The sequence below is a fragment of the Brevibacterium ammoniilyticum genome (assembly GCF_038429965.1).
Lineage (GTDB): Bacteria > Actinomycetota > Actinomycetes > Actinomycetales > Brevibacteriaceae > Brevibacterium > Brevibacterium ammoniilyticum.
In genome coordinates, this window is record NZ_BAABNP010000009.1 from 1 (window position 1) to 114,340 (window position 114,340).

Here is a 114,340-nt window from a genome sequence, read left to right on the forward strand (position 1 = left end):
GAACTTCCATCCTCGGAGGGCCTCGACCCCTATCCAGCGACCGACGCGCCCAACCCGACTACACTCTCAGCTGCGAAGAGCCCCTTTCCTGGTCGAAATTCGACGAGAACGGCGACCTGCTTGAGGGCGCAGAATTCAAAGTCACCGGGCCGAACGGATACGAGAAGACCATCGTCGACAACGGTGACCTCGACATCGATGGGCACGGCGGTCGATTCAGCGTGGACCAGCTTCCCGAGGGTGACTACTCTGTCAAGGAGATCAAGGCTCCGACGGGATACGTGCTCAGTGACGAAGAGCGGAAAGTGACCCTCGCTTCCGGTGGCGGAATGACGCAGACTGCCGGTAAGTTCGTCAACGTCAAGGAAAGCACAGGCGGAGACGAGGCCGACGCCTCGACCAACGGCGCGGAGGCTGACGCGAGCACCGATGGCACCGAAGCCGATGCTTCGACGGACGGTTCGGAGTCTGACGCGAGCACCGACGGCACGGAGGCCGACGCCTCGACCAACGGCGCGGAGGCTGACGCCTCGACAGATGGAGCGGATTCGGATGCTGCTGCCGATACCGGTGATGCGGCTTCCGGGGCGGACGGCTCCGAAGCCGGTGCGTCGGCGAACGGAGGCGAATCGGACTCCGCAGTGAACGCTGACTCCGCCGCGAACGGCGCGGACTCCGATGCAGCGTCGAACAGCGACGACGGAGGCAGCGGATCCGCGGCGAACGGAGGCAGCGGTTCCGCGGCGAACGGAGGCAGCGGTTCCGCGGCGAACGGCAGCAACGGCACGGCGTCGTCCGGCGGTGCGTCGAACGGTTCGTCGAACGACACCGGGTCGAACGGCGCCACCGCAGGCTCCGCGGACAGCGGGTCGACCAGTGGCTCGAACGGCGGCAGCCTGCCGCGCACGGGTGTCGAGACACTCGGCATGATCGGCATCGCCGCCGCACTGATGGCTCTCGGCATTGCGGTCGTCTTCCTCGCCCGCCGTCGGGCGGAGAAGACCGACTGACGATTCGGCGAGACGAAGGGGTGGGACCGCGCGGGGNCTCCGAACGTTCACCGCAGACGGGTAGACTTCGCCGGGGCCCGGAAGGGTCCGCCCGGCGCGATGCCGGTGACCGGGCGCGACGGCGGCGACTGGCATGGCCCGCGCCCCCGGTTCTACACTGGGTAGAAGGTTCGAGGAGCCTGAGCAGGCGCTGAAGTGAGGAGGTGGCATGACCGGCTGGCACAAGTCCGTCCGGGCGCTCTTCGCCGCACTCATCACCACCCTGCTCGCCCTGCTCATGCACGTCGGGGCGGGAGGCGACGTCTCCGTGGTCGGCACCGGATTCGTCTTCGTCTTCGTCCTCTGGGCCGCGATGACCCTCGCCGGTCGCAGGCTCGGCCACCTCTCGCTCGCCGCGATCATCGGACTCGGGCAGATCCTCATGCATGTCTCCATGGGCTGGTTCGGCTCGATGGGTCCGATGAGCGGTGCGACGGCGCAGGCAGGCTCGGACTCGACGATGGCGGGCATGTCCGCGAGCGAACACGAGATGATGAGCCAGCCCGTCGGTTCGCTCGACCTCAGCCAGGCCGCCATGGCCCAGACGATGAACCATTCGAACGGCGCAGGACCGACGATGGTGCTCGCCCACATCGTCGGCATCGTCATCACCGCCTTCATCCTCAAACGCGGCGAAGACCTGGTGCTGAGCATCCTCCAGCTCGCACTCGGTCCCGTCGGGGTCGCGCTGCGCGCCTTCGCGCTCGTCCGCCGCACCCTCGCCGACGCCGACACGCGGTTCCTCGCCGAGTTCTGCGACCTGCCGACGCGGATCGCCACGGCCGTCCTCGGCCCGAACTATCGTCGCGGCCCTCCCGTACTCGTCTGACACCCCACCCCGGCAGCCCACGGCCCGATGCCTCAGCTGCCGTCCCATCATCTTCGGCACTCGTCGACCAATCGTTGCGGTCCTGCCTCTCGGGCAGGGACTCCTGCCTCGCCGAGGCGGTGAAACCTGCGTCGGACACCGCGTCCGCACCTGAGATCCCGGTCCTCGCTCCGTTCCCTTCCGGTCCGCAGACCGCTGAGGTCGCCTGACCTCCGGTCCGAGCAGCGACCGAGTCCAGTGACATCGTCGAGCGCCACATACACGAAAGTGCAGACGAAAATGCGAAAGAACACCATCCTCACCACCGCCATGCCCATCGCCGCCGCCTCGGTCGCCCTCGTCCTCGGCCTCAGCGGCTGCGGCCAGAGCAGCACGCAGGCCAGCGGCTCCGAGACCACCTCGGCGAGCTCCGCCGAGACCGCGGCCGCCTCGCTCACCCTCGACGACGCGTGGGTCAAGGCCGCCGATGACAACATGACCGGAATCTTCGGCACGCTGACGAACACGACCGACAAGGACATCAACCTCGTCGAGGCGAAGTACGACGGCGCGTCGATGGTCCAGCTCCACGAGACAGTCGACGACGGCACCGGAACGATGAAGATGCAGGAGAAGAAGGGCGGCTTCGTCATCAAGGCGGGCCAGTCCTACACCCTCGAGCCCGGCGGCGACCACATCATGGTCATGGGTCTGACCCGACCCATCAAGCCGGGTGAGGAGATCGACGTCCAGCTCGTGACCGCCGACGACGAGACGATCCCCGTCAAGGCCGTCGCCAAGGACTACTCGGGTGCGCAGGAGACCTACGCGCCGGGTGAGGCCGATGCCGGCACGGACGGCGAGAAGAAGTCCGGCGACAGCGGCATGGAGGGGATGGACATGTCCGGTGACAAGTGATCCCCGCCCGTCGCAGGATCCGCAGATGAGCGACGCGTCAGGAACGGAATCCGATCCGACTGCGAACGCTGAGGGCTCGACCCGCTCCGGCTTCAGCCGTCGACGCCTCATCGCGTCGGCGGCCGTCGCCGGCGGGGCGGGAGCCGTTGGTTCGCTCGCCGGATTCGGCGTGGGACGGGCCTCGCACAAGCAGGTCGATGAGCAGCCTCGGCGAGACACCCAGGGTGCCAACGGCGCGGTCGCGGAGCCGTTCTACGGCGAGCATCAGGCCGGGGTCGAGACGATGCCCCAGGCCCACGGCGAGTTCCTCGCCTTCACGCTCAAGCCGGGGTCGACGGCCGATGACGTCAAGCGCTGGCTGCGTCTGCTCACCGATGACGCGGCCGCGCTCACGCAGGGCGTCGCCCCGTTGGCGGACTCTGAACCGGAGCTCGCCGCCGATCCGGCGCGCCTGACCGTGACCTTCGGGTTCGGGCCCGGGCTCGTGCGGACGGCGGGGGCTGCGAAGGTTCCGTCGTGGCTGGGTCCGCTCGAGAAGTTCACGATCGACCGGCTCGATCCGAAGCGTTCGACCGGGGATCTGCTCATCCAGATCTGCGGGGACGACCCGATCGGAGTCAACCACGCCCGGCGCATGCTGTGGAAAGATTCCCGGGCCTTCGCCGAGGTGGCCTGGCAGCGCACGGGGTTCCGCCGTTCGTACGGGAGCGTGGGGGAGAGCAGGACCCAGCGCAACCTCTTCGGTCAGATCGACGGCACGGCGAGTCCGGGACCGGGGTCCGAGGACTTCAACCGGCTCGTGTGGGGCAGAGCGAGCGGTCGGAAGGATCCGACCTTCTCCTCCCGCGGTGAGCCGCCGAGCGACCTCGGTGCGAACCTGCCCGACTGGCTGCAGGGCGGGACGACCCTCGTGCTGCGGGACATCGCGATGAACCTCGAGACCTGGGATGAGGCGGACCGTCCGGGACGTGAGTTCGCCATCGGGCGGACCTTGGACAACGGCGCCCCGCTGACGGGGAAGTCGGAGTTCGACGATCCGGACTTCAAGGCCGTCGACAAGCGCGGGCTCACCGTGATCTCGTCGGCCTCGCATGTGGCGCGGTCGCGCGACGGTCTGGGTCCCGAGGCGCAGATCCACCGCCGGCCGTACAACTACGAGACCGGCCCCGGCGGCGAATCGGGTCTGCTGTTCGCGTCGTTCCAGGCCGACATCGAACGGCAGTTCCTGCCGATCCAGCGGCGTCTGGCCGAGTTCGACCTGCTCAACATCTGGACCGTGCCCATCGCGTCGACGGTGTGGGCGATCCCTAGGGGTGTCAAGCAGGGCGAGTACGTCGGGCAGGCTCTCTTCGAGGGCTGAGTCGCCGTCATCGTTCGGCAGCAGGGTCGTGATCTGGTGGGAACACCCATCGGGTCACGGCCCTGGTGTCGTCTGGGGGTTCGCCGCAGGCGTTCAGAAGGCAGTCGCTCAGAAGAGGGACTGCGGGAGGGCGCCTTCGAACTCGAGGAGTCTGCGCTTCGTCTCCAGACCCTGACCCGGAGGTCCGCCGGAGTAGCCGCCGAGGCCGTCGCCGGCGACGACGCGATGGCAGGGGATGATGAGCGGCAGCGGGTTCATCCCCATGATGCTGCCGATCGCACGTGCCGGAATCCCGGTGCCGCTGCGCTCGGCGAGCTGGCCGTAGGTCACGGTCTCCCCGTATCCGACCGTGTCCGCAAGCGTCGTGAGCACCCGCGTGGCGACGTCGGAGATCCCCGCCAGTGAGAGCGGAAGATCGAATTCGCCGAGGCGGCCGTCGAAGTACGCCTGTACCTGAGCGAGCGCGTCGAGGAGGAGAGGATCGCGAGGGTCTCCTCCGACGGGCTCGTCCTCGATGCTGCCTGATCCGCCGTCGCCACTGCCGCTGGGACTTCCGGCATCCTCGGCGGTGACCCATTCGAGGCGGACGATCGTCTCCCCGGTGCTCGTCAGCGAGACGAGTCCGACAACGGTGTCGAGCTGTCCCCGCTGGATGGTGGGGGCCTCATCGGATCCGGTCATGGTCCCACCCTAGTGCGACCGCCTCGGCGCCGGGAATGCCGTGGTCGGCGATGAGCCTCAGGGCATGAGAAGGGCCCGCCTGCTCGCGATGCGAACAGGCGGGCCCGGTGCCGACCGATCGCTCAGCCGACGACGCTCTCAGCGATCACTCGCTGATCTCGGTGGAGTAGGCCTTCGGGTTGTCCTTGATCCACTGGGTCACGGCTTCGGCCTCCTTGCCTTCGCCGTACTTGTTGACGACCATGTCCTCGAGCGAGCCGTACTGCTTGTCATCGAGCTTGATGCCCTTGATGTACTCGGCCGCCTCCGGGTTCTTCTCCGAGAATCCCTTGGTTGCGAGGAAGTGGAGCGCCTCGGGCTTGCCCATGGCGCCCTTCGGATCCTTGAGGTCCTTGACGTCGTAGGCGCTGTTGGCCCAGAACGGACGCCACAGGGTGACGACGACCTCCTCCTTCTTGTCGATCTTGTTCTTCAGCTCGGTGAGCATCGTCGCCGTCGACGAGGTGACGAGCTCGTACTCGCCGTCGAGGCCGTACGCCGGCATCATCTTGTCCTTCGTCTGCGCGGTCAGACCAGCGCCGGGCTCGATGCCGATGATCTTGCCGTCGAACTCGCTCGCCTTGCCCTTGAGGTCCTCGATCGAGTTGATGTTCGAGTACGAGGGGACGGCGATGGTGAGCTTGGCGTTGTCGTAGTACGCGCCGAGGTCTTCGAGCTTGTCGCCGTACTTGTCCATGTACTGCTTGTGGGTGACCTCGGGCCACGCCGAGGGGTAGATGTCGACGTCGCCGTTAGCAAGACCCGAGTAGAGGACCGCAGCCTCGGTGATCGTCTCCATCTTCACGTTGTAGCCGAGCTTGGTCAGCTGGTTCTCCAGCAGGTAGGCGGTGCTCAGCCCATCGGTCCAGGACGGGATGAATCCCAGGGTGATGGTGCCCTTGTCGCCTCCGCCGGAGGCGTTGTCCTTGCTCGCCTCCTGCGAACAGCCGGTGAGTGCCAGGGCGAGAGCCGCACCGATCGCGGCGACCTTGGTGACGAAACGCTTCTTCATCGTGGTTTCCTTACTTCTCAGGGATACTGTCGGGTGGTCTGTTTCAGCTCTGGACTCGGTCGATCTCGACGACGTCGACCTCCTGGGGTTCGGCTGCTCCGCGTGCCTCACCCGCGGCGATCCGGCGCCGTCTGAGCATTCCGAGGAGCGAGTTCGGGTAGTCCTTCGCCGAGCCCAGGGCCGCGGTCACACGATCGAGGTAGATCGCGAGGATGACCACGCCGAGTCCGGCTTCGACGCCCAGCGGCAGGTTCTGGGTGGCGACGGCTTCGACGACGTTCTTGCCCAGACCGTCCGCGCCGACGATGCCGGCGATGACGGCCATGGCGAGGGCGAGCATGATGACCTGGTTGATGCCGGCCATGATGGTCGGGGTTGCCAACGGCAGCTGCACGCCGCGCAGGATCTGACGCGGAGTCGCGCCGAAGGCGTAGCCGGCCTCGACCGTCTCGGAGTCGACACCGCGGATGCCGAGCTCGGTGAAGCGGACACCCGGCGGCAGCGCGAAGATCACGGTGGACACGAGGCCCGGGACGACGCCGATGCTGAAGAAGGTGACGGCGGGGATGAGGTAGACGAACGCGGGCATCGTCTGCATGAAGTCGAGGATCGGCTTGACGATCGCTGAGACCGTGTCGTTGCGTGCGGCGAGGATGCCGACGGGGATCGCGATGATGATCGCGACCAGGGCGGCGAGGACGACGAGCGCGAGGGTCTGCATGGCCGAGACCCACTGGTCCATCGTCATGATGAAGAACATGGTGATCACGGTGCCCACCGCGAACTGCCACGACCGCACGAGCAGACCGAAGAACGCGAGGATGAGGATGATGACGAGAGGGTGCAGGTCGACGAGCACCTGGGTGAGGGTGTCGACGAGGAAGCTGACGACGAGTGTGATGAAGTCGAAGAGCCAGGACAGGTTGTCCTTGAGCCACTCGAAGACGACGTCGGCCCATGCGCCGATCGGGATTCTGATGTTCTCCATTACAGGGCCTCCCTCTTCACGGCGTCCTCGACGACGATGGTCTCGGTGCCCGCCGCCGGATCGTCGGCGAGCACTTCCTCGATCTCACTGGCCGCGAGCGGAGGCGCCGGCTGATGCACGGCATCGTCACCGGCCTGATGGCCGAGGGCGGCGAGCAGTGTGGCCCGGGGGATCACCCCGACGAGGTGCCCGTCGTTGTCGACGACGGGCAGGGGCAGCGGCGACTCGGCCGACGGGATGAAGAGGTCGATGAGGACGTCGTCGGGCTTGGCCACCTGGGCCGCGGGCTTGACGAGGCCTTCGAGCGTGCGGGCCCCGGCCCTGATCTGGTCGACGGCGTCGCGGTCGCTGACGACCCCGAGGAAGCGGCGGTCGCGATCGGTGACGTAGACGGCCGAGGAGTAGCCGTCGCGCATCGTCTTCAGCGCCACCCGGGGACCGCTCTGGTCCGAGATCACCTGTCGCGGCTTCTCCATGACGTTGCTCGCGGTGAGCACGCGGGCACGATCGACGTCCTGGACGAACTGGGCCACGTAGTCGTTGGCCGGGTCGGTGAGGATGTCCTCGGGGGTGCCGATCTGCACGATCCGGCCGTTGCGCATCACGGCGATGCGGTCGCCCATGAACATAGCCTCGTTGAGGTCGTGGGTGATGAAGATGATCGTCTTCTTGAACTTGGCCTGCAGTTCGACGAGCAGCTCCTGCATCTCCCGCCGGATGAGCGGGTCGAGGGCGGAGAACGCCTCGTCCATGAGGAGGATGTCGGTCTCGGCCGTGAACGCGCGAGCCAGGCCCACGCGCTGCTGCATGCCTCCCGAGAGCTGACCGGGGAACTTGTCTCCCCAGCCTTCGAGTCCCACGGCCTTGAGCCAGTAGTCCGCCTTCTCCAGGCGCTGCATCTTCGGCACACCGCGGAGTTCGAGGGCATACGCGGCGTTCTCACGCACGGTTCGATGGGGGAGGAGCGCGAAATGCTGGAAGACCATCGAGATGTGTTCGCTGCGGACCTTGCGCAGCGTGGCCGCATCCGCCTTGGCGATGTCGGTGCCGAGCACTTCGACCGATCCCGAGGTCGTCGTCCACAGGCCGTTGAGCGTGCGGATGAGCGTCGACTTGCCGGAGCCGGAGAGTCCCATGACGACGAAGATCTCTCCGGGCTCGACCTCGAAGTTCGCATCGATGACGGCGGCTGTGCCGAGCTTCGTCAGCTCGTCGCGGTCCGCGCCTTCTTCGAGGCGCTTGACGACTTCGTTCTGGCGTTTGCCGAAGACCTTGTAGACATGTGAAGCTCTGACGACGCTCACGCGCTTCCTCCTTGCAGTCCGGAATGTCCGCAGGTACGAGAGGCGTCACCCAGTCGCGCGGTCAGGCAGTGGAGCAGTCGAACACGCACCGATCACATGGGCCTCACCGCTCACGGATTTCTCTGGACCATTATAGAATTCTTCATGCTTTTCGGCGGAGATTTTATTGTTGCCTTAGGGAGTGTTGTGTTTGACAGGCTATCTCACCTGCAACGACGCATCTCATTGCGTTACTTGATCGTTATATTTCAGTGCGTACTCAAGGAGTCGTCAATGAAATGCCTTTACTGGTCTGTAAAGCTCACTGACTTGTAAGTTCGTTTGCGTCTCCAGGCTCACCGCAGTCGTTTCGACCGGCCCACCGCGGACGTTGTCCGACCGAATGAGACGCCCGCGCCGTCATCGGCGGGGCACCCTATTGTGGGGAGGATGAAGCCTCTGCCGTTCCTCGACGACGCCCGCAATCCTCGCCGACCCGCCGTCATCATCCCGGTCCAGCAGACCGAGTCCGCGGCCCTCGCCGAGGAGTGCGCACGGATCGCTGCCAGCGGCCTCGCCGACGTCATCGAATGGCGCATCGACCCCCTCGTCGCAGCCGTCGGTCAGGCAGGGCCGGAGTCCGATGCGTCGGAGGACGCTGTCCCGGTCGACGTCGATGCCGTCGCCGAGGCGGTGACCTCCCTGGCCCCGCACGTGACCGGAGCGGGCCTGCCCGTGCTCATCACCCTGCGCTCCGGGTTCGAGGGTGGTGTCGCCGATGTCAGCGAGGACGACTACGCCGAGGTGGTCCGGCGCGTCGCCGCGGCCCGGGTCGCGCCTGCCGTCGACGTCGAGATCGCCCGCACCCACTCGCGAGAGCTCATCGACGCAGCGCATGCGCACGGGCAGAGCGTAGTCGCCTCCCAGCACAACTTCGCGTTTACGGACACTGTGCAGGAGATGCTGGAGACTCTCACCGGCATGGCCGAAGCCGGTGCGGACGTCGCGAAGATCGCCATGATGCCGACCTCGCCGACCGACGTCGCCGACCTGCTGCGCGCCACCGCCGAGGCGGACGCCGACCTCGATCGTCCCGTCCTCGGGATCTCGATGGGTCGGATGGGCAGAACCAGCCGCATCCTCGGCGGGGATTTCGGCTCCTGTGCGACGTTCGCGCAGATGGGGGAGGCGTCAGCACCAGGGCAGATCGACGCGGCCGAGCTCGCCGCGATGCTCGACTCCCTCTACGGCTAGGAACGACTCCGCCCGCCGAGGGCCGTGACTGCCTCGGCGAGTGCGAAGACGCCGAGGACCCCGGGAGCCGATGACATGGTCGGCTCCCGGGGTCCTCGTGTGCTGAGTCGTCAGTCGACGCCCTCGGCGATCTGCTTGCGGTACTTCTTCGGCAGCGCTTCGTCGCCGAAGTTCTTGCGCACGGTGTTCGCGGCCAGACGCTGGACGACGAGCTGAGCCACGGCCACGCCGACACCGGAGACGATCGTCCAGGCCAGCGCCTCGGACATCGAGATCTCATCATCGACGGGGTTCGACGGTGCGGGACGGTGCGTCGACTTCTCCCACGCGAACGTCAGCGCCTTGCGGGCAGCGAACGCCGCCACGATGGGTGCTCCGACGCCGATGATCTGCCATGCGAGCTTTCCCATGTCCGTGTCCTTTCGTCCGAAGTGCTCGGGGCGAGCGCACGCGTCGCCGAGTCGAGGAATCCTCGGTGCCCACACTATCGCAGGCCTGTCGATTTCATACTTTTGTGGGATGTGCCGATTCTTCGCCGTCGCTAGCGTGGGTCACGGAAGAGGAGAGGTGGAGTCCATGCTGTGCAGGCGCAAGAGCTTTGTCATCACGGGTCTCTTCGTGCTCGGCGCCGCCGGATTCATTCTCGGCCTCATCCCCGAACTCGCCCCTGCCTTCTGGGTGCTCTGGCTCACCGGGTGCGGGGCGTCGATCCTCGGACTCATCCTCGCCGCGGCCGTGCCCCGCATCGACGACGCGCACGAGTCCTCCGATGAGGCACCGACGCCGAGCTGTCAGAAGCAGGTCACCCGGCGGCGATGATCCGCTGGAACTCCCGCGTCAGTGCTTCGTCCCGAGACAGCTCCCTGCCGTCCAGTTCGCGCAGCGTCACGGCCGTACGCATCGAGGACACCAGCCACGCGCCATCCGCGGCATGGACGTCGTCGAGGCTGAGGTCGGCGAAGTCCGCGCGCAGCTCCAGCCGGCCGGCATGGTCGAAGAGGAGCCGCTGAGTCGTCCCCGCCAGCAGGCCGGCCGCCGGATCCGGGGTGAGGAGGTGGTCGCCTCGGCGGATGACGATGTTCGATGTCGGACCCTCGAGGACGACGCCGTCGTGGGAGACGAAGAGGACCTCCTCGACGCCCTGGGCCTTCGCATGGCGGATCGCGGCCTGATTGACCGCGTACGACAGGGTCTTCGCGCCGATGAGCAGCCAGGGGGCGCTGCGGCCGAGGTAGGCCGGGTACCCGCGGTCGATGCTCACCGCGCGCACCCCTTCGGCTCGTGCCGTGGTCAGGGACTCGTCGATGGGCACGGAGAAGGCCCAGCCGCGGGGGGCTGCGCCGCCGCGGGAGAGCGAGTAGCGCACGCCGAACTCGGTGATGCCCGGGTTCGCTGCGATCGTCTCCGCGACGACGGTGTCGACGGCCTGACGCCAGAGTCTGCGGTCGGGTTCGGGCAGGTCCAGCGCCGAGGCGGAGGAGTGGAACCGTGCGAAGTGCCTCTCCCGGGACACCACGGTGGGTTCCTTCGTCGTCGGGTCCACGTGGACGAGGACGGTTTCGAAGACTCCGTCGCCGCGGTGGGCGGAGAGATCCGTCACCGGCAGCTGGGGGGAGTCGAGCGGGGCGGACGTGATCGTCGCCGTGCCGGGATCGATGAGGACGAGGACTTCGGTCATGCCCACAGTCTACGGTCGCGGCACTCCGGACGGGAGACCGTGACGACAAGTGAGGATGGTCCCGGGCAGCAGGGCTGCCGGCGCGGTCTCGGACGGCTTGCGCAGTCGCTGACCGTGCGGCGGACTCAGGCGGTCGTGATGCCGAAGAGGAGGCCGAGACCGTAGGTGACGGCGGCCGCGCCGAAGCCGATCGCCATCTGCCGCAGCGCCCGCGGCCCAGGCGCCTTGCCCGAGAGCAGGCCGACCGTGCCGCCGGTGAAGAGCAGCGCTACGCCGACGAGGCCGGCGGAGAGGAAGACTGCGGGCAGACCCGACATGCCGAAGATGTAGGGCAGGATCGGGATGAGCGCGCCGGAGGAGAAGAAGCAGAAGCTCGAAACCGCCGCGCCGATGCCCGTGCCCAGGGCATCGCGGTCGACGCCGGCGTCGATGCTCGGCAGCTGCGGGGCCTGCGTCGACTTCGCCTGCGCGATCGTCTTGTGGGCCCTGGCCTCCGCCTCGGCGGCATCCATCCCGCGGGCACGGAAGACGAGGGCGAGTTCGTTCGCATCGATGTTGAGATCGGCCAGGGCGTGCCGGGACTCCGGGTCGGGCATGGAGGCGTCGAGGAGCTCGCGCTGAGAACGCACGGAGATGTACTCGCCGGCCCCCATCGACAGGGCGCCGGCGAGGAGGCCGGAGATGCCGGTGAGGAGGATGACCGTGTTCGACACGCCCGCGGCGCCGACGCCGAGGACGAGGGCGAGGTTGGAGACGAGACCGTCGTTGGCGCCGAAGACGGCGGCACGGAAGTTGCCCGAGAGCCTGGCGCGGGACCGGGCGGCCAGGGCGCGGACCACCTCGGCGTGAATGCGCTCATCGGCGGCCATCTCCGGGGACGCGGCGACCTCGTCCTGATACGGCGAGCTCGTCTCCGACTGCTGCGCGAGCGCGAGGATGAACACGGAGCCGAAGAGCCGACCGAAGAACGAGAGGAAGAGGGTGACGAGGTCAGGGGTGCGCTTGCGTTCGGCATGCTCGCCGAGGAGGCTGATCCAGTGCTGCTGATGCCGAGATTCGGCGGTGGCCAGGGCGAGGAGGATCTCGCGGTCCTCGCCGGTGCGGCGCTGGGCGAGATCGCGGTAGACGCGTTCCTCGAGGCGTTCGTTGGCCAGATAGCGCTGCCACCGGCGGATGGTGCGGCGATCGGGGGGTTCGGACTGCGTCTGAATCGAGGAATGCTGGTTGCTCACTGGTCTGATTCTACGCGGAACCCGCCCGTGAGTTCAACACTTGCGCAACTGCTTAAATATAGTTTGTTATCAAGTCGTGACCTAACGGGCGTTCTGATCGGCTAAATTGATGGACTATGTGAGTTGTGTCACCGTTTCGTTATAGAAGTTTGTGATTCGTTACCAAAGGCGAAGCACTCGGCGAAGCGACAGAGTCAGACCCTCCCAGCACCGAGCGCACCGCACCCCTGCGACCATCGCGGGGTGCCGAGAAGTCTGCGCATTCACCAGTGTGCAGGGTCGTGCACGTCCGACGGCCCATGAGGTGGGAGCGATTCGCGTGGCACTGTGAGGAGCGAAAGGATCTCCATGAAGTTACGCATCAGAGCCTCTCTGGCCGTCACCGCAGCCGCGGGACTGGTCCTCGGAGGCATGGCGCCGGCGATGGCCGCCGGCACCGCGGGACCGACAGAGCACACCGACATGGGCGTCACCGGAGACGCCGTGATGAAGCAGGTGCAGAAGCTCTCCGACATCTCCGTGGCCAACAAGGACACGGGCTACCGGGCGCTCGGTGCGCCGGGTTACGAGGAGGCTGTGAAGTACGTTGAGCAGACGCTCGAGGCCACCGGCGCCTACGACGTCTCCCGGCAGGCGTTCGAGGTCGAGGACTAGACGTACGGCACCGTCGCCGTCAAGGTCGACGGCAAGGACATCGCCGTCAATCCGGCCAGCTACACCGAGGGCACCTCGGCGCCGCTGACCGGTCTGCCGCTCGTCCTGCCGGTCGATGACGACTACTCGGATCTGGCCGGCGGTCAGCTCGGCTGCAAAGCCACCGACTACGACGATTCGGCCAAGGGCTCGGTCGTCCTCGTCGCCCGCGGCTCCTGCACCTTCGGGGAAAAGGCGCAGGCCGCAACGGACGCCGGGGCTGCCGCGGTGATCATCTACAACAACACCAAGGACGCTCCCGACGAGGAGCTCAACGCCACCCTCGGTGCGCGCATCGAGAACGGCGCACCGACCGTGGGCACGACCTACAACCTCGGCAACGGTCTCCTCGAAGCCATTCAGGCCGCCGGTGAAGGAGAGGCTCCGGCCACCGACTTCACCCTCGAGACCGAGTACAAGACGGTGACGACATGGAACGTCATCGCTGAGACGAAGGCCGGAAAGAAGGACAACGTGCAGATGTTCGGCGCCCACCTCGACGGTGTGCCCGAAGGTCCTGCGGCCAACGACAACGCCTCGGGTTCGGCGGCCCTCCTCGCCACCGCCGAGGCGCTCGCCAAGCAGCCGACACCGGTCGACAACGCCGTGCGCTTCGGCTTCTGGGGCGCCGAGGAGGTCGGACTCGTCGGTTCGGAGAAGTACGTCGAGAGCCTCAGCGCCGAGGAGCTCTCGAAGGTCAAGGCGTACATGAACTTCGACATGATCGGTTCGGACAACTACGTCGTCGGCACGCTCGACTCCGACGGCTCCGACGTCCCGATCCCCGACGGCATCACGGTGCCCGACGGTTCGGCCGAGCTCGAGAAGGTCTTCACCGACTACTTCGCCGACAACGATCAGAAGAACGTCGGCACCGAGTTCTCCGGTCGCTCCGACTACCAGGCCTTCCTCGACGCGGGCATCCCCGTCAGCGGTCTGTTCTCCGGCGCTGACGAGATCAAGACCGAGCAGGAGGTCGAGTGGTTCGGCGGTGAGGCCGGCAAGCCTCAGGACACGAACTACCACCAGGCCACCGACACGGTGGAGAACATGAGCAAGGAGGCCCTCGACATCTTCGGACCGGCGATCGCCTACTCCGTGCACACGCTCGCCTACGATCTCACCGAGGCTCCGACGGAGACCCCGACCGAGACCCCGACGAGCACGCCGACCGAGACCCCGACGGAGACTCCCACGGACGATCCGGTCGAGCGGAGTCTGAGCATCGACCCGAAGAAGGTCGACGAGAACGACTTCGTCTCCGACAAGGGCGTCCAGGTCACGGCGACCGGCTGCGCGGCCGGGACGACAGCGACGATGACGGTCTCCCCGCAGAACGGGAAGATCAAGGAGTTCGAGCAGACGGCGACCGTGGGTGCCGATGGTGTCGCGAAGTTCGGCGTCCGCGGACTCGACGAGTCGAAGTCGGCTGAGTACGTCGGCAAGTACGACGTCACCGTCGAATGCGACGGCGGAGATCCCCTCACCGGGTCCTTCGAAGTCGTCGCCGCCGGTGCTGACGATCCCGGGGCCGGCGGCGGGGGAGACCTCCCGCGCACCGGTTCCGAGGCACTCCCGCTCATCGCCTCGGCCGCAGCGCTCATCGTGCTCGGTGTGGTCATGACCATGGGGGCACGCCGCCGGAAGGCTGGCAGCCTGAAGTAACACAACCCCGAAGCCACGCGGGCCGGTGACTGGACAAGTTCGCCGGCCCGCGTGTCCATGTCTGAGCGGTTCTGCCGGGTCTGCGCGAAGTGCGCGGCGCAGGCTTCACTCAAGTTCGCCCGGCACAATGGGGTTCCGTGACTCCCAAGAAGCTCTTCAATTTCTTCGCCGTGGCCGAAGCCATCACCTGGGCCCTTCTGCTCACCGGCATGTTCCTCAAATACGTGACCAAGACGACCGAGATCGGCGTGCGCATCGGCGGCGGCATCCACGGATTCGTCTTCCTCTGCTTCGTCCTCGTCGTCATCCTCGTCGGCATCTCGCAGAAGTGGGGCATCGGCAGACTCCTCATGGGTCTCGTCTCGGCGGTGGTGCCGTTCGCGACGATCCCGTTCGAGATCGCCTCGAATCGGGCGGGAGCCCTCGACGGCGGCTGGGGTCTGGGACGCGACGGCCGCGCACCGCGGGGTCCGCTCGAGAAGCTGTGCGCGTGGGCGATCCGCTCACCCGGACTCGCCGCGGGCATCGGCGTGGTCGTCGTCATCGTCGTCTTCTCCGGCCTCCTCATCGTCGGCCCTCCCGGAAGCTGATCGCCCCCACCTCGGCGGGGTGGACCGCCCCGGACGCGACGCCTGAGTTCGGGGCGATCGGACACACCTCGGCGGGGTGACTCAGCCCCACTCGCGACGGCGCATGCGGACTGAAACGCAGGGCCGCCTCGGCGAGGCTCTCACCTGGGATCATCGAAAGGGATGACCCTGGGCATCCCTGAGCGCCTCCGATAGGGTGGTGAGCACGGGGCGACTCCGCGTCGGTCCGCCGCACCCCTTCACGAGTCACGGAAAGGCCCGCTCATGGACCCCATGCTCGGCGTGGTCGGCATCGGCGCCATCGTCGTAGTCGTCATCATCGCCCTCATCGTCATCCTTCGGTCGTACAAGATCGCCTCCCCGTCGGAGGCCCTCATCATCACCGGCCGCAACGCCTCGGGGGCGTCGGGGTCGGGACGGATCATCATCGGCGGGCGCGCGGTCGTCTATCCGGTCGTGCAGAAGGCCTTCATCCTCTCCCTGTCCTCGCGGCAGATCTCCGTGGAGATCGACGGCATCTCGAAGAACGGCATCGCGCTCAAGCTGCGCGGTGTCGCGCAGGTCAAGGTCGGGGGAACCGACGACGACGTGCGCAAGGCCGCTCAGCGCTTCCTCGATCAGCAGGATCAGATCGACCACTACTCGAAGGAGATCCTCTCCGGTACGCTGCGCGCCGTCGTCGGCACGCTCACCGTCGAGCAGATCATCCAGGACCGTGCCTCGTTCGCCGCGCAGGTGCAGGAGGAGTCCGCGCACTCGATGAACAACCAGGGTCTGGTCATCGACACCTTCCAGATCTCCGCGGTCGAGGACGAAGGCAGCTACCTGCGCGACTGGGGCCGCCCCCAGGCCGCCGAGGTCGCGAAGAACGCCGCGATCGCCGAGGCGAATGCCTCCCGAGCCGCAGCCGTCGAGGAGGCGCAGCAGAACGAGGAGACGCAGAAGCAGCAGGCGCTGACCGACCAGGCGATCGCCGAACAGCAGCAGCAGCTCGCGCTGCGTCGCGCGGCCCTGAAGGAAGAGGCCGACCAGCGGCAGGCGACGGCCGACAACGCGGGTCCGCTCGCGGCGGCCGCGGAGAAGCAGAAGCTGCTCGAACGCGACCGGGTCGTGGCGAAGGAAGCCGCCGAGCTGCGAGCCGAACAGCTCGACGCCGAGGTGCGCCGCCCCGCCGATGCCGAACGCTACCGGCAGCAGGCCGCCGCCGATGCCAGGGCGTACGAGATCGAAGCGCAGGGTCGCGCCGAGGCGGCCGCGGAACTCCACCGCCGGTCGAAGGAAGCCGAGGCGATCCGCCTCGAAGGCCAGGCCGAAGCCGACTCCATCAAGGCCCGCGGTGAGGCCGAGGCGCGTGCCCTCGAGGCGCAGGCCGAAGCGTACAAGAAGTTCAACGACGCCGCGGTGCTCTCGAAGGTGCTCGAGGTGCTGCCGGACATCGCCGGCGAGCTCGTCGCGCCGTACTCGAACATCAAGGACCTCTCGATCGTCTCGACCGACGGCGAGTCGAAGCTTGCGAACTCGGTGTCGAACAACCTCGCACAGGTCCTCGAGGTCGTCCGCGGCACGACGGGCATCGACCTCACCGACCTCGTCGATCGCGCGCAGGGCTCGTCCGGAGACTCCGACGGCGCTGAGGGTGACGGCTCCGGCGACTGGGACGGCGACGGCTCCGGTGGTTCGGGTTCCGGCGGTTCGGGTGGTTCCGGTTCGGGGTCCGGTCAGGTGATCGAGGGTCGGCTCGCCGACGATGACGCGGCCGGTCGGGGTCGCCGAGGCGGCGCTCCCGGCGGACGTCGTTCGCGCGGTGACGGCAGTGGTCAGCGTCGCGGCGGCCCGGGCGCGCGAGGTCGCGGCGGTCAGTGGGACAGCGGCCAGTGGGCGGGCTTCGATCCTGCTGACTTCCTCGATCCCGACGGCGGTATCGACATCCAGCACATCGGCGACGAGGTCAAGCGCGCCACCGGCATCGACGTTCAGGCCTACATCGACGAAGCGCTGCGCCGCCGCGACGGCGGTACCGCGGGTGGGTCGACGGGTGCGGGTTCGGCCGGTGGCGGTGCGGGCGGCGCCGGTTCGACCGGTGGACCGGCCGGCGGCGGTGCGGGAAGCGGCGGTTCGACCGGTGGACCGACCGGCGGCGGTTCGGCGTCGAACGACGACTCGTCGGACTCCGACGGCGACCAGCCCGGCAAGGACACCCCACCCGAGTGACCTGACTCTGGTAGCACCGCCTCGGCGGGCATCTCTTCACGCGCCTCCGTGGAGGATCCGACTCGAAATTCACCCAGGATTCGAGTCGGATCCGCCACGGAGGCGCTTACCATTGCAGAACGATCGCGGGAGCGTTCATGATCCACACAGACTCAGGTCCGATTTATAAACACATGCGCATATGTTAATGTGAGTTCGAAAGGAGTTTCTATGTCTCATGACCACTCGCACGAGGCCGGGTCGCGCAAGCGCCTGGCGATCGTGTTCTGCATCGTCCTGGTGATCTTCGCGTTCCAGGTCTTCGGTTCCATCTGGACGGGATCGCTCGCGCTCCTGGTCGACACGGGGCACAACTCCGTCGACCTCATCGGCCTCGGCATCGCGCTCTTCGCAGCTACCCTGGTCGCCCGCCCGCCGAAGGGCCAGAAGACCTGGGGATTCAAGCGCGCCGAGGTGCTCGCCGCCGGAGCGCAGGCGACACTGCTGCTCGGCCTGGGCATCTACAGCCTCATCGAGGGCGTGCGCCGATTCTTCGCTCCGCCCGAGGTGCCGGGCCCCGAGCTGCTCATCTTCGGTGTCGTCGGCCTGGCCGGCAACATCGTCTCGATCCTCATCCTCACCTCGTCGAAGGACGCCTCGCTCAACCTCAAGGCGGCGTTCCTCGAGGTCATCGCCGATGCGCTCGGCTCGGTCGCCGTCATCGTCGCTGCCGTCTCGATCTGGCTCTTCGACTGGACGCGTGCCGATGCGGTCGCAGCCCTCGTCATCGCGGCCCTCATCGTGCCGCGCGCCTTCGCGATCCTCAAGGAGACCGGCTCGATCCTCCTCGAGTCGGCGCCGAAGCAGCTCGACCTCGACGATGTGAAGAAGCACATCGAGGAGGTCGACCACGTCGAAGAGGTCCACGACCTCCACGTCACCCGGATCGACTCGAACCTCCCGGTGCTCACGGCCCACGTGGTCCTCGCCGATGAGTGCTTCTACGACGGGCACGCGCCGAAGATCCTCGCAGACCTCCAGGACTGCGTGGCCAAGCACTTCAACATCTCGATCGAGCATTCGACGTTCCAATTCGACACTGCCAAGGAAGCTGCGGCAGAGAAGAAGACCCACAGCTGAGGGTCGCACCCCTTGAGTCTGGGAGGCTCGTCGCTGCGATTCGCGTCGCAGGGGCGGGCCTCCCAGTCTCTCCGGGGATGCGTCGTGCTCAGTGGGCGGGCTCCGGTTGACCGGCCCCCGCGTGGATCGCTTCGAGCTGTGCGACGATCGCCTCGGTCATCTCGATCGTGTTCGCGTCCCCGCCGAGATCTCGGGGTAGGATACCGGCCGCTGTGACATCCTCGATCGCCCGCCTGACCTCGTCCGCTTCACCATGCAGGCCGAAGTCGTCGAGCATGAGAGCAGCTGACGAGATCGCGCCGATCGGATTGGATACCCCTTGCCCCGCAATGTCGGGGGCTGAACCGTGGACGGGTTCGAACATCGAGGGAAAGCGCTTCTCCGGGTTGAGGTTCGCGCTTGCGGCAATGCCGAGGCTGCCGGCAAGGGCCGATCCGAGGTCGGAGAGGATGTCGGCGTGGAGGTTCGACGCGACGACCACCGACAACTGCTCGGGGTGGAGGACGAACTTCGCACTCATCGCGTCGACGAGGACGCTCTCGGTCTCGACATCGGGGTAGTCGGCGGCGACGCGGGCGAAGACCTCGTCCCAGAGAACCATTCCGTACTGCTGGGCATTCGACTTCGTCACTGAGGACACTTTCTTCACCGGACGTGTGCGGGCGAGGTCGAAGGCGAAGCGGATGATCCGCTCGGTGCCCTTCTCCGTGTGGAGGCTCGTCTGCAGGGCGACTTCGTTGCCGGGGCCGCGGCCGCTGAGGTTGCGTCCGCCCATGCCCGCGTATTCGCCTTCGCTGTTCTCGCGCACGACGATCCAGTCGAGATCGGCTTCGTCGGCCTTGCGCAATGGAGACTCCACGCCCGGAAGGAAGGTGACCGGGCGGATGTTCGCCCATTGGTCGAAGGGCTGGGTGATGGCCAAACGCAGGCCCCATAGGCTCGTGTGGTCGGGGACTTCGGCCGACCCGACGGCCCCGAAGTAGATCGCATCATGCTTCTGCAGCTCTTCGAGTCCTCCATCGGGAATATACGTGCCGTTCTCGAGGTAGTACGACGAACTCCACGGATATTCTGTGACGTCGAAAGCGATGCCTCCATCAGAGAGCTTTGCGACGGTGTCGAGCACGCGCAGTCCCGCGGTGACGACCTCACCGCCGATGCCGTCTCCGGGGATGGAGGCGATGGAGAATGTCTGGGTGTCGGTCATGGCTGTCCTCGTTCGGGTGCGGTTGGGCTCCTTCCATTGAGCGCGGAGATCACGCATAAGTCCAAGACCCGTTCGCGATCCCGTCCATTGGCTCTGCCTATGAGTGATTGTTCCGCACCCTTCCTCGCCGAGGTCGCCTTCGGTCGACGCCGACCATCCGGTGCCTGTTCGGGGCGACGGCCACGACTCAGTACCGCTGCGGCTCGTTCAGACTGACATCGTCGTTCCGACCTCCGCGGTCGCAGCGAGGAACGCAGCGGCGGCCGGGGTCAGGCCCTCGGGGCGGAAGATCGCGGACACGTGGAGGGACGGAGCGCCGAGCAGAGGGACGAGTTCGACGTCGTTCCCGGCGAATGCCTGCCAGGCCGAGGGCAGCACTGCGGACCCGATGCCGGCGCGGACAAGGGGGATGATCGAGGTGCGATGGGCGACCTCGGCGGTGATCTCGAGATCGACTCCGTCCGAAATGAGCTCATCGACATAGGCGCGCATGAGCGAACCGGGATGGGAGACGACGAAGCGGGACCCCGTCAGGGTCCGCGGATCGACCATGCTGGCCTGGGGTGCACCGGGCACGCGTCTGCGGGCGAGCATGAGAGGTTGGGCCGAGACCGTGATGACGTCGAGATCGGCCAACCGCAGTGGTTCCCGGCTTCCGGGGAAGCCGATCTCGACTCGACCGTGACGAACGGATTCGATCGTCTCATCAACTGTGAATGTGCCGTCGACGGCGAAGGCGATCTGCGGATGCGATGCGGCGAAGGTCGCCATAAGAGCGGTGAGCGGTTCGATGCTCGGCGAGGGCATCGCCGCAATCTCGATGCGGCCCGCCTGCAGTCCGCGGAGTCGGTCGATGTGGGCCTTCGCGGCATCGAGGTCGCGGACGGCGAGCCGGGCAGGGCCTTCGAACTCACGTCCTGCCTCGCTCAGGCTCACGGTCCTGCCGATGCGGTTGAAGAGTGAGACGCCGAGTTCGCGTTCGAGCCCTTTGATCGTCTGGGACAGAGACGGCTGGGCGACGAGCATCGCCTCGGCAGCCTTCGTGAAGCTGCCGGTGTCGACGACGGCGAGGAACTGTCGGAGCTGACGAATATCCATAGGCACATGCTATTGGTCTGATCGCAAACAGGCCTTGGACTAATCCACGGGCCTCGGCCACGCTGGTTCGAAAGCGATGAAAGGACCAATGACGGTGGATATCTCGCAGACACGGGGCGATGGCGGCCCGTCGACTCCAATGACCAATGTGCGCGAAGCGCTGCTGGGCGGCAAGACCTTTCGCAGCCTCAGCGAGCAGAAGCTCTCCCCGCGGGAGGAGAGGTTCGAGCGGGCCCGGATGACTTCGGGCTTCATCCTCGCTCCGGCAATCGCCATCATCTTCGCCCTCATCCCCCTCGACCTTACCTACCAGCAGCACATGCTCGCTGCCGTCCTCCTCGGCGTCATCGTCCTCTGGATCACCGAACCGGTGCCGATCCCCATCGGCGGTCTGCTCGGGGTCGGGGTCGTCGTCGTGCTTGGGATCGTGCCTGCCGCCGACGCGGTGGGACCGTTCGGCTCGTCGACGATCTTCACGTTCATCGGTGCATTCATCCTCGCGCAGGCGATGCTGCAGCACGGCATCGCGCAGCGTCTCGCGCTCACTGTCCTGTCGCTGCCCGGGGTCGGGAAGTCCGTGTACCGAGTGATCATCGCCTTCGGCCTCATCACCTGTGTGCTCTCCGCATTCGTGTCGAATACGGCGACAGTCGCAATGCTCATGCCCACGGCTCTCGGCATCCTCGCAGTCATCGCCGAACTCCTGCAGTCCCGCGGTATCGTCAAGCCCGACTTCGATCCGCTGCGTCTGCGCGTCGGTGCGGCTCTGCTTCTCATGCTCGCTTACGGTGCAAGCGTCGGCGGTCTGCTCACCCCCGTCGGGTCGCCGCCGAACCTCATCGGCCGCGGGCTGATCGAAGAGGCCACGGGGGAGAAGATCTCCTTCGGACAGTGGATGGCGGTCGCCCTCCCGATCTGCGTGGCGATGTTCATCGTCCTCGCGGTCGTCCTCCTCCTGCTGAACAAGCCGGAGATCCGGAAGATCGAAGGCGTCGAAGAATACGTGAAGAAGGAGCTCGCCGAACTCGGACCGGTCTCCAGGGCGGAGAAGAACACGCTCTTCGCGTTCGGACTCACGGTCCTGCTCTGGCTGCTTCCTGCCTTCGCCGCACTCTTCGCCGGCACCGATTCAGCGATCTATGAATTCCTCGACTCCCGCCTCGACGAGGGAATAGTCGCGGTCATCGGCGCCTCGCTGCTCTTCATCCTCCCAGTCGACTGGAAGCGACGCGAGCCGACCCTGACCTGGAGTCAGGCAGCGAAGATCGACTGGGGCACCATCATCCTCTTCGGCTGCGGCATCATCTTCGGTTCGTTGCTCGCCGACACGGGACTGGCCGAGACCATCGGCACCGGCTTCGCGGACACCCTGGGGGTGACGAGCATGCTCACCATCACCATCGTCTCCGTCATACTCGCGATTCTCATCTCGGAGACGACCTCGAACACGGCGGCCGCCGCCGTCATCGTTCCAATCGTCATCCCGCTGTGCCAGGCGGCGGGCATCGACCCGTTCGTCCCGGCGATGGCGGCGACCTTCGCTGCCTCCTTCGGCTTCATGCTCCCGGTCTCCACGCCGCAGAACGCGATCGTCTACGGCACCGGTGCCGTACCGATCACGAAGATGATCAGGACCGGCTTCACATTCGACATCGCGGGGGCCATACTCATCATCGTCCTCGCTCCGGTCATGATCAGCGTGGTCGGACTCGGTCAGTAGGGACCTGACCGCGACAACCCCGCCCCTCACCCCTGCGGGAGGATCTCGATCGCCTCGGTGCGGAACCTTTCGAGCTTGCCCGGGTCGATGGTCACGCCGAAGCCGACCGTGTCGGGGACGTCGACCATGCCGTCGCGCATGACGATCTCCTCGGTGATGTCCTCGTGGAAGAAGCGGCTCGACGCGGAGATGTCACCGGGCAGGGTGAAACCGGGCAGTGAGGCCAGGGCGGCGTTCGCGGCCCGGCCCAGACCGGTCTCGACCATTCCGCCGTGCCACACGGCGACGCCGTTGGCCGCAGAGAGGTCGTGGATCCGCTTCGCCTCGATGTAGCCGCCCACCCGGCCGGGCTTGATGTTGATGACGGCCGCGGCACCGAGCGCGATCGCGTCGGCGGCCGCCTCGGCGGAGACGATCGACTCATCGAGGCACATGGGAGTCTCCATGAGCTTCGCGAGCTCAGCGTGCTGACGGATGTCGGCCTCGCCGAGGGGCTGCTCGATGAGGAGGAGCCCGTAGTCGTCGAGGCGGCGCAGGTGAGCGGCATCGACGAGGGTGTACGCGGCGTTCGCGTCGACCTGGAAACCGAAGTCGTCGCCGAAGGCCTTTCGCACTGCGGCCACCGGAGCGATGTCCTTGCCCGGCTTGATCTTCAGCTTGATCCGCGCATAGCCCTCATCGAGGTAGTTGCCGATGACCCTGACCGTCTCCTCGACGGTGTCCTGGATGCCCACCGACACCCCCGAGGGCACGGCGTCGACGACCCCGCCGAGGTAGGACTTGAACGACTGCCCGCTGACCTGGAGCTGCGCGTCGATGACGGCCATCTCGAGTGCGGACTTCGCCATCGGATGCCCGATGACGTGGCGCAGGTGCCAGCCGACGGTCTCGGCCGTGAGATCCTCGACGCCGAAGAGGATCGGGGCGAGCCACCGCCGCGTGACGTCGATGCCCGCGGCGACGTATTCGGAGGAGTACAGCGGGGAGATCATCGCCACCGACTCGCCCCACCCGGTGATCCTGCCGCGATCCGTGTCGAAGGTCGCCTCGACGAGGTAGCAGTCCTTCTCCGTCTCCCGCATGAACGAGGTCTCGAACGGGGTGACGAGGGGTATGGACACCTGGTGAAGGGTGATCGAGACGAGCTTCATCGGTCGGGCTCCTGCTTCGCTTTCGGGGGACGGGTGACACCGGTCACCAGCTTAGGCCCACGCACTCGATCGGTAGTCAGCGGCCCCGCCCGTTGATACGGTGGCCCGAAGAGCCCACGCGACCGAAAGGGCCCACCGTGAACGACTATCTCCGCAGCCTCACCGCCCGGAAGCAGTCGTGGTTCGGGCTCAAGCTCCCGATCAAGGCCGCCCTCGCCCAGCCGATCCTCCACCCGCTCATGCGCGCCGTCGCGCCCCGGATCAGAGGGGTCAGGGTCGGCCGGCTTCCCGCCCCGATCGGCCTCACCGAGGTGGCCGGGCGTGCCGGGGGCGCCGACTTCGTCCTCGTCGATCCCTTCCGCTGCGAGATCGCCAAGGAGTTCTACTGGGGCAAGGGCCGGCGGACCGAACCCGAGGACGCCTTCGCCCTCGACCTCATGGTCGACCTCAGCAGAGACGCCGAGGTGTTCGTCGACATCGGCGCCTACACCGGGGTCTTCACGATGGCCGTCCTCGCGGCCAATCCCACCGCGATCGCGCATTCCTTCGAGATCATCCCCGCCGTCGTCGCCGGGTTGGAGAAGAACGTCGCCCGCAACCGCCTCGGCGACCGGGTGAGCATCCACCCCACCGGGGTCGGACGGCCCGGGGAGACGATGCGCGTGCCCACCGGTGATGGGGGATCGGCGCTGCCGTCGTTCTATGCTGCGTCGATGGACTTCGCCGAGGGCGTCGAGGTGCGCTTCACCTCGCTCGACGAACTCCTGCCGCAGCTGCCGGCGGGCACGTCGCGGGTGACGGTGAAGATCGACGTCGAAGGCGCGGAGAACGACGTGCTCGGCTACGGCCGGGACTTCCTCGGCGCGCTGCGGCCGGACATCCTCTGCGAGGTGCTCGCCGACCGGGCGAAGCCGGGTGAACTCATGGCCGTGCTCGGGGAGTTCGGCTACCGCTTCTACCTCGTCGGCACCGACCGGCTCACCCACCGGGCCCGCATCGTGCCCGATCCGCACCTGCGCGACTGGCTGCTGACGACGAGGACGCCCGAGGAGTTGGACGCCGAGGGCTACCCCGTGGAGTGAGTCCTGCGGTCCTCAGCGCCCCAGCTGATCGGCGATGAGGGCGGCGAGCAGTGCGGTGCGCGGGGCGATCTCGGCGATGATCGCATGCTCGTGTTCGGCATGCGCACCATCGCCCACCGCGCCGAGGCCATCGAGCGTGGGAATCCCGTCACCGGCCGTGAAGTTCCCGTCGGAGGCCCCGCCCACGGCCACCCCGCGAGGGGCCGCGATGCCGAGGTCGGCGGCGAGCGTGGTCGCCCGGTCGAAGAGCTCAGCGGACTGCTCGGGTTCGAACGGCGGTCGGTTGATTCCGCCGATCACCTCGGTCGTCGATCCCTCGAGCCGCGGGTTCGCGGCGAGGGCGCGGATCTCCGCGTCGACGCGTTCGAGTTCGGCCGCGGTCCGGGCACGGACATCGACGTCGACGCGCGCCTCGGCGGGGACGGTGTTCGACGTCGTCCCCGCGGTGATCGTCGTCGGCACGACCGTGGTGCCCGCCTCGACGTCGGCGAGCTCGGCGATGAGGGGGAGGGTGAGCGCGAGCGCCATGCCCGCGTTGACGCCCTTCTCCGGTTCGAGCCCGGCGTGCGTTGCCCTGCCCCGGAAGATCAGCGTGTAGATCCCGGTGCCCTTGCGTTCGAGCTTGAGCGCGCCGTCCGCGCTCGCCTCCATGACGAACACGGCCGCCGCCTCGGCCGCCTCGGCGCGGATGAGATCCGACGACGTCACCGACCCGACCTCCTCATCCCCGGTGACGAGGATCGACAGACCCTCGAGCCCGCCCTCGCCGAGGCGGTCGGCCAGGATCGCCGCCGCGTGCACGCTCATGATCGCCCCGGTGAGCATGTCGAAGCTGCCGGGTCCGCGGAGGACGCCGTCCTCGGTGGAGAACGGCAGGCGCTCAAGGGTTCCGTGGGGCCACACGGTGTCCTGATGGTTGAGGAGCACGACGCGCGGGGGACCCTCGCCGAAGCGCAGGCGGACATGCGCGACCCCGTCGACCGTGAGGATCTCGGGCCGGGCACCGAGGCGCTCGTGGAGAAGGTCCGCGAAGTCGGCGGCACCGGCGGCAACGGCGTCCTTGTCGGCCGACGGGGTCTCGAGGGTGATGACCCGTGCGATGTCGGCGAGCATGTCCGGCAGGCGCTCCTCGGCGTCGCGGACGAGGTCAGAGGGCTGCGTGGCGGGTTTCACAGAGGTCGACATGTCGCCGATTCTACGGCGGCACCCCAGCCGGGAGGGCAGCTGTCCGGATCGCACAGCAGGGCGACCGCCTCGGCGAGTCGAAGAAAGTCCCGGGGCGGCCGGCCACAACAGGCGATGTCTGTGGTTTGCTTGAGGCATGGGTGAGGCAGTGAGTTCGAAACGGTACACACCGGAAGAGCGGACGTTGTACCGCGAGAAGCTTGCGGAGAACCTCGAGCTCTTCGACACGTACCTGCGGCATGCGGAGTTCAAGTCGGCGGGCACGATCGGGCTCGAACTCGAGCTCAACCTCGTCGACGAGGACAATCAGCCGAGCCTGCGCAACAAGGAGGTGCTCGGCGACCTCGATGATGAGTTCCAGTCCGAGATCGGCGGGTTCAACCTCGAACTCAACCACCCCGTCCTCCAGGTCGCCGGACGCGGGCTCAAGACGCTCGAGTCGGGTGTCGCCGACCGCCTGGCCCGGGCGAAGCGCGCCGCCGAGGCGAAGGGGCTCAAGGTCGCCTCGATCGGGACGCTGCCGACGCTGACCACGCAGTTCCTCAAGCACGACCCGTGGATGACGGAGGAGAACCGGTACGAGGCGCTGAGCAATTCGGTCATCGATGCCCGCGGCGAGTTCGTCAAGATCGAGCTCGACGGCGAGGAGACGTACCGGCAGGAGTTCGCCGACATCGCCCCGGAGTCGTCCTGCACGTCGATGCAGCTGCACCTGCAGGTGGCGCCGAACAAGTTCGCCGAGGCGTGGAACGCCTCCCAGGCGATCGCCGCCGCGCAGGTCGCGGTGAGCGCGAACTCGCCGCTGTTCGTCGGGCACAAGCTCTGGCACGAGTCCCGGATCCCCGTCTTCGGGCAGTCGATCGACACGCGCACTCCCGAACTCGTCACGCAGGGTGTGCGCCCGCGTGTGTGGTTCGGGGAGCGGTGGATCACGAGCGTCTTCGACCTCTTCGAGGAGAACGTCCGCTACTTCCCGCCGCTGCTGCCGGAGATCAAGGACTTCGTCGAGTTCAGCGAGGCCGATGCGCCGAAGCTCTTCGAGCTCAACCTCCACAACGGCACCGTGTGGCGGTGGAACCGGCCGATCTACGATGCCGGAGACAACGGCGCGCACATCCGCGTGGAGAACCGTCTGCTGCCGGCCGGTCCGACCCCGGTGGACATGGTCGCCGATGCCGCCTTCTACTACGGACTCGCGGAGTTCCTCGTCGGTGAGAACCGTCCCGTGTGGTCGCGGATGTCCTTCGCCGAGGCGGAGGAGAACTTCTTCGCGTGCGCCAAGGAGGGCATCACCGCGCGGGTGACCTGGCCGAAGATCGGTCACATCGCCGTCTCGGACCTCGTCATCGACGTCCTCATCCCGCAGGCCCGCCGCGGGCTGCGGAGACTGAACATCGACAAGGACGTCATCGAGGAGTACATGTCGATCATCGAAGGCCGCGCCGAGGGCAAGGCCAACGGGGCGACGTGGCAGCTGCGGATGCTCGACCATCTGGCGCCTGCGAGCCGCCCGAATTCGCCCGAACGCCGCGAGGCGCTCAAGGCGATGATGGACGCGTACCTCGAGAACCAGGCGAGTGGACGACCCGTGCACACCTGGGACGTGCCCGCCTGAGGCCCGGGTTCAACCGCTTCGCGACTGGAAAAGGACGCTGAGTGACGATTTTCGCGACCCGAATCGACACTGCGCGTCCGAAAGTCTCGAGCAGACGGCAGTCGGTGCCCGGTCGCGGGCGGCGCGCGTCAGTTCGCCGCGGAACGCTGCGCTACAGGCGCTCGATCTCGACGAAGATGACGGCGTCGTCGCCGTCGGGATTGTAGACCTCGTGCTCGGAGCCGGCCGGCCGAGTGTAGGAGACGCCCGCCTGCAGGTCGGCGGTGTGCTCGGTGCCGTCGGAGTTCCGCACGTGCATCGAGTCGGTGACCATGGGGACGACGACATACTCGTGCTCGTGCCGGTGCATGGGAATGACTCCGCCCGGCTCGATCGTCCACCGCGTCACCCGGAAGATCCCGTTGTCGAGCTGCACCTCACCGGTCGACCCGGTGTCGGCAGCGCTGGAGTCGTCGGCCGATCCTGCACCTGCGCTGCCGGCAGCTCCCGTATTCTCCGCATCCATCGTCTCTGCTCCTCACTTCTCCGACACCCGCGGCACCATCGCCGCTGCCGTGCCCATCAGCCCTCACCCTAAGCCCCGCGAACTCACGACAGCTAGCATGTGCACTATGCGATACCCACTGGCTGACATCGCCGAGGTCGACGACGACATCCGCGACCACATCCTCGCCGTGTCCGAGAAGTCCGGCTTCGTGCCCAACGTCTTCCTCTCCCTGGCCCGCCGCCCCGCCGAGTTCCGGGCGTTCTTCGCCTACTACGACGCTCTCATGGAGAAGGAGACCGGCAGCCTGACGAAGGCCGATCGGGAGATGATCGTCACGGCCACCTCGGCGGTCAACAACTGCCTCTACTGCGTCGTCGCCCACGGAGCCCTGCTGCGCATCTATGCGAAGGACCCCTACATCGCCGACCAAGTCGCACTCGACTATGCACACGCGGACATCACTCCACGGCAGAAGGCCATGCTCGACTTCGCGATGAAGGTCTGCCGGGAACCGTGGACGATCGCCGACGCGGACTACGCCGAACTGGCCGCGCACGGCTTCGACGACGAAGACGCGTGGGATATCGCCGCGATCACCGGGTTCTTCGGCCTCTCCAACCGCATGGCCCAGGTCGCGGGGATGCGGCCGAATCCCGAGTTCCACCTCCTCGGCCGCCTCCCGCGGGAGAAGCCGACGGAGGATGCAAGCACCGACGACCGCGAGGCTGAAACCACCGCGCCCGGGGCCACAGCGTCCGAAACCTCAGCGCCCGAATCCCAAGCGCCCGAAACCTCAGCGCCCGACGAAGCGAGCGGACGATGAACCCCGACACCACGAACGCCCCCGGCCTGGGCGACACCGCGACTGCCGACCTCACCACCCCGGGCCTCGCCGTCTCGAACCGGGCCGGACTCGTGCGGCCGTTCGCGGCGATGAACATCGTCGGCAAGGTCCAGGCGATGCAGCGGGCCGGGCGGGACACGATCGCGATGTGCCTCGGCGAACCCACCCAGGGCGCTCCCAGACCGATCAAGCGCCGCGCCGCCGAGATCCTCACCGACGGCACGAACCTCGGCTACTCAGCGGTCTTCGGCATCCCCGAACTGCGCGAGGCGATCGCCGGACACTACCGCGACTGGTACGGCGTCGACATCCCCATCGACCGCATCCAGATCACCACCGGTTCCTCCGGTGCCTTCCAGACGGTGTTCCTCACCTGCTTCGACGTCGGCGACCGGGTGGCCGTGGCCCGACCCGGCTACGGCGCGTACAAGAACATCCTCGCAGCCCTCGGCGCCGACATCGTCGAACTCGACTGCGGTGCCGAGCACGGATTCCAACCGACGATCGACCTCCTCGAGGCCGCCCACGCCCAGGCCCCGCTCAAGGGCCTCATGCTCGCCTCCCCGGCGAATCCGACGGGGACGATGATCGGGGCCGACCACCTCGGCGAGCTCATCTCCTGGTGCCGCGACCACGGCGTCCAGGTGATCTCGGACGAGATCTACCACGGCATCAGCTACATCGGCACCCGCGGGGAGACCGCGCTCGCCCACGACGACGAGGCCATCGTCATCTCCTCGTTCTCGAAGTACTGGGCGATGACCGGCTGGCGGCTGGGCTGGGCGATCCTGCCCGAACGACTGACGAAGGCCGCCGAGAACGTCACCGGCAACCTCGCCCTGTGCGCGCCGGTGCCGGCCCAGCATGCCGCGGTCGCGGCGTTCGACCCGGAGTCCTATGCCGAGTGCGAGGCCGCTGTCGCCTCATTCGCCCGGGCTCGCGACCACGTGCTCGATGCGACCGCGGACCTCGGCTTCACCGACATGGCCCCACCCGACGGTGCGTTCTACATGTACGCGCGCATCGACGACATCCTTGAGCGCTCGGGCGGCCGGTTCGCCACGGCGACCCAGTGGTGCGAGGACCTCCTCGAGGCGACCGGCGTGGCCTTCGCCCCCGGTGACGACTTCGACTCCGTGGACGGCTGGCGTTCGGTGCGACTGTCCTTGGCGGTCGGTGCGGATCGGACCGCCGAGGCGCTCGACCGGGTCCTCGATCACCTGGGCTGACCCGGAGATCACCTCACGTGCCCGGAGATCACCTGACGTGACCCAACCGCCGGGGCCGCAGGGCGGGCTCGTATCTCAGTGCTCGTGGCCCTCGACCGTGTGGGCGAGGGCATCGAGGATGATGTGGGCGACGTGGTCGTCCTTGAGCGAGTAGTAGGCCTCCCGACCGAGCCGCTTGACGCCGACGAGGTGGAGCCCGCGGAGGAACTTCAGATGCTGGGACACGAGCGGCTGGGACAGGCCCGTCGAATCGACGATGTGCGTGACCGTCGCCTCGCCGTGGGCGAGGACGAGGAGCATCTTCAGCCGCGAAGGAGTCGCGAGCGCCTTGAAGAGGTCGGCGGTCTCGGTGATGGCGTTGAGATTGTCCGCGGGATTGCGCAGCAGCGCATCAACGGCAGCGTTGACCGGGATGGAATCTTGGGAGTCAGCCATGGATAGAGGCTACCGGAACAGGGTCGAACTACAGCAAGTCAGCCGCCGAGGTCGGGCTCGCCATCGGACGGACTGTCACCGCTGGGCCCGTCATCCGTGAGCCGCCTCAGATCGGTGCCGCCCTCGTCACCACGGTCCTCCCCGAATTCTGCTGGTCGCTCGCCGGTGGCCGGCGTGCCGTCGCCTGCCCGCACCGCCGACAGAGGTCCCGCCGAGGCGATCACGGCACATCCGCGCGCCCACGTGCCGACCGCCTCGGCGGGATCGAGACGAGACAGAGGCAGTCGGTCGTGGGGCGGGCACGCGAACCTCCCGATCGCGAAGACGACCGCAGTGAACGCGAGGACCAGGATGAGGGCGATCATGACCGCAGCCTCGTGCGCACGGTGAGCGCGGCGCTGGCGATGACGGCGGTTCCGCAGACGATCGTCGGCCAGTCGAGGCGTTCGCCGAGGAGGAGCGCCGCCCACGCGATCGACATCACCGGCTGGATGAGCTGCACCTGGGAGACCTGCGCCATCGGACCGATCGCCAACCCTCGATACCAGGCGAAGAAGCCGAGGAACATGCTGATCACGCCGAGGTAGGCGAACGACGCCCACTGCGCCGGCGACCCCGACGGGGTGGCGGTGACGATGGCGAGAACGGTGAGGCCGAGTGTCACCGGCGCCGAGAGCACGAGTGCCCACGAGATCGTCTGCCACGACCCGATCTCGCGGGAGAGCACCCCGCCCTCGGCGTACCCGACGGCCGCCGCGAGCACGGCGGCGAAGAGAAGGAGGTCAGCCGGTCGCAGGCCGCCGAACTCAGCACCCTGGACGAGCGCGAAGACGACGGCGAGGACCGCGCTGAGCGCGGCCATCACCCAGAAGCCCAGGCCGGGACGCTCTTTCGTCCTGATCACCGCGGCCGCAGCGGTTGCGGCCGGCAGCAGGGCGATGACCACCGCCGCGTGACTGGCCGGGGTCTGACTGAGCGCATACGAGGTGAGCAACGGGAAGCCGAGCACGACGCCGCCGGCGACGACGAGCAGACGCAGGCACTGGATCCCGGTCGGGAGGCGGACAGACGATGCCCCCGGAATGCGGCCGGAGGACGCAGGTCCGGGCGACGAAGCGTCGGCGGACGCACCGCCTCCGGACGCAGTGCCCGAGAACGCACCGCCGGATCGCGAACGACCGCGCAGCCGGACGAGCCAGAGGAGCAGCCCTGCGAGGATCGAGGCGACCGTCGCGCGGCCGGCGCCGATGAACAGCGGGGACATCGAGCCGGACTCGGCGGCGATGCGGGTGAAGGGAACCGTGAAGGAGAACGCCGTGACGCCGAGCAGGCCCCACCACACTCCAGCGCGGTCGCCGATCAGCGAGCGGCCGCCGGGCGAATGTAGCGGTTGGCGATCAGCCATGATAGCGCTATTATCAGGTCTCATGCACCACGATAGCAGTTCGCGCATCGCGGCGGAACTCTCCGCATGGATCGCCTCCGCCCCCGACGGCGCGCGCCTGCCGTCCTCGCGGGCGCTGGTCAAGGAGTACGAGGCTTCGCCGGTGACCGTGCAGAAGGCTCTGTCGAGTCTGGCCAGACGGGGACTCGTCGAGTCGAGGCCGGGAGTCGGAACGTTCGTGCGGCGTGAGAGGACGCTCGCCCCTCCCGACCTCAGCTGGCAGACGGGCACCCTGGGGCCGCAGGAGTTCCTGCCCGGCCCGGTCGCGGCGCCGCTGCGTGAGGCCGGGGTCGACCAGTTCGCCCTCCATGACGGCTACCCCGATCCGGACCTGCTGCCGCGGGCGCTGGTGAGAAGCGCGCTGGGGCGGGCCGCGAGGTTCGAGGACTCGCTGCGCCGGGCACCGGTCGCCGGGTTGCCCGACCTGCAGGCATGGTTCGCCGCCGAGGTCTCCGACGCGGGTGCGGCCTCACCGCCCGCGCCCTCCGACGTCACGATCACCCCCGGCAGTCAGACCGGCATCGGGTCGATCCTCCGGTCGCTCATCGGTCCCGGCCGTCCGCTCATCGTCGAATCCCCGACCTACTGGGGTCTCATCACCGCGGCAAGACGTGCCGGGGTCACGCTCGTGCCCGTGCCGTCAGGGCCCGCCGGACCGGATCCGGAGGTCGTCGCCGAGGCGATCGACCGCACCGGTGCTACCGCGTTCTACGCCCAGCCCAACTTCACCAACCCGACCGGGGTCCATTGGTCCCCGCAGCTGCGGACGGCGATCCTCGAGGTCATCCGCTCCCGTCGGGCCTTCCTCGTCGAGGACGATTGGGCGCACGACTTCGGCATCGACGACGTCTCCGTACCGATGATCGGCGACGACGCGGACGGTCACATCGTCTACGTCCGGTCGCTGACGAAGAGCGTGTCCCCGGCGATCCGGGTCGCTGCCGTCATCGCCCGCGGACCGGCGCGCGACCGCATCCGCGCTGACGTGCAGGCCGAATCGATGTACGTCAGCCCGCTCCTGCAGGCCGCCGCCCTCGACGTCATCACCCGTCCCGCGTGGCGCACGCATGTGCGCGGTCTCGGCCGCCGCCTCGGCGATCGTCGCGATTCCCTGCTCTCAGCCATCCGCGCCGAGGTGCCGGCCCTGACCGTCGACCATGTGCCCCAAGGCGGACTCAACCTGTGGTGCCGGCTGCCCGAGGGCACCGATGTCCGGTCCTTCGTCGCCGAGGCGGCTGCGCGGGGTGTGTTCGTCACCGGTGGGGAGGAGCTCTTCCCCACCGAAGCCCACGCCCCGCACGTGCGCCTCAACTTCGCCGGCCCGAATCCGGCAGGGTACCGGGAGGCGATGCACCGCCTCGGCGAGGTGATGGAGCGGTCAGCGGGGAACTGACCTATCGGGGCAGGCCCTTAGGAGGACGGCTCAGGCTTCGCCCTGCTCGGCCTTGCCGATGGCGCCGGGCAGGTCGTCGAGGAGCCACGGATAGCTGAGCGGGGAGAGGTTCGTCAGGGCGGTGAACTCGTCATCGTCGAGCACGGTGTAGTGCTTGCCGCGGATGACCTTGACTTCCCGGTAGAACGGGTCGGCGAGGTCGGATTCGTCGAGGAGTCCCTTGCCGCTGCTGGGGAAGTGGATGAAGAGCACGTCGGCGTCGAGGGTGTCGACCTTCGACTTCTTCACGCTGTGCTTCGCCGCGGTGTACTTCGCGGACGCAGGCGCGGAGAGGAGTCCGAGCCCGGTGAAGAAGCTGTCGTCGCTGCCGTCGTAGGAGAGGTAGTCGATAGAGGATTTCTGCACATCGGCGAGCGTGTAGGTCGTGTCCTCGAACTCGAGATGGCTGCCTGCGATGTCCGCGGCCTGGGCATCGACGTCGCCGACGACGGTCTTCGCCTCGTCGGCCTTGTCGAGTGCCGTGGCGACGGCGGCGGTCCTGTCCGTCCACGTCGCATCGGCCGCCGAAGCGACGACTGGGGCGATCGCGGAGAGTTCGTCGTAGCGGTCGCCGGCGTCCTCGAGCCCGGTGGCGAGGATGACGTCCGGTTGGGCCTGTTCGATCGCGGTGATGTCCGGGCCGTCGTCGGCGTCAAAGGTGTCAGGTGCGGTCAGTCTCTTGTCGCTGATGGCCTGCTGGGCCCACGGGCTGAGCCGGTCGGCTCCGTCTGCGGCGGGGGCGATGACGGGGGCGACGCCGAGGGCCAGGGCGATGTCGAGATCGGTCGAACTGACGACGGCGACCTTCGCAGGGGTCGAGGGGATCTCGGCGCTGCCGTAGGGCGAGTCGATCGTCTGCGGGTAGTTGCCCTGGGACTGAGCGGCCGAACCCGGAAGGATCGAACAGCCGCTGACGACCAGGGACGCGGCGACGGAGATGGTGAGGACGGGGAGAGCAGTGCGAAAGTTCACCCAGCCAGTGTAGTCAGGGGCGTCCGGGGCTGAGCAGTGGGCCCCTCAGTGCAGTGCTTCGACGTCGTTCTGCGAGCCGATGAGGTCATCGGCGAGTGATTCCCACTGGCCGTAGGCGTCAGGATAGGCCGAGCGCTGCACCGCCTGGGCGGCTTCGGTCGGGGTCATCGAGTCCCAGTCCTCGATCTGGTCGAGTCCGGGGTTCTTGATCTCGGGATTGATGCCGTAGAACGACTTCGTCGCGAAGACCGGGTCGGTGAGTTCGCTCGGATCGCCCCAGCCCTGGGAGGGACGCTGCTGGAAGAGGCCGACGGAGTCGCGATCGCCGTAGTCGATGTTGCGCAGAGAGGACTCCTGCAGAGCCGTCATGAGGGCGATGCGGATCGCTTCGTCGTCGAATCCGCCGCCGCGGCCGACGGCGATGATGAGTCGGGCATTGTCGATCTGCTGCTGGTTGAGCTGATTCACCGAGGACATCTGCATCTGCCTGATCGTCGTCGAGCCGAATGAGACAGGCGCGTTGAGGATGACGACGGCACCGATCGCCAGTGCTGCGACCGCTGCCCCGAGTCCGATCAGGGCACCGACGAGCACGGACCGGGGTCCCTTGCGGTGTCGTGTCTGTCGAGGCATGAATATAACGATAATGCAACAAACTGAAGGGTCAATGTGACCACGCCATGCTTTTTGTCACAGAACGATCACGGACCCGTGGGAGCAACGCTGACTGGGGCTGCGCGGCCGGGCGGGTGTTGCCGATCTGGCATACGTCGCAGCCGCCTGTGACCGTCCCACCCCCCCTAGGATCAAGGCATGGCCCATTTCGTTCGACGTTCCCCGCTTGCCAGCTGCCTCATCCTCGCCGTTGCGGTTGTGGCCACGCTGTTCATTGCCGGCGTCGTCATCGTCGTTGCGCTGACCGTGGGCTCGAGCTCCGGGGAGCGGCCGTCGGTCGACCCGTCGCCGCAGGAGCACCAGTCAACGAGTCCGGCGACCGGTGGCTGGACGAGCGGAGGCTGAATCGCTTCGCCGGGCCACGAGCCGAGCCCGAACACTCCGCCTCACCTCACGCGTCGCACCGGCTGCCGGAGGATCGTCCGCAGCTTCTCCGGCGCTGTTCTGCGGGAGTCGCTGAGGTAGATCTCGTGATGCGTGCCGGTGAGAGCGAACCCTGCGTTCGGGATGACGTCGTCATGGAGGTGGGCGAGCACCTCGGCCTCCGAATCGAATGATCCGAGGTGAAGGGTCTGCACGCAGGTGCCCTCATCGAGGGTCTCGACCCTGACCTCACGCAGGCGCGGGGGAGAGGACTTGCGGGCGACCGCCTCGGCGGCGGAGTCGATATGGGTGCGATCGAGCCAATCGGGAACCAGGAGCATGAGGGTGAAGTCCCAGTCGGCCTTGTTCCGTGCGGTCGTGAAGGAGCTCATGTCCTCAGCCCACCACAGGCCCTCGAGCGGTGGCACGACGTAATCGCGGTCGAGTTCCCGCTTGCTCAGGAACTTCAGTGCGTACGCGAGCGGGTAGAGGGACTCGACCGCCGAGGTGAACTGCGGCGAGACATTCGGATCGCCGTGCCCGTCGAGCATGAGGTACCGCAACGGCGGGACGGTGATCGTGGCGAACTCGCCGGATTTCGCGCGGTAGCTCGGAAGGGTCTTCTTGAGGTCGATCTTCTCCACGGCTGCCCCTGACGCAGTAGCTGTCGATCGCTGATGGCCGGTTGGCGCTCTCTCCGATTCTATGGCGAGTTCCGGCCCGGCGATTTCTGTGGTGGCAGTGGTGGTGTCAACCTCGGCGAAGGCGGGCATGTCCCTGGTCGCCGAGGGTCGGCCTCAGCGTCGGCCTTGACCTTGACACGATGTCAAGGCCTTCACTGGGATGAGTCGTCGCCACGAGAGCAGAAGGAGGCTGACATCATGACAGAGACCACCCATGCGCGAGGACATGACCGCGACGGAGCGGTGCGGACAGAGATGCTGCGCCGAGGCGCTGCGCCCCAGCGGCTGCGGGCTGCGCTGACGATCGGCACCGAGGCCGACGACGGGTTCCTCGACGTCCTCATCGAGCGCTGCCGCCTCGAACCGGACTTCTTCGTCCGCGACATGCTCACGTGGGCGCTGACGCGGTTGGATCCGGACCTCGTCGTGCCGAGGCTCATCGCCGAGCTCGACTCCGACGTCGCGCAGGCGCAGAGCCAGGCGCTGCACACGCTGTCGAAGATCGGTGATCGGCGGGGTTGGGAGGCCACCGACCCGAATGTCGTCGGACTGCGGTTCATCGCCCATCCCGACGCCGAGGTGGCCCGCAGTGCGTGGCGATCCGCGGTGTCCCTGGTGCCGGGTGAGAATCGAGAGGATCTTGCATCAGCCCTGGTCACGCAGTTGGGAAGAGGTGATCTGGAGACGCAGAAGAGCCTGAGTCGGGCGCTTGTCGCGCTCGGCGAGGATCTCGTGTCAGTGTTGGATGCGAGTGTTGAGGCAGAGGAAGAAACAGTGCGCGCACACGCTCTGGCGACGGTTGAGATGTTCCATGACCCCGACGCCGGCTTCGCCCACGCCATGGGCGAAGCCAAGCGCGTGGTCGCACTGGGGTCCGAGGCGACGGCCTAGTCCGACTTTGGGAAGGGTCGGCCGCCGTGTGCGGTGCCGAGCGGGGCAAGCTCGGCACCGAGCCGGCATCGCCGTCGCCTCGGACTCCTTCCTCCGAACCCTCTGGGCGTTGCTGTGCCCTCGGCGTCTCTGCACTGGCACTGGGCAGCGTGAGGTGTCCTGGAGCGGGGCCGGACGAACTGGATCGTGCTGGGTGCACAATGGTGCAGAGCTTCGATGAGTCCGACAGCACCAGTGCACGCAGGATCACCGCAGGTCGGCGCTCCGGAGCAGTGACGAGAGGGAGGTGGCGATGCTCATCGGCGAGGTGTCTCGGCGCTCGGGCGTGAGCGCGCGCATGCTCAGACACTACGAGTCGCTCGGGCTCGTCACTCCCAGCGCGCGATCGTCGAACGGCTACCGAGAGTATTCACCGGCCGATATCGGCCGGATCTTCCACATCGAGGGTCTGCGCAGTCTCGGACTCTCTCTGCCCGAGATCGGTCGGCTGCTCGCCGATCCTGGATTCGACGCCTCCGCCGTGATCGCCGACCTCATCACCGCCGTTCGTGAGCGCATCGCGGCCGACGAGCGCCTGCTGACACATCTCGAGCAGGTCTCCGGCCTCGGCGCCGCAGACGGCGAGAGTCTGCTCACCGCGATCGACCTCATGCGTTCGCTCGAATCCCGCGATGTCATCCAACGCCACAAGGCCGCACTCGGCAGCGGGGTCGACGGCGGTGTGCCCGTGGAGATGCTCTCACGGGCGGTGCTCGAGGAATCGGTGCTCAATGCGGCGGGCGCGATGCGGTGGGCTCTCGCCCAGGCCGGTCACGACGCCGTGGCACCTCTCGCCGCGGGGCTCGACTCCGAGGACCCCGGAGTCCGGCGCAATGCGATCCGCGCGCTCGACGAGATCTGGAGGACCACCTCGGCGAACGACCTCGCCGAGTCCGACGCCGTGATCGCGGAGGCGATGCGCGCGGCACTCGACGACGAGGATCCCGAGGTGAGCACGATCGCAGCGCTCGCCCTCGGACGCCGCGGCGACCCGTCCGCCGTGCCGATGCTCCTCGACATCGCGATGAGCGGGAGCAAGGACATCGACGCCGCCGAGGCGCTCGCCGGCTTCATGTTCGCCGACACCGCAGGCGACCCGTCTGTCGCACCGGCTCGTTCCGGTCCACATGCGGACGTCCCGACCGCGGCCTTCCTGCTTCCGGCCGAACCCGCTGCGGCCGGTCCGGTCGCTGCCGACCGCACCACTGCCGACCTGACCGTCGCCGAGACGATCATGGCCGAGCTGCGAACGCGGTCGGGCTCACAGGATCCGACCGTGCGCTTCCGGGTCCTCCAGGTGCTCGTCGAGATCCCCGGTGCCGAGAGCGACGCACTCATCGCCGTCCTCGCCGAGGACGAGGTACGGGAGATCGCTGCCACCGCGAATGCGTCTCTGCTGCGTCGACACGTCTCACCGCGCCACGACTGAGAGACTCGCGACTGCGGGCACCACGTGCCCGACACTCACGACCGAGAGAATTCCGCCCAGTTCCCCTGCCGGAGTCAGTGCCCGTCGCTACACTTGGTCCATGAATCCCCGAGCCCAGACTCCGGATCCCCCTCCCGGGCAGGCACCCGATCGCGAGAAGAACCGCCGTCGGCAGTCGTTCGTGTTCCGACGGCACCATTTCACGGTCACCGGCGTCCTCGACTACTTCTTCTTCCTCTTCGGCGGAGCAGCCTCCCTGTTCCTCGCCCTGCTCATCCTCCTCAAGGGCTTCTCCCTCGGCTGGTGGCAGGTGCTCACCCTGCTCATCCTCTGGGCCGTCGTGTCGTATCTCGCGCTGCCCCGGCTGCACCGCATCCTCTCCCAGATCTACGTCCCCAACTACTTCATCGGGCGCACGAGGACCTCGGACGGCCTCCTCGGCGATCCCGTCAACCTCGCATGGCGGGGCGAGGAGGCGCAGATCCACCATGCGATGAAGGCCGCCGGGTGGACGCTCGCCGACGACATCACGGCCGCCTCGACGTGGGGCATCATCAAGTCGACCCTGACGAAGTCGAGCTACCCCGAGGCTCCGGTCTCCCCGCTCATGCTCTTCGGTCGTCGGCAGGACTTCGCCTACCAGCAGGAGGTCGACGGCGACCCGGGCCAACGCCATCACGTCCGCTTCTGGAAATGCCCCTCGGGGTGGCTGCTGCCCGGCGGTCTGCAGGCGGACTGGCTGGCGGCGGGAACGTACGACAAGAGCGTCGGGCTCTCCCTCTTCACCCTGCAGATCACCCACAAGATCGAAGAGAACACGGACATCGAGCGCGACTACATCGTCAAGACCGTCACCGAGGCGGACCCTGAGATCACCGTCGACAACATCAAGGACTTCTCGACCGGCTACCACTCCCGCAACGGCGGTGGAGATGCGATCGTCACCGACGGCAACCTGCCGATCATCGACGTCAAGATGGTCACCACTGACGCCGACGACTATCCCGAGCGGCTCGACCTCGCCCTCGACGCCACGCAGATCTACCACGACTCGAACTCGGTCTCCGACCTTGCCCGCACCCTGTGGAGCAAGCGGCCTCTGCAGACGCTCATCGGGGCGGGCCTCGTCCTCGTCCTCCTCATCCTCCAAGCCACCGATGTGCTCAGCATCCTCCTCGATTGGGACGGCCTGCGAGCCGACGTCGCCAGCACCGGAGGGAGTGCTGCCGACACTGAGATCGTCACCCGGATCGTCGCCGGCGTCCTCGTCGGGCTCAGCCTCATCATCGGTGTCATCCAGGTCATCGCCTCGATCTCCGTCTTCCGCGGCAGCAACCGGGCGAGACTGTGGATCCTCACACTCTCGACGATCTCGGTCATCATCTCGTTCACGAACTACCTCACCGGTGACCGCAGCATCGCGACGAACATGTACTCGCTCGTCACCGTCGCCCTCCAGGTCGGTGTCCTGCTCTCGCTCTCGAGCGACTCTTCCAGGCTCTTCACCCGATTCAGCACCGCCGCAGCCCGCGCCGACCGGCAGGATCGAGCGATCGAGGACTGAGGCGAGAGCGCCTGGGAACCCCGGCCGGAGTAGTCTGACGGCAGAGACCCCGTCCTGGACCACGGCCGAAAGGGAAGCCGATGACCGACTCCGCCCACTCCGATGCCTCCGCCTTCGACGCGATCGACCCCGCTCTCAAGGTCGTCAGCGCCGAACTCGTCATCGACGCCCCCTCCGCCGAGGTGTTCGAACTCATCGCCGACCCCGCACGGCAGCCGGAATGGGACGGCAACGACAACCTCGGCGAAGCGGCTGCGGGTCAGCGCATCACCGAGGCGGGCGGATCGTTCATCACGACCCTGACGAAGGGCGTCGACCGCGAGAACCACGTCGTCGACTTCGACGAAGGCCGCCTCATCGCCTGGATGCCCGCCGAGGTCGGACAGCCCAAGCTCGGGCACAAGTGGATCTGGGAACTCGAACCTGCAGGTGAGGAGTCCGTGCTCGTCCGGCACACCTACGACTGGACGCAGCTGCGGGACCCGCAGCGGCTGCCCCGCGCACAGTCGACGACGGCCGAGAAGCTGCTCGCCTCGCTCGAGCGGCTCAAGGCGCTCGCCGAGAGCTGAGACGTCGACAGGTCAGACGTGCCCGGCACCGCCGCGAGTCGGCAGCCTGTCAGCGCGGCCAGGCATCCGCGAGGCGGCTGAGGAGGTCGGCGAGCGTCTCCCGCTCCTTGTCGGTGAACGAATCGAGCGCGACATCGACGCTGGCCTGCTGTGCGCCGAGGAAGCGGTTCGTGATCGCCCTGCCCTTCTCCGTGAGCGCGATGAGCGTGCGGCGAGCGTCGTCGGGATCGGCCTCGCGCCGGAGCAGGTCGAGCTCGACGCCCTGCGACACAAGCCGTGAGGCACGCGGCTGATCGACCCCGATCGCCTCGCCGAGCGCGCTGACGCCGATGGCGTGCCCGACCTGGGCGAGTGCGATGAGCAGCCGCAGTTGCGCTCTCCCGCCGAGGCGACCACCCAGACGGTGCGCCCATTCCCGCCACTCATCCCGGCCGGGGTGATCGCGGCGATCCCGACCGTGGCCAGGACCGCCGTGGTCAGGGCCGTGGTGACCACGTTCGCTGTCGGCCGGTCCGGTCCCGAACGGCCCACCCTTGCCGAAGAGTCCACCGTCGCCGAAGGGGCCGCCCTCGGCGAAGGGATTTCCGCCGGGGAATCCTCCGGGTCCGCCGCGATGTCCGCCTGGTCCTGGTCCGCGGAATCCTCGTCTCCACTGGAGCCGGGTGAGCGCCTCGGCGATCTTGGCAGTCGTGTCGTCTGTCGTCATGCCTGAATTTTACATGTCTCTTGACATGTTTCGTGAATGCATGTCACTATGCATATACATGTCAGATAACAAGTAAAGGAGATGACATGTCCACGCACAATCACTTTGACGATGACAACGACAACACCAACGACGAACGCGGCGCGGCCGCGCATGGCCCGGAGAGCGCGAATGCCCCAGGCAAGGCGGACGGTCCGGACGGCACCGGCCACGCGGCCGACGCTGATGACGACATCGAAGCCGAGGTCGAGGTCGACGAGTTCGTCGATGTCGATGACCGCCCGATCGATCACGAGGTCACCAGCGAGGAGGCCCCGAATCTCGCACGACTGCTCGGGCAGGCAGGGCGATCGCTGCGCAGGGAGTTCCTCTCAGCGGTCGCGGAGGAGGACATCGATCCTCGTGATGTCGCCGATCTGCGCCGCCGAGGCAGGCGCCACCGCCATGACGAGGATGTCGTCGATGGCGGCGTCTGGGCTGAGAGCGATCACCGCGACGATGCAGACGGTGTCGACCCGGACGAACTTCGCGACCGAGTCCGTACGCTGCGAGACCGCGTGAGTGCGAAGGTCGAGGACATCCTCACCGCCGACGAGGTCGCAGCCATGTCCGAGTCGCTGACGAAGATCATCGACGCACTCGGCGGCGATGACGACGACATCAGGGCGATGCGCGAGAAGATGCGCGGATTCGCCCGCGGCCGCGGATTCGGCCCCGGTTGGGGCTCTGATGGCCGTCGCGGACATGGCCACCACCGTGGCCCCGGCGAAGGACATCACCGCGATTTCGCCCGCGACGACTCAGACTCTGCCGGCCCACGTGACCACCGTGGCCCGCATGACCACAGTGACCGACGTCCAAGCGATGGCCCTCGGGGCTACGACGACTTCGGCGATGATTTCGATCCGCGCATGCTGTTCCGTCGAGGCGCTCGCCGAGGCGGCCCGCGCGGCGGCGGCCGAGGCTTCGGCCCCGGCGACGGACCCGGGTCCCGCGACGGATCCGGACCGCGCGGTGGCGGCCGAGGCTTCGGACCGTGGGGCGGCTTCGGTCCCGGCGGCCCACGTGAGGGCTTCGACGCCGACTGCGACCCGCGCATGCTCTTCGCGCAGTGGCTGCGCGGCGCGAGCGGTCGCGGACGCGAAGACGCCTACGAGCGCGGCTTCGCCGCCGGCTTCGCTCAGGGGCAGCGATCAGCGCAGCAGACGGATTCGCAGGACTGATCCCGACGCCCCTCGCCGGCTGAGGCCCACCGGCCCCGCAACCGGCTCAGCCACACCGGCCCCGCAGCCGACTGAGCCTCACCGGCCGCGCAGGACCGCCTCGAGGGCGTCGAGCACGGTGCGGTCCTCGATCGTCGACGGCACGGCCGGGTTCTCGACGCCGTCGGCGATCTCGCGCATCGTCTTGCGCAGGATCTTCCCCGACCGGGTCTTCGGCAGCGCACTGACGATGTCGACCTGCCTGAACGCGGCGACCGGGCCGATCTCCCGCCTGACCATCGCCACGAGTTCGGCGGTGATCTCCTCAGGGTCGGCCGCCTCGGCGGAATCACCGAGGACGACGAGCGCACGCGGACTCTGCCCCTTCGTCTCATCGTGGACACCGATGACAGCCGCCTCGGTGACCGCGGGATGGGAGGCGATGACGGCCTCCATCACTCCGGTCGACAGACGGTGGCCGGCGACGTTGATGACATCGTCGGTGCGGCCCATGACGAAGACGTAGCCGTCCTCGTCGAGGTAGCCGGAGTCGCCGGTGAGGTAGTAGCCGTCGAAGGCCGAGAGGTACGAGGAGACGAACCGGGAGTCATCGCCCCACACCGTCGCCATCGTCCCCGGCGGCAGGGGCAGCTTCATGACGATGAGGCCCTCCTGCCCGGCCGGCACCGGCGCGCCCCCGGGGTCGACGACCTCGATCTCGTACCCGGGCACGGGCTTCGTCGGGGAGCCCGCCTTGAGCGGGAACCGGGTGAGGCCCAGCGGGTTCGCCGCGATCGGCCACCCCGTCTCCGTCTGCCACCAGTTGTCGACGACGGGGATCTCGCGCCCGGTCGCCTCGGCGAGGATGTTCGTCGTCCACTCGTACGTGTCCGGGTCGAGCCGTTCGCCGGCGAGGAACGACGCGCGCAGCGTGGAGAGATCGTACTTGCCGATGAGCTCGCCGTTCGGGTCCTCCTTGCGGACGACGCGCATGGCCGTGGGGGCGGTGAAGTGGACGTTGACCCCGTGGTCTTCGATGATGCGGAAGAACGTGCCGGCGTCGGGGGTGCCGATCGGCTTGCCCTCGAAGAGCACCGAGGTGACTCCGGCGAGCAGCGGGCCGTAGACGATGTAGGAGTGCCCGACGACCCAGCCGACGTCGGAGGCGGTGAACATCGTGTCCCCGGGTTCGAGGCCGAAGATGTGCGGCATCGAGTAGGCCAGTGCCACGGCGTAGCCGCCGGAGTCGCGGACGATGCCCTTGGGTTTGCCGGTGGTCCCCGAGGTGTAGAGGACGTAGAGTTCGTCGGTCGACTTCACCGTCACCGGGTCGATGCCCTCGGGGGTGGCGGCGAGGAGTTCGGCGTAGTCGAGGTCGGTCGTGCCGAGTTCGCAGCGGTGTTCGTCGCGTTGGACGATGACGGAGAACTCCGGTTTCGAGGAGGCCAGGGAGATCGCCTCGTCGAGCATCGGCTTGTATTCGAGGATGCGGTTGCGTTCGACTCCCGCCGAGGTGGAGATCACGGCCTTCGGGGCTGTGTCGTCGATGCGCACGGCGAGTTCGGCCGGGGCGAAGCCGCCGAAGACGACCGAGTGGATCGCCCCGATCCGGGCGCACGCGAGCATCGCGACGGCCGCCTCGGGGATCATCGGCATGTAGATGACGACGCGGTCGCCCTTGCTCACGCCGCGATCGGACAGGGCACGCGCGAACCGGGAGACCTCGTCGAGGAGCTCAGCATAGGTGATCGTCCGGACGGTGTCGGTGACGGGGGAGTCGTAGATGATCGCCGCCTGCTCGCCGCGTCCGGCCGCGACATGGCGGTCGAGGGCGTTGAAGCAGACGTTGAGTTCGCCGTCGGGAAACCAGCGGTAGATCGGGGCCTGCGAGTCGTCGACGGCGATCGTCGGTTCCCTCACCCAGTCGATGAGCTCCCGGGCCTGCGTCAGCCAATATGCGCCGGGGTCGGCTGCGATCTCAGCGATGACGTCGTCATAGGTGGGGTGTGAGGTGGCATCCATGACCCCATTGTGACGCATGGCACATTCCCTCGCCGAGGCGGGGGTCCCTAACCGTTACCTCCGGCTCCCGGCATCGGGGTCCGTTCCCGGGCACAATGGGAGGATGCGTTATCTGATCGCCCTCATCATCGGAATCGTCGCCCTCTTCATCGTCAACGCCTTCGCGGATCTCTTCTCGATGCCGCGACCGTGGGGTTCGCTCCTCATGGGCGGGATCGTCGGCGTCACCATGGTCATCACCCTCCTCATCTGGGAGACCGTGCGTCCCAGCCAGCATGACGGGGTGCCGGCGAAGCTGAAGATGAGCGAGGAGGAGCGTGCACAGGCCCGGGCGGAGCGGCGTGCCCGTCTCGCCGCCGAGGCGGGAGTGAGTCCCGAGACCGGCGACGCAGCCGCGGTGGGGTCGGAGGACTCCGATCGCGCCGAGGCGGACACCCGAGGCGAAGAAAGCCAGGGGAAGAGCGCGGCGAGCCCGGGACCGAGTGCCACGGCCGCTCCAGGGGCGGCCGCCGCGGGGTCTGCTGCAGCAGCGACAGGTGCGGTTCCGGCGGCAGAGGGAACGCGCGCGGAAGAGTCAGCGACGCAGTCGGCCGATGACGCAACCGCGGCGGCCGACGCCGAGCCCCAACCGGCCGACACGGCAGTGCAGCCGGCCGACACGGCAACCCAGCCTGACGACACGGCAACCCAGCGGGCCGCCGACGCCGAGGAGGCGGAGCGAGCCGACACGGCAACCCAGCGGGCCGCCGACGCCGAGGAGGCGGAGCGAGCCGAGGCCGACGCGAGCACCGTCGACGAGGTCGAACCCGATCATGCGAGAGAAGCCGCCGAACGCGAGGCCGAGGTTCGGGACGAGTCCCGCGACGATTCGGCCCAGGGGTCATCGCTCGAATCCCCGCCGGTCGGTGAGCCCGGCGTGTCCATCGACGCCCTCGACGACGAGAAGGACGACGCGGACTCCGCCTCCGGCGATGAGGGGCGCTCGCACTAGGCGACCAGCCTCATCGAACGGTCAGCCGCAGTCGGCGGCCGCAGGAGTCACCCGCCAGAGTCGGCCGGTCCCGTCAGAGTCGGCCGGTCCCGTCTGCGAAGACGAGGGCCAGGACGTCATCGACGGCGCGATCCCTCGTCGTGAGCGCAATGCGCGCCCATCCTTCACCCGATCCGAGCCCCTCACCGGCGAGGATGCGGGTCCGCAGCTCGATCCACCGGCGCCAGTGCCGGTCGAAGGCGGGCCTGCGCACGACCCTGCCGCGCCGCTCCTGGCCGCGCAGCGCGGCCTCATGGTCGACGTCGATGAAGACCGCCTCGGCATCACGACCGGCCGCATGCGCGAGCCCCGAGATCAGAAGCCGACTCCACCGGCGGGTTCCCGGGTCGTGGACGACGACCGGGGGACCGCCTCGGCGAAGGATGCGGCAGAACGCCGCGATGTGAGCGATGGTGTGGACGAACGGGCGCGCCACCGTGTACGGCACCCAGGGGAGGATGCGGCGGAGACAGTCGCGCACGGGCTCCGGATCGGAGACCCGCAGCCACGGCGCACGGCGTTTGATCTCCCTGAGGGTCTCGGTCTTGCCGGCCCCGGGAACGCCTGCGAGCAGGACGACCGGAGACGACCGTGTCGCGGTCATGGACCCATTGTGCAGGGACAACCTGTGCCGAGGATTCGAGCGCCGCACCGACCGGGAACGCGCACGGCCGAAATCGCGTGCGACAGTCAGCCGGCGTAGTGGGCCGCGAGGATCTCCAGACCGTCTTCGATGCTCACCCGCGGAGTCCAGCCGAGCACCTCCTGCGTCCTGCGCTGATCGAACCAGTGCGCGGTCGAGAGCTGTTCGGCGAGGAACCGGGTCAGCGGCGGTTCGTCGTCGTGATCGCCCAGCGCCCACACCCGCTCGACGACCGACCCGGCGGCAAGCGCGGGTCCGACGGGGATGCGCAGCCGCGGCTCGGCGGCTCCGCCGGCGATCGCGATGCGCGACATCAGCTCGCCGATCGGCCGGGGCTGACCGTTGGTGACGACGAGCGCCTCACCATGGGTCTCATCGACAGCGGCGACTGCCGCCACGATCGCCTCGACGGCGTTGGCGACGAAGAGCGTGTCGACGAGTGCCGCCCCGGGCCCGAGCACCGGCATCCGCCCGGCCTTGGCCCGGTCGATGACCCGCTCGGTCAGCTGCGTGTCCCCGGGCCCCCACATGAGGTGCGGGCGCAGCACGAGGACCCGGAAGTCCGCAGAGTCCGCGCCCAGGGCGATGAGCTCACCGGCCGCCTTCGTCCTGGCGTACTCGCCGCGCGCGTGCTCGGGTGAGGCCGGTCCTGCGCCGTCGCCGACGATCGACTCGCCCGTGTGCGCGACCGACGGCGACGAGATGTGGATCAGCCGGGGCACCCCGGCGGCGCGTGCCGCCTCGATGAGGGTGGCGGTGCCGCCGTTGTTGACGGCCTCGAACTCGCTGGGATCACCCATCATCGAGACCTTCGCGGCCAGATGGACGATCGCCTCGGCCCCGGCGACCGCCTCGGCGACAGCTGCGGGATCCGTGACGGTGCCGAGCACATCCCTGGCGCCCTCGACCCCGGACGGTCGCCGCTGCAGGGTGGTGACGGTGTGACCGCCTGTGACGAGTGCGCGGGCGACCGAGGAGCCGAGCAGCCCCGAGGCTCCGGTGACGGTGATGTTCATGTCAGGCTCCTCAGCTTCTCAGACGCGGCGGGGCACGCCGTCGCCGGTGAGCACCGTCTCGGCCCACTCGGCCAGCCGCGACCGGTCGATCTTCGAGTTGTGGCGGATGTCGGTCGGGAAGCTCGGCGCGACGAGCACCGCCGCGAGATCCTGCCCGGTCTCGGCGACGAGGGCGCGCAGCCGCGCCGTGAGGTCGAGCGGTGCGAGCCCCGGGGACAGCGCGGTCCCCTCGGCGTCGAGGACCGCGACGAGGGCCTGCGTCCCGACCGGCCCCGTGCCGACGACGGCGCTGCGGCGGACCTCGGGATCGGTGTCGATGAGCGCCTCGAGCCCGCCGGGACCGACCGGTCCGAGCGGCGTCGTCACGACGTGCTGCAGCCGGCCTTCGAGCCACACCCGACCCTCATCGTCGATGTGCCCGATGTCGTTCGTCCGGTGCCATGAGAGCCCGCCGAGGCGGTCGCGCCCGGCGTCCGCGGTCGTGCGCCAGAGATTGTCGTACCCCGAGCGCAGGTGGGCGGCACTGACGACGAACTCGCCGAGGCGGCCCTGCGCCGCCGTGCCCTGGAGCAGCTCCTCGGCGGCTGTGCCATCACCGTCGATCGGGGCGAGGGCGAGCTCGACCCCGTCGATCGGGGTGCCCACGCACACGCCGAGGTCGTCCCCGGCCGCGGCCGCCGCGACGCCGGCGGAGTCGATGTCGGTGAGCAGCAGCCCTTCGGTCATCCCGTACGGCGAGTGGATCGCGGCGTTCGGGAACACCTCGGCGATGGACTCCATGAGCTCGAGCGGGACGGGTGCGCCGGCGGAGAGGACGAGCTCGACGCCCGCACACGCCGCGCGCTGGGCGGCGTCGAGTTCGCCCGCGGTCGCGGCGACGTTGCGGTACGCGGCGGGGGAGGCGAAGACCATGGTCGCGCTGCCGGCGATGATCGCCTCGGCGATCGCCGTGGCCGTGAGCGTCTTCGGCTTCGTCACGGACATGTCCGGTGTCACCGAGGTGGCCCCGATCGCCGGTCCCAGCAGCGCGAACGGCGGGAAGCCTGCGACGAGACCGGTGCCCTCACGGACGTCGAAGACGTCGGTGAGCACCGCGGCGAGGGCGGCGATGTCGCCGTGCGTGTACCGCACACCCTTCGCCGGGCCCGTCGACCCTGAGGTGAAGAGGATCGCGGCGTCGTCGTCCGGTCCGGGGGTGGGCGGATCCCCGAAGATCGGGGTGCGTGCGAGTTCGGTCAGGCTCGTCTCGGCGGCGACAATCCTCCGCTGCACCGGCCCGAGCGGGGACACGGAGATGCGCCGTCCGGGCCAGCCGAAGGCACGGGCGAGGCCGAGTCCGGGCAGTTCGCCGATGATCCACTGCGGATCCGCCGAGGTGACGGCCCGGGTCATGCCCCGGGGGCCGAGTCCGGCGTCGGCGACGACGGCGACCGCGCCGATCTTCAGGCACGCGTAGAGCGCTGCGGTGAGGTTGTTGCCGGGCGGGACGAGCATCGAGACCCGGTCGCCAGGGCGCACGCCGAGGTCCCGCAGGCCGTGGGCGATGGCCGTGGTGACGTGCCAGAGGTGACGCCACGTGATCTGCTGGGCGGGGTCCTTCGAGAAGTCTACCGAGGCGATCGTCTCGTCGTCGCGGCGGGCGTCGAGGATCGCGGTGACCGGGCGGGCCGCGGTCGGGGATGCGCCGACCGGCGCTGGGGCGTCCCCGCTCGAGCGCCCCTCGGCGGGGAACTGCACGTCGAGCCAGTCGAGGACGAGGCCGGGCACGTCGAAGTCCTCGCTGACGAGGTGCGACCCGAGTTCGAAGCGGTGGACGTCGGCCTGCGGCAGACGCTGCCGCAGATCGCGCAGGTAGCGTTCGAGGAACACCGGGTCCTTCGGTCCCCACACGAGGAGCGCCGGGCGGTCGAAGGCGGCGATGTCCTCACCGATGCGCTGAAGCTCCGCATACGAGGGGTGGGTTTCGTCCACGGGGATGTCGGCGACGAACCCGCCGATGCCGTGGCGCAGGTCCGCCGATTCGTAGGGGGCGCGGAACGCGGCCCGCACCTGCGGGTCGAGATCGCCGAGGCGCAGCGTCACGCGCAGGAAGCCGTCGGTGACGACCGTGGCCGTCGGCAGCATGGGCCCGGCGAGCGTGGCCCGCAGCGGCGCCGGGATGGGCGCGTTCTCCGGCTGGTGGACGGCCGTGTTGAGGCTGATCGCGGCATCGACCCAGTCCCGGTTCCGGGCGGCCCAGCCCAGGGAAAGCACTCCGCCCCAGTCGTGGCCGATCGTCACCACGGGATGATCGGCGCTGTCGGCCGCACCCGACGCAGACGTCACGGCGGCGGCCTCGGCACCGCCGGTCGCCTCGGCGAGGAGGGGAGTGACAACGGCGTCGAAGTCGGCGATGCGCTGGGAGATGCGGCGCACCTCGGCGCCGGAGGGAGTGGGCAGACCCGCATGGGGCAGACGTTCGGAGAAGCCCATGTCGAGCTGGTCGGGGGCGATGAGACGCCAGGCGCGGCCGCCGGCACGGGCGGAGGCGAGGGTCGCGGCGGCCAGCCTGCGCCACAGGTACGACCAGGTCGGGTTGCCGTGGAGGGCGAGGATCGTGCCCGCCGGCTCGAGGCCTTCGGCGCGCAGCGCGCTCAGGGTGTCGAGGACATGGAAGTCATGCGGGCCGTCGGCGGTGGCGGCGGTGACGATCCGGGACCAAGCGGGATCCCACTCGGGCAGCGTCGGGGGAGTCGTTGCCGGCCGTGCAGGGTGCTTCATCCGATCCTCTACCACTCGATTTCGGTCATGGCGGTGTTGAGCCCCGATCCCACGCCCATGCACAGGATCCGGTCGCCGCGCTTGAGCGTCTCGACCTCACGGCTGAGCGTGATCGGCAGGGAGGCGGGCCCGACGTTGCCGAGCTCGGGGTAGGTCACGGGGATCCGTTCGGGATCGAGGCCCGCGGCCTTCGTGATCGAGTTCGTGTGGACGTCGGAGACCTGGTGCATGACGTAGCGGTCCATGTTCCGCCAGTCCCAGCCGGTCTCGTGGGCTTCCTCCCACGCGGCGACGACGAGCTCCATGCCCCCGGCCAGCAGGCCCTTCGTGTCGGTGAACATCCCATTGTGGTCGCCGACGCAGAGCTCGTGGTGCTGGGTGGCCGCCCGGGTGATCCCGCCGAGGATGCGGTGGCCCTCAGGGTGCTTGTCCGCGGGTCCGAGGACGGCGGCGGAGGCGCCGGAGCCCAAGGTGAGCGAGGCGAACTCGTTGAGGTACTCCTCACGGGTGATGCCGTCGCGGGTGAGGCGGCGCAGCGTGGCCTCCTGGACGCGGGAGGCGTCCTCGCCGGCGACGACGAGGGCGTAGTCGATCTGGCCGGCGTCGATCATGTTCGCGGCCAGGGTCATGCCGTTGACGAACCCGAGGCACGCATTGGCGATGTCGAAGTTCATCGCCTGCGGGCCCAGGCCGATCCCGGCGTGGACGCCGACGGCCACAGACGGTTCCAAGTGCTCCCGGGTCACCGAGGTGTTGACCATCAGCCCGATGGCACCCGGCTCCACCCCCGCCTCGGCGAGGGCCTTGCCGCCGGCGGCGACGGCACCGGCGACGAAATCGCTGGGCTGATCCCAGTTGCGGCGGGACTCAACCCCGGCCACACGCTGGAGGAGACCCGTGGGCAGGCCGAGGGTGGTGAGGGTATCGGCGAGGCGCTCGTCGAATTCGTGTGAGGTCACTACGTTCGGGGCGACGATCTCGGCCAGACCGAGAAGCGCCACATTCGAGTGCCGGAAAGTTGCGTTGCCGTTCGCCAATTGAGGTTCTCATCCCTTTTCGGGTCGTTCGTCGACGTCTGCCTGGGCCGCCCTGACGCACTGGGTGGGCGCGGCAGGCCGGAGGAAGTCCGGGGACCATCCTAGCGCGCAGTTGCTGAGATCGTTCTCAGCGGTGATCCGGCTCACGCGGTTCTGCGCCCCCGGCGGCGCGGGCTCAGCGCGTGAACCACGTGAACGCATCGTAGAGCACCCCGGTGGCGCAGAGCACGGCGATGAGGGCGAGGACGATCGAGGTCACGGTGTGGGAGACCTTCGAGGACTGGAACCGCTCGGCCCGGCGGTAGGGCATCGGACGGTCGGTGACATTGCGTCCGAACTGGACGAAGATCCGCCAGTCCATGACGTCGATGAGGGACTTCGCGGCGAGCGTGAAGACGATGATGCAGCCGATGGCCATGAACAGGAGGAAGACGAAGCCCAGGAAGCCGTAGTCGGTGAAGAACTTCACGACCCGGTCGACGACGGCGGCGGCGAACCCGGAGAAGCCTTCGCTGAACGGCAGGGGTTCGAAGGAGTCCATGATCGAGTTGAGCGTCATCCGGTCGCGTTCGGTCCGCGCGGCCCCGATGTACATGACCAGCGCTGCGGCCAGGGCCACGCCGAGGTTGATGATCGAGATCGTCGAATTGTCCGGCCAGAAGTCGAGGGACTTGATCGTATAGGTCGCGGCGAGGGCGACGCAGATGATCGCACCGACGAGGGCGCCGACGGTCGCGGGCAGGAGCAGGTTGTTGAAGAAGACGAACGCGATCGCGGCGAGGAGGCCGGCGCCGAGGATGTAGGTGAACACGGCGATCGTGTCGCCCGAGGAGGATGTGGCCGCACGGCGGTTCTGCTCGATCATCCGGCCGGAGTAGGCGATGTTCTGGGTCAGCTCGGCCGTCGTCGCCTTCGCCTCCCCGGCGCTCGGCATCACCCGGGTCTCGGCCTCGTCGGCGCTGTAGCCGCGCAGGTCGCGGCGGCGCGGTGGAGCCTGGTTGTATCCCTGCTGCCCGTACCCCTGTTGGCCGTAGCCCTGCTGGGCGTAACCCTGCGGTTGGGCGCCTGCTGCCCGGTGTTCGGGGGCGGGCTGCCACTTCCCGACCTTCGCGGCGAGGAGGTAGATGAGGATGACGACGATGGCCGCGAGGACTCCGATGGAAATGCTGGCGCCGATCGCGCTCATAGGGACTTCCTTGCAGGATGGACAACAGTGTTCTTGTCCTATTCTATGGCTTGCCGCGCACGGGCCTGCAGAAGATGGGTCTCAGCGCCTCCGCGGCGCGGACTCGTGGGTAAGCTGGAGGCGAGCCCACCGCCCGGAATTCGAAGGAGAATCCCGATGAGCAATGCCCAGGCCTTCACGACAGCGGCCATGCCCCTCGACCAGCAGCTCGTCCTCGTCACCGGAGCCGGCCGCGGGGTGGGGGCGGCGATCGCGAAGGCCTTCGCCCATGCGGGGTCCTCGCTCGTCATCAACTACCGGTACTCCGCCGATGCCGCAGAGGAACTCGCCGAGGCGGTCCGGGCCCGGGGCGGTCGTGCTGCGGCGATCGAGGCCGACGTCACCGACGACCGGGCCGTCGATGCGATGTTCGAGGCCGCGCAGACCGAGTTCGGCACTCCCGTCTCGACCGTCGTCAACAGTGCCCTGCTCGACTACACGTTCAACGGCGACGATCGGCAGCCCGCCGACGAGATCGACTGGGAGGACCTCGCCCTGCAGTTCCGCGGCACCGTGGGAGCGGCGATGAACACGATCCAGGCGGCCATGCACGGGTTCCGGGAGATCGGATCGGGGCGCGTGATCAACATCGGCACGAACCTCGTGCAGAACCCGGTCGTGCCCTATCACGACTACACCGCGGCGAAGGCGGCGCTGCTGTCTCTCACCCGCACCTTCGCCCGAGACCTCGGCCCGATCGGGGTGCGGGTGAACATGGTCTCCGGGGGACTCCTGCGCACCACCGACGCTTCGGCGGCGACCCCGGAGGAGGTCTTCGACGGGATCGCCGAGGCCTCTGCGCTCGGGCACGTGACCACTCCGGAGGAGTTCGCCTCGGCGGTCGTCTTCTTCGCCTCACCGGGCTCACGTGCGGTGACGGGTCAGAACCTCATCGTCGACAACGGCCTCGTCATGAAATGACGGCGCGGTGCGGAGCCGAGTGCGGGGATGGCTATGCTGGTGCGATGGTCAACGGGCGTGAGCAGGTCTCCGGCGGACACGATCACGCGCACAGCACCCCGAGTCTCTCCGTGAGGATGCGCACGGCGATGCCCGGCCTCACCCCAGCCGAGCGGAAGATCGCGCGGGCGATCCTCGCCTCGTATCCGCTTGCGGGACTCGAACCCATCGCCGATCTCGCTGCGGCGGCCGGAGTCAGCGCCCCCTCGGTCGTGCGGTTCGCCCGCACCCTGGGCTTCGACGGATATCGGGGACTGCAGGAGGCGCTCAAGGTCGAGATGAGGGAGCGGGAGGCCTCGAACCTCTCGCAGGCCCAGGTCCGGGTGCCCGGGGACGAACCGGTCTTCGACGCCGCACGTCAGGGCTACCATGCCGGCATCGACGAGACCTTCGACTCCGTCATCGGCGACGAACTCGACCGGGCCGTCGCGCTGCTCGTGCAGACGAAGCGGACGCTCGCGCTCGCCGGGTCCACGTACACCGGCTACATCGCCGACATCTTCCACGCGCAGCTCGCCCCTGCCCGACCGCGGGTGACGCGGCTGTCGTCGTCCCCGCTGCTCGCGGCGTCCCAGCTCATCGACCTCGGGCGCGGGGACGTCCTCGTCGCCTTCGACGTCCGGCGCTACGATCCGACCCTCGCCGAGGTGGTCCGGATCGGCAAGGAGCTCGGTCTGACGACGCTCGTCTTCACCGATCTCTGGCTCTCACCGGCGGCGACGCTCGCCGATCATGTGCTCACGGCCGATGTCAGGGCCTCGGGTCCCGCGGACACGCTCGCTCCGATGCTCGCGCTCGTCGAAGCCGTGAGCGAACTCGTCGCGACCGGACTCGGGGAGGACAGCGTCAGGCGACTCGCCCGCGTCGACCCGGTGCGGCTGCGCCTGCAGGGTGACGCCGGGCGCGCGTGAGTCAATTCGCCGCGCGTCGATCCGCCGCGCGTGAGTCGGCCTGCCGCGGGTGGATCGGCCGCGGGTGGGTCCACCGCGGGTGACTCAGCCGATGTCGACGAGGTTTTCGGCGGGGGTCAGCGTCGCGGTCCCGGGTGGCGGCGGGCCCGGAAGGGCACGCTCGGGAAGCCTGTTGCGGCGACCCTCCACCCCGGGGACGCGCCCCCGGAGCCGTTCTCGGACAGAGCCGACGACCGCCTCGGCGGGGGTGCGGTGTTGCTCGGGGCGGGGACTGCGGGAGGGGGCCCGGGAGCTGCGGCGCCGGCCGCATCGAGGGCGGACACGATTCGTCTTCCCTTCTCATCCATCGGTGGCTCCGACGGCGGGTCGGGGATCGCGACAGGGGGTCTGTGGGACGAGGGCTGGGGCAGACGACGGTGTCTGCCGGGGACTCTCGACGGTGGTGCGGAGAGCAGATGTTCCGGGACGGGCGGGGTGCATGGGGATCCTTCTCGGGTGTGCACGAGACGACAAGTCGGGCAGCGGAGCGTTCCCTGGTCAAGGGAACGCTCCGACTGTCGGGGGATTCCGGCAACGCGAGGGTCGTCGCTGTCGGCAAGGGCGGGTCGGCGATGGGTGTCGCACGCGGGGGTCGATGAGTCCGCGCACGTGGACTCGTTGAGTCCGGCCGTGAGGGGCGGTCGGGGATCAGCGCATCGGGGACGGTGCCGGGGAACGACGGACGCGGGGGTGACCTTGTCCGAAGTGCCGGGGACAGTCGCTCATCTGTATGGAATTTTCATTCCAGAGTATGACATGTGCCGCTGAATGTAACCCCAGTTCTGGGAAATTCTCCGGCGTCGGGTCGGTGAACTCTCGGGTGAGCGAGGAGCAGGTGCGTCGTGACAGGGGCCCTTACGACGGAATGCGCACTTCAGAGGTCGGATTCCGGCGTCTTCGTGCGGATGTCGGAGGCGAGGGTGCTGTTTTCCCGGTGCGGGCTTCGGCGGTCCTCTCGGTGTGGGAGGCGGCGAAGGGGCCGTAGTTCTCTCGCGGTGGGCCTTGCCTGTCCGTGCGGTGTCCCGCGATGCGGACCCGGATGGTGGTCGGCCGTCCCGCAGTGCGGGCGTCGTCGACGGGTCTGCCTATCTAGGGCGCGGGCGTCGACAGTGAGTCGAGCGTCCCGTGGTGTGGTCGTCGTCAGCGCGTCTGCTGCTGCGCGGTGCGGGCGTCGACCGGGGGTCTACCGTCCCGCGGTGCGGGCATCGACCTCGGCGAGGAAGCGCAGCGCTCGGTCGCGGAGGACGGCGGCGCTCTCCGGCTCGAAGTCCTCGGACTCCGGGTCGCTGAACAGGTGTGATGATCCGGGGTAGAGGAAGCCCTCGGCGGTGGCGCCCGCGTCTCGGGCCGAGGCGAGCAGCGTGTCGACGTTATCCGCATCCCGCCAGACATCATCGACGGCGAAGTGGACCTGGAGAGGTACGTGCGACTGCCACCGGGTGGGTGCGGGGAAACCGCCGCCGTGGAAGAGGAGGACGCCTGCGGCACGCTCGTCGTTCTTCCCCATCTGCTGGGAGATCGCGGCACCCAGGGACAGACCGGCGAACACGAGCGGACCGTCGAGGTCACGGCTGGCGGCGGTCACCCGGTCGACGAGCGTGCGGAAGCCCACGGCACGCGAATGGGCCAGCCCCGCCTCGGCGGTGGTGAAGGTGTGCCCGTCGTAGATGTCGGGGGCGATGACCGTGTGCCCGTGGTCCCGGTAGGAGTCGGCGATGCGGTCGATCCCGGGCGTCCTGCCGAGCGCCGAATGCGTGAGGACGATCGTGGCCACGGTCAGCGGCTGTGTCCGCGGGGGATGCGGAACGTGTCCGCGCGGGCTGCGGCCCAGTCGGCGGCCCAGTCAGCGGGGGCGTCGCCGAGGAGCTCGCCGGGTTCGAGCCAGTCGTAGAGGCGGGCGTACGACCACGACTCGGACGGGGAGAGGTTGCGGCGCAGCATCGTCGGTTCGAGCTCGCTGGGTTCGGCGGCGCCCATCGAAGCCATGATGCGCATCGCCTCGGCGACGGTGCCGTCGTGGTAGTTGCGCACCCGATCGGCCTTGTCGGGGACGTAGATCGCCCGCGCCCGCCGGGGGTCCTGGGTGGCGACGCCGACGGGGCACTTGCCGGTGTTGCAGGCCTGGGCCTGGATGCAGCCGACGGCCATCATCATCGCGCGGGCGGAGTTCGTGAAGTCCGCGCCCTGAATGAGGCGTTTGATGATGTCGGATCCGCTCGCGACCTTGCCCGAGGCGCCGATCTTGATCTCGCTGCGCAGCCCTGCGCCGACGAGGGCGTTGTGGACGATCATGAGGCCCTGGGTGAGCGGGAGGCCGACGTTGTCCTCGAACTCGAGCGGTGCCGCACCCGTGCCGCCCTCGGAGCCGTCGACGATGATGAAGTCCGGGGTGATCCCGGTTTCGATCATCGCCTTGCAGATCGCTAAGAACTCCGTGCGCGAACCGACGCAGAGTTTGAATCCGGCGGGCTTGCCGCCGGAGAGCTCGCGCATCTTCGCGATGAACTGGAGGAGTTCGATCGGGGTCGAGAACACCTTGTGGTTCGGTGGGCTGATGCAGTCCTTGCCGACGGGGACGTCGCGGATCTTCGCGATCTCCTCGGTGACCTTCGCCGCCGGCAGCACCCCGCCGATGCCGGGCTTCGCGCCCTGGGAGAGCTTGAGGGAGACCATCTTGACCTGCGGGTCGCGTGACTTCTCGGCGAACTTGTCCGGGTCGAAGTCGCCTTCGGGGGTGCGGGCGCCGAAGTAGCCGGTGCCGAGCTCCCAGATGAGGTCGCCGCCGAATTCGCGGTGGTAGGGCGAGATCGATCCCTCGCCTGTGTCCTGGGCGAAGCCGCCCATCGCGGCGCCCTTGTTCAGAGCCCGGACGGCGTTGTCGCTGAGCGAGCCGAAGCTCATCGCGGAGACGTTGAGCAGCGAGATGTCGTACGGCTGCGTGCAGTCCTTGCCGCCGACGGTGATCCGAGGAGGCGCGGGGGAGTTGGGGATCGGCGCGGTCGAGTGCATGAGCGCTTCGTAGCCGGTGCGGGAGACGTCGCGTTCGGTGCCGAAGGCCTGCTCGGAGTGGATGCCCTTCGCGCGTTCGTAGATCGTCGTGCGGGTGTCCCGGTTGAAGGGCCGGCCGTCCCAGTTGCGTTCGATGAAGTACTGCTGGATCTCCGGGCGGATGGACTCGAGGAGGAAGCGGGCGTGGCCGGCGATGGGGTAGTTGCGCAGGATCGCGTGCTTCTTCTGCGTCAGGTCCCAGGCGGCGAGTGCGCCGAGTCCGACCGCCGAGGCGGCAGCGGCGATGCGCGCAACGCGCTGTCCTGTCGTCTCGCCGGTGACCAAGCGAACTATGGGGAGCTGACCTGCCATTGCGTCTCCTTGGATTGCGCGGGGTTCTCTCGTGCACGTGCCGGCGGTTCCGTACGGCGGCGGTTCCGTTCGTCGGCGAACTCTGTTCGTCGTCGGCGGGACCGACCGCAGCGACAGCGGTGGTCGAATGCGGCCGAATGATCGCAGCCGGCTGTTGTGCTCGCATCCGAGCCTAGACCGCCGAGGCGGTGATTTCAGGAAAGGTCGCCCTGAGTTCACGTGAACTGGGGGAATTCACGGGTGCCGCCCGGTTCGCGGTGGGGAAGGTCGGTTGTTGTTGCTCTGGTTGTTGTGGAGTGCGGGGCGTTGGGCCTAGGGCTTCGAGTGAGCGGGGTGGGGTGGTCCGCGGGACGGCGGTCTGACGGGAATCGCGGTTGCGGACTGACAGGAATCACGGGTCCCGACTGCGGGAGGGAGAGCTCTCATGCTCGTCACCTGCGGCGATACTCCAGCAGCGGAATATTTGCCGAATGAATGAATTCAGATCGAAAGAAAGATCGAATAAATTGGGAACAGACTATTGTGAAGATCACATTCAAGGAGTAAGATCAGACCAACAACACAGACGTTGGCAGGCGGATCAGGAGTCATGACACTCACCCCGGACAGGCAGCACCCAGGCGACGACAGTCGTGCCTCGGGGCCGCGCAGGGGGAAGGGTGCGCCAGGTCGAGGCTCGCGCCGAGCGAATCACGCGGACGACCGGCCGCCGACGTTCGAGCAGCCGTCGATGTTCGACCAACTCAGGGATGCCGGCTTCGATCTCACCGGCCACAGCCTCGCGGACCGGTTCGAGGAGATCCCCGCCGTTCCCGACGGCCTGCTTGACGAGGAGCCCGCGGAGGTTGCCGACGAGGCACCGACTGAGGTGCCTTTCTGGAGCGAACTGCCTGCCGGACCCGAGGGTGGCGAGCTGTCTGACAGGCCCGCGTGTGGCGGAGTGTCTGCGGGCACCGCTCGCGACGAATGGTCGACAGGTGAAGCTTCGACCGGCGAGGGCGATAGCGCAGAATCAGGATGGGTAGGATCAGGTCATACGGGGACGGAAGCGTCTGGAACGAGACCGGCTGGAACGACTCCGCCCGAGGCAGACGACGCGGAAACCGGGACGATGCCGGACACCAGGCGCCTGAGTCGGCACTCGATGATCAGTGACGAGGAATGGTCGGCGCTCTCGCGCTTCGCCCCTGAGGTGCTCGACGGCATCACCGGGCTGACGACGCTCAACGAGGAGCTGCGCACCTTCGAGCGGCCGATGGGTCCGGAAGAGGCCGTCATGCTCACCGACGCCCTCGAGGCGCTCGACCGCGTCAATCGGTCGCTGTTCGCTGTGACCCTGGCCGTCTTCGAACGTGTCGGCACCCCGACTGACTTCGGCGCGAAGACGACGAAGTCGCTCATCCAGAACCGTCTCGGTCTCACCGGAGCGGAAGCGAATCGTCGCACCGAACTCGCGAAGAACTTCGGCGGTCGGGTCGACATCACCGGGCAGGCGATGCCGCCGCTCAATCCCACGGTCGCGAACGGACTGCACGGTGGGATGCTCTCCGAAGGGCAGGCATCGGTCATCGCCGAGTGCATGAAGCGCCTGCCGACCTGGGTCAGCGCCGAACTCCGTGCGGAGACCGAGGCGAAGCTCGTCAGCGAAGCGCGCAAGGTGCGAGTGTCGGACATCAGGGAGATCTTCCAGCGGATGCTCGACATCATCGACCCCGACGGCAAAGAACCATCGGAGTCACGAGACCGCGACGACTACTGCGTACACCTCAAGGCTCGGCGCAATGGCGATTGGGATCTGTCCGGCCGGCTCGACCCGATCACCGGCGGCCTCCTCAACGGACTCCTCACCTCGAGGATCGAGTCGTGTCGCGCGAAGGATGCGAAGTCCCGCGGCGCCGGGTCGCAAGCGAACGACGCGGGACGAGCCGGCGGTGCGGTGTCGAATGCTGCTGCCGCGGCTGACGGTTCCAGCGCAGCAAACGGCTCTACGGAACCGGACGGCTCGGCAGCAGCAGGCAGAGTCTCTGCGGCCGACGATCTCGCGGCAGCAGACGGAGCCTCGGCGACCAGCGATCTCGCGGCCGCAGACGACGCCGACGCGTTCGAGGTCTTCGACGCGGTGCTCTCGGGACAGCGCTTCGACGCCCCGATGTTCGCTCAGGACGGCAGTGGTGCCGCCCTCGACGGACGCGGGCAGCCGATCGAGGGCACCGCCGCCTACGGAGTCCACGAGGACGGGACCCAGGTGAACACCGTCGACGCTCAGCCCTCGGCGAGGCGGTGGATGTACGAACGCTTCGCCTCCCTCGTCGGCAAGATCGAGATGACACGGCCCAACTCGGGTGCACGCTACTCCCTCGTGGTCACGGCCAAGGCCGAAGACCTCGCCGCAAGCACGGGAACGGGGAAGACCGGCACAGAGAACCCGGTGCCCATGCAGGAACTCACCTCATCGGGCCTCAACGGGCGCGTGTTCTTCCACCTCATGAGCGACCAGGCGAAGACAGTCCAGGTCGCGACCGAGAGGCGATTCGCCGACGAGAAGCAGACAGCCGTCATCACGGCCCGTGACCAGGGATGCACGTTCCCCGGGTGCGATTCCCCACCAGGGTGGTGCGAAGTCCACCATGTCGTACCGTGGGTGGACGAGGGCCGCACCGACATCAACAACCTCACGCTCGCCTGCGGTGCCCACCATCACCTCATCGACCACTCCGACTGGCACGCGATCATGCTCATCGACGGACGACCAGCCTGGGTGCCCCCTGCCTCGATCGATCCCGAGCGAAAACCCATCCTGCACGCGCGATTCATCGCCCAGCAGATCATCGACACGCTCTTCGACCCGTGATCGCCGCGGCAGCGGGTGCTGTTCCCGACTCGCCCTGCGGACCGGTTTGAGTCCGCCGCCGCTCGAGGCATACCGTGAGCCTCATGACCGATGGCGAGCCGAACGCGACGAGCGACCGGCGCACCGTCGTCGCAGTCTTCCTTGCCGGAGTCGCGGTCTTCCTCGTCCTCTACGAGACCCAGGGACTCATCCCCGCGATCCGTGACGCCTACTCGATCGACGCCCCCACCGCCAGTCTCACCGTCTCGGCGACGAACGTGGCCATGGCCTGCTTCCTCATCCCCTTCTCCCTGCTCGCCTCCCGCATCGGGCATGCACGCCAGATCGCCGCCGGCGTCATCGTCGCGGCCGTCCTAGCGCTCATCCTCCCGTTCATGCCGAGCGCCGAACTCCTCATCGCCGTCCGCTTCCTCCAGGGCATCGCGATCGCCTCGGTGCCGGCCACGGCCATGGCCTACCTCTCCCTGCGCCTCTCCCCGTCCGCGCTGCCCGGGGCGATCGGCGTCTACATCGCCGGGAACACGATCGGCGGACTGAGCTCCCGACTGCTCACGGGACTCGCCGCCGAAGTCCTCGGCTGGCACGGCGGCCTCGCGTTCACCGCGGCCGTCTCCCTCGCCCTCGGACTCATCGTCGTCTGGCTGCTGCGCCGTGACCTCACCGCCACCGCCCCGAAACGCCGTGTCGCACACGAGGGACAGCCTCGGCGATCACCCATCCCCCTGGGCCACGGACTATGGGCGATCTACCTCACCGGCTTCCTCTGCATGATCGTCTTCGGTGGATCCTTCACCATGCTCGGCTCCCGACTCCAGCGCGACCCCTGGCAGCTCAGCGAAGGCGCCGTCGCCCTCTTCTTCCTCATCTACCTCGTCGGCACCGTCGTCACGACCTACTACGGCCGCCTCGCGCTGCGCTTCACCCGCACCCGGCTCACCCTCATCGGCATGGTCGTCGCCGTCATCGGCGCCGTCCTCACCCTGGTCAACTCCCTGCCCGTCATCGTCATCGGCATGTCGCTGCTCACCGGCGGATTCTTCCTCGGGCACACCGGTGCCTCAGCCGCGGCGAGCACCGCCCGCCCGGGAGTCGACACGACCCGCTCTGCCGCCATCTACCTCACCGTCTACTACCTCGGCACGAGCCTCGGCGCATGGCTGTCCGCGGTCCTCTTCACCGACTACGCGTGGCCGGGCGTCGTCGTCATGTGCGTGATCTCCCTCGCCGCAGTCGTCGTCCTAGTAGGGTTCACTCAACGCCACCGATCATCACCGTCCTGAGGAGCACCGATGCCCCACGCCGCACACCGAACCGTCGTCTGGGAGACCCGCGACGGCGTCGCCCACGTCGAGATCGACCGTGCCGAGAAGCTCAACTCCCTGACCCATGAGGTGTTCGAGGACCTCGTCGAGGCGGGACTGACGCTGGCCGAGGACCCGGAGGTCCGCGCCGTGGTCCTCTCCGGTCGGGGCCGTGCCTTCAGCGCTGGCCTCGACCTGTCCGAGATGGCCCGGATCGCCGAGGCGGGGGCCGGAGGCGTCGATGTCGGGGACCGCCTCGGTGCGGCTCGGGCGCTTGCCCAGAAAGCCGTGCACGTGTGGTCGCTCGTCGAGGTGCCCGTCATCGCCGCTGTCCTCGGCCCAGCGCTCGGCGGCGGCATGCAGATCGCCCTCGGCGCCGACATCCGTGTGGCCGCCCCGGACTCGCAGTTCTCCCTCATGGAGATCAAGTGGGGCATCATCCCCGATATGTGCGGCACCCAGCTGCTGCCGCGGCTCGTCGGGCCCGGAATGGCGAAGAAGCTCATCGTCACCGGAGAGGCGATCGGCGGTGTCGAAGCCCAGCGGATCGGCCTAGTCGAAGAGCTCGCCGACGACCCGGTCACCCGGGCCCTCGAGCTTGCCGCGGAGATCGCGGCGAAGTCCCGCACCTCACTCGTCTGGTCGAAGCGCCTCGTCGACCTCTCGTATGCCGAACCGCTCGAGGTCGGCCTCGACGCCGAACAGGAGGCGCTGTCCGAACTCCTCGGCTCGGATGAGCAACGCCGCGTCGTCGAAAGTCGGCTCGCCGAACTGCGCGCCCGCCGCTGACAATCGCGCGGACGCCGACAACCTGGCAGACGCTGACAGCTGAGCGACATCAACGGTTGGGCGGCGCTGGCCGCTGACGGCTGGGCGACGCCGCCGTACTCAGCGCTCCTGATGCTCCGGATGCTCGGGGCGGATGACCTCGATGGTCCGCTCACCGCTCGTCACTGCGGCCGCCGAGCCGAGCTGTGCGAGCTCACTGAGCAGGACGAACGTCGGACGCATGAGCATGAGGTCGCCGGCCGCCTCGGAGGCGAGGATCGAGGTCACCGGCAGCCATTCGCTCGTATGCGCCTCGGTGGTGAGGTGGCGGGGCGCGTCCGCCTCCTCGGCGGAGACGATGTAGAAGTACGTGTCGAAGCGCTTCGGCTGGCCCAGCGGAGTCACCCAGTTCGCCCACGGTCGCAGCAGGGACGGGTTGAGGACGGCCCCGGTCTCCTCGGCCACCTCACGTACGGCTGCAGCCAGCAGGACACGCCAGCCGGCGTCCGCCTCGGCGATCGTCGACTCCTTCCACGCGTCGACGTGGACGTCGGGGTCGGCGACCTCGATGCCGTTCGCCGCCTCGGAGTCGACCGGATCGACGCGACCGCCGGGGAAGACGACGGCGCCGGCGGCGAAGTCCATCGTCGAGACCCGGTGCTGGACGAAGACCTCGAGCCCCTCGTCGCCGTCGCGGAGCATGATCACGCTCACGGCGGGGCGGATGGGAACGGTGGTCGGATCGACGCTCATCGTGGCGGCACCTTCGGTCGAGGGACATGTGGTCTGGCCTCCATTATCGCGCCCGCCTGACTTCGGCAGCGATCCGGGGAACAGTCCGAAGTCCCCCACGAGTCCCGGCCGAGAGCGCAAGAAGGAGGCGATCGATCGCCGAAGCGGAGGTCCCGCACCAGGTGTGGCCGGGCGCGATACGATGAGGACGGACAGCGGCAGAGCATCCGGCGAGGACCGGAGGGACGAAAGCGAGCGGCGTGGAGATCTATCCCCTCTTCACCGTCGACCACGGTTGGCCGAACTGGCTGATCGTCATCCTGGTCTTGGTCGATCTCCTCATCCGCATCGTCGCGCTCGGCTGGATTCCGCACAATCGCCGACCGTCCGTCGCCCTGGGCTGGCTGCTCGCGATCTTCCTCATCCCCTACGTCGGTCTGCTCGTCTTCCTCCTTCTCGGGTCCTCGAAGCTGCCCAAGCGGCGGCGCGACAAGCAGACGCTGATCAACGACATCATCCGCGAGGAGTCGAACGACCAGGCGATCATCGGCGACCACAGCCACCTGTCGGAGCCGCTGCTCACCTCGGCCCTGCTCAACTTCGACCTCGGCGCCCTGCCGATGACGCACGGCAACGAATTCGCCCTCCACACCGACAACCACGAGTGCATGAACGCGATGGCCGACGCCATCGACGCCTCCCACGACTACGTCCACTTCGAGTTCTACATCGTCGCGATCGACGGCACGACGAGGCGGCTCTTCGAGTCCCTGCTTGCCGCGCATGCCCGCGGGGTGCGGGTGAGGATCCTCATCGACCACCTCGGGTCGATCGGCTATCCGGGTTACTCGGAGCTGGTCAAGAGACTCGACTCATCCGGTGTGCCGTGGCGCAGGGCCCTGCCCATCCGCCCGTGGAGAGGCGAATACCAGCGTCCTGACCTGCGCAATCACCGCAAGATCCTCGTCGTCGACGGCACTGTGGCGTTCACCGGTTCGCAGAACATCATCGACCGCTCGTACAACAAGCGCCGCAACCTGCGGAAGGGCTTCCAGTGGAAGGACCTCATGCTCGAGTGCACGGGTCCCGTCGTCGACGAGCTCGATGCGGTGTTCACCACCGACTGGTACTCGGAGACGGATGAGCTCTTCGACGAGGCGGCCCGCCTCGAACTCAGAGCACCGCAGCGCGGGGGAGCGATGGCTCAGGTCGTGCCCTCGGGCCCCGGCTTCGAGGACGAGAACAACCTGCGGCTGTTCAACCACCTCATCTACAACGCGAACCGCACGGTCGTCGTGTGCTCGCCCTACTTCGTCCCCGATGAGTCGCTGCTCCATGCGCTGACGACCGAGTCGCGTTCGGGCGTCGACGTGCGCCTCTACGTCGGGGAGACAAGCGACCACTGGCTCACCCACCGGGCCCAGCAGTCGTACTACGACGAACTCGTCCGGGCAGGCGTGCGGATCTTCATGTACCACGCCCCGACCGTGCTCCACTCGAAGTTCCTGCTCATCGACGACGACGTCTCGATCGTCGGGTCCTCGAACATGGACGAGCGGTCGTTCGCGATGAACATGGAGGTGACGATGTTCATCGTCGACGAGGAGTTCACGGAGCGGATGTACGCGCTCGAGGCCGAGGAGTACGCGCCGAACTCCGTCGAACTCGATGCCGAATCCTGGCGGAACCGACCGTTGCGGAAGAAGTACATCGAGAACGTCGCGAGGCTCACGAGCTCGCTGCTCTAGAGGCTGCGTCGCGGGGGTTCGCCCGACGGCGCAGGTGCCGGCCCGGACAGTGCGGCAACCGGTCTGATGGCGCTGCAAAGGCTGGAGTGCCGCCGGGCGACGCCGCGGCCGGGCGACGCTGCTCGTCCGCTGTGAACGAGGTCCCCGCAGACAACAGCGGCCGTCCCGATCGGGACGGCCGCTGTCAGGTTCGGCCCGCTCAGCCGCAGGAGTCCTGCGGCTCGATCACAGGAGTCGTGCGGGGGCGCGGTGTCTCAGTTCGTCGCCGAGGTGGTCGGTCCTTCGTCCTCGATCGACCGTGACGGGTCGGTGATGACGTCCTGGGCCTTCTTGGGTGCCGGAGTCGGCTTCGGGGCGGGCTTCGGCGTCGAAGCGGCAGGCTTCGCATCGGCCGGTTTCGACTCGGGTGCTTTAGCCGCAGGCGCCTTCGCATCGGCGGGCTTCACAGTCGAGTCAGCGGGCTTGGCATCGGAGGCCTTCGCGGCGGTCGGCTTCGAGTCGGTTGTCTTCGCAGCGGCGGGCTTCTGCGCGGAGGCGCCAGACCCGGTTGCCGCCGAGGTGCGCGCCCCGGAGGTCGATTCGGGCACTGTGCTCGATGCGGCGGCACCGGCCGAAGTCGCGGACGAACCGGACCTGGGGTTCGACCCTGACGTCGAACCGGACGCCGAACCCGACGCGTCAGAGGTGCCTGCGTCCTCGTCGCCGTCGAGTTCCTGTGCCGCGGCGGTGACCTTGTCGGTCGCCGACTGCACCGCGTCGGCGACGGCCGGAGCCTTCTCGCGGATCGACTGGTTGGCCTTGTCGACGGTCTCCTGGACCTTCGGGTCGGTCCACAGCTCCTGCAGCTGTGCCTTGAGCTTCTCGTAGCTCTGACGGCCGGTGCGCGAGCCGAGGATGTACCCGACTCCCAGTCCGGCCAGGAGAATCAATCGCTTCTTCATGGTCGTGCTCTCCTCTGCTGCGTCGACTGCTGTGAGGGACGGAATGTGTCCTGGACCACCAGCCTATACCGAGATTCTGGACGAACGATGATGCTCGCGGGACCGGTTCCCCTCACATCGGTCGAACCGCGTCACGGCAAGTCTCCTGACCGCTATCGCCCGCGTGTCGGCGACGCTCTGCGAAGCAGCAGCGACACCCGAACACCGCCGGCGCCACCGCGAACGGGGTCGCTGACGCCCCGAGCACCGCCGGCGCCCCGAACACCACCGGCACCGCGAGCACCGGCGGCGACGCCGCTCAGAGGCTCGGCTGCTGCTGCGTGATGCAGTGGATGCCGCCGCCGCGGGCGTAGAGCTCGCGGGCGTCGACGCCGACGACCGTGCGACCCGGGTAGACGGTCTCGAGGATCGCCTTCGCCTCGGCGTCCATCGGATCGTCGAACGTGCACGCGATGACCCCGCCGTTCGTCACGAGATGGTTGACGTAGGAGTAGTCGACCCAGCCCTCTTCGTCCTCGAGGACCTCCGGTGCCGGAATCGGGACGACCTCGAAGGGCTTGCCCTCGGCGGTCGTCTCGTTCGCGAACAGCTCCTTGACCTCCTGGCTGAGCGCATAGTCGGGATGGTCTGGATTGCGCTGGTCGTGGACGAGGACGACGCCCGGGCTCGGCATCGTCGCGACGATGTCGACATGCCCCCGGGTGCCGAAGGTCTGATTGTCCCGGTGCAGGCCGCGGTCGAGCCAGATGACCTTCTTCGCCCCGATCGTGCGCGCGAACTCGGCCTCGACGTCCGCCTCGGTGAGGCCGGGGTTGCGCCCCGGATCGAGCTGGACGCTGCGGGTCGCGAGCACCGTGCCCTGCCCGTCGACGTGGATGCCGCCGCCTTCGTTGCGCAGCGACGAGGAGATCACGGGCACCTCGGCGCGGTCGGCGACGAAGCGGCCGATGTGCTCGTCGTTGTCCCACTTCGCCCACTCCTGCGCGCCCCAGCCGTTGAACACCCAGTCGACGGCGGCGAGCCGGCCCTCGTCGTCGACGACGAAGCTCGGCCCGATGTCGCGCATCCACGCATCGTCGAGTTCCGCGGTGACGATCTCGATGTCCTCGCCGAGGTGGCGGCGGGCATGGTCGACCTGCGACGGGGAGACGACGACGGTGACCGGGGTGAACCGGTTCGCCGCCTTCGCCACGGCCGCCCAGGTGGTCCGTGCCGCCTCGGCGTCCTCCTCCGAGGTGCCCAGGGCGTAGCCGGAGGACGGGAACGCCATCCAGATGCGGTCGTGTGCGGCGGTCTCGGCCGGCATGTGGAACGTCATCGTCTGCCCCTTCGATGGTGCTGGGATCCCAGGCGGGGATCGGTGCTGGTTGTGCTCCCGAGTGTAACGAGCCGCGACGGCGCGGGCGCAACTGATTTCGCACCGCAGGCAGGCGGTGACCTTCCGTATAGTCTGACGGAGGACAGGCGACGTTCGGGTCGATGGAGACGGACGGTACGCCCACGCAGTTCGCGCCGAAGGGAGTCGCACGTGGATCAGGGGAGCACAGCAGGGGCCGAGGAGCTCTTCGCCAGAAGCGGGACCGGACCGCTGTCAGGGATCCTCGTCGCCGATTTCTCCCGTGTCCTCGCCGGCCCCTACGCGACGATGATGCTCGCCGACCTCGGTGCCACGGTCATCAAGGTCGAGGGCCGGACCGGGGACGACACCCGCCACTGGGCCCCGCCTCGGCGAGGGGACGATACGACGTACTTCCTCACGGCCAACCGGAACAAGCACTCCGTCGTCCTCGACTTCAAGGATCCGGAGGATCTCGCGCTCGCCCAGGAGCTCGCCCGCCGCGCCGACGTCCTCGTCGAGAACTTCAAGGCCGGGGGACTGGCCAAGTACGGCCTCGACTACGAGACCGTGCGCGAGTCGAACCCGAGCATCGTCTACGCCTCCGTCACCGGGTTCGGCCGCGACAATCCGCAGCCCGGCTACGACCTGCTCATCCAGGGGCTCTCGGGCTTCATGAGCGTCACCGGCACCGAGGAGTCGGGTCCGGTCAAGGCCGGCGTCGCGATCGTCGACGTGTTCACCGGCCTGCACACCACGGTCGGGATCCTCGCCGCCCTCGTCCACCGGGCGGAGACGGGCGTCGGCCAGCTCGTCGAGACGAACCTGCTGTCCTCGGCGCTCTCGGGGCTGGCGAACCAGACCTCGGCCTACGTCGCCGGCGGCGTGACGCCGCGGGCGATGGGCAATGCCCACCCGAGCCTCTACCCGTACCAGCCGATGCCGACGAAGCAGGGCCAGATCATCATCGCCATCGGCAACGACACCCAGTTCGCCCTCCTCGCCGAGGTGCTCGGCCACCCCGAATGGGCCGCCGACGACCGTTTCGCCCAGGCCGCGAACCGCAACGTCAACCGTGCCGAACTCGAGCCCTACCTCGTCGCGGCACTCGCGCAGAGGACGAACCAGGAGTGGTTCGAGGCGCTCTCGGCCGCCGGACTGCCGTGCGCCCCGATCAACACGATCGCCGAAGGCGTCGACCTCGCGGCCCGTCTCGGCCTCGATCCCGTCGCTGAGGCGGGCACCGGGGACCGGGTGATCCCCACGGTGAGCAACCCGATCCGCCTCTCCGAGACCCCGCCGAGCTACGACCTTGCCCCGCCCGCACTGGGGCAGAGCACGGACCTCGTCAAGGACTGGCTGCGCAGCTGAAGCGGGACTGAAGCTGGGCTCAGATGGGCGCTGAAACCGTTTTGAGGCGGGGCTGAAGGGAGGCCGAGGCTGTGCTGAAGCGAGGCTGAAGCGGGCGCTGAATCCGCATTCTCATGCGGAATCAGCGGTGCGGATCCGGCGGACTCCAGTAGCCTAGAGCCTGTGTGATTCCTGAACAGGTGTCTGCCCACGGGTGACTCCCGGCCAGGTGACTCCCCGGACTCGGGGCGATCGCACGGACCCACCGTTGCCCACCTGGAACTGAGATGGACGAGAAGACGACCCCGGCGAAACGGCCGAACCCCGTGCTCAAACGCACGATCATGGTCATCGCCATGGCGATCACGGGTTTCCACCTGTTCGCGACATTCCTCTGGATCGCTCCGTCGTCGACCCTGCGCGAAGTCATCCCCGGCGACCTGCTCTCGAAGTACATGATCCCGATGTGGGGGCAGTCGTGGAGCGTGTTCGCACCCGAGCCGATCAACGGCGACTACTACTTCGACGTCCGTGCCGTCGTCTCGACGCCCGAAGGCGGGGAGAGGACGACCGACTGGGTCCGTGCCACCGACGTCGAGATCGACCACTCGAAGTACAAGCTCTTCCCGCCGCGATCGGCCGGCCTGGGCATCGGCGTCGCCTCCGATCTCAAGGGCTCGTGGGAGGACCTCAGCGACGACCACAAGGCGATCGTCGCGCTCGACTACTTCAAGGGCGACGACTCCGTCGACCGCCTCGAATCCAAGCTCGCGGAGTTCGACGACCCCGACGGCGCGGTCGCCGGCTATCTCGAGGACGAGCAGGTGGCGACCCGGTACGCGACGCAGGTGGCGCTCGCCGTCTGGGGCGATGACGTCCAGCGGGTGCAGTACCAGGCGGCTCGGCAGAACGTCGTCCCCTTCGCCCAGCGCAACGACAAGGACGCCGAACGCCCGGCGATCCAGCCCGTCCCCGTCGGCTGGAGGGCACTGTCCTTCGCCGAGAACCAGTCGAACGAGGAGTTCGCCGAATACTTCTGCTCCTCCGACACAGTGAGGTGCGTCGATGAGCAGTGACGACAGGCGCGAGACTCAGCCCGCCGAGGAGGCCGTGTCGTCCCAGCCGCCGCAGGGATCCGAAAGCAGCGTCTCCGCCGAAGCGACCCAGCCCGCCGAGGGGAATGCGCCCGCCGAGGCGACTCAACCCGCCGAGGCGGCAGCGCCGACGCTGACGGCGACGACCGACCACGCTGACCGCGCCGAGGCGACCGAAGCCGCACGTGCCGACGTCCCGACCGATGGGGGCTCGCTCGTCTCCCGGGCGATCGCGAATCTCGGCCGCGGCTGGGATTGGCTCGAGGAGATGCTCACCGGTCGCTACCATGCGACCTACGGCCTGGCCGTGACCCGTATCCTCATGGGGGTCGCGGGCCTCGGCCTGCTGCTGACGAACTTCGCGGCCCGCAACTACGCGTTCGGGGTGGGAGCGGCCTGGAACGGCGAGATCGCGGCACCGAAGAGCGACTTCCCGAACATCTGGCTGTTCTCGCTCTTCCATCGGGCGGTGACCAATCCGCCGCTCTACACCGCGCTCATCGTCGTGCTCGGGATCCTCGCGATCACCGTCATCCTCGGCTGGCGCACGCGCATCATCCTGCCCTTCTACCTCATCCTCTGGGTGAGCTTCATCGAGCTCAACGACAGCGCCGGCGACCAGGGCGACAACGCCTACCGGATGTTCCTCATCGCCCTCCTCTTCGCCGACACGACCCGCAGGTGGTCACTCGATGCCCGGCGTCGCCGGAAGCGCAATCCAGCCTTTCCGGAGACTGACGGCGGGGAGTTCCGCTGGATCCTCATCATGGCCAACAACCTGGCGATCGTCGTCCTCGCCTTCCAGGTGTGCGCGATCTACATGTCCGGCGGTCTCTACAAGGCCGGCGGCACCGCGTGGCAGCACGGCTTCGCCGTGTACAACCCCCTGCAGACCCAGCAGTTCGGCACCTGGCCGGTCCTCTCCGACCTCGTCACGGCCTGGGGCCCCGGCGTCGTCGTCATCTCGTGGGGTTCGATCCTCTTCCAGGTCGCGTTCCCGTTCATGCTCTTCAACCGGTGGACCCGCGTCGTGGCCCTCATCGGGATCCTCTCCTTCCACCTCGGCATCGCCCTGCTCATGGGCCTGCCGTGGTTCTCGCTGACGATGATCGCCGTCGACGCGATCTTCATCAAGGACCGCAGCTTCGAAAGGTTCGGGGCGTTCCTCCGGCGCTGGTGGACCTCGACCCGCGGGGCACCCCAACGCCCTGACGCCGCGCCGACGGCCGACCGCGCCACCGACTGAGCCGCCACGGCGCTCTTAGTGGAGGATCCGATGCGACAACGGGCTCGATTTCGCATCGGATCCTCCACCGAAGGGCACCTGCCGCCCAAACGTGGAGGCACCTGCCGCCCGGACAGGGAGACACCCTCCGTCCGGACATGCGGAAGGAGGGGCGACCGTGATGGTCGCCCCTCCTTCTTTCGAGCCGAGTCAAGGCCTCACTGCTTGGCCTGGAGCTCCAGACCCGTGGTGTCGGCGTGCTCGGGCATCGTGACGAGCACCGTGTCGCCGTCCTGGATGTCGCCGGCGAGCAGCTTCCGCGCCAGCTTGTCCCCGATCTCGCGCTGCACGAGGCGGCGCAGCGGCCTTGCACCGTACGCCGGATCGTAGCCTTCGAGCGCGAGCCAGTCCTTGGCCTCCTGTGTGACGTCGAGGGTGATCCGACGATCGGCGAGGCGCTTGTCCATGCTCTTGATCTGCAGGTCGACGATCGAGGTGAGCTCGTCGTTGCTCAGCGCGTCGAAGAGCACGATGTCGTCGAGGCGGTTGAGGAACTCCGGCTTGAACGCCGAGGCCACGACGTCCATGACCGCATCCTTCTGCTCCTGCGCGGTCATCGCCTGATCGACGAGGAACTGCGAACCGAGGTTCGAGGTGAGGATGAGGATCGTGTTCCGGAAGTCGACCGTGCGACCCTGACCGTCGGTGAGACGGCCGTCGTCGAGGACCTGGAGGAGGATGTCGAAGACGCTCGGATGCGCCTTCTCCACCTCGTCGAGGAGGACGACGGAGTACGGCCGACGGCGGACCGCCTCGGTGAGCTGACCGCCCTCGTCGTAGCCGACGTAGCCCGGAGGGGCACCGACGAGGCGGGAGACCGTGTGCTTCTCCCCGTACTCGCTCATGTCGATGCGGATGAGAGCCTTCTCATCGTCGAAGAGGAAGTCGGCGAGCGACTTCGCCAGCTCCGTCTTGCCGACACCGGTCGGTCCGAGGAAGAGGAACGAACCGGTGGGACGATCGGGGTCGGACACGCCTGCCCGCGAGCGGCGGATGGCGTCGGAGACCGCAGCCACGGCGTCCTTCTGCCCGATGAGGCGCTTGCCCAGTTCGTTCTCGGCGCCGAGGAGCTTCTCGACCTCGCCCTGCATGAGACGTCCGGCGGGGATGCCCGTCCACGACGCCACCACCTCGGCGATGTCGTTGGCCGTGACCTTGTCGCTGACCATCGGATCGGAGGTCTGACCCGCGTCGGCTTCGGCCTCTTCGGCCTCGGCCTCGGCGATCTCCTTCTGCACCGCGGGGATCTCCCCGTAGAGCAGACGGGAGGCGGTCTCGAGGTCGGTGTCGCGCTGGGCCTTCTCGGCCTGCGAACGCAGCTCATCGAGCTTCGTCTTGAGCTCACCGACCCGGTTGAGGCCGGCCCGCTGGGACTCCCACGTCGCCTCGAGAGTGCGCAGCTGCTCCTCCTTGTCGGCGAGGTCGGCGCGCAGATTGCTCAGGCGCTCCTGGGACGCGGAGTCAGTCTCCTTCGACAGGGCCATGTCCTCCATCTTCAGGCGGTCGACGCCGCGACGCAGCTCGTCGATCTCGACCGGGGCCGAGTCGATCTCCATGCGCAGCCGTGATGCCGCCTCGTCGACCAGGTCGATCGCCTTGTCCGGGAGCTGACGGCCGGTGATGTACCGGTTCGACAGACCCGCGGCGGCGACGAGGGCGCCGTCGTTGATCGAGACCTTGTGATGGGCTTCGTAGCGCTCCTTGAGGCCGCGGAGGATCGCGATCGTGTCCTCGACGCTCGGCTCCCCGACGAACACCTGCTGGAAGCGGCGTTCGAGCGCGGGATCCTTCTCGATGTTCTCCCGGTACTCGTCGAGCGTCGTCGCGCCGATGAGCCGCAGCTCACCGCGGGCGAGCATCGGCTTGAGCATGTTCCCGGCGTCCATCGAGGAGTCCCCGCCGGCGCCTGCACCGACGATCGTGTGGAGCTCGTCGATGAAGGTGATGATCTGCCCGTCGGCGTTCTTGATCTCCTCGAGCACGGCCTTGAGGCGCTCCTCGAACTCGCCGCGGTACTTCGCGCCGGCCACCATGGCCGAGAGGTCGAGGCTGATGAGCGTCTTGTCCCGCAGGGACTCGGGCACGTCGCCGGCGACGATGCGCTGGGCGAGGCCCTCGACGACGGCGGTCTTGCCGACGCCGGGCTCGCCGATGAGCACGGGGTTGTTCTTCGTCCGCCGCGAGAGCACCTGGATGACCCGGCGCACCTCCTTGTCGCGGCCGATGACGGGATCGAGCTTGCCGTCGCGGGCGGCGGCGGTGAGGTCGATGCCGAACTTCTCCAGCGACTGCATCGTGTCCTCGGGGTTCTCCGAGGTGACCTTCTTGCCTCCGCGCAGCTCGGGCAGGGCGGCGAGCAGCGCATCGCGGCTCGCGCCGTTGGCGCGCAGGGCGTCACCGGAGCCGTCGTGCATCGCCGCGGCGGCGAGCAGGAGGTGTTCGGTGGAGACGAACTGGTCGCCGAGCGCCGTCATCTCCTCCTGGGCGAGGTTCATCATCTCGAGCCCGGCCCGGGACAGGCTCGGCTGTGAGACGGAGGACCCGCTGACGGTGGGGAAGCCGCCGATGACGGCGTCGACGGCGGTGAGCACCGACTGGCGGTCGGCGCCGACCTTGGCCAGCAGGTTCGAGGCCAGCGAATCGGGCTGCTCGAGCAGGGCCGCGACGAGGTGGGCGGGTTCGATCTGGTTGTTGTGGCGTGCGACGACGTCGTTGACCGCCGCCTGCAGCGCCTCTCGTGACTTGGTCGTCATCTGTGCGTCCATGCGCATCTCCTTGTGATTGGTGTGTGACTGCTTCTCTTCGGTTCAACGCCTCCAAAGTTGAGTCTATTCCACTCAACTTTGACATTCTGCGGAAATCTCAGGGCTGCATCACCGCCTGCAGGTCGAAGCGCCGGAGCACCCTGTCGGCGATCTCCGGGTCGGTGCCGCGTTCGTTGCGGGCCTTGAGCACTTCCGTCCGGGCGGCCTGCATCGCCTTCTTCTGCACGGCGATGAGCTTTCCGCGGTTCTCCTTGAACGCCGCCGCCTGTTCGGCGCTCGCCTGATCGTCAGGAGTGCCCAGCAGCTGAGTGCGCAGGGATTTGAATCTCGCCCGCAGCGCCTCGGTGACCTCGTCGGGAAGGGTGTCGTCGGCCTTGATCTGGGCCAGGGCCGCGGCATAGGCGCGCTTGGCGATCTGCGCGGTCTGCGCCCGTTCCCGCTCCTCCTCGTCGTCGATGCCGAGCCAGCCGACGACGGTGGGGAAGCTCAGCCCGGCGAACACCAGCGTGATCAGGAGGACGACGGCAGCGGCGACGACCATGTAGGTGCGCCCCGGGAACGGCTCCCCGGTGGCGGTGACCTGCGGGATCGACAGCGCCAAGGCGATCGTGGCCAGCCCGCGCATCCCGCCCCAGGTCATGAGCACGGCGTCGCGGACGGACAGCGGCGCCGCATCCGGGTCCTCGCGCCCGCGCGTGGCCACGAGCGCGGTGCCCAGGAGCAGCCACGCGAAGCGCACGAGGACGATCACGCCCGCGATCGCGAGCCCGATGAGCACGGCCTGACCGAGGTCGCCGCTCTCCCTCTCCGCGATGAGACGCAGGTCGAGGCCGATGAGCCCGAAGGCGATGCCGGTGATGAGCATCTCGAGGACCTGCCATGTCGAAGCCTGGGTGACACGTTCGGCGGAGTTGCCCTCGACGTCGCGCCTGCGCACTTCGAGGGCGGCGACGACGACGGCGATGACTCCGCTGGCGTGGAAGTGCTCGGCGAGCAGGTAGACGCCGAAGGGCAGGACGAGCATGAGCGAGGAGCGGGCGATCGTGTGGTCAATGCGCGACATCACCCACCACACCACGGCGACGACGGCGAAGCCGATCGCGATCGCGACGACGGCGGAGAGGAGGAAGGCGAGGATGAGCTCACCGAAGTCGACCTCGGTGCCGGCCAGGGCCGCGGCCATCGCGGTCTGGAAGATGACGAGGGAGGCGGCGTCGTTGAACAGCCCCTCGCTCTGCAGGGAGGACATGATCCGCCGAGGAATCGAGACGGTGCCCGCGACCGCGTCGACGGCGACGGGGTCGGGTGGGGCGAGCATCGCGCCCAGGGCGATGGCCGCGGCGATCGTGATACCGGGGATGAGGAGGAGCGCGGAGCCGGCGACCGCGGCCACCGTGACCCCGACGAGGGCCACGGCCATGCCGAGGATCGAGCGCCAACGGATCGCGAACAGCGCCCACGAGGTCTTCTGCGCCGCGGCGAAGAGGAGGGGCGGGAGGAAGAGGGGGAGGATGAGATCGGGTTCGATCGTCACCTCGGCGAAGGTGGGGATGAAGGCACCCACGATGCCGATGACGACCATGAGCGCCGGCCACGGCAGTCGGACCTTCTGACCGATGCCCACGACGATGCTCGTGGCAGCGCCGAAGCCGATGACCATGAGCAATGTCGTCATCGGGGACTCCTGAGGCAGCGCGGCTGGGGCAAGGAAGGTTACGACTGAGGCAATTGTATTCTCCGGATGCGCTGCTGTGGGGGTGAATTTCCGGGCCCTCCCGCCGGGACCCACGGTCCCGTCGGTTACAGTTGCCTTAGGCAAGGCAGTGTTCCGTGTGCAGCGCGGACTCCCCCTGACCGAAGCCTGTTCGGCCGGATGCGAAGCGCCGCTAAGGGGGATGCGCTGCACCCGCAAAGAAGAGCAAGGAGCGGCCGTGGCGATAGTGGTGACCGGGGCGAGCGGCTTCATCGGCGGTGCCATCGCCCGGGCTCTGGCGACGCGCGAGGAGCCGGTCTACGCCCTGTGTCGACGCGATCCCCAGATCCCGGGTGTGAACTTCCAGGAATGGGACATCCGCACCGAAGCGCCCGCGCCCGTGCGTTCGCTGTCGAAGAAGGTCACCGCCGTCTTCCACTGTGCGGGCATCCACGACGTCACCGCCTCGTACGAGGACCTCTACGACGTCAGGGTGACGGGAACGCGCAACGTCTTCGACGTCTTCGAGGGCGCGCGGATCGTCCACCTCTCCTCGACGACCGTCTACTCGCCGACCGCACCCCACACCGACCTCTGGGAGGAGGCGGGGCCGAAGGACCCGAACGAGTACCACGACGCGTATGCGAAGACGCATGTCCTCGCCGAGCAGCTCGTCACCCGCATCCGCCCCGACGCCGCGATCCTCCGCCCGGCCGCCGTCTACGGTCCCGGGGAGACGATGTTCATGCCCAGCCTGCGCTGCTTCGCGCGCAAGGGCGTGCTCACCCTGCCCGGAGGCGGGCGGCAGAAGATGACGCTGACGGCGATCGACAACCTCGTCCGCGTCGCGCTCGCGTGCCTCGACGTGCCCTCGGCCTCGGGTCCGTTCAACATCGGCGATCCCATCCCGTACCGGCTCAAGGACGCCGTCGCCACGCATTTCGCGCGGATGGGCTACGACCCCGTCGTCATCGAGGCGATCGCGAAGGACAAGGCGCTCGTGGCCGCGAAGGTCGGGCTCAAGGTCAAGTCGTTCTTCAAACGCGGTGACAGCGCGCGGCTCTTCCTCGTCGAATACCTCCAGTTCGACCGCACGTACAACCTCACCCGCCAACAGCGGGTGCTCGGGATCTCGACGACCCAGTACCTCACCCCGTCACGCCTGCAGCGCCCGACGCCCGGTGATTCCGCCGCCGAGGCGGTCGCTGACGAGACCCCCGACACCTCTGCCTGACCCGGGCGCACGCCGCCTGACCGCGGCGCTGACCGCGGTCAGCGCACGGCCCGCCCCGCGCGGAGTCCGGAGAAGATGCAGCCGCCGAGGAACGTCCCCTCGAGCGCGTTGTACCCGTGCATTCCGCCGCCGCCGAACCCGGCGACCTCGCCCGCGGCATAGAGCCCGGGGATCGGTTCGCCCCGGGAGTCGAGGACCTGGGAGTCGAGGTTCGTCTCCAGCCCGCCGAGCGTCTTGCGCGAAAGCGGACTCAGGCGCACCGCGATGAGCGGTCCGAGTGCCGGGTCGAGGATCGCGTGCGGAGCGGCCACCCGCACGATCCGATCGCCGAGGTAGCGCCGGGCTGCGTGGATCGCCCGCACCTGTTCGTCGGCGGCCTCCGGGTCGGCGGCCTCCCGGTCCCGGTCGCGGATCTGGGCGACGAGGCGGTCATGGTCGATGAGGGGACCGCGGGAGCGGGCGTTCATCCCCGCCACGAGCTCCTCGGTGGACTCGGCGACGACGAAGTCGGACCCGAAGCGCATGAACGCCTCGACCGGGCCCGGGGCGTCGCTCGAGCGGGCGCGCTCGAGGGTCAGCCGCCAGTCCTTGAGCGTGATGTCCGGGTTCTGTTCGGAGCCCGAGAGCGCGAACTCCTTGCTGATGATCGCGGAGTTGAGGACGAACCACGAGTAGTCGTGGCCGGTGGACAGGATCGCCCGCATCGTCCGGTTCGTGTCGAAGCCCGGATAGTTCGGGGCGGGCAGGCGCCGACCTTCGGCGTCGAACCACAGCGACGAGGGTCCGGGGATGATGCGGATCCCATGATCCGGCCACACGGGGTTCCAGTTCTCGATGCCCTCCGTGTATGCCCAGATCCGGTCCCGGTTGATGAGGTTCGCCCCGGCCGCCTCGGCGATCTCGAGCATCCGACCGTCGACGTGGGCGGGGACCCCGGCGAGCATCCGGGACGGGAATTCGCCGAGGCGCTCGGTCGGCCAGTATCGACGCATGAGATCGACGTTGTGGCCGATCCCGCCGGTGGTGACGATGACGGCGGGCGCCCGGAAGGCGAAGGTGCCGATCTCCTCCCGATTCGAGGCAATACCCCTGGCCGTGGGGCTCGGGGCGAGGACGTGCCCGCGGACTCCGACGACGGCACCGCCCTCGGTGATGAGCTCGTCGACGCGGTGGCGGAACCGGAAGTCGACCCGGCCGTCCGCCTCGGCGGCTTCGAGAGGTTCCCGGAAGATGCGCACGACCTCGGGACCGGTGCCCCACGTGAGATGGAAGCGGGGCACGGAGTTCCCGTGCTCGTCGGCACCGCCACCGCCGCGTTCGGCCCAGCCGACGATCGGCGTCAGCCGCAGACCGAGGTCGCGGAGGTAGCCCCGCTTCTCCCCGGCGGCGAACTCGAGGTAGGCCTCTGCCCAGGCGCGCGGCCAGCGGTCGCTGTCCCTGTCGAACCCCGCCGAGGCGGCCCAGTCCTGGCGGGCGAGGTCCAGGGAGTCCCGGACGCCGAGGCGACGCTGCTCGGGAGAGTCGACGAGGAAGAGCCCCCCGAGCGACCAGTGGGCCTGACCGCCGAGGGTGGCCCTGTTCTCCTGGTCGACGATGAGCACGCGCCGGCCCGCCCGGGTGAGTTCGTAGGCGGCGACGAGTCCGGCGAGTCCCGCCCCGACGACGATCGCATCGGGGGTCTCGGCGCTGGCGGCCGCCGCGCAGTTCGCGGGAACGGGTTCCATGGTCGACTCCTTCGTCGAGGCGGTGCGGTCGGATCGGCGGACCGGTCCCAGCGGTTCAGTCCCGGCGGACCGGTCCCGGCGGTTCAGTCCCGGTCGAGGACCCCGGACAGCCACGCGCCCGCCTCGGCGAACGAGGAGTCCGTCGTCGTCGGATCGATGATCGGACGGGTGGCATCGGCACTGGGATAGCTGCCGAGGAACTTAACGCTCATCGCGACCCGGTGGACGCCGAGGAGCGCATCGGCGACGCGGGCCTCCCGGATGTGGCCGAGGAGGTCGATGGAGAACTGGTAGAGGCCGAGCCGGTCGCCGGTGGGTCGGGATTCGATCCGCGACATCGTGATGCCCCGGGTCGAGAACTGCTCGAGGAGTTCGAGGAGGGCGCCCGGCCGGTCGGAGCGCAGGGCGGCGACGAGGGTCGTCTTGTCCGCACCGGTCGGCGCGGGGATCTGCCCGGGCAGGGCGACGACGACGAACCGGGTCACGGCGTCCTGGCGGTCGCCGATGTCTTCGGCCACGATCTCGAGGCCGTAGCGTTCGGCGGCCAGGGCCGGGCACACCGCGGCGACATGGTCACCGGCGTTGCCGGCGAGGTCGCGGGCCGCGGCGGCCGTCGACGAGGTGGGGATGTAGACGGCGTCGGGGTAGTGCTCGGACATATAGGCGCGCACCTGCGCCTCGCCGTGAGGGTGGGAGCCGAACGAGGTGATTGCCTCGGTGCCCGGGCGCACGGCGAGGACGAAGCGGACGGGCACGACCACCTCGGCGATGATCTGGAGGTCCCCGTGCTCGGTGAGCGCATCGATCGTCGCCGGTACTCCGCCTTCGACGGAGTTCTCGATCGGAACGATGGCGGCCGTGCTCTCACCCTCGAGGACGGAGTCCAGCGCCGAGGCGGCCCCGCGCATCGGCTGGATCGTGGCCTGTTCGCGCAGGCCCTTCGCGTCGAGGTAGGTCAGCAGGGCCGCCTCGGTGAACGTCGCCTCGGGGCCGAGGTACGCGTACCTCACTTCGTTCCCCGCAGTCGGCGCGCGAGCAGGGCGCGGGCCACGTCGCGGTACTGGGCGGCCCGGTGGAGCTGGGCCTTGAGATCGCGTCCGGTGACCCGGTGGTGGAGGTCGCATTCGACCTCCTCGACGCGCAGGCCGGCGTTGACGACGTCGATCGTCATCCCCGTCTCCACACCCCAGCCGGCGGCGAACGGCAGGGCCGCGTCGAAGGCCTCACGAGACAGGCAGCGCATGCCCGAGAGCGGTTGGGTCGCTTCGAACCCGGAGAGTTCGGCGATGCCCTTCTTCGCGAGTCCGACGACCAGGCCGAACCCGCCGCCCTTGCGCTTCTGGGCGGGCAGGATCGCGATCGTCATATCGGCCTCGCCGGCCAGGACCGGGGCCGCGAGCGGGGCGGTGTTGACCGCGGAGTCCTCGAGGTCGCCGTCGATGAAGAGCAGTGCCCGGTGCGCGGGCGTCTCACCGGGGCCGGCTTCGGAGATCTCACGGTTGCGGATCGCGAAGGCGCCGGTCATCATCGCCGCGGCCTTGCCCTTGTTCTTCCGGTGGGTGACGACCTCGGCTCCGGCGCGTCGGGCGACGGTCCCGGTGTCGTCACTCGACCCGTCGTCGACGACCATGACGATGTCGACGCCGGGGATGAGCTTCGTGCTCGCCACGGTCGCCGCGATCCTCTCGGCTTCGTTCATCGCGGGGATGACGGCGGCGATTCCGCTCGGTGTGCGCTGCTCGGGCACGGAGTTCTTCCTCTCCTCTTGACACTGACGACACGAGACCCCGCTGCGGGGCCGCGTGACGGTCAATGGATGGTGAGCTGGCGGGCGAGGATGCCCGACCGGACCCGGCGGGCTTCCGTGCTCAGCGGTTCGTCCGTGGACAGCGCCGCGTCGAGGCGGGTCGCGAACTCGGCGATCGGCTCCTCGACGTCGTCGGCCTGCGTGCCGAACTCGAGTTCCCACACGGGGATGATGATCCCGTGGGCGCGGAAGTAGCCGAGGAACGTCCCCGGCCCGCCGAGGTCGTTGCCGCCCACGGCCGCGAGGCGGGCGAGTGCGTCGACGACCCGGTCCTCGCCTTCGCTGCGGGCCCAGCGGACGTAGGTGCGCCCGGACATCTCGGTCCAGTACGCGGCGGTCACCGAGGCGAGCTTCTCCGTCGGGGTGACCGATTCGTTCGCCTGCTCGAGGGCGGCGGCGACCTCGTCGTCGTCACCGGGCAGGTCCCAGTAGTCGAAGGATTCGCGGACGCGGACGTCGAAGGGCGCCTCGAGGTCGAGGATGTCCTGGAGTCGGGGGCCCTCACCGGGTTCGGTGGTTCCCTCGACCGTCGTGCCCGGCTGCGCCTCGACGGCGGTGAGGATGCCGCGGGCGACGTCGCGGGAGGCATCGGTCGAGGACACGGGCACCTGCATGCCGGCGTAGACCTCGCCGTCCTCGCGGTGCCACGCCTGCCAGGCGGCGGGCAGCAGGGAGGCGATCGTCACCGTGTGGCCGCCGTGCTCGGCATTGAGCCGCACCTCTGCGGTCGCCGCGGGGACGAGTTCGCGCAGGCAGATGAGGTCCGATTCGAACGGCAGACCCTCGAAGGGGCGAGCGATGAAGGCGGTGGCCTGAGCCCTGGCCAGCCGCTTGGCGATGAGGTCTTCCTTGGAGCGCTTCGACTTCTTTCCCATGGGAGACAAGTCTAGTCGGTGCGCCGAGGCGGTTCAGCCTTCGCCGGAGACGGGGATGAAGTACCGGGTCGAGTGGGATTCGTCCATGCGCACCCGCAGCGTGTCGCCGGGAGAGGGCAGGCCCGCACGGTCGGGGTTGTCGGGGGTGAGCCCGAGCGTTTCGAAGCGGATGATGCCGTGGCGGCCCACCTCGTCGGCGGCGAGGACGTAGGAGTGGTTGAGCTCGCGGATCGTCACCTCGATCGACGGAGCCTCCTCGGCGGGATCGGACATCGTCCGCGGGGGAGCCGCATTGCCGAGGCCGAGATAGGCGCCGACGTCGTCGGCGATGAACCCGGCTACGGAGTCGGCCTGCGCGAAGAGGCCGGCGAGGACGAGGGAGAGCCTCTCCTGCTGCGAATCGGAGGTGAGCACCTGGCCGGGTTTGAACAGGTGCTCCTCGGCGAGGACGCACCAGGCGTCCTGGAGGATCGTGCGGATCTGGAGTTCGACGAGCACGGAGGGCTCGGAGTCGAAGGGCACCTCGACGATGAGGTGGCGGCCCCGGTAGCCGGACGGCTTGGGGTGGGCCGTGTAGTCGCGGACCTCGACGATGCTGATCGCGGAGTCGTCGTTGGGATCGGTGAGGATGTCCCAGAGGACGGACTGCTCGCGCTCGGTGCGGCACACGGCGCGGGCGCCGACGACGTCGATGACCTGGTTCTCGACCTCGACGGCTTCGTGGATCTCATCGTTGGCGTCGGCGAGTTTGCGGCGCAGCTTCTCTCCCGTGCGCAGGGGGTCCTTGATCCGGCCGGGGACGATCCGCATCCGGTCCTCGGTGAGCTGGGGGGATCTCGAGCGCGCCGCGTCGATCCAATCCTCGACCGTCTCCAGCGCCGCCCTCCAGGTGGATTCGCGTCGTTCGTAGGCCTCTCCGACAAGCTCACGGACTGTTGCTGACATCGTCGTCACCTTCCTCCTGCTCCAACTTCACCAGATGAGCGGGGCGATGTCCATGCTTTCGGCTGCTTTGCTCGCCGGGTGTCGGAACGGGGGAGAGCACGAGTCGAGGGAACAGCCTCGGCGGACGGTCGGCACGACGCAGCCGAGGACTCAGACGTCGAAGTCGACGATGACGGGGGCGTGGTCGGAGGCCCCCTTGCCCTTGCGCTCCTCGCGGTCGATCATCGCGGCCGCAGCGGTCCGTGCGAGCGCGGGCGAGGCGAGCTCGAAGTCGATGCGCATCCCCTGCTTCTTCGGGAACCGCAGCTGCTGGTAGTCCCAGTACGTGTAGACCCCGGGTCCCGGGGTGAACTGCCGGGTCACCTCGGTCAGGCCGGCGCCGAGGAGGTCGGAGAAGGCCTGACGCTCCGGCGGGGAGACGTGGGTGGCGCCTTCGAAGGCGGCCATGTCCCAGACGTCCTCGTCCAAGGGGGCGACGTTGAAGTCACCGCAGAGCACGAGCTTCTCCTCGGGGTCCGCGGCGAGGGTGTCTGCGACGACGTCGGTCAGCGCCCGGTACCACTGAAGTTTGTAGTCGAGGTGCGGGTGGCCGAGTTCGCGGCCGTTGGGGACGTAGAGCGAGTGGACCCGCACCCCTCCGCACGTGGCCGAGATCGCCCGCGCTTCGACGACGTCCTCATAGGCGGGGATGCCCGCGAAGCCGATCTGCGGATCCTCAAGACCCACGCGGGAGGCGATCGCCACCCCGTTCCACTGGTTGAGGCCGTGGAAGGCGACCTCGTAGCCGCGGGAGTCGAAGACCTCCCGCGGGAACTGGTCGTCCCGGCACTTGAGCTCCTGGATCGCCAGCACATCGGCATCGGAGCGGTCGAGCCACGCTCCGATCCTCTCGGCACGGGCACGGATCGAGTTGACATTCCACGTCGCGATTCTCACCCCTCCACCCTAGACGGTGTCCGCGTCGATGGCACCCGATAGTCTGGCGGCATGCCTGACGCTCTCAATCGCCACCTCGGCCACGACGGCGCGACCGTCCCCGACTCCTACTATGTGCGCCTCGGTGAGGACCGCTTCGTCTCGACGCTGCACAGTCAGGGCGCGTGGCAGCCCGGGGAGCAGCATCTGGCCCCCGCCTCCGGCCTCGTCCTCGCCGAGGTGGAGCGGCGGTTGCCGAGCGAGAAGATCGTCTCCCGGGTGAGCTTCGACATCCTCGGCGTCATCCATTCCGGAGAGTTCACGATCGACGTCAGCGTCGTCCGCCCCGGCCGGACGATCGAGCTCATCGAAGCCTCGATGCGCCACGGCGACCGGGTGAGCATCCAGGCCCGGGTGTGGCGGCTGCTCGGCAGCGACACGGAAGCGGTGACCGGCAGCGAATGGACGCCGCTGGCCGCACCGGAGGAGATGCCGGCCTCTCCGTTCAGTCAGCGGTGGGGCGGGGGATACATCGCCTCGCTCGCGGGCCGGCAGGACGCCGATGCGCGACCGGGGTTCGCCCGCAGCTGGATCACCTCCCCGCTGCCGCTCGTCGACGGCGAGGTCGACCCGCCTGCGGCCGCCGTCGTCAAGTTCGTCGACACCGCGAACGGGCTGGCGATCCGCGCCGACCCGCGCACGACCTTCTTCCCCAACGTCGACCTCACGATTCACCTCGTCCGCACGCCCGAGCCGGGCTGGGTCGGCTTCGAGACCCGCGTCGCGTTCGGGCCCACCGGGGTCGGGGAGACGGCGAGCGTGCTCAGTGATGCGCTCGGTCCCATCGGCACGGCCGCGCAGTCGCTGACGGTGCGGATGGGCCAAGGCGCGAAATGACCACGGCCCGCGACGCCGGTGCGGGTGGCTCCGGGCCCCGGGCGCTGGTCACCGGCGCGAGTGCGGGCCTGGGCCGCGGCTATGCCCGGGCGCTCGCCGCCGAGGGATTCGACCTCGTCCTCGTCGCCCGCAGTGCGGAGCGGCTGCAGGCGCTCGCAGCACAGCTCGAATCCGAGAACGGCATCCGCGCCGAGGTGGTGCCCGCCGACCTCTCGAAGCCTGCGGACATCGCCGCGGTCGTCGAGGTCATCGAGACCCGTCGGGTCGATGTGCTCGTCAACAACGCCGGCTACGGGCTCAAGCACGGTCTCCTCGACTCCGATCCGCAGGATGTCGCGGACCTCGACACAGTGCTCTCCGGTGCCGTGCGCGAGCTCTCGCTCGCCGCGGCTGCGCGCATGCGGGACCGCGGACGCGGGGGCATCATCACCGTGTCCTCACTGGCCGCGCTGACGACGATGGGGCAGTACGCGGCATCGAAGGCGGCGAGCCTCGTCTTCACCGAGGCGCTCGCCGGGGAGCTGAGGGAGACCCCGGTGACCGTCACTGCGGTGCTGCCCGGCTTCGTCCGCACGGAGTTCCACGAACGGCTCGGAGCGATGCGACCAGGACCGGGGTGGATCTGGCTGAGTGTCGATGACGTCGTGCGCACTTCCCTGCACGATGCCCGCCGCGGGAGGGTGGTGTCGATTCCCGGTTGGCAGTACTCGCTGGTCGCGAAGTTCGCCCGGTTCGTTCCGCGCGGTCTTGTTCGGCGGGGTTCTCAGGGATTCGCATTCGACCGCCGACATGATCGCGGCAGTGCGGACGAGGTGCCGGAGGATTCCCGTGAGAACTTTTTCGGAAAGTTTTTTTCGACCCTGAATGACCAGGAAAGTTGAGGTTTGAACCATCTTGACCGACGCTCTGATCTGCGGGTTCTCGAGTCAGAGACATCGAATCTCTCATTCAATGAGAGTAAATAAGTGGGAGATCAACCTTTACAACGAGGCGGAAGGTGTGGTGAAATTGTGATGTCCGCCCGGTGGGGATCGGGTGGACATAACGGACGTATGGGGATGCGTCCGGGTACTCGAGGGGAGTGCTGCGAGGACCCCGGGATGACGCGATTACGCGCCCCGGGGTCTTTGTCATTCACCCTCTTTCGATCACGGCAGCGTCAACTGTTTGCAGAACACTGTTCAAATCCGCAGGCTTTTGAGCAGAAATGAGCAGCCCGCGATCGCCTACGAGCGGCCAGTTCAGGTCATGATTAAGTCATCGTTCACGTCACTGAAAGTCATTCCTGAGGTCATTGCGACCCCGTCCGACGCGGCTGTGGCGCGTGTCCGAGCGGCAGGCGTCATCGAACGTCCGCTCAGGGTGAAGCCTCCGGTACGGCGATGTGATGTATCCCACGGGTTGTCCACCTCGACGGTCGAAGGCGATCGGCTGCCCACGGCGTCGTCCGATGGCGGACGGCAATCACGTCGACGTCGACGTCGACGATGAGCTCGGGTCGCTTCGCGCTGCCGCGGCAGATGCTCGCGGGACCCGCGACCTTCGCCTCTCTGTCAGAGATGAGCGAGGAGGATTGGGCGCGCACGCGGGAAGCGTCGCAGGCGGCCACTGCGAAGGCAGAGCGCAGCGTGTGAGTCGGGTATATCCTGTCCGCACGTCGAAGAGAGGAACCGCGATGTCAGAGACTCGTGTCCCGCTGTCGATCCTCGATCTCGTCCCCGTCTCCGAGGGGATGAGCGTCTCAACGGCCCTTGACGAATCGGTCGCGCTCGCCCGTCTCGCCGACGGCCTCGGATACCGGCGGTACTGGTACGCCGAGCACCACAACGTCCCCACCTTCGCGTCGTCGGCGACCTCGCTGCTCATCGGCCGGGCCGCGGAGAACACGGCTCGGATCCGGCTCGGTTCCGGGGGAGTCATGCTGCCCAACCATTCCCCGCTCATGGTCGCCGAATACTACGGCACGCTCGCGGAGATGTACGGCGACCGCATCGACCTCGGCCTCGGGCGAGCTCCCGGCACGGATCCGCGGACGGCGGCGGCGCTGCGTCGGGGGACGGCGGCCGCCGACACGTTCGTCGAGGACGTCGTCGAACTCCAGCGCCACCTCGGCGAAGGGACCGGGCAGATCACGGCGATGCCGGGGCAGGGGACGAACGTGCCCCTGTGGATCCTCGGGTCGAGCCTCGACGGGGCGACGGTCGCCGCCGCCCTCGGTCTGCCTTATGTCTTCGCCTCGCACTTCGCTCCGGCCGCGCGGCATGCGGCGATCCGTCGGTACCGGGAGTCGTTCTCGACCGACTACGTCACCGCGGAGATCGATGTCCCCTATGTCATGGCGGGGGTCAACGTCCTCGTCGCCCCGACCGATGAGGAGGCGAGGCGCCTGTTCACGACCGCCGGGCAGCTCGCAGCGGGCATCGCGACCGGCCGACGCGGACCGCTCGCTCCGCCGGTCGACGACCTCGCGGAGGTCATCGGCCCCGATGCTCTGCGCTTCGTCGAGGACTTCCAGCAGGTCAGGGCCGTCGGTTCGCCGGAGACCGCGGTGGCACGACTCGAGGAGATCGTCGCCGACCTCGGCGTCGACGAACTCATCATCACGACGTACACCTTCGATCCCGCGCTGCGGGCCAGGTCCGTCGAACTCCTCGCCGAGGCGTGGGGACTCGACCGGGCCGAATGAGAGACGGAGCGGTGGGGCCNTCCGGCCGGCTAGGCGAGAGTGACCTCGCGCTGCTTCCGATTCGAGGTGCGGGCGACGCCGATCTCGAGACCCATGGCCGCGATCGGCACTCCGAGTGCTTCGCTCGCGTTCCCGGCGACCCGGGTGGCGATCTCCTCGACGACGGCATCGATGTCGGCGCGTTCGTCGACGTCGACGTGGACGATGAGCTCGGGTCGCTTCGCGCTGCCGCGGAGGATGACCTGGGCGTCCTCGACGCCTTCGGTGGCCTCGAGATCGTCGGAGACCGCCTCGGCGATGACATTTGCGGTGACCGAGGTGATGCCCGTCCGCGCATCCTGCTGCAGGCGCAGCGGCTTCGCGGCGTCCTTGCGCGGGATCTGCAGGGACAGCCACCAGATGCCGATGACGGCCAGCACGACGGCGATGACGACGGCGACGAGGCCCGAGAACGGAAGTGCGAACTTGTCCGCGATCGGAGCGAGGCTCGCCGCGGGGTCGAGTCCCGGCAGGATGCTGCCCAGAAGTCCGAGCCCGAAGAGGGCCGCGAACGCCCCGCCGAGGAGGAGGATGAGTCCGATGATGAAGAGTCCGGTGCGATTCGCCCCGGCTGCCATGCGTCGCATCACTGCCTCCTGACCGCGTGCACGCGCACGCTCGGTTGCCTGACGAAGTCGATCGAATCCAGTCGACGCGTGACCGAATCGGCGACCTCGCTGCGGATCTCGGCGGTGTCACGCACCGGGGTGCTGAACGTGACGATCGACGACCGGGTGTTCGACGAGGCGCGCACCCGGGCGACCCCGTCGACGGAATCCGCCGCCGAGGCGGCGAGGTCGGAGAGCGCGGACGTCGGCATGGCGACCTCGAGGCGCTCGACGTGCTCGGCCGCAGGGGCCCGCAGTCCGAGGATGCGGCGGGCTCCCGGCGAGATCGCGAGGACGAGGAGCACGAGGCCGATGAGGGCGACGACGACGGCGACGGCGATCACGGCGGGGGTGCTCCACTGGAGCGATTCGGCGCCGGCGATGCCCGGCAGGATCGTCTCCAGCGACGCGTTCGCGGAGTTCGCCTGGGCGATCGCGGCGATCCCCGCCCATCCCAGACCCACGGCGATGAGCAGGAGGACCACGGCGACGATGACGGATGGCACGACCCGTGCAGGACGGGCGCGCAGAAGCTGTGCACTCATGCCAGACTCCTCACTTCTGCTGAGCGGCCCGCGGTCTCGGGCCGGAGCCAGGTCACATCGATGTCGACCTGGCGGACGCTGACTCCCGTGAGCGACTCGACCTTCGAGCGTAGGGTCTCGCGCACCGATTCGGTGGTCTGGGAGATCGGCAGCGGATATCTGATGCCCAGCCGCACCTGAAGGATGCAGCTGCGGCCGGAGAGCGTCACGGACACGCTCGGTCTGGCATCGAGGCTGTCACTGCCGCCGATGCCGAGGAAGCCCGAGGTCGTGCCGCCCACTCCGGGAATGCCCTTGAGGATCTCGGCGGCCGTCTTCTCGACGACCTTGTCCGCGATCGTGAGGCTACCGCGTGATGCAGCCACGCCGATCACCTCCGCGTCGTCGAACGCGAGCTCAGGGCTCCGAGGTCGAGTCGACCGTCGAGGACGAGACCGATGGTGAGACCGAGCCCACCGCAGATTGCGACGACGAGGAATGCGATGAATCCTCCGAAGTACGCGACGATGCCGAGGGTCAGTCCGACGAGCAGTCCGATAAGTGTTTTCGACATGGCTGTCCTTCCAGGGCTGTCGCTGCGCTCCCCGAGGCGAGGGCTCGCCTCGGGGGCGTCAGCGAGGGATGGGTGTGTCAGGAGAGGCTGGTCGACTCGTCCTGCTTCTTCTGGTCGTCGTTGTCGTCGTCGGGCAGGTGGACGTCGGTGACGTCGATGTTGACCTCGACGACCTGGAGTCCGGTGCCCTGTTCGACGGCACGGATGACGTTGCGGCGGATCGCCTCGGCGACGTCGACGATGGAGGAGCCGTACTCGACGACGATCGTCAGATCGATCGCGGTCTGCTTCTCGCCCTTCTCCACGGACACTCCGCCCGAGACGTTCGTCTGCGAGCCGGGGATCCGGTCGGTGAGGGTGTCGAACGCACGGCGAGCGGCGTTGCCCATTCCGAAGACGCCGGGAACCTCGCGCGCCGCGATGCCGGCGAGCTTGGCGACGACGTTCTCCGAGATCGTCGTGTTGCCCTTGTCGGTGACGAGGGGGCTCTTGATGTCGGCGCCGGCCGAAGCGGTCGAGCCAGCGGCCGAGGTGGTGGAGGAATCTTTGGTCTCAGGCATGATCATTCAATCCTTTTCGTGTCGGAGGTGCTGACATAGGTACAGACGCGGCGGGTGCGGAATCCTCACGCACGATTCCGAAGTTTTTTTCGCACCCCTGGGCGGGAGGCCCTCTGCGCCCTCTGGGCCGGGCCCTCCTCCGGCGTTGCGGGATGTGCGCCGCGGTCTCGAATCAGTGAACATTCCGGCAATTCCACGACAAGGTATGTTCCCAGGTGGCCGCCTCGCCTATGATCTGAATCATGGCAAGAGGTGATGATGGAATCGACGTCGTGACCCTCGTCGTGCGGGCCCGGGAAGGCGATGTCGACGCCTTCGCCTCACTCGTCGACCGGTACGAGGTCAGACTGCTGCGCTTCGCGATGCGCACGCTCGGGGACAGGCAGGACGCCGAGGACGTCGTCCAGGACACTCTCGTGCAGGCGTGGAGATCGCTCGCTGCGCTCGACGCTCCCGCGGCCTTCGGCACCTGGGTCTATCGGATGGCCTCGAACCGGTGCACGGATGTGCTGCGCAAACGCGTGAGCCGGTCGACGGATCCGGTCGACCCCGAGGACATGGGCATCCACCCCGACGAACGCGCTTCCGTGGAGAAGCGCGTCGAGGCGCGCAGTGCGCTCGAACGGTTCGCCGAGGTCTTCTCGACCCTGTCCACCGAGCAGCGCATCACCTGGGTCCTCCACCAGATGGAGGGCCTCAGCTACGCTGAAGTGGCGGACACCTTGGGCATCACCGAAGGCAGTGTGCGCGGCCGGATCCATCGCGCCCGAGCCGCCATCGTCGAAGGGATGAAGGGATGGACATGAGTGATGATCGCAGGCAGGTCGAGGACGAGCGCGCCGCTCCGGACCTCGACGCCGAGCGCGCCGCTCCCGATCTCGACTCCGAGCTGCGCGATGTCATCGACGACTATTTGGGCCACTACGTTCCCGACCCCGAGCAGACCGCGGGGATCCGGGAACGGATCCTCCAGCTCGTCCGCAACGACCTCTACCGAGGACCGTCGACGAAGCTGCGCACGAGTGAGGGACATGAGTACTCGATCGCCTCGGCGGCGGTGCGGACGATCATCCGCAGTGCCGTCGACACGGTCGACGGGATCCGCTCCCGCAGCGTCGGCATCGCCGCCGCAGGGGAGCCGTCCGGCAGCGCCGCCGAGGTGCGGCTGACCGTGACGATGCGCGCGGACATCCGTTTCGTCGCCGCCGCGGATCTCATCAGGGCAGCGGTCTCCGAAGCGCTGGAGCGCGAACTCGGAGTGCCGGCAGCACGGATCGATATCGAAGTCGAGGATGCCTATGTCGAATGACCCCCGCGTGGCGCATGACCCGCACGAGACGCCGACTCCGCTCGAGGTCAGGCACGAGGAACCCATCGTTCCCCCGAACCCGCCCGAGTCGCATCCGGACACCCCCTCAGCGCCGATGCCGGGGCGCCGACCAGCGAGCGCCGCGCGAACCGGGGATACCAGCCCCGTGCCGGCGCCGGGCACATCCCCGAGCGCAGGCGCAGGCGCAGGCGCAGGCGCCGGTTCAGGAACCGTGCCGAAGCCACCGACCACCCCGGCGCCGGAACCCGAGCTTCCCGCGGGACCGGACGCGACTTCCGAGCCCGCACTGCCGCCGGGCCCCGACGCGGAAGGCGATGCGGATCCGACGGAGGGCGGCCCGCTCACGCACACCGCGCAGCAGCTCGCCCACCGGATCGTCGGCATCGGGGGAGTGGCCTCACTCGCGCCGGGGATGAAGGACCTCGTGGCCAGCGCCACGGCCCGCGTGCTGCGCCGCTCCGGCGGAGAGCCCGTGGGCATCGACCTCTCCGAGTCCGAGAACGGCTGGCGTGTGCGCATCGACGCCCACTTCGACGATTCGCGGTCCGTCGCTGTGATCGTCGACGAGATCTTCGGCGTCGTCGACCGTGAGGTCGGCAAGCCCGTCGAGGTCGATCTCAGGGTGATCACCCGTGACAGCGCACACTGAGCGTGCCCGCGGAACCGGCCCCCGCCTCGGCGAGGTGAGGGCCAAGTAGACTGGGGGCCATGACCGACCCCGCGGACACCCGCCGACAGCTGCTCGACCTCATCGACGAACTCGCCGTCGTCCGCGGTCGGGTCACCCTCTCCTCGGGCCGCGAGGCCGACTACTACCTCGATCTGCGCCGGGTCACCCTCGACCACCGCTCGGCCCCGCTCATCGGCGACGTCGTCCTCGACCTCCTCGAGGCCGAGGGCCTGCTCGACTCCATCGACGCCGTCGGCGGACTGACGATGGGCGCCGATCCCGTCGGCACCGCCGTCATGCACCGCTCCGTCGTCCGCGGCACCCCCGTCGACTCGTTCGTCGTCCGCAAGGAGGCGAAGAAGCACGGGATGTCCCGTCGCGTCGAGGGTCCCGATGTCGCCGGCAAGCGTGTCATCGCCGTCGAGGACACCTCGACGACGGGCGGTTCCGTGCTCACCGCCGTCGAGGCGCTGAGGGAGGCCGGCGCCGAGGTGGTCGCCGTGGCCGTCGTCATGGACCGTGACACGGGGGCGAAGGAGAAGGTCGAAGCCACCGGGATCCCCTATCTCACGGCGCTGACGACGAAGGACCTCGGGCTCGACTGAGCTCGCGACCACCAGCTGGGACTCGACTGTCAATTCCGTTGAAATCCCGGACCTGGTTTGAATCGCCCTGCGCGATTCACCACGATAGATGAGAAACTCTCAAGGGCCGTGGCTGCAAACGGCGCCCGTTGGACAACGTAAGGATCGCGTGTGCTCACACTGAAAGGGATTTCCCTGCGCAAGGGGAAGCGGACATATCTGGATGAGGTGAGCTTCACCGCCGAGCCGGGTCGGATCACCGCCATCGTCGGGACCCGATCGGCAGGCCGCACCGAACTCGTGCGCGTCATCATGGGCCTCATCACCGCTGATGAGGGCACCGTCGAACTCGAGGGCTACGAACTCGACTTCGGCGACCGGCAGAACTTCGGCTACCTGCCCGGTGAGCGCGGCGGCTACCCGAACATGCGCGTCATCGATCAGATCGTCTATCTCGCGCGCCTCCACGGCATCACCCTCGGTGCTGCCGAGCGCAATGCCCTGACGCTGCTCGGCCGGCTCGAGCTCGCCGACCGCGGCTACGCCCCGCTGAAGAACCTCAGCGGCGCCGAGATCGCCCGCGTCGACATTGCAGCGACCCTGGCCGCCGACCCCGACGTCGTCGTCATCGACGACGCCTTCAACGGCCTCGACACGAAGTCGACCGAACTCGTCATGTCCCTGCTGCGGGCCCATGCCGCCTCGGGCGTGCCCGTCATCCTCGCCACCGACGACTGGGAGGCCGCGGAGAAGTTCGCCGACGACATCGTCGTGCTCAGCCAGGGCAAGGTCACCGCCGCCGGCAGCGTCGACGACCTCCTCGGCGAGCATCGCTACGAGGTCGCCCTGGCCGACGCCGAGGCGGCCGCGTCGTCGCTGCGGGGACGCGCGGGCATCACGGAGATCGAGGTCATCGACACCGTCATCCGCTTCCGCAGCGACGATCCCGGCTCCGCTGCCGCGTCGGTGGCGACGCTGCGCAAGGTGGAGCGCTTCGAGCGGGTGCGCCCGACGTTGGCCGAGCAGTTCAAGGAGACTTTGTGATGGCACGCAAGGACGATGCGCGGGACGATCAGACGCCCGACGACGCGAAGAAGACGACGACCTCGAAGGGCACGGCCCCGACGAGCCTCGACGACCTCGGCGGAGTGACCGGTGTCTCGGCGTCCGGGAAGTCGGGTGCTGGTAAGGCCGGTGCTGGGAAGACCGGTGCCGGAAAGCCTGCCAGCGGGAAGACCGCCGCCGGAAAGCCTGCCAGCGGGAAGGCCGGTGACGGGAAAGCCGCTGCCGGCAAAGCCGCTTCGGCGGATGCCGACGACCGCCTCGGCGAGGATTCCGCGGATTCGACGCTCGGTCTCGACGAGGTTCCCTACGAACTCGCCGAGGACACCCCCGACCCCGAGGATCTGCCCGAGACGGGACTCGTCTCGGAGTTCGTCGACGTCGGCAGGCGCCAGGCCTCGTGGCTCGTGTCGAACCGGGAGAGTTCGACGACGATGCGCAGTCCGTTCTTCCTCGTCACCGTCGCCGTCGTCGTCCTCGGCATCGTCGCCGTGATCGTCAGCGGGATCGTCCGCGACGCACAGGCGAGCTCGGGCACCCCGAGCATGGCGATGGTCGGAGTCGGCGAGCAGGCCGCGATGTACGAGCAGCAGCTCGGCGTCTCGATCACCGACGCCCCCGATGCGCAGGCGGCTGAGCAGCTCGTCCGGGACGGCACGGTCGACGCCGCGTTCATCCAGGACCCCTCGGGCCAGTCGCAGCCGACGATCATCGCCCTCGACAAGCAGCCCACGGCGCTCCTCGAGCGTCTCGCGCCGCAGACCGAGGCGACGCTGCTGCAGACACCGGCCGTGCCCGAGGACGTCGCGGTCCCGCTGCTGTGGGGCATGGTCGTGTTCTCGCTCCTCGTCATCGCCACGCTCGGCACCGCGCTCTACCAGAACCTCCGGCTCGAGAAGCGCAACCGGATCACGGAGATCATCGCCGCGACGATTCCGCCGCGCGCCGCCGCCTCGGGGCGGGTGACGGGCATGCTCACGCTCGTCGTCATCCACCTTCTCGTGGCCGCCGTCGTCCTCGAGCTCGGTCTCTCGATCTCGGGTCAGACCTCGCTCGCGTTCGCGATGCTGCCGGGGCTCGGCTGGTTCGCGCTCACCCTGTTCTTCACCGCCTGGACGATCTTCGCCCTCCTCGTGTGGGCCTCGACGATCACCGGTGACAAGGCGCGCAAGACGATGGTCGCGATCATCGGCGTGCTCACCGTCGGCGGTGCGATGGCCCCGGTCATCGTCGGCGCCTCGGGAACGGTCGGCCGGGTCCTCGGCTGGGTTCCGTTCACCTCGCCGATCGGCATCGCCGACCGCTACTTCGCCGCCCAGCCGGCATGGTGGGAGGGCCTCGTGGCCGCCGCCATCGCCGCGGTGCTCGCCTTCATCATCCACGCGCTCGCCGGTGGTGCCTACGTCAGGTCGGTGCTCGCCGGCGGCGGCCGCGGTGGCAAGACCGTGAAGATGAGCAAGCGGGCCAAGAAGGTCGCTGCGGCCAAGGATGCCGATGCGAAGGCCGCGGACGCGAAGGACGCGGATTCTAAGAAGTCTGACTCGAAGGACACTGGCTCGAAGAAGTCGGGCTCGAAGGGTGCTGCATCGGCGACGCAGGATGCTGACGACAGTGACGCGGATGCGTCCGACGAGGTGACGGTCGAGGTGTCCGAGACCGTCACGGCCACCACCTCGGCGAAGGGGACCGCGTCTGCGAAGTCCACCGCCGCGTCGCAGGGAACCACCTCGACGAAGGGAACCACCTCGACGAAGGGAACCACCGCGTCGAAGGGAACCACCTCGGCGAGGGGGACCAGGGCCGCAGGCGCCCGGGACTCCGCGAAGGATGCCGACAGCGACGACGCGAAGTGACCGACGGTTACGAAGCTGAGCAGGTGGGGGTCGGTCCGTGGACCGGCCCCTGGCCTGTCGGCGAGCACTACGATCCGGAGCTGCTCGCCGAGGGTGATCGGCGCAACGTCGTCGACAAGTACCGCTACTGGAGGCACGACGCGATCGTCGCCGACCTCGACACGGTGCGGCACGGATTCCACGTCGGCGTCGAGAACTGGCAGCACGACCTCAACATCGGGTCGGTCGTGCGCACGGCGAACGCCTTCAACGCCGCCGCCGTCCACATCGTCGGGCGCCGGCGCTGGAATCGGCGCGGAGCGATGGTCACCGACAAGTACCAGCACGTCATCCACCATCCGAGCGTCGACGACCTGCTGCAGTGGTGCACAGACAATGACGTGCCGCTCATCGGGGTCGACAACTTCCCGGACTCGGTGCCGCTGGAGACCTACGACCTGCCGCAGCGCTGCCTCCTCCTCTTCGGTCAGGAGGGGCCGGGGCTGAGCGAGGAGGCGCATCGGGCGAGCTCGGCGGTGCTCTCGATCGCGCAGTACGGCTCGACGCGATCGATGAATGCCGCGGCGGCGGCAGCGATCACGATGCACGCGTGGGTGCGCCGCCACGTCTTCGACCAGCCCGTCGGGTAGGGGCTCGGCGCTCCGCGCATGACGAGCGCCTGCCCCTCCTCGCCATTGTGCGGAAGGTTGAGGGTGACCGCCCGGATTGTGCGGAAGGTTGAGGGTGGAATCGGCGCCGGATTCGCCATGGGCGCGGCGCACAATCACCTCGGAGGCGGCACAAAATCGTCACAGCACCTCGGAGGCGGCGCGGAATCGTCACAGCACCTCGGAGGCGGCGCGGAATCGTCACAGCACCTCGGAGGCGGCGCGGAATCGTCACAGCCGGATACCGTACTGCGATCGGGGTGCGGCTCCCGCCCGCAGGTCAGGCCGGCAGTTCCGCCGCTCGGACCCGGCCCGGGCAGGCAGCCGACTCATCGTTCAGCCCAAGCTCGAATACGCGACGAGGCCGGGACCCACGACGAGGCAGAGACCCACGCGGTCGCCCAGTCTCAGCCCAAGCCCGGATACGCAACGGCGCCGGGAGACTCTGATGGTCTCCCGGCGCCTCATGCGGCCGAACCTGCGCCTGCCGGCCCGGACGACCGGACTGACCAGCCCCGTACCGGACCGACCAGCCCCGTACCGGACCGACAGCCCGGCTAGGACCGACCAGCCCGGCTAGGACCGACCAGCCCAGCCCGTACCGACCCGCCCGGTCAGGACAGGTCTGCGGCGTGCGGTTCGATGAGTCCGCCGATCTGCGCGAGCTCCGCCGTGAGCGAATCCGCGTCGTCGAACGTCCGCGAGATCACCGTGAGGCGCTTCGCGTAGTGCCCGATCGGGTACTCCATCGTCATGCCGATGCCGCCGTGCATCTGGATCGACTCCTGCGCGACGTGCCGCGAGGTCGAATCGACGACGATCTTCGCCGCGATGACGTCGCGGTGCCGATCCTTCTCCGCCCCCTCGCCCTCGGCGGTGACCGCGAGGCGAGCGAAGAGCGCCATGCTGCGGGCGTACTCGAGATCCGCGTAGAGGTCGGCGGCCCGGTGCTGAAGGGCCTGGTTCGCGCCGATCGGCGCCCCGAACTGCTCACGCGTCTTGAGGTACTCGGCCGTCATCGTCAGCGAGGCCTCCATCGCGCCGACGGCTTCAGCCATGATCGCGGCGTTGCCGAGGTCGAACACCTCGTCGAGCACGGCGCGGGCATCGGCCGCGTTGAGGCGCTGCGCCGGAGTGTCGGCGAAGCGCAGGCTCGCACTGCCGAGGCCATCGGCCTGGCGGTGGGCGACCCGCGTGAGACCCGCGGCGTCGGCGGCGACGAGGAAGAGTCCGAGCTCACCGTTCTCGACGGCAGTGACGATGAAGTGGTCGGCGACGTCGCCGCCGAGCACACCGTTCTTCTCACCCGAGAGGGTGACGCCGTCTCCGTCCGCTGTCGCCGTCGTCGACGGCTGCGCCAGGGCATAGCGCTGACCCGGTTCGAGGGCGGCGACGGCGAGGAAGGTCTGCCCTTCGGCGACGCCGGGCAGGATCGCCTGCTTCTGCTCCTCGCTGCCGGCAAGGAGCACGGCGTTCGCGCCGAGGACGGCAGTGGCGACGAAGGGCTCGAGCACGAGAGAGCGGCCGAACGCCTCGAGGACGACAGCCACCTCGGCGAAGGTCATCTCCGCTCCGCCGTAGCCTTCGGGGATCGTCAGACCGGTGAGGCCCATCTCCGCGAACTGCTGCCACTTCTCACGCGAGATGCCCTCGTCGCTGGCGAGAATGGCATCGCGGGCGGCCGTGTCGTACTCGGTGCGCAGATACTTCCCCAGCGTGCTGGCGAGTTCCTGCTGAATGTCGTTGAGTTCAAGATCCATCGGTGTACGTACCTTTCAGTGACCGAGTCAGAGACCGAGCAGGGCCTTCGAGATGATTCCCCGCTGCACCTCGGACGAACCGCCGTAGATGGTGACCTTGCGGGTGTTGAAGTAGGCGGGCAGCGCGTCGACGGCGCCGAGCGGCAGGTCGGTCAGACCCTCACCCTGGACGCGGTCGGTGACGAAGTCGAGGCCCTGCGGACCGAGCACATCGACGAGGATCTCACTGATGTCCTCCTGGAGCTGCGAGCCCTTGAGCTTGAGGACCGAGGAGCGCGGATCCGGCTTCTCGGAACCTGCGGCCTGCGTCGACAGGATGCGCAGCTGCGTCATCTCGAGGGCCGTGAGCTCGGCCTCCAGCCTCGTCAGGCGCGCCGAGAACAGGGGATCGTCGAGCAGCGTGCCGGTCGCCGTCTTCGTCACCGCGGCGTAGGCCTTGGCGCGGGCGAGATTGACCTTCGAGGCGCCGATGCGCGCGATGCCGGTGCGCTCGTTGCCGAGGAGGAACTTCGCGTACGTCCAGCCCTTGTTCTCCTCGCCGACGAGGTTCTCCACGGGCACCTCGACGTTGTCGAAGAAGACCTCGTTGACCTCGTGGCCGCCGTCGATGAGCTGGATCGGGCGCACGGTCACGCCAGGGGACTTCATGTCGATGAGGAGGAAGGAGATGCCCGCCTGCTTCTTGACCTCGGGGTTGGTGCGCACGAGCATGAAGATCCAGTCACCGTACTGGCCCAGGGTCGTCCACGTCTTCTGACCGTTGACGATGTACTTGTCACCCGATCTCACCGCCGAGGTGGTGAGGGAGGCGAGGTCGGATCCGGCGTTGGGCTCGGAGAAGCCCTGCGACCACCAGATGTCGAGGTTCGCTGTGGCCGGGAGGAAGCGCTGCCCCAGCTCCTGCGACCCGAAGGTCGCGATGACCGGACCGACCATCGAGACGTTGAACGGCAGGGGCGCGGGAACGCTCGCCAGCTGCATCTCCTCGAGCCAGATGTGGCGCTGCACGGGGGTCCAGTCCTGGCCGCCCCACTCGACGGGCCAGTGGGGCACCGCATAGCCGTTGGCGTTGAGGATGCGCTGCGAAGTGACCATGTCGTCCTTGGTCAGCTCCTGCCCGGTGGCGACCTTGAAGCGCAGCTCCTCAGGGATCTCCGTGCGGTAGAACTGACGCATCTGCTGCGCGAACTCGCGCTCTTCTGCGCTCAGAAGGGTGTCCATGAAAGCTCCTGATAGATCGTTCAGTAAGTTAGCTCCCATAGTACGGTCGCGTGAGGTCACTCACAAGTGGAGCGGCCCGCCCCGATGCCCGGGATGCGGGAAGCTCATTGCGTGCCATGGCATATGCGGTTATTGTGTCCCCACATCCCCAGCTTCGCGGTCGTCGACGGTCCACCCCACCGCAGACACCTGACCTGGAATCACGGCCACCCATGCCGCCGATGCCGAGTCGATCGCGAGGTACCCGGCCGAGAGCTGCGTCGGGCGAGCGAGACCTCGTCGGACCAGTGGATCGGTGACATCGAAAGAAGCGCGAATGTCGGTAACCGTCCCCTCACCCCAGGGCCGTGCATTCGGGTACGCCGACGAAGTCTCCGCACTTCGCCAGACCCTGGCCGATCCCGACCGCAGCGGGTGCCTCATCATCGGCCCCGCCGGCAGCGGACGGACGACCGTGATGAATCGCGCTCTCGAACAGCTCGAACGGGATGTCGCGATCTTCCGCCTGCGCGGATCCGATCTGCTGCGCGACCGCGCGCTCGGCATCCTCGAGATCCTCCTGTCCCAGGAGGGCGTCACCCGGGACATCGGACCCGGAGCCGCGCTCTCGGTCGTCGCCCGCGTCGTCGACCGCAGCCCCGGGGTGCCGATCGTCCAGCTCGACAACGCCAACCTCGTCGACGTCGAGTCGATCTCCGTGCTCTGCCAGCTCGCCGACGCCCACCGCATCCGCCTCGTCGTCGGCGCCGAGTCGATCCGCCCGCCCGTCGATCTCATCGCGACGCTGTGGCTGGGAGGGTCGATGGTGCGCATCGACCTCGACGGCCTCGACGAGGGAGCGATCGCCGCCCTCCTCGAATCGCCCGGGGCGATCGACCGGTCGACCACCGAGGTGCTGCGGGACACCGGCGGCAATCCGCGGCTGGTCAACCAGCTCGTCTTCGGCCTCGACCAGACGCGCGCGCATGAGCGCATCCTGTGGAACATCCCGACCGAGCTGCGACCGATCCTCGAGATCATCGCAATGGTCGACGCGGCCCCCTACGAAGCCCTCGCCGAACTCTGCTCTGCCGAGGAGATCGACGACCTCGCCGACAAGGGACTCGTGACGATGGACCGCGGGCGCGGGTCCGGGGTGCGCCTGTCGGAGCGCGTCATCGCCGAGACGCTCAAGGCCCATGTCATGCCCGCCCACAGTCTCAGTCTCTTCAAGGTCTACGAGTCCGTCGTCGAGGTCGCCGCCCTGACCGGCCGCGCGCTCTTCGGCTACCTGCGCTGGGGGCTCAGCCTCGGCTTCGGCCAGGCCGAGGACACGGTGTTCACCGCGGTCGGCGCCGCGAACACCGAGGGGCGCTATTCCGACGCCGCGGACCTCATCACCGCCCCCCGGTGGCAGACGAGCCGCATCCTCCTCGAACTCGTCCGCGCCGACAAGGAGCGCGGCAACCTCGAGGAGGGGCGCCGGACCTTCGACCGTCTCGTCGCCCGACTCGCCGACGGCAGCTCCGACGGAGCGAGCACGCGCGGGGAGGACGTCACCGGCTCCGACGCCGATGACGCGAGCTATCTGTCGCGCCTGGCCTGCATGGACATCCGGCTCACCGACCCCAGGACGCCGGAGGACCTCGTCGTGCAGTGGGCGCGGGAGAGGCTGACGAGTCCCGCCGACACCGGCCGCCTCGACGTCACCCGGGCCCGGTTCGAACAGCGGGGCGGTCGTTTCGACGAGGGGATGCGGCTCGCCGAGGCGGTCTACCGCGATCACGCGTGCCTGACCCGACATCGCCTGCGGGCCTGCGCGATCATCGGCATCGGGCAGGTCACGAGAGGTCAGGTCGACCTCGGCCTGCGCTACATCGACCAGGCCGAGCTGATGTTCGGCCTCGCCGGGCTGACGAGCTACGAGGTCGAGGACGCCGCCCCGCAGATCTTCGTCGCCCGGTACCTCGCCGGGGACTGGGCAGGTGCCCGCCGCTCGGTGCGGCAGGCGCGGACAGGGGACCGGATGATCGACTTCGCCGGCGCCCTCGTCGACGCGCGCACCGGTCACCCCGCCCGCGCGCAGTCGACCCTGCACACGCTGCTCAGCCACTTCCAGGAGACCGACCTCATCGACATAACGCGGGTCGGCCACGCCGCCAAGCGCTACGTCGACGCCCAGCTCGGCCGACTGTCGAACCCCGACGCCCTCCTCGACTCCACCTCCGCCGAGACCCGGCCCGACCAGTACTCGTGGTGGTCGGAGTTCGAGGCGCGGCTCTTCGACCTTCAGGCCCTCGCCGTCACCCGCCCCGACCCCGCGGCGGCCCGCCTGCACGCCCTCGGGGTCGAGGCCGCGGAGATCGGGGCGACGACGATGGCCGCCGGGGCGCTCATGGAGGCCGCCCGCCTCGGCCATGAGACGGCGGCCCATGCGCTCGCCGAGGTGGCCGACACCATCGACGGCGGCATCGGCGACCTCGCCCGGGCGACGGCCGAGGGGATCGGCGGCAGCGATCCCTCCGCCCTGCTCGACGCCGCCCGGCTCGCCCTCGAGTTCGGATCCGTCGTCGCGTGCGCCGAACTGGCCAAGCGGGCGCAGAAGCGGGCCGTCGAGGACGGCGACCGCACGGCGGCGCGGGAGGCGCGCATCCTCATCGGCAACAGCACTCGCACCGTGCGCTTCTCCACTCCGGGACCCAAACTCCACGCCGTGCTCACCGAGTTCGAGCGCAAGCTCGTCGACGGGGTCATGGCCGGACGCAGCAGCCACGACCTCGGCGAGCTCCACCATCTCTCCGCCCGGACGATCGAATGGCATCTCACCCGCATCTACCGCCGACTGCAGGTGGCGAACCGCCGGGAGCTGCGCGACGTCGTCGCCGCGTGGGGGGATGATCCGTGAGCGACGCCGTCGACACTGCGATCTTCGGGCGCGACCGCGAACTCGCCGAGATCGACGCCGCCCTGCGCGGCACTGAGGTCTCCGGGGTCGTCATTCAGGGCGAGCACGGAATGGGCAAGTCCCGGCTGGCCGCGCGGGTGCACGCCGACCGCGGCGGACAGGAGACCTGGATCCGCGGGGACCGGGTGCTCGAAGGGGTGCCGTTCGGGGCTTTCGGGCTCCTCGTCGACCTCGACGGCGAGCCCGAGACGGTCCTCGCGCGCGTCGTCGCGGCGCTGACGGAGGGGCCGGGCACTCCCGTCGTCTTCGCCGACGACGCCCACTGCCTCGACGAGAGCAGCCTGGCGGCGCTGTGGCAGCTCGCCAGCGACGGCGAGATCAAGGTCGTCGCGACGATGACTCCGACCGTCGACGGCCGGACGGGATCGTTCGGAGAGCTTGTCGCCGACGGGGTGTTCGCCCACATCCCCCTCGAACCGCTCACCCTCGACGACGTCTCCGCGATGCTCGAGCATCACCTCGGCGGAATCGTCTCCCGCGGTGCCCTCGACGTCGCCGCTTTCCAATCCTCGGGGGTCCCGGGCCTCATCATCGAGCTGTTGCAGTACGCCCGCCGGCGCAGCCGCCTGGTCCTCAAGCGGGGAGTGTGGCTGCTCGATGGGCTCGACATCGACTACGACCAGCGGGCCCGCGACCTCGTCAGCAGCGATCTCGCCCGGTACACCGACGATCAGCGCGAAGCGCTCGAACTCGTCGTCCTCGCCGGCGAGATCGAGGTTGAGCTCATGCTCGCCGCGGGACTCGGAGAAGCCGCGGACTCATTGGTGGCAGCCGGGGTTCTCGACCTCGGCGGCCAAGGCAGACCGGTCTACACGTGCGTCGAGAGCTATTCGACGGAGACTGTGCGCTACACGGTGCCCGTCGGGCGCAGCCGCCAGATGTTCGCCCTCGTCGAATCCCACCCCGGCACACCGTCGAAGCGGGCGCGGATGCTGCGTGCGGACTGGGCGCTCAGCTGCGGGGCGAAGGTCTCGGTCGCCGATTCCGTCGAAGCGGCCCGGCTCGCCGCCGGCATGGGGGAGTGGCAGCGGGCGATGAGGATCCTCGCCGAGGTGCCCACGGAGGACATGGACGCCCCCGCGCTCTTCGACCTCGGCACCCTGTACTGCGACCTCAACCTCATCCCCGTCGGCTGCGACGTCCTCGCCCAGGCGATCCGGAAGACCGACGATCCGTTCCTCGTCGTCGAGGCCTTCGTCGTCTGGGTGCTCAGGGACGTCGAGCGCACCGCTCCGCCGCTGTCGGGTTCTGATTTCGTCGCCGCTCTCGATCGGATCGAAGCCGAAGCTGCATCCGCCGGCGGGCTCGCCGACGCCATCGACGCGATCGACCTTGCCCGTGCCACCCTTCAACGGGTCAGCGAGAGCTCTTGGGAGGGGCTGCCCGGAGACGACGGCTCGGTGCTCGCGTGGCTCGGCGCCGAGGGGCTGCCCGAGACCCTGCGGGTGGCGATCACCATGGTCGTCGGCGCCAAGGAGCTCGAGCGCGGGCACGCCCGGGGCGTCGGCGACCTCCTCGACCCGATCGAAGCCGTCTCGGAGAACATCGGGTCGGGCACGATCATTCTCGACCTCGCCCGCGCGTGGACCCACCTGCAGATGGGCGATCGGAGCAGCGCTGAGGCCGTACTCGACGTTCCTCGCAGCAACGACCTCGTCTATCGGACGGCAGGCAGCGGCGCGCGCGACCTCATCGTCACCAGGCTCCACGCCGAGGCGGGACGCTGGGACCGGGCGTTCCGCCGGGCCTGCGCCGCCGCCGAGGCGATCGACAACTGGCGCCAATTCGAGTTCGCCGCGCTCGCCCTCGCCCAGGCCCAGTACACCGCGATGATGGTCGGCAACCATGAGGCCGCCGAGGAATTCGACGCGCGCTACCTCGGGCTGCCTCCGGGCGCGGCCTACGTCGAATCCCGTCGTGCGCAGATCCTTCGGCTCATCGCGCGCGCGAAGCTCACCGGACAGCAGCGCTTTCGGGACGACCTCGACTCCGCACTGCGGACCGCCGAGGAAACCGGGGCACTCGCGGCCGCCGCCTGCGCGCGCATCGAGCTGTTCGTCCACTTCGGGGAGTACGACGCCGATGCGATGTGCCGTCTGGCCGCGTCGCTCGACGGCGGGGACCGGGACGCCCGCCTTCTCGCCGAGCTCGGCGCTTCGCTCGACGCCGAGGACGCCGAGATGCTCGCGTCCTTCGCACGGGATCTGTCCCCGACGCTTCCTGAGCTCGTCGACGCGTGTCTCACGCTCGCGGAATCGTGGGAGGAGAGGGCAGGGACTGCATTACCCGGAACTCAGCGAACGCGTGCTCGAAGGGTGGAGCTGACGAGCCGCGAGAGTCAGATCTCCCGATTGATCGTCGACGGTCTGACTAACGCTGAGATCGCAGAGGAGATCGGAGTGGCCGTGCGCACGGTCGAAGGTCATACCTATCGGCTCTACCGAAAACTGAATATCACTTCGAGATCCGACGTCGCCGAGGCACTCGACCGATTCGCGGACGAGGGATCGCGCGTCTGACCGCTCTTCTGGGTGCACAAAATCCCATGTCAGAGGCTAGTGCGCGTTGAAATGGAGTACCCGAGAATGACACGCATGGGTTTCGAGTAGTGCCTGCTCATCACGAAATGGAAATCAACGCATGACTGAGTGGTGACTGTCGAGATGTCACATGCAAACTGAGTAGTCGGCGAAAATTATCCCGTGGTGACCACCTGATGATCTGACGGGCCACGGCAGCAAGATTGAATGCATGCACACCCCTCCGCATCACGCGGTGTTCCCCGCCGCGCCATTTTTTCGACAGGAAACACAGGCTCCCCCACATAGTGATCCTGTTTTCGCGAGCCGACGCAGGATGATACTGAGCACCTCCGTGCCCGCAGTGGTGGCCGTCATTGCGATTTCGTATGTCTTTGATGCCACCCGTGGTCCAGAGTTTCTATGGCTCGTAGCCTGGTGGCTCATTGATTTCCTGTCGGGAGGAAGCACTTCTGTCGGATTCAGTGCTCGAGCAGCGAAGATTCCCCTGTTAGCTGCACTGGTCGTCACTGGAACGGTTGCCACCATTGCGGCATACTTTCCAGATCTCGCTCAATTGGCGGTTGGGACGCAACTCAACCTCTTTCTCATCGTGTTGTGGGCCTTGGCATTGACCACCGCTGGCTTCAGAGCACTCATTCCGCACCTCCTTCCCAAACGAACTCTCCGCGTCGTTGCCAGTCGCGATCAATCTCCCGCGACGCAGAATGAGCGCGTGTTCCACGCTGCACGAAACGTAGAACCGGAGATCTTCGTCAGGGCTGTTCTCGCTGAAGTGAAGCGGCAGGACATCGAACTTGTCGAGCTCTCGTTTGGTATTGACGCGGAAGTCATCAGGGAGTTGAGCTGGGAGCTCCGCTATCGCGATGTGGAGCTGTATCTGCCATTGTTCGATCTTGGGCTGGACCCCGGACGGGTTCGCGCCCTGAGTGCCACCGATCGATCTGGACTGCTCATTGCCCCGTCGCGTCCAGGGTTGTTGGTCCGGGCCGCAAAGCGTGTCTTCGACGCAGTTGTGGGGATCTTGTTGGTAGTCATATTCTCCCCGATCCTCCTAGCAGTAGCGATTGCGATCAAAGTTTCGATGCCTGGGCCGGTGTTCTACACACAAGAGCGGATCGGACTGGAAGGTCGCCCATTCAGGATCTTCAAATTTCGTTCGATGGTAGTCGACGCCGACTCTCAACTCGGAAAACTGCTTGAAGATCAGGGGACTGCTGCACAGCCACTTTTCAAGGTGGACTCAGATCCGCGAATCACACCGCTTGGTCATCTGCTGCGCCGCTCGTCGATCGACGAGCTTCCTCAGTTATTCAACGTCATAGGCGGCACCATGAGCTTGGTTGGGCCACGCCCTCAGCGGGACGGCGAAGTTGCGCTCTATACCGGAAGCGACCGGCACCGCCTTGGGGTACGTCCCGGTATGACGGGCCTGTGGCAAGTCAGTGGTCGGTCCGATCTGGAGTGGAGTGAAGCCAGGGAATTCGATCTCTATTATGCACACAACTGGAACCTGAAGAATGATCTCGGAATTCTCTTCCGAACGTTTGGTGCTGTCGTGAGAGCCGCGGGTGCCCGATGATCCGAGTCTCCCACCTCATTCACTCCACAGGTTTTGGTGGAGTCGAGATCGCCGCAGACTACATCTCGCATGACGCTGCAGGTCTAGAGTACCGACTCCTTGCACTCCGCGACGATGTGCCGGCGGCCGTGCGCGCCGATTGCATTGGAACGGGCGTGAACTCATTGCGGTCGGTCGCGAAGGTGCTCTCGGATCTTGATCAGCATCCACCCGAGGTTCTTATCACTTCACTGTGGCGCTCAGTCCTCATTGGAGCATTGCATCGCTTCAGACATCCGCGTGTCCCCTGGGTGGTGTTCCTCCACAGTACGAAGTACACCCATGTTCTCGATCGGATCGCCCACCGTGTGGCCTTCAAGATGGCCGACCGCATACTCTGCGATTCGGCGGCTGCGATGAAATCCCTCGTGCCGCGTGCCAGATGGACACATGCTGATGTGGCCCGTCCAGATTCTGCGCTGCTCAAACTCAGCCGAGCCAGTGATTCCACCGGCCGCGGCATACTGCGTTCGACCGATCGAGTACGACTGATCTACTGGGGCAGAGCTGCAGCTGAAAAGCGACTTGATCGGACCCTTGTGCTCCTTGCGGTGCTTGAACGACTGGCGCCGGGTCGTTTTGAGCTGGACGTCATCAGTCCGCATTCCCCGACACTCGACACCATTCTGTTTGAAGCAACTGAGCAGAATCTTTCCGTCAGTTGGAAAGGGCACGGCACAGCGGAGCAGATTCTCTCCCGATCAGTGGGGGCCAGCTTCTTCGTTCAGCTCAGTGAATTCGAGGGTCTGGGCATGGCAGTGAGAGAGGCGCTGTCTCTCGGCATCATTCCTGTGGTCACTCCTGTTGGAGAGATAAGCACCTACACGGCCGATGGCGTCAATGCCATTCACGTAGATCAATCTCCTACTCACGAGATCTCCTCGACAATGTACGAGGATACTGCGCGGCGAATTCTGGAGCTGGCCGAGAACAAGAGTGCATATGCAGCAATGTCTCGATCGGCGCGAACTGTTCCGGACGATGATTTCATCACGGCGCTCGAGACGGCCTTAGCAAAAGCCACCGAGACCAGCATTGAGCGGCAGGAAAGCTGATGGGTGCCGCTCGTCGCTTTCCCAGTGCGCTGCAGATGTTGCTGCTTGTCAGTTGTGGACTAGCTCTAATGCTTGGTCCGGTTATGCGGGACGTGCTTCCTGCACGGTTCCTCTTCGATGACGGCCATGTACGTGCAGTGATCGACAATCCAGGTCTCGCGCCTGAGGACCCCTCGTTCCACGTGCTTGCGAACTTCTATCGGACGCTCGGAATCGCAACTTCGCCAGCAATTGCGAGTACTCTGGCCATTTTTCTTCTTGTCATAGCAGTCTTCCTGGCCGTGAGTTTCTCCGAGTGGAATCGTGTAGGTCTCGTCGGAGCAATACTGCTCGGACTCACACTGGGCTTGGGCTTGGTCTATCTTGCCCAATATACGAAAGAGCTCTTCTCGTTGCTGGTAACCTTGTCGATCCTGCTTGCGCTTCGGGTGAAGAACAATTGGGTTCGCTTCCCCCTCGTCATGGCCGGACCGGTGATGTATGGGGTACTTGTGCGCCCATATTGGTTGATCATCGCCGCACTCATCCCGGTCGTCTATCTCGTCGTTCGAAAGACGACGAATCCTCTTGTGCTGATTGGCTGCGTAGTTCTCGCATATGTGGGCCTGGCCATCGCATTTGAGGTGTGGCGTGGAGAGCAGCTTGGTGCGACTCGCGAGTGGGTAAACCTGGGGCGACAAGACACTGAGGTCGCTTCGCTCATCTCGACCCCTGACTTCGGGTCGTCGTACTTCGCTGGTGTCCTCGCGATCCTCGTAGTAGCGGGGCAGATGCTTGTTCCAGTGCCATTGTTTGCCATGGCCGATCCCTACTACGTTGTCGCCGGGCTAGCGATATTCGGGCTTTGGGCTCTTGTCGGGCACACGCTCACAAGCGGACGTTGCCGAACTGACGCCGGTGCGGCGTGGCTCGCGGCAGTGCTTGTCTCGCTGTTTCTGGTTCTGGTGATATTCGAGCCCGACTACGGGTCGTATATCAAACATCTGACCCCGTTTCTCCCCTTGTTTCTCGCACTCGCTCCACGGCGGAGGCGGAAGCAGCCTGAACTCCACAGACAGTTCGCTTTCGACGATGAAGTGTCTGCTGGTTGGGAGGCATCACCGATTCACCGTGCAGAACTGACTGCGATTCAGGAGGCATCACGATGAGAATACTCCATGTCACTGACGCCTCAGCAGCTGGGGTGCTCGCTTCGGTCACCGCTTTGGCCAACGCTCAAGCCGCAATGCCAGAAGTTGAGACCGTGCGATTCTGCTATACGCCGCGTCCGGAGTCACCACCGCACCCGAGCATTGCGCAGAACCTCGGAGGTGACGTAGAAGTCGTCCGCTGGGAGAGGAGTTCGCGCAGGGCCCTACTTGGTCTGGTGCGTGGCTTGCGTCGAGAGTACAGGCGTGGCGATTGGGATCTCGTGCACCTGCATTCATCGCGCGCAGGATTCATCGGGCGTATTCTCGCGGCTCTGACTGATCACCATGCAGGTATCGTCTATAGTCCGCATGGCTTTGCTTTCAACCGCAAGGATTTCAACCCACTGCTGGTCAGAGCATTCCTTGCCATGGAACGCTTAGCACTCCACGGCGGCCGGAGAATCGTCGTAGTCTCAGAGTCTGAAGCCGGCGTAGCGCACACGCAACTCCGTGGATCGCAATCCGCGGTGCTCCCTAACTCAGTTGATCTCAAAGTCTTCACTTCGCCTGAGGTCGATACTGAAAGTTCTCTGCAGAAGCCCATCAAGGTGGTCCACCTCGGTCGAATCATGGATCAGAAGCGACCCCGTGTATTTGCCGATATCGCCGCCCGGGCCCATAAGTCCTTTCCAGGACGATTCGACTTCACATGGATAGGCGACGGTGACAGAGAACTTCTAGCCTCGGAAGATGCATCAGTGAAGATTACCGGTTGGCTCAGCGCTGACGATATTCGCGGCCAGTTGTCTCAATCTGACATTCTCCTGTTCACGTCAGCCGGAGAAGGCTTGCCCATTTCTCTCCTCGAGGCTCAAGCGATGAGGCTGGCGACAATAGGAGAAAATGTCGTCGGCATTCGGGATCTCGTCACCGACGGGGTGGAAGGACGACTATTCAACACAGTCGACGAGGCAATCGATGCCCTTGGGTGGCTGCTCTCGCCCGAACAGAGATCCGAGTGCGGCACAGCTGCTCGACGGCGCGTCGAGCGAGATCATGATCAAGCGCGGCTCGGACCCAGATCTCTCGCTGCGTATCGCGCAATCGGCGCCTTAGATTCCCCTCGAAAGTTCCCCAGTAACAACAGTAGTGCAAAGCACTCGGAAAGCAGGATGTCATGAGTGGCCAGCAGATCATGCGAATCTACGCATTGCGTCGGTGGTGGGTGATAACAAGCGTCTTAGCTGGCATTATTGTCGGCTCAGTTCTCGCCTTTACGCTTCCGTCCATTTATGAGTCACGTTCTCAGGCTATAGTTTCAGTATCCGACAGAACCAATGTCACTGCGGGCGAGTCAGCGGCGTACGTCGGCGACCGAATCCCCACCATTCTCGAAATTGCCAAATCGGCGGATTTCGCGCGAGTGGTCGCTGAAACGCCTGGGGTCGATCTGAGCGCGTCTGAGGTAAGAAGCGCGCTCCAGTTCGCACTCGTTCCCGAAACGACCGTCATCGGAATCACCGCGAATGCCGACGACCCGAACGTGGCCCGTCAATTGGCGGATGCTGCGTCTGAAACGATCTCGGATTCATTCCTCATCTCTCAGCTCGGTCCCGATTCCGGATTGGAGATTTCAGTCCTGCAGGAGGCGGGTGAGGGCACCAGCGCAGTGTTCCCCGACCCCGTTCGGTTCATTGCATTCGGAGGCCTTGCCGGACTGACTGTGGGCCTGATTCTGGCGCCGCTTCGCCACGGATTGGATCGCAGAGTCAGAGATGTCAGGGACATTCGGAACACAGTGGGTGCGCAACTGCTTGGGGTTCGAGACGCTGCGCCCAGTCGATCTCTCCGTCGAATGGTTGCCAACAGTGGTGTCGCGACTTCTACCCCGGTGTTGCTCGCGCGCCTCGGGGTTGTCGGATCGCGTACTGGCACACGGGCTCTCGCACTGTGCGGAATCGAGGGCGTCGGAAATGAACTGGCCTCGGATCTGGTCGAAACAGCAGCCGCAAGTGGTCTGAATTGTGCTTTGGTTTCCGCCGACCCCGCGGCGCTGCAAACTGCACATTATCGTGAACTTTCGCAGGTTCGCGGAATCGATGTTGTTGATGCCGACGGCGGCAGGGGAGGAGGAATTCTCAGTGGAAGAGACTTGGTGGCTGCGATGCCCCGCCCGTACGACTCATACGACCTCATCGTGTACCTCGGCACCGATCTTGTTGCCCGGCCCGACGCGAGCCTCTACCTGGATCGCGCAGATGTTGCGATCATCGTCACCGGTGAGGCTCCGGAGCGATCAGACCTGCTGGTCACTCGGGAACTGATTCGCGCTCACGGATCCGCTGTCGACGGATTCGTCGTGGTCTCTAGGAATGACCGAGTTGGGTCCGGACGTTCGCGTGCCTACGGCGACCGACCCCGTCGAGCCGTGAAGAGCCGCGAACGTACAGAACCGGATATCAGTCGCGGGAGCAGGTCTTCCAGCATTCGCGAAGCAGCAGACTGGCGAGATGCTTCGGAGCCAGCGACTGCCGAAATGGAGGTTGTAGCAGTACCTCGATCCCGCGAAGTCCCCGTTCGCGGAAGCGTCGATCACATTACCCAACCCAATTCTGCTGGAGGACAGAAATGAGCTCCCCTTACTGGCCCTCGTCGCTCTCGCGTCGCGGCGTACAACGGAATTCCCCAGTCACTCGCTTCTTCGTGCTCGGCACGATTGACGTAGCCGCAATTGTTCTCGCGTGGCTGTCCATATGCTCCTGGTCTACCGACGGGCACGGTTTAGTCGGGTTGGCTGTCCTCATCGCGATCTGCCTGTGTCAAATAGTCGTCGGTTCGTCGCTGTCGCTCTATCGCAATCGCTACCCGATTGGTTCGGCGCTTGAGCTTCGGCGACAGGGAGCCAGCGCATTGATCGTCACAGGTCTCGGCATTGCCATTGCGTTCAGTCTCGGCCTGCAGATCGAACTGCCGTGGTTTGTTCTGGCACTGCTGTCGTCGCAAGTTCTCATGATCGCATTTCGGCAAGGATTGCGCATGTGGATCGATGACCAGCGTCGCCCGGACTACGGCGAAAGGGTAGTTGTTGTCGGTGCAGGGGAGGCTGGAGCTGCTCTTGTCAGTCAAATGCTCAGTGATCCACGAGGGGGGTACATTCCCGTCGCACTAGTTGACGATGATCGGGCGAAATCAAAGGTAGTGCTCCACGGAGTGCACGTTCGTGGTGGCATATCCGATATTCAGGAAGTGGTTGATGATCACGGTGCTGTCGGCGTTGTGGTTGCGATCGCGCAAGCACCAGCAGAAGTATTCGCGACGCTCGTGAACAGCCTTGATCTGGGGCGGACATGGGTTCGCACCATCCCGTCGTTGGCGGACCTGTTATCCGACGAGGTCGCCATTTCGGCATTGAGGGACATGGATGTCGCCGACCTGATCGGACGTCAGGTCATTGCCCCCGAATCGGAGCCGATTGACCGACTGATCAACGATACGACGGTGCTCGTTACCGGGGCTGGTGGTTCGATCGGCTCGGAACTCTGCCGCATTATTGCTCAGCATTCTCCAGCGCGACTCGTCATGCTTGATCGTGACGAGTCGGCACTTCACGCTCTTGTGCTGAGCATGGATGGGAGGGCGCTGATGGACTCGCCTGATCTTGTGCTTGCAGATATACGTGACATCGATTCGCTTGACAGCGTCTTCGACGAGGTGAGACCGGATCTCGTCGTTCATGCCGCCGCACTCAAACATCTGCCGATGCTTGAGTCCTATCCGACCGAGGCCTGGAAGACGAATGTCCATGGGACGCTTAACGTGTTGCGTGCCGCGCAGAAGTACGGGGCGGAACACTTCGTCAACATATCCACTGACAAGGCGGCCGGGCCGACCAGCGAGTTGGGCCGATCGAAGCAGCTTGCTGAGCGATTGACCTCGCACTTCGCCGAGGCTACGGGCAAGTCGTACGTCAGTGTTCGGTTCGGCAATGTACTGGGTTCCCGGGGATCTGTCCTTATTTCCTTTGCCGAACAGATTCGTCGAGGGGGGCCGATAACAGTGACTCACCCCGATGTCAGCAGATTCTTCATGACAATTCCTGAAGCGTGCGTGCTTGTACTCAACGCGGCCTCTGACGGGGCACCGGGCGACACGCTTGTGCTCGATATGGGCGATCCGGTGCGCATCGTCGATATAGCGCAGCGCATGATGACTCTCGCTGGACGCACGTGTGCGATTTCATATACGGGTTTGCGCGACGGTGAGAAGCTTCACGAAGAACTGTTCACCCCAGGCGAGGACGCTGAGCGCGTGCCTAGTGACCGAGCCTGGAGGATTCGAGTTCCGGCTATGGAGCCCGACCTGCTCGCGGATCCCGACGCGACAGTGAACACAATCTGGGATCTCTATTCCGAATATGTGCATGATGATTCGGGTTCACATGGGAATGTGCCTCACGATGCCGCCGAACACGACACCGGAACTCCTGTGCCTGGTTCGTCAGTGTCCATGAAGAAAGTTCTGGCGGGTCACAGCGATCACGAGGAGTTCGCCGAGCACGCGGCAAGCCCACCGACTGACGAGCACGCGGTGACAGTGGACGCTGTTTCGACCGTCGTCACCGAGGCGGAAGGCACCGCTGATGCCGTCAATGACCATGCTGCTCCGGGGTCTGACATGGACCTACCTGACCAGCACAATTCGCTCGTGTCTGTTCGCTCTGCTGCGAAGTTCGTCGACGATGCGCTGCGGCTGAAGGAGAAGATCTGATGGCTGAGATCATACCGCTCTGCGTCCCGTCCGTCGGTTCGGCCGAGGTAGAGGCTGTTACTGAGGCACTTCAATCCGGTTGGGTCGCGCCGGCGGGACCGTGCGTTGACAAATTCGAGTCCGAGCTCGCCACGGTGACCGGCAGGCCCGAAGCCATCGCAGTGAGTTCAGGAACTGCCGCCCTGCATCTTGCTTTGCTGGCTGCCGGTGTTCGCCCGGGAGATGAGGTGGCCGTAGCTACTCTCACGTTTGCAGCGACCGCCAATGCGGTGGCTTACGTCGGAGCGACCCCCGTATTCATCGACTGTGACGAAACAGGGTTGATGTCCCCCGAATTGCTCCGTCTGGCCCTGAGCGAGCGTTCTGCCGCCGGCCGCTCGATTCGTGCAGTTGTTCCAGTTGATGTTTACGGCAGGCCGGCCGACTATCCACAGATCATCGCGGCCGCATCAGATTTCGGAGCAACGGTCGTATCCGACGCAGCAGAGTCCTTGGGCGGATCTCTGGGTGGGTCACCGGCCGGGTCGTTTGGAGAATTCGCCGCCGTGTCCTTCAACGGGAACAAGATTGTGACCACGTCGTCAGGAGGCGCCGTCCTATGTTCCGATGCTGAAAGCGCGGAGCGCGTCCGTTACCTTTCGACCCAAGCCAGACAACCCGTTGAACACTATGAACACACCGAGATCGGATTCAATTACCGCCTGTCGAACATTCTGGCAGCGCTCGGTTCTGCTCAACTGTATCGACTTCCCCAGATTCTCGCAGCCAAACGAAGCCATTTCGAAGCGTATCGAGAAATGACGCACACGCTCGACGGAGTGTCTGTCCTCGATCCGTCAGATGGCAACTGCTGGATGAGCGTGCTCATTCTCGAAACTGAAACTGATGCTCGAACGCTTGCCGAGCAGCTGTTGGCTGAGGGGATCGCGACGCGTCCAGTGTTCAAGCCGATGCATTTGCAGCCAGTTCACTCGGGATCGGATCATTCGTACATCACGGGACGGGCAGAAAATCTCTTCCTCCGCGGGTTGGTTCTGCCGTCAAGCACTGATCTCAGTCCTGGGCAGGTCAGACGAGTTATCGAATGCGTGAAGAAATGTCTGGGAGCGAGGAGTCGAGTGTGGTGAATGACATTCACAGGGCCCTGGTGATTGCCCCTCACCCTGATGACGAAGTCCTCGGTTGCGGAGGCACAATCGCCGCGCTCACCGCTGAAGGCTGCGAGGTGCACGTTCTCATCGCTTCTCAGGATCTGCCCCCGCTCTACTCCGCGGATACCGCTCCCGCCATTCGTGCTGAAGCGGCGCGAGCTCACGAAGAGCTGGGTGTGGCGTCGACTGATTACCTGTCACATCCCTCGGTAGAGCTTGCGCGCATGGGAGTTGCCGAACTGAATGCCGGTATCCAGGCAGCGGTTGATCGGATCAAGCCGGAACTGGTTCTCGCTCCTTTTCCTGATCGGCATCTCGATCATAAGGCAGTATTCGAAGCTGCTATGGTGGCTTGTCGGCCCATCGGCACGGGAATGGGGATAACGACAGTTGCTCTTTATGAGACAATATCGGAGACACATTGGAATGTTCCGCATATTGAAGCAGATTTCACGCCGGACTGGTTTGTCGATATTTCTGACTTTGTCGATGTGAAATTATCGGCTTTCGCTTCGTATGCTTCCCAGGTGCAAGACTACCCGGGCCCGCGATCCATCCGCGCTCTCGAGGCACTTGCGACGTTCAGAGGCAGTCAGGTCAGCCTCGAGTATGCCGAAGCGTTCCACACGGTCCGGCGCGTGACTCGAGCAATCAACGCGGTGTCGACATGAAAGCTCGGTCAGCGCTCCGCGGAATTGGCAGCGATACTCTTGCCGTCGGCCTGGGTCAGCTCGCTGCATTCATCTATCCGATCGTCAGCTTGCCATTGCTCACCCGGATGCTAGGTGCGCATACCTTTGGCCGCGTCGTCATCATAGTGGCGGTTCTCCAGCTGCTCGTTCGCCTCTGCGACTACGGGTTTTCAGTCAGCGCAGTGCGGAGAATGGCCATTGCCGTTAACAAGAGGGAGCGTTCTTCGGTGATCGTCTCCACTTTCTTTGCGGTTGCATTGCTGTGGTTAGCTGGAACGATCGCGCTGCTCGTAGTCGTTTCGGTTGTTCCTGCCTTGAGAGACGACTTCGAACTCTACCTGATTGGAGCGTTGGTGATCGCCGGTGGCATCGGGTTCCCAACGTGGCTGCTTCAGGGCCTTCGAAGGCTGAAGTTGTTTGCGATGGTCACGGCCATCTCACGAGCGCTCGCGCTTG

Annotated in this window: 100 protein-coding genes and 1 pseudogene (1 of these 101 cut by a window edge); 56 read left to right on the plus strand and 45 right to left on the minus strand. The window is 67.4% G+C overall.

All coding sequences use genetic code 11. From position 1 onward, the window contains the following. Nucleotides 1-8: 8 nt before the first annotated feature. The 5 genes and pseudogenes from AAHA49_RS17855 to AAHA49_RS11545 all read left to right on the plus strand — a co-directional run. Nucleotides 9-314 (plus strand): annotated as a pseudogene (locus tag AAHA49_RS17855) (prealbumin-like fold domain-containing protein); the annotation flags it as partial. Between the two features lie 15 nt (nucleotides 315-329). Further along, on the plus strand, nucleotides 330-1,010 hold the full coding sequence (locus AAHA49_RS11530; RefSeq protein WP_342038389.1) for an LPXTG cell wall anchor domain-containing protein: 681 nt from the start codon (nucleotides 330-332) through the stop codon (nucleotides 1,008-1,010). A gap of 208 nt (nucleotides 1,011-1,218) precedes the next feature. Beyond that, complete coding sequence (locus AAHA49_RS11535) at nucleotides 1,219-1,878, plus strand: hypothetical protein (protein ID WP_342038390.1); 660 nt, start codon at nucleotides 1,219-1,221, stop codon at nucleotides 1,876-1,878. A 279-nt stretch (nucleotides 1,879-2,157) separates the two neighbouring features. Beyond that, nucleotides 2,158-2,775 carry a copper chaperone PCu(A)C gene (locus AAHA49_RS11540; RefSeq protein WP_342038391.1) on the plus strand — a complete coding sequence of 206 codons (618 nt, stop codon included), beginning with the start codon at nucleotides 2,158-2,160 and terminating at the stop codon, nucleotides 2,773-2,775. 25 nt (nucleotides 2,776-2,800) lie between these two features. Beyond that, a complete protein-coding gene (locus AAHA49_RS11545) occupies nucleotides 2,801-4,135 on the plus strand; it encodes a Dyp-type peroxidase (RefSeq protein ID WP_342038392.1) in 1,335 nt (444 codons plus the stop codon). A gap of 108 nt (nucleotides 4,136-4,243) precedes the next feature. Here AAHA49_RS11545 and AAHA49_RS11550 read toward each other — a convergent pair whose 3' ends face one another. From AAHA49_RS11550 to AAHA49_RS11565, 4 genes are all read right to left on the minus strand, one after another. Beyond that, nucleotides 4,244-4,816 carry a methylated-DNA--[protein]-cysteine S-methyltransferase gene (locus AAHA49_RS11550; protein WP_342038393.1) on the minus strand — a complete coding sequence of 191 codons (573 nt, stop codon included), beginning with the start codon at nucleotides 4,814-4,816 and terminating at the stop codon, nucleotides 4,244-4,246. Between the two features lie 145 nt (nucleotides 4,817-4,961). Then, nucleotides 4,962-5,867, minus strand: a complete 906-nt coding sequence (locus AAHA49_RS11555; protein WP_342038394.1) for a glycine betaine ABC transporter substrate-binding protein — start codon at nucleotides 5,865-5,867, stop codon at nucleotides 4,962-4,964. A gap of 43 nt (nucleotides 5,868-5,910) precedes the next feature. Then, nucleotides 5,911-6,855 carry an ABC transporter permease gene (locus AAHA49_RS11560; RefSeq protein ID WP_342038395.1) on the minus strand — a complete coding sequence of 315 codons (945 nt, stop codon included), beginning with the start codon at nucleotides 6,853-6,855 and terminating at the stop codon, nucleotides 5,911-5,913. Continuing rightward, entirely contained in the window at nucleotides 6,855-8,159 is a 1,305-nt protein-coding gene (locus AAHA49_RS11565; RefSeq protein WP_342038396.1) for a quaternary amine ABC transporter ATP-binding protein, read from the minus strand. Before AAHA49_RS11565 ends, AAHA49_RS11560 begins: the two co-directional genes overlap by 1 nt. A gap of 429 nt (nucleotides 8,160-8,588) precedes the next feature. Between AAHA49_RS11565 and aroD the strand changes: the two genes are divergently transcribed. Next, nucleotides 8,589-9,392: a type I 3-dehydroquinate dehydratase gene (gene aroD / locus AAHA49_RS11570; protein WP_342038397.1), complete on the plus strand. Its 804-nt coding sequence runs from the start codon at nucleotides 8,589-8,591 to the stop codon at nucleotides 9,390-9,392. A gap of 110 nt (nucleotides 9,393-9,502) precedes the next feature. Here aroD and AAHA49_RS11575 read toward each other — a convergent pair whose 3' ends face one another. Further along, the gene (locus tag AAHA49_RS11575; protein WP_339391326.1) at nucleotides 9,503-9,802 is read right to left on the minus strand and encodes a DUF4235 domain-containing protein; all 300 of its coding nucleotides are present in this window, start codon (nucleotides 9,800-9,802) and stop codon (nucleotides 9,503-9,505) included. A 157-nt stretch (nucleotides 9,803-9,959) separates the two neighbouring features. On the opposite strand from AAHA49_RS11575, the gene AAHA49_RS11580 reads away from it, so the two are divergent. After that, on the plus strand, nucleotides 9,960-10,211 hold the full coding sequence (locus AAHA49_RS11580) for a hypothetical protein (protein WP_342038398.1): 252 nt from the start codon (nucleotides 9,960-9,962) through the stop codon (nucleotides 10,209-10,211). Here the strand turns inward: AAHA49_RS11580 and AAHA49_RS11585 are convergent. Continuing rightward, nucleotides 10,195-11,070 carry an aminotransferase class IV gene (locus tag AAHA49_RS11585; protein WP_339391324.1) on the minus strand — a complete coding sequence of 292 codons (876 nt, stop codon included), beginning with the start codon at nucleotides 11,068-11,070 and terminating at the stop codon, nucleotides 10,195-10,197. The genes AAHA49_RS11580 and AAHA49_RS11585 overlap by 17 nt on opposite strands. A gap of 125 nt (nucleotides 11,071-11,195) precedes the next feature. Continuing rightward, nucleotides 11,196-12,302: a VIT1/CCC1 transporter family protein gene (locus AAHA49_RS11590; protein ID WP_342038399.1), complete on the minus strand. Its 1,107-nt coding sequence runs from the start codon at nucleotides 12,300-12,302 to the stop codon at nucleotides 11,196-11,198. A gap of 348 nt (nucleotides 12,303-12,650) precedes the next feature. Here AAHA49_RS11590 and AAHA49_RS11595 point away from each other — a divergent pair, with 348 nt between their 5' ends. From AAHA49_RS11595 to AAHA49_RS11615, 5 genes are all read left to right on the plus strand, one after another. Continuing rightward, entirely contained in the window at nucleotides 12,651-12,956 is a 306-nt protein-coding gene (locus AAHA49_RS11595) for a hypothetical protein (RefSeq protein ID WP_342038400.1), read from the plus strand. A gap of 105 nt (nucleotides 12,957-13,061) precedes the next feature. Then, nucleotides 13,062-14,660: a M20/M25/M40 family metallo-hydrolase gene (locus AAHA49_RS11600; RefSeq protein WP_342038523.1), complete on the plus strand. Its 1,599-nt coding sequence runs from the start codon at nucleotides 13,062-13,064 to the stop codon at nucleotides 14,658-14,660. Nucleotides 14,661-14,797: 137 nt separating this feature from the next. Continuing rightward, nucleotides 14,798-15,250 carry a DUF3817 domain-containing protein gene (locus AAHA49_RS11605; RefSeq protein WP_342038401.1) on the plus strand — a complete coding sequence of 151 codons (453 nt, stop codon included), beginning with the start codon at nucleotides 14,798-14,800 and terminating at the stop codon, nucleotides 15,248-15,250. A gap of 264 nt (nucleotides 15,251-15,514) precedes the next feature. Further along, entirely contained in the window at nucleotides 15,515-17,461 is a 1,947-nt protein-coding gene (locus tag AAHA49_RS11610; RefSeq protein ID WP_342038402.1) for a flotillin family protein, read from the plus strand. 210 nt (nucleotides 17,462-17,671) lie between these two features. After that, nucleotides 17,672-18,580: a cation diffusion facilitator family transporter gene (locus tag AAHA49_RS11615; protein ID WP_342038403.1), complete on the plus strand. Its 909-nt coding sequence runs from the start codon at nucleotides 17,672-17,674 to the stop codon at nucleotides 18,578-18,580. A gap of 88 nt (nucleotides 18,581-18,668) precedes the next feature. Here the strand turns inward: AAHA49_RS11615 and AAHA49_RS11620 are convergent, their stop codons facing one another. Together AAHA49_RS11620 and AAHA49_RS11625 are read right to left on the minus strand one after the other, a co-directional pair. Beyond that, nucleotides 18,669-19,787 (minus strand): tartrate dehydrogenase, encoded by a 1,119-nt coding sequence (locus AAHA49_RS11620; RefSeq protein ID WP_342038404.1) that lies wholly within the window; start codon nucleotides 19,785-19,787, stop codon nucleotides 18,669-18,671. A gap of 207 nt (nucleotides 19,788-19,994) precedes the next feature. Beyond that, nucleotides 19,995-20,885, minus strand: a complete 891-nt coding sequence (locus AAHA49_RS11625) for a LysR family transcriptional regulator (protein WP_342038405.1) — start codon at nucleotides 20,883-20,885, stop codon at nucleotides 19,995-19,997. 88 nt (nucleotides 20,886-20,973) lie between these two features. Between AAHA49_RS11625 and AAHA49_RS11630 the strand changes: the two genes are divergently transcribed. After that, nucleotides 20,974-22,605 (plus strand): SLC13 family permease, encoded by a 1,632-nt coding sequence (locus AAHA49_RS11630; RefSeq protein ID WP_342038406.1) that lies wholly within the window; start codon nucleotides 20,974-20,976, stop codon nucleotides 22,603-22,605. Nucleotides 22,606-22,631: 26 nt separating this feature from the next. Here the strand turns inward: AAHA49_RS11630 and menC are convergent, their stop codons facing one another. Then, complete coding sequence (gene menC, locus AAHA49_RS11635; RefSeq protein ID WP_342038407.1) at nucleotides 22,632-23,756, minus strand: o-succinylbenzoate synthase; 1,125 nt, start codon at nucleotides 23,754-23,756, stop codon at nucleotides 22,632-22,634. Nucleotides 23,757-23,893: 137 nt separating this feature from the next. Between menC and AAHA49_RS11640 the strand changes: the two genes are divergently transcribed. Then, nucleotides 23,894-24,838: an FkbM family methyltransferase gene (locus AAHA49_RS11640; protein ID WP_342038408.1), complete on the plus strand. Its 945-nt coding sequence runs from the start codon at nucleotides 23,894-23,896 to the stop codon at nucleotides 24,836-24,838. Nucleotides 24,839-24,850: 12 nt separating this feature from the next. Here the strand turns inward: AAHA49_RS11640 and AAHA49_RS11645 are convergent, their stop codons facing one another. Further along, nucleotides 24,851-26,023, minus strand: coding sequence for a M20/M25/M40 family metallo-hydrolase (locus tag AAHA49_RS11645; RefSeq protein ID WP_342038409.1), 1,173 nt, complete (start codon nucleotides 26,021-26,023; stop codon nucleotides 24,851-24,853). Between the two features lie 136 nt (nucleotides 26,024-26,159). Between AAHA49_RS11645 and AAHA49_RS11650 the strand changes: the two genes are divergently transcribed. Further along, a complete protein-coding gene (locus tag AAHA49_RS11650) occupies nucleotides 26,160-27,638 on the plus strand; it encodes a glutamate-cysteine ligase family protein (protein WP_425286519.1) in 1,479 nt (492 codons plus the stop codon). A 151-nt stretch (nucleotides 27,639-27,789) separates the two neighbouring features. Here the strand turns inward: AAHA49_RS11650 and AAHA49_RS11655 are convergent, their stop codons facing one another. After that, nucleotides 27,790-28,143 carry a cupin domain-containing protein gene (locus tag AAHA49_RS11655; protein WP_342038411.1) on the minus strand — a complete coding sequence of 118 codons (354 nt, stop codon included), beginning with the start codon at nucleotides 28,141-28,143 and terminating at the stop codon, nucleotides 27,790-27,792. 106 nt (nucleotides 28,144-28,249) lie between these two features. Here AAHA49_RS11655 and AAHA49_RS11660 point away from each other — a divergent pair, with 106 nt between their 5' ends. Then, the gene (locus tag AAHA49_RS11660; protein ID WP_342038412.1) at nucleotides 28,250-28,948 is read left to right on the plus strand and encodes a peroxidase-related enzyme; all 699 of its coding nucleotides are present in this window, start codon (nucleotides 28,250-28,252) and stop codon (nucleotides 28,946-28,948) included. Nucleotides 28,949-29,058: 110 nt separating this feature from the next. Beyond that, a complete protein-coding gene (locus AAHA49_RS11665) occupies nucleotides 29,059-30,198 on the plus strand; it encodes a pyridoxal phosphate-dependent aminotransferase (protein ID WP_342038524.1) in 1,140 nt (379 codons plus the stop codon). Nucleotides 30,199-30,273: 75 nt separating this feature from the next. Here AAHA49_RS11665 and AAHA49_RS11670 read toward each other — a convergent pair whose 3' ends face one another. The 3 genes from AAHA49_RS11670 to AAHA49_RS11680 are packed head-to-tail and all read right to left on the minus strand — an operon-like array spanning nucleotide 30,274 to nucleotide 32,038. Then, on the minus strand, nucleotides 30,274-30,633 hold the full coding sequence (locus AAHA49_RS11670) for an ArsR/SmtB family transcription factor (RefSeq protein WP_339391306.1): 360 nt from the start codon (nucleotides 30,631-30,633) through the stop codon (nucleotides 30,274-30,276). A 38-nt stretch (nucleotides 30,634-30,671) separates the two neighbouring features. Then, complete coding sequence (locus tag AAHA49_RS11675) at nucleotides 30,672-30,998, minus strand: hypothetical protein (RefSeq protein WP_342038413.1); 327 nt, start codon at nucleotides 30,996-30,998, stop codon at nucleotides 30,672-30,674. Beyond that, complete coding sequence (locus AAHA49_RS11680) at nucleotides 30,995-32,038, minus strand: DMT family transporter (RefSeq protein ID WP_342038414.1); 1,044 nt, start codon at nucleotides 32,036-32,038, stop codon at nucleotides 30,995-30,997. Before AAHA49_RS11680 ends, AAHA49_RS11675 begins: the two co-directional genes overlap by 4 nt. Before the next feature lie 22 nt (nucleotides 32,039-32,060). Here AAHA49_RS11680 and AAHA49_RS11685 point away from each other — a divergent pair, with 22 nt between their 5' ends. Next, nucleotides 32,061-33,470 (plus strand): aminotransferase-like domain-containing protein, encoded by a 1,410-nt coding sequence (locus AAHA49_RS11685; protein WP_342038415.1) that lies wholly within the window; start codon nucleotides 32,061-32,063, stop codon nucleotides 33,468-33,470. Between the two features lie 30 nt (nucleotides 33,471-33,500). On the opposite strand, the gene AAHA49_RS11690 is transcribed toward AAHA49_RS11685, so the two are convergent. Both AAHA49_RS11690 and AAHA49_RS11695 read right to left on the minus strand, forming a co-directional pair. Continuing rightward, nucleotides 33,501-34,481 (minus strand): ABC transporter substrate-binding protein, encoded by a 981-nt coding sequence (locus tag AAHA49_RS11690; RefSeq protein WP_342038416.1) that lies wholly within the window; start codon nucleotides 34,479-34,481, stop codon nucleotides 33,501-33,503. 45 nt (nucleotides 34,482-34,526) lie between these two features. Further along, complete coding sequence (locus tag AAHA49_RS11695; RefSeq protein ID WP_342038417.1) at nucleotides 34,527-35,114, minus strand: peptidoglycan-binding protein; 588 nt, start codon at nucleotides 35,112-35,114, stop codon at nucleotides 34,527-34,529. A 180-nt stretch (nucleotides 35,115-35,294) separates the two neighbouring features. Between AAHA49_RS11695 and AAHA49_RS11700 the strand changes: the two genes are divergently transcribed. Next, entirely contained in the window at nucleotides 35,295-35,501 is a 207-nt protein-coding gene (locus AAHA49_RS11700) for a flagellar basal body-associated FliL family protein (protein ID WP_342038418.1), read from the plus strand. Nucleotides 35,502-35,542: 41 nt separating this feature from the next. On the opposite strand, the gene AAHA49_RS11705 is transcribed toward AAHA49_RS11700, so the two are convergent. Continuing rightward, nucleotides 35,543-36,163, minus strand: coding sequence for a GyrI-like domain-containing protein (locus tag AAHA49_RS11705; RefSeq protein WP_342038419.1), 621 nt, complete (start codon nucleotides 36,161-36,163; stop codon nucleotides 35,543-35,545). Between the two features lie 237 nt (nucleotides 36,164-36,400). Here AAHA49_RS11705 and AAHA49_RS11710 point away from each other — a divergent pair, with 237 nt between their 5' ends. The 4 genes from AAHA49_RS11710 (at nucleotide 36,401) to AAHA49_RS11725 (ending at nucleotide 40,694) form a co-directional block, all read left to right on the plus strand. Beyond that, entirely contained in the window at nucleotides 36,401-37,093 is a 693-nt protein-coding gene (locus AAHA49_RS11710; protein WP_342038420.1) for a HEAT repeat domain-containing protein, read from the plus strand. A gap of 337 nt (nucleotides 37,094-37,430) precedes the next feature. Continuing rightward, entirely contained in the window at nucleotides 37,431-38,561 is a 1,131-nt protein-coding gene (locus AAHA49_RS11715) for a HEAT repeat domain-containing protein (RefSeq protein ID WP_342038421.1), read from the plus strand. Between the two features lie 100 nt (nucleotides 38,562-38,661). Continuing rightward, a complete protein-coding gene (locus tag AAHA49_RS11720) occupies nucleotides 38,662-40,125 on the plus strand; it encodes an LssY C-terminal domain-containing protein (RefSeq protein WP_342038422.1) in 1,464 nt (487 codons plus the stop codon). A gap of 80 nt (nucleotides 40,126-40,205) precedes the next feature. Next, nucleotides 40,206-40,694 carry an SRPBCC family protein gene (locus tag AAHA49_RS11725; RefSeq protein WP_342038423.1) on the plus strand — a complete coding sequence of 163 codons (489 nt, stop codon included), beginning with the start codon at nucleotides 40,206-40,208 and terminating at the stop codon, nucleotides 40,692-40,694. A 49-nt stretch (nucleotides 40,695-40,743) separates the two neighbouring features. Here AAHA49_RS11725 and AAHA49_RS11730 read toward each other — a convergent pair whose 3' ends face one another. Continuing rightward, entirely contained in the window at nucleotides 40,744-41,400 is a 657-nt protein-coding gene (locus AAHA49_RS11730) for a MarR family winged helix-turn-helix transcriptional regulator (protein ID WP_342038424.1), read from the minus strand. A gap of 86 nt (nucleotides 41,401-41,486) precedes the next feature. On the opposite strand from AAHA49_RS11730, the gene AAHA49_RS11735 reads away from it, so the two are divergent. Further along, nucleotides 41,487-42,623: a hypothetical protein gene (locus AAHA49_RS11735; protein WP_342038425.1), complete on the plus strand. Its 1,137-nt coding sequence runs from the start codon at nucleotides 41,487-41,489 to the stop codon at nucleotides 42,621-42,623. 78 nt (nucleotides 42,624-42,701) lie between these two features. Here the strand turns inward: AAHA49_RS11735 and AAHA49_RS11740 are convergent, their stop codons facing one another. Then, on the minus strand, nucleotides 42,702-44,624 hold the full coding sequence (locus AAHA49_RS11740) for an acetate--CoA ligase (protein WP_342038426.1): 1,923 nt from the start codon (nucleotides 44,622-44,624) through the stop codon (nucleotides 42,702-42,704). Nucleotides 44,625-44,727: 103 nt separating this feature from the next. Between AAHA49_RS11740 and AAHA49_RS11745 the strand changes: the two genes are divergently transcribed. Next, nucleotides 44,728-45,615: a hypothetical protein gene (locus tag AAHA49_RS11745; protein ID WP_342038427.1), complete on the plus strand. Its 888-nt coding sequence runs from the start codon at nucleotides 44,728-44,730 to the stop codon at nucleotides 45,613-45,615. A 73-nt stretch (nucleotides 45,616-45,688) separates the two neighbouring features. On the opposite strand, the gene AAHA49_RS11750 is transcribed toward AAHA49_RS11745, so the two are convergent. The 5 genes from AAHA49_RS11750 to AAHA49_RS11770 form a co-directional block, all read right to left on the minus strand. Further along, nucleotides 45,689-46,258, minus strand: a complete 570-nt coding sequence (locus AAHA49_RS11750; protein WP_342038428.1) for an AAA family ATPase — start codon at nucleotides 46,256-46,258, stop codon at nucleotides 45,689-45,691. An 86-nt stretch (nucleotides 46,259-46,344) separates the two neighbouring features. Further along, nucleotides 46,345-47,313 (minus strand): NAD-dependent epimerase/dehydratase family protein, encoded by a 969-nt coding sequence (locus AAHA49_RS11755; protein WP_342038429.1) that lies wholly within the window; start codon nucleotides 47,311-47,313, stop codon nucleotides 46,345-46,347. 18 nt (nucleotides 47,314-47,331) lie between these two features. Continuing rightward, nucleotides 47,332-50,073, minus strand: a complete 2,742-nt coding sequence (locus AAHA49_RS11760) for an alpha/beta fold hydrolase (protein ID WP_342038430.1) — start codon at nucleotides 50,071-50,073, stop codon at nucleotides 47,332-47,334. An 8-nt stretch (nucleotides 50,074-50,081) separates the two neighbouring features. After that, nucleotides 50,082-51,110: a 3-oxoacyl-ACP synthase III gene (locus AAHA49_RS11765; protein WP_339391288.1), complete on the minus strand. Its 1,029-nt coding sequence runs from the start codon at nucleotides 51,108-51,110 to the stop codon at nucleotides 50,082-50,084. A 175-nt stretch (nucleotides 51,111-51,285) separates the two neighbouring features. After that, nucleotides 51,286-52,296 (minus strand): hypothetical protein, encoded by a 1,011-nt coding sequence (locus tag AAHA49_RS11770; RefSeq protein ID WP_342038431.1) that lies wholly within the window; start codon nucleotides 52,294-52,296, stop codon nucleotides 51,286-51,288. A 156-nt stretch (nucleotides 52,297-52,452) separates the two neighbouring features. Here AAHA49_RS11770 and AAHA49_RS11775 point away from each other — a divergent pair, with 156 nt between their 5' ends. Beyond that, on the plus strand, nucleotides 52,453-53,256 hold the full coding sequence (locus AAHA49_RS11775) for a 3-oxoacyl-ACP reductase (RefSeq protein ID WP_342038432.1): 804 nt from the start codon (nucleotides 52,453-52,455) through the stop codon (nucleotides 53,254-53,256). Between the two features lie 44 nt (nucleotides 53,257-53,300). After that, the gene (locus AAHA49_RS11780) at nucleotides 53,301-54,206 is read left to right on the plus strand and encodes a MurR/RpiR family transcriptional regulator (protein ID WP_342038433.1); all 906 of its coding nucleotides are present in this window, start codon (nucleotides 53,301-53,303) and stop codon (nucleotides 54,204-54,206) included. 1,222 nt (nucleotides 54,207-55,428) lie between these two features. On the opposite strand, the gene AAHA49_RS11785 is transcribed toward AAHA49_RS11780, so the two are convergent. Further along, nucleotides 55,429-56,019 carry a dienelactone hydrolase family protein gene (locus tag AAHA49_RS11785; RefSeq protein ID WP_342038434.1) on the minus strand — a complete coding sequence of 197 codons (591 nt, stop codon included), beginning with the start codon at nucleotides 56,017-56,019 and terminating at the stop codon, nucleotides 55,429-55,431. A gap of 2 nt (nucleotides 56,020-56,021) precedes the next feature. After that, nucleotides 56,022-57,605, minus strand: coding sequence for an FMN-binding glutamate synthase family protein (locus tag AAHA49_RS11790; RefSeq protein ID WP_342038435.1), 1,584 nt, complete (start codon nucleotides 57,603-57,605; stop codon nucleotides 56,022-56,024). A gap of 1,144 nt (nucleotides 57,606-58,749) precedes the next feature. Here AAHA49_RS11790 and AAHA49_RS11795 point away from each other — a divergent pair. The 3 genes from AAHA49_RS11795 (at nucleotide 58,750) to AAHA49_RS11805 (ending at nucleotide 62,546) form a co-directional block, all read left to right on the plus strand. Further along, nucleotides 58,750-60,456 carry an HNH endonuclease signature motif containing protein gene (locus tag AAHA49_RS11795; RefSeq protein ID WP_342038436.1) on the plus strand — a complete coding sequence of 569 codons (1,707 nt, stop codon included), beginning with the start codon at nucleotides 58,750-58,752 and terminating at the stop codon, nucleotides 60,454-60,456. Between the two features lie 83 nt (nucleotides 60,457-60,539). After that, nucleotides 60,540-61,736, plus strand: coding sequence for an MFS transporter (locus tag AAHA49_RS11800; RefSeq protein WP_342038437.1), 1,197 nt, complete (start codon nucleotides 60,540-60,542; stop codon nucleotides 61,734-61,736). A 9-nt stretch (nucleotides 61,737-61,745) separates the two neighbouring features. Beyond that, entirely contained in the window at nucleotides 61,746-62,546 is an 801-nt protein-coding gene (locus AAHA49_RS11805; RefSeq protein WP_342038438.1) for an enoyl-CoA hydratase-related protein, read from the plus strand. A gap of 99 nt (nucleotides 62,547-62,645) precedes the next feature. Here AAHA49_RS11805 and AAHA49_RS11810 read toward each other — a convergent pair whose 3' ends face one another. After that, the gene (locus tag AAHA49_RS11810; protein WP_342038439.1) at nucleotides 62,646-63,278 is read right to left on the minus strand and encodes an NUDIX hydrolase; all 633 of its coding nucleotides are present in this window, start codon (nucleotides 63,276-63,278) and stop codon (nucleotides 62,646-62,648) included. A 239-nt stretch (nucleotides 63,279-63,517) separates the two neighbouring features. Here AAHA49_RS11810 and cls point away from each other — a divergent pair, with 239 nt between their 5' ends. Further along, nucleotides 63,518-65,005: a cardiolipin synthase gene (gene cls / locus AAHA49_RS11815; protein WP_342038440.1), complete on the plus strand. Its 1,488-nt coding sequence runs from the start codon at nucleotides 63,518-63,520 to the stop codon at nucleotides 65,003-65,005. Between the two features lie 254 nt (nucleotides 65,006-65,259). Here cls and AAHA49_RS11820 read toward each other — a convergent pair whose 3' ends face one another. Beyond that, complete coding sequence (locus AAHA49_RS11820; RefSeq protein ID WP_342038441.1) at nucleotides 65,260-65,946, minus strand: hypothetical protein; 687 nt, start codon at nucleotides 65,944-65,946, stop codon at nucleotides 65,260-65,262. A gap of 298 nt (nucleotides 65,947-66,244) precedes the next feature. Further along, the gene (locus tag AAHA49_RS11825; RefSeq protein ID WP_342038442.1) at nucleotides 66,245-67,264 is read right to left on the minus strand and encodes an agmatine deiminase family protein; all 1,020 of its coding nucleotides are present in this window, start codon (nucleotides 67,262-67,264) and stop codon (nucleotides 66,245-66,247) included. 210 nt (nucleotides 67,265-67,474) lie between these two features. Between AAHA49_RS11825 and AAHA49_RS11830 the strand changes: the two genes are divergently transcribed. The 3 genes from AAHA49_RS11830 to AAHA49_RS11840 all read left to right on the plus strand — a co-directional run bounded on the left by AAHA49_RS11830 (nucleotide 67,475) and on the right by AAHA49_RS11840 (nucleotide 70,972). Then, on the plus strand, nucleotides 67,475-68,653 hold the full coding sequence (locus AAHA49_RS11830) for a CaiB/BaiF CoA transferase family protein (RefSeq protein WP_342038443.1): 1,179 nt from the start codon (nucleotides 67,475-67,477) through the stop codon (nucleotides 68,651-68,653). A gap of 266 nt (nucleotides 68,654-68,919) precedes the next feature. Next, nucleotides 68,920-69,708 carry a DUF5819 family protein gene (locus AAHA49_RS11835; protein WP_342038444.1) on the plus strand — a complete coding sequence of 263 codons (789 nt, stop codon included), beginning with the start codon at nucleotides 68,920-68,922 and terminating at the stop codon, nucleotides 69,706-69,708. After that, nucleotides 69,698-70,972 carry an HTTM domain-containing protein gene (locus tag AAHA49_RS11840; RefSeq protein ID WP_342038445.1) on the plus strand — a complete coding sequence of 425 codons (1,275 nt, stop codon included), beginning with the start codon at nucleotides 69,698-69,700 and terminating at the stop codon, nucleotides 70,970-70,972. Before AAHA49_RS11835 ends, AAHA49_RS11840 begins: the two co-directional genes overlap by 11 nt. 197 nt (nucleotides 70,973-71,169) lie before the next feature. On the opposite strand, the gene clpB is transcribed toward AAHA49_RS11840, so the two are convergent. Further along, nucleotides 71,170-73,776 (minus strand): ATP-dependent chaperone ClpB, encoded by a 2,607-nt coding sequence (gene clpB, locus AAHA49_RS11845; RefSeq protein WP_339391271.1) that lies wholly within the window; start codon nucleotides 73,774-73,776, stop codon nucleotides 71,170-71,172. Between the two features lie 97 nt (nucleotides 73,777-73,873). Continuing rightward, nucleotides 73,874-75,451, minus strand: coding sequence for a Na+/H+ antiporter (locus AAHA49_RS11850; RefSeq protein WP_342038446.1), 1,578 nt, complete (start codon nucleotides 75,449-75,451; stop codon nucleotides 73,874-73,876). Nucleotides 75,452-75,707: 256 nt separating this feature from the next. On the opposite strand from AAHA49_RS11850, the gene AAHA49_RS11855 reads away from it, so the two are divergent. Further along, a complete protein-coding gene (locus tag AAHA49_RS11855) occupies nucleotides 75,708-76,703 on the plus strand; it encodes an NAD-dependent epimerase/dehydratase family protein (RefSeq protein ID WP_342038447.1) in 996 nt (331 codons plus the stop codon). Between the two features lie 38 nt (nucleotides 76,704-76,741). On the opposite strand, the gene AAHA49_RS11860 is transcribed toward AAHA49_RS11855, so the two are convergent. From AAHA49_RS11860 to AAHA49_RS11885, 6 genes are all read right to left on the minus strand, one after another. After that, nucleotides 76,742-78,427: an FAD-binding dehydrogenase gene (locus AAHA49_RS11860; RefSeq protein WP_342038448.1), complete on the minus strand. Its 1,686-nt coding sequence runs from the start codon at nucleotides 78,425-78,427 to the stop codon at nucleotides 76,742-76,744. Between the two features lie 83 nt (nucleotides 78,428-78,510). Next, nucleotides 78,511-79,437: a prephenate dehydratase gene (gene pheA / locus AAHA49_RS11865; protein ID WP_342038449.1), complete on the minus strand. Its 927-nt coding sequence runs from the start codon at nucleotides 79,435-79,437 to the stop codon at nucleotides 78,511-78,513. Next, the gene (locus AAHA49_RS11870) at nucleotides 79,434-80,174 is read right to left on the minus strand and encodes a glycosyltransferase family 2 protein (protein WP_342038450.1); all 741 of its coding nucleotides are present in this window, start codon (nucleotides 80,172-80,174) and stop codon (nucleotides 79,434-79,436) included. The genes pheA and AAHA49_RS11870 overlap by 4 nt, the downstream gene beginning before the upstream one ends. A 62-nt stretch (nucleotides 80,175-80,236) precedes the next feature. Then, the gene (locus AAHA49_RS11875; RefSeq protein ID WP_342038451.1) at nucleotides 80,237-81,109 is read right to left on the minus strand and encodes a DUF5926 family protein; all 873 of its coding nucleotides are present in this window, start codon (nucleotides 81,107-81,109) and stop codon (nucleotides 80,237-80,239) included. Between the two features lie 33 nt (nucleotides 81,110-81,142). Further along, nucleotides 81,143-82,054: a GTP pyrophosphokinase gene (locus AAHA49_RS11880; RefSeq protein WP_339391263.1), complete on the minus strand. Its 912-nt coding sequence runs from the start codon at nucleotides 82,052-82,054 to the stop codon at nucleotides 81,143-81,145. 150 nt (nucleotides 82,055-82,204) lie between these two features. Beyond that, the gene (locus tag AAHA49_RS11885; protein WP_342038452.1) at nucleotides 82,205-82,990 is read right to left on the minus strand and encodes an exodeoxyribonuclease III; all 786 of its coding nucleotides are present in this window, start codon (nucleotides 82,988-82,990) and stop codon (nucleotides 82,205-82,207) included. 51 nt (nucleotides 82,991-83,041) lie between these two features. Between AAHA49_RS11885 and AAHA49_RS11890 the strand changes: the two genes are divergently transcribed. The 3 genes from AAHA49_RS11890 (at nucleotide 83,042) to AAHA49_RS11900 (ending at nucleotide 86,552) form a co-directional block, all read left to right on the plus strand. After that, a complete protein-coding gene (locus tag AAHA49_RS11890; RefSeq protein WP_342038453.1) occupies nucleotides 83,042-83,866 on the plus strand; it encodes a thioesterase family protein in 825 nt (274 codons plus the stop codon). Continuing rightward, complete coding sequence (locus AAHA49_RS11895; RefSeq protein WP_342038454.1) at nucleotides 83,863-84,747, plus strand: SDR family NAD(P)-dependent oxidoreductase; 885 nt, start codon at nucleotides 83,863-83,865, stop codon at nucleotides 84,745-84,747. Before AAHA49_RS11890 ends, AAHA49_RS11895 begins: the two co-directional genes overlap by 4 nt. Nucleotides 84,748-85,541: 794 nt before the next feature. Beyond that, a complete protein-coding gene (locus AAHA49_RS11900) occupies nucleotides 85,542-86,552 on the plus strand; it encodes an LLM class flavin-dependent oxidoreductase (protein ID WP_342038455.1) in 1,011 nt (336 codons plus the stop codon). A 29-nt stretch (nucleotides 86,553-86,581) separates the two neighbouring features. On the opposite strand, the gene AAHA49_RS11905 is transcribed toward AAHA49_RS11900, so the two are convergent. The 5 genes from AAHA49_RS11905 to AAHA49_RS11925 all read right to left on the minus strand — a co-directional run bounded on the left by AAHA49_RS11905 (nucleotide 86,582) and on the right by AAHA49_RS11925 (nucleotide 88,857). Then, nucleotides 86,582-87,178 (minus strand): Asp23/Gls24 family envelope stress response protein, encoded by a 597-nt coding sequence (locus AAHA49_RS11905; protein WP_339391259.1) that lies wholly within the window; start codon nucleotides 87,176-87,178, stop codon nucleotides 86,582-86,584. Next, complete coding sequence (locus AAHA49_RS11910; protein ID WP_339391258.1) at nucleotides 87,178-87,744, minus strand: DUF6286 domain-containing protein; 567 nt, start codon at nucleotides 87,742-87,744, stop codon at nucleotides 87,178-87,180. Before AAHA49_RS11910 ends, AAHA49_RS11905 begins: the two co-directional genes overlap by 1 nt. Continuing rightward, entirely contained in the window at nucleotides 87,741-88,109 is a 369-nt protein-coding gene (locus tag AAHA49_RS11915) for an Asp23/Gls24 family envelope stress response protein (protein WP_339391257.1), read from the minus strand. The genes AAHA49_RS11910 and AAHA49_RS11915 overlap by 4 nt, the downstream gene beginning before the upstream one ends. A gap of 5 nt (nucleotides 88,110-88,114) precedes the next feature. Then, nucleotides 88,115-88,297 carry a DUF2273 domain-containing protein gene (locus AAHA49_RS11920; RefSeq protein ID WP_339391256.1) on the minus strand — a complete coding sequence of 61 codons (183 nt, stop codon included), beginning with the start codon at nucleotides 88,295-88,297 and terminating at the stop codon, nucleotides 88,115-88,117. A gap of 77 nt (nucleotides 88,298-88,374) precedes the next feature. Continuing rightward, nucleotides 88,375-88,857: an Asp23/Gls24 family envelope stress response protein gene (locus tag AAHA49_RS11925; protein ID WP_339391255.1), complete on the minus strand. Its 483-nt coding sequence runs from the start codon at nucleotides 88,855-88,857 to the stop codon at nucleotides 88,375-88,377. Nucleotides 88,858-89,099: 242 nt separating this feature from the next. On the opposite strand from AAHA49_RS11925, the gene AAHA49_RS11930 reads away from it, so the two are divergent. The 7 genes from AAHA49_RS11930 to AAHA49_RS11960 all read left to right on the plus strand — a co-directional run bounded on the left by AAHA49_RS11930 (nucleotide 89,100) and on the right by AAHA49_RS11960 (nucleotide 94,985). Then, complete coding sequence (locus tag AAHA49_RS11930) at nucleotides 89,100-89,663, plus strand: RNA polymerase sigma factor (RefSeq protein ID WP_339391254.1); 564 nt, start codon at nucleotides 89,100-89,102, stop codon at nucleotides 89,661-89,663. Further along, complete coding sequence (locus AAHA49_RS11935; protein WP_339391253.1) at nucleotides 89,660-90,166, plus strand: Asp23/Gls24 family envelope stress response protein; 507 nt, start codon at nucleotides 89,660-89,662, stop codon at nucleotides 90,164-90,166. Before AAHA49_RS11930 ends, AAHA49_RS11935 begins: the two co-directional genes overlap by 4 nt. Before the next feature lie 232 nt (nucleotides 90,167-90,398). After that, the gene (locus AAHA49_RS11940) at nucleotides 90,399-90,836 is read left to right on the plus strand and encodes a hypothetical protein (RefSeq protein ID WP_342038456.1); all 438 of its coding nucleotides are present in this window, start codon (nucleotides 90,399-90,401) and stop codon (nucleotides 90,834-90,836) included. A 59-nt stretch (nucleotides 90,837-90,895) separates the two neighbouring features. Next, nucleotides 90,896-91,462 carry an orotate phosphoribosyltransferase gene (gene pyrE / locus AAHA49_RS11945; protein WP_339391251.1) on the plus strand — a complete coding sequence of 189 codons (567 nt, stop codon included), beginning with the start codon at nucleotides 90,896-90,898 and terminating at the stop codon, nucleotides 91,460-91,462. A 150-nt stretch (nucleotides 91,463-91,612) separates the two neighbouring features. Further along, on the plus strand, nucleotides 91,613-92,485 hold the full coding sequence (locus tag AAHA49_RS11950; protein ID WP_342038457.1) for an ABC transporter ATP-binding protein: 873 nt from the start codon (nucleotides 91,613-91,615) through the stop codon (nucleotides 92,483-92,485). Continuing rightward, nucleotides 92,485-94,356, plus strand: a complete 1,872-nt coding sequence (locus tag AAHA49_RS11955; protein ID WP_342038458.1) for an ABC transporter permease — start codon at nucleotides 92,485-92,487, stop codon at nucleotides 94,354-94,356. Before AAHA49_RS11950 ends, AAHA49_RS11955 begins: the two co-directional genes overlap by 1 nt. Continuing rightward, nucleotides 94,353-94,985, plus strand: coding sequence for a TrmH family RNA methyltransferase (locus AAHA49_RS11960; RefSeq protein ID WP_342038459.1), 633 nt, complete (start codon nucleotides 94,353-94,355; stop codon nucleotides 94,983-94,985). The genes AAHA49_RS11955 and AAHA49_RS11960 overlap by 4 nt, the downstream gene beginning before the upstream one ends. A 632-nt stretch (nucleotides 94,986-95,617) precedes the next feature. Here the strand turns inward: AAHA49_RS11960 and AAHA49_RS11965 are convergent. After that, entirely contained in the window at nucleotides 95,618-96,763 is a 1,146-nt protein-coding gene (locus AAHA49_RS11965; protein ID WP_342038460.1) for an acyl-CoA dehydrogenase family protein, read from the minus strand. A 27-nt stretch (nucleotides 96,764-96,790) separates the two neighbouring features. After that, nucleotides 96,791-97,984 carry an acyl-CoA dehydrogenase family protein gene (locus AAHA49_RS11970; RefSeq protein ID WP_342038461.1) on the minus strand — a complete coding sequence of 398 codons (1,194 nt, stop codon included), beginning with the start codon at nucleotides 97,982-97,984 and terminating at the stop codon, nucleotides 96,791-96,793. A 316-nt stretch (nucleotides 97,985-98,300) separates the two neighbouring features. On the opposite strand from AAHA49_RS11970, the gene AAHA49_RS11975 reads away from it, so the two are divergent. From AAHA49_RS11975 to AAHA49_RS12025, 11 genes are all read left to right on the plus strand, one after another. After that, nucleotides 98,301-100,868 (plus strand): LuxR C-terminal-related transcriptional regulator, encoded by a 2,568-nt coding sequence (locus tag AAHA49_RS11975; RefSeq protein WP_342038462.1) that lies wholly within the window; start codon nucleotides 98,301-98,303, stop codon nucleotides 100,866-100,868. Continuing rightward, nucleotides 100,865-103,447 carry a LuxR C-terminal-related transcriptional regulator gene (locus tag AAHA49_RS11980; protein WP_342038463.1) on the plus strand — a complete coding sequence of 861 codons (2,583 nt, stop codon included), beginning with the start codon at nucleotides 100,865-100,867 and terminating at the stop codon, nucleotides 103,445-103,447. Before AAHA49_RS11975 ends, AAHA49_RS11980 begins: the two co-directional genes overlap by 4 nt. 355 nt (nucleotides 103,448-103,802) lie before the next feature. Further along, entirely contained in the window at nucleotides 103,803-105,050 is a 1,248-nt protein-coding gene (locus AAHA49_RS11985; RefSeq protein ID WP_342038464.1) for a sugar transferase, read from the plus strand. After that, on the plus strand, nucleotides 105,047-106,144 hold the full coding sequence (locus AAHA49_RS11990; RefSeq protein WP_342038465.1) for a glycosyltransferase: 1,098 nt from the start codon (nucleotides 105,047-105,049) through the stop codon (nucleotides 106,142-106,144). The genes AAHA49_RS11985 and AAHA49_RS11990 overlap by 4 nt, the downstream gene beginning before the upstream one ends. 137 nt (nucleotides 106,145-106,281) lie before the next feature. Then, nucleotides 106,282-107,292, plus strand: a complete 1,011-nt coding sequence (locus AAHA49_RS11995) for a hypothetical protein (RefSeq protein ID WP_342038466.1) — start codon at nucleotides 106,282-106,284, stop codon at nucleotides 107,290-107,292. Next, nucleotides 107,289-108,455, plus strand: coding sequence for a glycosyltransferase (locus tag AAHA49_RS12000; protein WP_342038467.1), 1,167 nt, complete (start codon nucleotides 107,289-107,291; stop codon nucleotides 108,453-108,455). The genes AAHA49_RS11995 and AAHA49_RS12000 overlap by 4 nt, the downstream gene beginning before the upstream one ends. Further along, nucleotides 108,452-109,906 carry a YveK family protein gene (locus AAHA49_RS12005; RefSeq protein ID WP_342038468.1) on the plus strand — a complete coding sequence of 485 codons (1,455 nt, stop codon included), beginning with the start codon at nucleotides 108,452-108,454 and terminating at the stop codon, nucleotides 109,904-109,906. The genes AAHA49_RS12000 and AAHA49_RS12005 overlap by 4 nt, the downstream gene beginning before the upstream one ends. Then, nucleotides 109,903-112,041: an SDR family NAD(P)-dependent oxidoreductase gene (locus AAHA49_RS12010; RefSeq protein WP_342038469.1), complete on the plus strand. Its 2,139-nt coding sequence runs from the start codon at nucleotides 109,903-109,905 to the stop codon at nucleotides 112,039-112,041. Before AAHA49_RS12005 ends, AAHA49_RS12010 begins: the two co-directional genes overlap by 4 nt. Continuing rightward, nucleotides 112,041-113,168 carry an aminotransferase class I/II-fold pyridoxal phosphate-dependent enzyme gene (locus AAHA49_RS12015; RefSeq protein WP_342038470.1) on the plus strand — a complete coding sequence of 376 codons (1,128 nt, stop codon included), beginning with the start codon at nucleotides 112,041-112,043 and terminating at the stop codon, nucleotides 113,166-113,168. Before AAHA49_RS12010 ends, AAHA49_RS12015 begins: the two co-directional genes overlap by 1 nt. Next, nucleotides 113,162-113,863 carry a PIG-L deacetylase family protein gene (locus AAHA49_RS12020; RefSeq protein WP_342038471.1) on the plus strand — a complete coding sequence of 234 codons (702 nt, stop codon included), beginning with the start codon at nucleotides 113,162-113,164 and terminating at the stop codon, nucleotides 113,861-113,863. Before AAHA49_RS12015 ends, AAHA49_RS12020 begins: the two co-directional genes overlap by 7 nt. Then, nucleotides 113,860-114,340: the 5' end (the start) of a lipopolysaccharide biosynthesis protein gene (locus AAHA49_RS12025; protein WP_342038472.1), read on the plus strand. The gene runs 821 nt beyond the window's last position; only the first 481 of its 1,302 coding nucleotides appear in the window; it begins with the start codon at nucleotides 113,860-113,862; its stop codon lies off the right edge, out of view. Before AAHA49_RS12020 ends, AAHA49_RS12025 begins: the two co-directional genes overlap by 4 nt.

Coding starts and splice junctions, on each gene's coding strand:
- AAHA49_RS11530 (WP_342038389.1), top strand. CDS start 330: ATGACGCAGACTGCCGGTAAGTTCGTCAACGTCAAGGAAAGCACAGGC.
- AAHA49_RS11535 (WP_342038390.1), top strand. CDS start 1,219: ATGACCGGCTGGCACAAGTCCGTCCGGGCGCTCTTCGCCGCACTCATC.
- AAHA49_RS11540 (WP_342038391.1), top strand. CDS start 2,158: ATGCGAAAGAACACCATCCTCACCACCGCCATGCCCATCGCCGCCGCC.
- AAHA49_RS11545 (WP_342038392.1), top strand. CDS start 2,801: ATGAGCGACGCGTCAGGAACGGAATCCGATCCGACTGCGAACGCTGAG.
- AAHA49_RS11550 (WP_342038393.1), bottom strand. CDS start 4,816: ATGACCGGATCCGATGAGGCCCCCACCATCCAGCGGGGACAGCTCGAC.
- AAHA49_RS11555 (WP_342038394.1), bottom strand. CDS start 5,867: ATGAAGAAGCGTTTCGTCACCAAGGTCGCCGCGATCGGTGCGGCTCTC.
- AAHA49_RS11560 (WP_342038395.1), bottom strand. CDS start 6,855: ATGGAGAACATCAGAATCCCGATCGGCGCATGGGCCGACGTCGTCTTC.
- aroD (WP_342038397.1), top strand. CDS start 8,589: ATGAAGCCTCTGCCGTTCCTCGACGACGCCCGCAATCCTCGCCGACCC.
- AAHA49_RS11575 (WP_339391326.1), bottom strand. CDS start 9,802: ATGGGAAAGCTCGCATGGCAGATCATCGGCGTCGGAGCACCCATCGTG.
- AAHA49_RS11585 (WP_339391324.1), bottom strand. CDS start 11,070: ATGACCGAAGTCCTCGTCCTCATCGATCCCGGCACGGCGACGATCACG.
- AAHA49_RS11595 (WP_342038400.1), top strand. CDS start 12,651: ATGAAGTTACGCATCAGAGCCTCTCTGGCCGTCACCGCAGCCGCGGGA.
- AAHA49_RS11610 (WP_342038402.1), top strand. CDS start 15,515: ATGGACCCCATGCTCGGCGTGGTCGGCATCGGCGCCATCGTCGTAGTC.
- AAHA49_RS11615 (WP_342038403.1), top strand. CDS start 17,672: ATGTCTCATGACCACTCGCACGAGGCCGGGTCGCGCAAGCGCCTGGCG.
- AAHA49_RS11620 (WP_342038404.1), bottom strand. CDS start 19,787: ATGACCGACACCCAGACATTCTCCATCGCCTCCATCCCCGGAGACGGC.
- AAHA49_RS11625 (WP_342038405.1), bottom strand. CDS start 20,885: ATGGATATTCGTCAGCTCCGACAGTTCCTCGCCGTCGTCGACACCGGC.
- AAHA49_RS11630 (WP_342038406.1), top strand. CDS start 20,974: ATGACGGTGGATATCTCGCAGACACGGGGCGATGGCGGCCCGTCGACT.
- menC (WP_342038407.1), bottom strand. CDS start 23,756: ATGAAGCTCGTCTCGATCACCCTTCACCAGGTGTCCATACCCCTCGTC.
- AAHA49_RS11645 (WP_342038409.1), bottom strand. CDS start 26,023: ATGTCGACCTCTGTGAAACCCGCCACGCAGCCCTCTGACCTCGTCCGC.
- AAHA49_RS11650 (WP_425286519.1), top strand. CDS start 26,160: ATGGGTGAGGCAGTGAGTTCGAAACGGTACACACCGGAAGAGCGGACG.
- AAHA49_RS11655 (WP_342038411.1), bottom strand. CDS start 28,143: ATGGATGCGGAGAATACGGGAGCTGCCGGCAGCGCAGGTGCAGGATCG.
- AAHA49_RS11660 (WP_342038412.1), top strand. CDS start 28,250: ATGCGATACCCACTGGCTGACATCGCCGAGGTCGACGACGACATCCGC.
- AAHA49_RS11665 (WP_342038524.1), top strand. CDS start 29,059: ATGAACATCGTCGGCAAGGTCCAGGCGATGCAGCGGGCCGGGCGGGAC.
- AAHA49_RS11670 (WP_339391306.1), bottom strand. CDS start 30,633: ATGGCTGACTCCCAAGATTCCATCCCGGTCAACGCTGCCGTTGATGCG.
- AAHA49_RS11675 (WP_342038413.1), bottom strand. CDS start 30,998: ATGATCGCCCTCATCCTGGTCCTCGCGTTCACTGCGGTCGTCTTCGCG.
- AAHA49_RS11680 (WP_342038414.1), bottom strand. CDS start 32,038: ATGGCTGATCGCCAACCGCTACATTCGCCCGGCGGCCGCTCGCTGATC.
- AAHA49_RS11685 (WP_342038415.1), top strand. CDS start 32,061: ATGCACCACGATAGCAGTTCGCGCATCGCGGCGGAACTCTCCGCATGG.
- AAHA49_RS11695 (WP_342038417.1), bottom strand. CDS start 35,114: ATGCCTCGACAGACACGACACCGCAAGGGACCCCGGTCCGTGCTCGTC.
- AAHA49_RS11700 (WP_342038418.1), top strand. CDS start 35,295: ATGGCCCATTTCGTTCGACGTTCCCCGCTTGCCAGCTGCCTCATCCTC.
- AAHA49_RS11710 (WP_342038420.1), top strand. CDS start 36,401: ATGACAGAGACCACCCATGCGCGAGGACATGACCGCGACGGAGCGGTG.
- AAHA49_RS11715 (WP_342038421.1), top strand. CDS start 37,431: ATGCTCAGACACTACGAGTCGCTCGGGCTCGTCACTCCCAGCGCGCGA.
- AAHA49_RS11720 (WP_342038422.1), top strand. CDS start 38,662: ATGAATCCCCGAGCCCAGACTCCGGATCCCCCTCCCGGGCAGGCACCC.
- AAHA49_RS11725 (WP_342038423.1), top strand. CDS start 40,206: ATGACCGACTCCGCCCACTCCGATGCCTCCGCCTTCGACGCGATCGAC.
- AAHA49_RS11730 (WP_342038424.1), bottom strand. CDS start 41,400: ATGACGACAGACGACACGACTGCCAAGATCGCCGAGGCGCTCACCCGG.
- AAHA49_RS11735 (WP_342038425.1), top strand. CDS start 41,487: ATGTCCACGCACAATCACTTTGACGATGACAACGACAACACCAACGAC.
- AAHA49_RS11740 (WP_342038426.1), bottom strand. CDS start 44,624: ATGGATGCCACCTCACACCCCACCTATGACGACGTCATCGCTGAGATC.
- AAHA49_RS11745 (WP_342038427.1), top strand. CDS start 44,728: ATGCGTTATCTGATCGCCCTCATCATCGGAATCGTCGCCCTCTTCATC.
- AAHA49_RS11750 (WP_342038428.1), bottom strand. CDS start 46,258: ATGACCGCGACACGGTCGTCTCCGGTCGTCCTGCTCGCAGGCGTTCCC.
- AAHA49_RS11755 (WP_342038429.1), bottom strand. CDS start 47,313: ATGAACATCACCGTCACCGGAGCCTCGGGGCTGCTCGGCTCCTCGGTC.
- AAHA49_RS11760 (WP_342038430.1), bottom strand. CDS start 50,073: ATGAAGCACCCTGCACGGCCGGCAACGACTCCCCCGACGCTGCCCGAG.
- AAHA49_RS11770 (WP_342038431.1), bottom strand. CDS start 52,296: ATGAGCGCGATCGGCGCCAGCATTTCCATCGGAGTCCTCGCGGCCATC.
- AAHA49_RS11775 (WP_342038432.1), top strand. CDS start 52,453: ATGAGCAATGCCCAGGCCTTCACGACAGCGGCCATGCCCCTCGACCAG.
- AAHA49_RS11780 (WP_342038433.1), top strand. CDS start 53,301: ATGGTCAACGGGCGTGAGCAGGTCTCCGGCGGACACGATCACGCGCAC.
- AAHA49_RS11790 (WP_342038435.1), bottom strand. CDS start 57,605: ATGGCAGGTCAGCTCCCCATAGTTCGCTTGGTCACCGGCGAGACGACA.
- AAHA49_RS11795 (WP_342038436.1), top strand. CDS start 58,750: ATGATCAGTGACGAGGAATGGTCGGCGCTCTCGCGCTTCGCCCCTGAG.
- AAHA49_RS11800 (WP_342038437.1), top strand. CDS start 60,540: ATGACCGATGGCGAGCCGAACGCGACGAGCGACCGGCGCACCGTCGTC.
- AAHA49_RS11805 (WP_342038438.1), top strand. CDS start 61,746: ATGCCCCACGCCGCACACCGAACCGTCGTCTGGGAGACCCGCGACGGC.
- AAHA49_RS11810 (WP_342038439.1), bottom strand. CDS start 63,278: ATGAGCGTCGATCCGACCACCGTTCCCATCCGCCCCGCCGTGAGCGTG.
- AAHA49_RS11820 (WP_342038441.1), bottom strand. CDS start 65,946: ATGAAGAAGCGATTGATTCTCCTGGCCGGACTGGGAGTCGGGTACATC.
- AAHA49_RS11825 (WP_342038442.1), bottom strand. CDS start 67,264: ATGACGTTCCACATGCCGGCCGAGACCGCCGCACACGACCGCATCTGG.
- AAHA49_RS11835 (WP_342038444.1), top strand. CDS start 68,920: ATGGACGAGAAGACGACCCCGGCGAAACGGCCGAACCCCGTGCTCAAA.
- AAHA49_RS11840 (WP_342038445.1), top strand. CDS start 69,698: ATGAGCAGTGACGACAGGCGCGAGACTCAGCCCGCCGAGGAGGCCGTG.
- clpB (WP_339391271.1), bottom strand. CDS start 73,776: ATGGACGCACAGATGACGACCAAGTCACGAGAGGCGCTGCAGGCGGCG.
- AAHA49_RS11850 (WP_342038446.1), bottom strand. CDS start 75,451: ATGACGACATTGCTCATGGTCATCGGCTTCGGCGCTGCCACGAGCATC.
- AAHA49_RS11860 (WP_342038448.1), bottom strand. CDS start 78,427: ATGGAACCCGTTCCCGCGAACTGCGCGGCGGCCGCCAGCGCCGAGACC.
- AAHA49_RS11875 (WP_342038451.1), bottom strand. CDS start 81,109: ATGGGAAAGAAGTCGAAGCGCTCCAAGGAAGACCTCATCGCCAAGCGG.
- AAHA49_RS11880 (WP_339391263.1), bottom strand. CDS start 82,054: ATGTCAGCAACAGTCCGTGAGCTTGTCGGAGAGGCCTACGAACGACGC.
- AAHA49_RS11890 (WP_342038453.1), top strand. CDS start 83,042: ATGCCTGACGCTCTCAATCGCCACCTCGGCCACGACGGCGCGACCGTC.
- AAHA49_RS11895 (WP_342038454.1), top strand. CDS start 83,863: ATGACCACGGCCCGCGACGCCGGTGCGGGTGGCTCCGGGCCCCGGGCG.
- AAHA49_RS11900 (WP_342038455.1), top strand. CDS start 85,542: ATGTCAGAGACTCGTGTCCCGCTGTCGATCCTCGATCTCGTCCCCGTC.
- AAHA49_RS11905 (WP_339391259.1), bottom strand. CDS start 87,178: ATGCGACGCATGGCAGCCGGGGCGAATCGCACCGGACTCTTCATCATC.
- AAHA49_RS11910 (WP_339391258.1), bottom strand. CDS start 87,744: ATGAGTGCACAGCTTCTGCGCGCCCGTCCTGCACGGGTCGTGCCATCC.
- AAHA49_RS11920 (WP_339391256.1), bottom strand. CDS start 88,297: ATGTCGAAAACACTTATCGGACTGCTCGTCGGACTGACCCTCGGCATC.
- AAHA49_RS11925 (WP_339391255.1), bottom strand. CDS start 88,857: ATGCCTGAGACCAAAGATTCCTCCACCACCTCGGCCGCTGGCTCGACC.
- AAHA49_RS11930 (WP_339391254.1), top strand. CDS start 89,100: ATGGCAAGAGGTGATGATGGAATCGACGTCGTGACCCTCGTCGTGCGG.
- AAHA49_RS11935 (WP_339391253.1), top strand. CDS start 89,660: ATGAGTGATGATCGCAGGCAGGTCGAGGACGAGCGCGCCGCTCCGGAC.
- pyrE (WP_339391251.1), top strand. CDS start 90,896: ATGACCGACCCCGCGGACACCCGCCGACAGCTGCTCGACCTCATCGAC.
- AAHA49_RS11955 (WP_342038458.1), top strand. CDS start 92,485: ATGGCACGCAAGGACGATGCGCGGGACGATCAGACGCCCGACGACGCG.
- AAHA49_RS11965 (WP_342038460.1), bottom strand. CDS start 96,763: ATGGATCTTGAACTCAACGACATTCAGCAGGAACTCGCCAGCACGCTG.
- AAHA49_RS11970 (WP_342038461.1), bottom strand. CDS start 97,984: ATGGACACCCTTCTGAGCGCAGAAGAGCGCGAGTTCGCGCAGCAGATG.
- AAHA49_RS11975 (WP_342038462.1), top strand. CDS start 98,301: ATGTCGGTAACCGTCCCCTCACCCCAGGGCCGTGCATTCGGGTACGCC.
- AAHA49_RS11990 (WP_342038465.1), top strand. CDS start 105,047: ATGATCCGAGTCTCCCACCTCATTCACTCCACAGGTTTTGGTGGAGTC.
- AAHA49_RS12000 (WP_342038467.1), top strand. CDS start 107,289: ATGAGAATACTCCATGTCACTGACGCCTCAGCAGCTGGGGTGCTCGCT.
- AAHA49_RS12005 (WP_342038468.1), top strand. CDS start 108,452: ATGAGTGGCCAGCAGATCATGCGAATCTACGCATTGCGTCGGTGGTGG.
- AAHA49_RS12010 (WP_342038469.1), top strand. CDS start 109,903: ATGAGCTCCCCTTACTGGCCCTCGTCGCTCTCGCGTCGCGGCGTACAA.
- AAHA49_RS12015 (WP_342038470.1), top strand. CDS start 112,041: ATGGCTGAGATCATACCGCTCTGCGTCCCGTCCGTCGGTTCGGCCGAG.